Annotated in this window: 95 protein-coding genes, 1 tRNA gene, 1 other RNA gene and 3 pseudogenes; 38 read left to right on the forward strand and 62 right to left on the reverse strand. The window is 74.0% G+C overall.

Features of this window, described 5'->3' with window-relative positions:
- Window positions 1-190: 190 nt before the first annotated feature.
- From ACGFI9_RS33790 to ACGFI9_RS33825, 8 genes are all read right to left on the reverse strand, one after another.
- Window positions 191-544 carry a hypothetical protein gene (locus ACGFI9_RS33790; protein WP_393184553.1) on the reverse strand — a complete coding sequence of 118 codons (354 nt, stop codon included), beginning with the start codon at window positions 542-544 and terminating at the stop codon, window positions 191-193.
- 209 nt (window positions 545-753) lie between these two features.
- Window positions 754-1,215 carry an SRPBCC domain-containing protein gene (locus ACGFI9_RS33795; RefSeq protein ID WP_393184555.1) on the reverse strand — a complete coding sequence of 154 codons (462 nt, stop codon included), beginning with the start codon at window positions 1,213-1,215 and terminating at the stop codon, window positions 754-756.
- Window positions 1,212-1,565: an ArsR/SmtB family transcription factor gene (locus ACGFI9_RS33800; protein ID WP_393184557.1), complete on the reverse strand. Its 354-nt coding sequence runs from the start codon at window positions 1,563-1,565 to the stop codon at window positions 1,212-1,214. Before ACGFI9_RS33800 ends, ACGFI9_RS33795 begins: the two co-directional genes overlap by 4 nt.
- A 74-nt stretch (window positions 1,566-1,639) precedes the next feature.
- Window positions 1,640-3,124, reverse strand: a complete 1,485-nt coding sequence (gene mptB / locus ACGFI9_RS33805; protein WP_393184558.1) for a polyprenol phosphomannose-dependent alpha 1,6 mannosyltransferase MptB — start codon at window positions 3,122-3,124, stop codon at window positions 1,640-1,642.
- A gap of 12 nt (window positions 3,125-3,136) precedes the next feature.
- Window positions 3,137-4,552 carry a polyprenol phosphomannose-dependent alpha 1,6 mannosyltransferase MptB gene (gene mptB, locus ACGFI9_RS33810; RefSeq protein ID WP_393184560.1) on the reverse strand — a complete coding sequence of 472 codons (1,416 nt, stop codon included), beginning with the start codon at window positions 4,550-4,552 and terminating at the stop codon, window positions 3,137-3,139.
- 62 nt (window positions 4,553-4,614) lie between these two features.
- Window positions 4,615-6,132, reverse strand: coding sequence for a hypothetical protein (locus tag ACGFI9_RS33815; RefSeq protein WP_393184717.1), 1,518 nt, complete (start codon window positions 6,130-6,132; stop codon window positions 4,615-4,617).
- Between the two features lie 124 nt (window positions 6,133-6,256).
- Complete coding sequence (locus tag ACGFI9_RS33820; protein ID WP_393184562.1) at window positions 6,257-9,313, reverse strand: bifunctional [glutamine synthetase] adenylyltransferase/[glutamine synthetase]-adenylyl-L-tyrosine phosphorylase; 3,057 nt, start codon at window positions 9,311-9,313, stop codon at window positions 6,257-6,259.
- Between the two features lie 3 nt (window positions 9,314-9,316).
- A complete protein-coding gene (locus ACGFI9_RS33825) occupies window positions 9,317-10,084 on the reverse strand; it encodes a type 1 glutamine amidotransferase (protein ID WP_393184563.1) in 768 nt (255 codons plus the stop codon).
- Between the two features lie 210 nt (window positions 10,085-10,294).
- Between ACGFI9_RS33825 and ACGFI9_RS33830 the strand changes: the two genes are divergently transcribed.
- Window positions 10,295-11,224 (forward strand): LD-carboxypeptidase, encoded by a 930-nt coding sequence (locus tag ACGFI9_RS33830; protein WP_393184565.1) that lies wholly within the window; start codon window positions 10,295-10,297, stop codon window positions 11,222-11,224.
- A 6-nt stretch (window positions 11,225-11,230) separates the two neighbouring features.
- Here ACGFI9_RS33830 and ACGFI9_RS33835 read toward each other — a convergent pair whose 3' ends face one another.
- The gene (locus tag ACGFI9_RS33835) at window positions 11,231-12,115 is read right to left on the reverse strand and encodes a virginiamycin B lyase (RefSeq protein ID WP_393184567.1); all 885 of its coding nucleotides are present in this window, start codon (window positions 12,113-12,115) and stop codon (window positions 11,231-11,233) included.
- Between the two features lie 181 nt (window positions 12,116-12,296).
- Here ACGFI9_RS33835 and ACGFI9_RS33840 point away from each other — a divergent pair, with 181 nt between their 5' ends.
- Window positions 12,297-12,758 (forward strand): hypothetical protein, encoded by a 462-nt coding sequence (locus ACGFI9_RS33840; RefSeq protein ID WP_393184569.1) that lies wholly within the window; start codon window positions 12,297-12,299, stop codon window positions 12,756-12,758.
- Window positions 12,759-12,949: 191 nt separating this feature from the next.
- Here ACGFI9_RS33840 and ACGFI9_RS33845 read toward each other — a convergent pair whose 3' ends face one another.
- The 4 genes from ACGFI9_RS33845 to glnA form a co-directional block, all read right to left on the reverse strand.
- Window positions 12,950-13,324 carry a VOC family protein gene (locus ACGFI9_RS33845; RefSeq protein WP_393184571.1) on the reverse strand — a complete coding sequence of 125 codons (375 nt, stop codon included), beginning with the start codon at window positions 13,322-13,324 and terminating at the stop codon, window positions 12,950-12,952.
- 116 nt (window positions 13,325-13,440) lie between these two features.
- Window positions 13,441-14,133: a helix-turn-helix transcriptional regulator gene (locus tag ACGFI9_RS33850; RefSeq protein ID WP_393184572.1), complete on the reverse strand. Its 693-nt coding sequence runs from the start codon at window positions 14,131-14,133 to the stop codon at window positions 13,441-13,443.
- Between the two features lie 33 nt (window positions 14,134-14,166).
- Window positions 14,167-14,592, reverse strand: coding sequence for a DUF350 domain-containing protein (locus ACGFI9_RS33855; RefSeq protein ID WP_393184574.1), 426 nt, complete (start codon window positions 14,590-14,592; stop codon window positions 14,167-14,169).
- 83 nt (window positions 14,593-14,675) lie between these two features.
- Window positions 14,676-16,025, reverse strand: coding sequence for a type I glutamate--ammonia ligase (glnA, locus tag ACGFI9_RS33860; RefSeq protein WP_393184576.1), 1,350 nt, complete (start codon window positions 16,023-16,025; stop codon window positions 14,676-14,678).
- 230 nt (window positions 16,026-16,255) lie between these two features.
- On the opposite strand from glnA, the gene ACGFI9_RS33865 reads away from it, so the two are divergent.
- The gene (locus ACGFI9_RS33865) at window positions 16,256-18,019 is read left to right on the forward strand and encodes an NAD+ synthase (protein WP_393184578.1); all 1,764 of its coding nucleotides are present in this window, start codon (window positions 16,256-16,258) and stop codon (window positions 18,017-18,019) included.
- A 140-nt stretch (window positions 18,020-18,159) separates the two neighbouring features.
- On the forward strand, window positions 18,160-19,005 hold the full coding sequence (panB, locus tag ACGFI9_RS33870; RefSeq protein ID WP_393184580.1) for a 3-methyl-2-oxobutanoate hydroxymethyltransferase: 846 nt from the start codon (window positions 18,160-18,162) through the stop codon (window positions 19,003-19,005).
- Between the two features lie 47 nt (window positions 19,006-19,052).
- On the opposite strand, the gene ACGFI9_RS33875 is transcribed toward panB, so the two are convergent.
- From ACGFI9_RS33875 to ACGFI9_RS33895, 5 genes are all read right to left on the reverse strand, one after another.
- Window positions 19,053-19,496: a VOC family protein gene (locus ACGFI9_RS33875; RefSeq protein WP_393184582.1), complete on the reverse strand. Its 444-nt coding sequence runs from the start codon at window positions 19,494-19,496 to the stop codon at window positions 19,053-19,055.
- A gap of 28 nt (window positions 19,497-19,524) precedes the next feature.
- On the reverse strand, window positions 19,525-20,223 hold the full coding sequence (gene npdG, locus ACGFI9_RS33880) for an NADPH-dependent F420 reductase (protein ID WP_393184584.1): 699 nt from the start codon (window positions 20,221-20,223) through the stop codon (window positions 19,525-19,527).
- 291 nt (window positions 20,224-20,514) lie between these two features.
- Entirely contained in the window at window positions 20,515-22,101 is a 1,587-nt protein-coding gene (locus tag ACGFI9_RS33885; RefSeq protein WP_393184585.1) for an RNB domain-containing ribonuclease, read from the reverse strand.
- A 59-nt stretch (window positions 22,102-22,160) separates the two neighbouring features.
- Window positions 22,161-22,931 carry a histone gene (locus ACGFI9_RS33890; RefSeq protein ID WP_393184587.1) on the reverse strand — a complete coding sequence of 257 codons (771 nt, stop codon included), beginning with the start codon at window positions 22,929-22,931 and terminating at the stop codon, window positions 22,161-22,163.
- A gap of 76 nt (window positions 22,932-23,007) precedes the next feature.
- Window positions 23,008-23,211 (reverse strand): hypothetical protein, encoded by a 204-nt coding sequence (locus ACGFI9_RS33895; RefSeq protein ID WP_393184589.1) that lies wholly within the window; start codon window positions 23,209-23,211, stop codon window positions 23,008-23,010.
- A gap of 154 nt (window positions 23,212-23,365) precedes the next feature.
- Here ACGFI9_RS33895 and ACGFI9_RS33900 point away from each other — a divergent pair, with 154 nt between their 5' ends.
- The 3 genes from ACGFI9_RS33900 to ACGFI9_RS33910 are packed head-to-tail and all read left to right on the forward strand — an operon-like array spanning window position 23,366 to window position 26,267.
- Complete coding sequence (locus ACGFI9_RS33900) at window positions 23,366-23,797, forward strand: hypothetical protein (protein WP_393184591.1); 432 nt, start codon at window positions 23,366-23,368, stop codon at window positions 23,795-23,797.
- A 58-nt stretch (window positions 23,798-23,855) separates the two neighbouring features.
- On the forward strand, window positions 23,856-25,130 hold the full coding sequence (locus ACGFI9_RS33905; protein ID WP_393184593.1) for a M48 family metalloprotease: 1,275 nt from the start codon (window positions 23,856-23,858) through the stop codon (window positions 25,128-25,130).
- Window positions 25,131-25,187: 57 nt separating this feature from the next.
- Window positions 25,188-26,267: a DNA glycosylase AlkZ-like family protein gene (locus ACGFI9_RS33910; protein WP_393184595.1), complete on the forward strand. Its 1,080-nt coding sequence runs from the start codon at window positions 25,188-25,190 to the stop codon at window positions 26,265-26,267.
- A gap of 39 nt (window positions 26,268-26,306) precedes the next feature.
- Here ACGFI9_RS33910 and ACGFI9_RS33915 read toward each other — a convergent pair whose 3' ends face one another.
- Window positions 26,307-27,359 (reverse strand): cation diffusion facilitator family transporter, encoded by a 1,053-nt coding sequence (locus tag ACGFI9_RS33915; protein ID WP_393184596.1) that lies wholly within the window; start codon window positions 27,357-27,359, stop codon window positions 26,307-26,309.
- A gap of 284 nt (window positions 27,360-27,643) precedes the next feature.
- On the opposite strand from ACGFI9_RS33915, the gene ACGFI9_RS33920 reads away from it, so the two are divergent.
- A complete protein-coding gene (locus tag ACGFI9_RS33920) occupies window positions 27,644-28,852 on the forward strand; it encodes a low temperature requirement protein A (RefSeq protein ID WP_393184598.1) in 1,209 nt (402 codons plus the stop codon).
- Between the two features lie 236 nt (window positions 28,853-29,088).
- The gene (locus ACGFI9_RS33925) at window positions 29,089-29,553 is read left to right on the forward strand and encodes a hypothetical protein (protein WP_393184600.1); all 465 of its coding nucleotides are present in this window, start codon (window positions 29,089-29,091) and stop codon (window positions 29,551-29,553) included.
- A gap of 318 nt (window positions 29,554-29,871) precedes the next feature.
- Here the strand turns inward: ACGFI9_RS33925 and ACGFI9_RS33930 are convergent, their stop codons facing one another.
- The 4 genes from ACGFI9_RS33930 to ACGFI9_RS33945 form a co-directional block, all read right to left on the reverse strand.
- On the reverse strand, window positions 29,872-30,378 hold the full coding sequence (locus ACGFI9_RS33930) for an NUDIX domain-containing protein (protein ID WP_393184602.1): 507 nt from the start codon (window positions 30,376-30,378) through the stop codon (window positions 29,872-29,874).
- Between the two features lie 221 nt (window positions 30,379-30,599).
- An RNA gene (gene rnpB, locus ACGFI9_RS33935) (RNase P RNA component class A) lies at window positions 30,600-31,009 on the reverse strand.
- Between the two features lie 89 nt (window positions 31,010-31,098).
- On the reverse strand, window positions 31,099-32,538 hold the full coding sequence (locus ACGFI9_RS33940) for a hypothetical protein (protein ID WP_393184604.1): 1,440 nt from the start codon (window positions 32,536-32,538) through the stop codon (window positions 31,099-31,101).
- On the reverse strand, window positions 32,535-33,044 hold the full coding sequence (locus ACGFI9_RS33945; RefSeq protein ID WP_393184606.1) for a SigE family RNA polymerase sigma factor: 510 nt from the start codon (window positions 33,042-33,044) through the stop codon (window positions 32,535-32,537). The genes ACGFI9_RS33940 and ACGFI9_RS33945 overlap by 4 nt, the downstream gene beginning before the upstream one ends.
- A 123-nt stretch (window positions 33,045-33,167) precedes the next feature.
- On the opposite strand from ACGFI9_RS33945, the gene ACGFI9_RS33950 reads away from it, so the two are divergent.
- Window positions 33,168-33,929, forward strand: coding sequence for a sulfite exporter TauE/SafE family protein (locus ACGFI9_RS33950; RefSeq protein WP_393184608.1), 762 nt, complete (start codon window positions 33,168-33,170; stop codon window positions 33,927-33,929).
- Between the two features lie 68 nt (window positions 33,930-33,997).
- On the opposite strand, the gene ACGFI9_RS33955 is transcribed toward ACGFI9_RS33950, so the two are convergent.
- Window positions 33,998-35,230 carry an MFS transporter gene (locus ACGFI9_RS33955; RefSeq protein ID WP_393184609.1) on the reverse strand — a complete coding sequence of 411 codons (1,233 nt, stop codon included), beginning with the start codon at window positions 35,228-35,230 and terminating at the stop codon, window positions 33,998-34,000.
- Between the two features lie 56 nt (window positions 35,231-35,286).
- On the opposite strand from ACGFI9_RS33955, the gene ACGFI9_RS33960 reads away from it, so the two are divergent.
- The gene (locus ACGFI9_RS33960) at window positions 35,287-35,754 is read left to right on the forward strand and encodes a MarR family winged helix-turn-helix transcriptional regulator (RefSeq protein ID WP_393184611.1); all 468 of its coding nucleotides are present in this window, start codon (window positions 35,287-35,289) and stop codon (window positions 35,752-35,754) included.
- 71 nt (window positions 35,755-35,825) lie between these two features.
- On the opposite strand, the gene mctP is transcribed toward ACGFI9_RS33960, so the two are convergent.
- The 7 genes and pseudogenes from mctP to ACGFI9_RS33995 form a co-directional block, all read right to left on the reverse strand.
- On the reverse strand, window positions 35,826-37,481 hold the full coding sequence (mctP, locus tag ACGFI9_RS33965; RefSeq protein WP_393184613.1) for a monocarboxylate uptake permease MctP: 1,656 nt from the start codon (window positions 37,479-37,481) through the stop codon (window positions 35,826-35,828).
- A complete protein-coding gene (locus ACGFI9_RS33970) occupies window positions 37,478-37,720 on the reverse strand; it encodes a DUF3311 domain-containing protein (RefSeq protein ID WP_262282281.1) in 243 nt (80 codons plus the stop codon). Before ACGFI9_RS33970 ends, mctP begins: the two co-directional genes overlap by 4 nt.
- A gap of 153 nt (window positions 37,721-37,873) precedes the next feature.
- Window positions 37,874-39,094: a bifunctional RNase H/acid phosphatase gene (locus ACGFI9_RS33975; RefSeq protein ID WP_393184615.1), complete on the reverse strand. Its 1,221-nt coding sequence runs from the start codon at window positions 39,092-39,094 to the stop codon at window positions 37,874-37,876.
- Between the two features lie 5 nt (window positions 39,095-39,099).
- Window positions 39,100-39,837 carry a zinc ribbon domain-containing protein gene (locus tag ACGFI9_RS33980; RefSeq protein WP_393184617.1) on the reverse strand — a complete coding sequence of 246 codons (738 nt, stop codon included), beginning with the start codon at window positions 39,835-39,837 and terminating at the stop codon, window positions 39,100-39,102.
- A pseudogene (locus ACGFI9_RS33985) lies at window positions 39,827-40,700 on the reverse strand (Nif3-like dinuclear metal center hexameric protein). The gene ACGFI9_RS33980 and the pseudogene ACGFI9_RS33985 overlap by 11 nt, the downstream one beginning before the upstream one ends.
- A 148-nt stretch (window positions 40,701-40,848) precedes the next feature.
- Window positions 40,849-41,430: a flavoprotein gene (locus ACGFI9_RS33990; protein WP_393184619.1), complete on the reverse strand. Its 582-nt coding sequence runs from the start codon at window positions 41,428-41,430 to the stop codon at window positions 40,849-40,851.
- A gap of 37 nt (window positions 41,431-41,467) precedes the next feature.
- Complete coding sequence (locus tag ACGFI9_RS33995) at window positions 41,468-42,694, reverse strand: helix-turn-helix domain-containing protein (RefSeq protein WP_393184621.1); 1,227 nt, start codon at window positions 42,692-42,694, stop codon at window positions 41,468-41,470.
- Between the two features lie 245 nt (window positions 42,695-42,939).
- Here ACGFI9_RS33995 and ACGFI9_RS34000 point away from each other — a divergent pair, with 245 nt between their 5' ends.
- Window positions 42,940-43,611, forward strand: a complete 672-nt coding sequence (locus tag ACGFI9_RS34000; protein WP_393184623.1) for a bifunctional DNA primase/polymerase — start codon at window positions 42,940-42,942, stop codon at window positions 43,609-43,611.
- Window positions 43,612-43,987: 376 nt separating this feature from the next.
- Here the strand turns inward: ACGFI9_RS34000 and ACGFI9_RS34005 are convergent, their stop codons facing one another.
- The 4 genes from ACGFI9_RS34005 to ACGFI9_RS34020 are packed head-to-tail and all read right to left on the reverse strand — an operon-like array spanning window position 43,988 to window position 46,940.
- On the reverse strand, window positions 43,988-44,713 hold the full coding sequence (locus ACGFI9_RS34005; RefSeq protein ID WP_393184719.1) for an FAD:protein FMN transferase: 726 nt from the start codon (window positions 44,711-44,713) through the stop codon (window positions 43,988-43,990).
- Between the two features lie 50 nt (window positions 44,714-44,763).
- On the reverse strand, window positions 44,764-45,348 hold the full coding sequence (locus ACGFI9_RS34010; protein ID WP_393184625.1) for an FMN-binding protein: 585 nt from the start codon (window positions 45,346-45,348) through the stop codon (window positions 44,764-44,766).
- Window positions 45,349-45,363: 15 nt separating this feature from the next.
- Complete coding sequence (locus ACGFI9_RS34015) at window positions 45,364-46,806, reverse strand: ferric reductase-like transmembrane domain-containing protein (RefSeq protein WP_393184627.1); 1,443 nt, start codon at window positions 46,804-46,806, stop codon at window positions 45,364-45,366.
- On the reverse strand, window positions 46,803-46,940 hold the full coding sequence (locus ACGFI9_RS34020) for a hypothetical protein (protein ID WP_393184629.1): 138 nt from the start codon (window positions 46,938-46,940) through the stop codon (window positions 46,803-46,805). Before ACGFI9_RS34020 ends, ACGFI9_RS34015 begins: the two co-directional genes overlap by 4 nt.
- A 301-nt stretch (window positions 46,941-47,241) precedes the next feature.
- Between ACGFI9_RS34020 and ACGFI9_RS34025 the strand changes: the two genes are divergently transcribed.
- On the forward strand, window positions 47,242-47,499 hold the full coding sequence (locus ACGFI9_RS34025) for a DUF3040 domain-containing protein (protein WP_393184630.1): 258 nt from the start codon (window positions 47,242-47,244) through the stop codon (window positions 47,497-47,499).
- Window positions 47,500-47,520: 21 nt separating this feature from the next.
- Here ACGFI9_RS34025 and ACGFI9_RS34030 read toward each other — a convergent pair whose 3' ends face one another.
- The 3 genes and pseudogenes from ACGFI9_RS34030 to ACGFI9_RS34040 form a co-directional block, all read right to left on the reverse strand.
- Window positions 47,521-48,474, reverse strand: coding sequence for an SWIM zinc finger family protein (locus tag ACGFI9_RS34030; protein WP_393184632.1), 954 nt, complete (start codon window positions 48,472-48,474; stop codon window positions 47,521-47,523).
- Window positions 48,471-51,125, reverse strand: a pseudogene (locus tag ACGFI9_RS34035) (DEAD/DEAH box helicase); the annotation flags it as partial. The gene ACGFI9_RS34030 and the pseudogene ACGFI9_RS34035, both read right to left, overlap by 4 nt.
- Before the next feature lie 191 nt (window positions 51,126-51,316).
- Window positions 51,317-51,776, reverse strand: a pseudogene (locus ACGFI9_RS34040) (ATP-dependent helicase); the annotation flags it as partial.
- Between the two features lie 203 nt (window positions 51,777-51,979).
- On the opposite strand from ACGFI9_RS34040, the gene ACGFI9_RS34045 reads away from it, so the two are divergent.
- Window positions 51,980-54,166: a N,N-dimethylformamidase beta subunit family domain-containing protein gene (locus ACGFI9_RS34045; protein ID WP_393184633.1), complete on the forward strand. Its 2,187-nt coding sequence runs from the start codon at window positions 51,980-51,982 to the stop codon at window positions 54,164-54,166.
- 54 nt (window positions 54,167-54,220) lie between these two features.
- Complete coding sequence (locus ACGFI9_RS34050; protein WP_393184635.1) at window positions 54,221-55,093, forward strand: carbohydrate kinase family protein; 873 nt, start codon at window positions 54,221-54,223, stop codon at window positions 55,091-55,093.
- Between the two features lie 7 nt (window positions 55,094-55,100).
- Here the strand turns inward: ACGFI9_RS34050 and ACGFI9_RS34055 are convergent, their stop codons facing one another.
- On the reverse strand, window positions 55,101-55,622 hold the full coding sequence (locus ACGFI9_RS34055) for a DinB family protein (protein ID WP_393184637.1): 522 nt from the start codon (window positions 55,620-55,622) through the stop codon (window positions 55,101-55,103).
- A gap of 84 nt (window positions 55,623-55,706) precedes the next feature.
- Between ACGFI9_RS34055 and ACGFI9_RS34060 the strand changes: the two genes are divergently transcribed.
- A complete protein-coding gene (locus tag ACGFI9_RS34060; RefSeq protein ID WP_393184639.1) occupies window positions 55,707-55,913 on the forward strand; it encodes a hypothetical protein in 207 nt (68 codons plus the stop codon).
- A 16-nt stretch (window positions 55,914-55,929) separates the two neighbouring features.
- Here ACGFI9_RS34060 and ACGFI9_RS34065 read toward each other — a convergent pair whose 3' ends face one another.
- Both ACGFI9_RS34065 and ACGFI9_RS34070 read right to left on the reverse strand, forming a co-directional pair.
- Window positions 55,930-57,081, reverse strand: coding sequence for a polysaccharide pyruvyl transferase family protein (locus ACGFI9_RS34065; RefSeq protein ID WP_393184640.1), 1,152 nt, complete (start codon window positions 57,079-57,081; stop codon window positions 55,930-55,932).
- Window positions 57,082-57,154: 73 nt separating this feature from the next.
- Window positions 57,155-57,733 carry a TetR/AcrR family transcriptional regulator gene (locus ACGFI9_RS34070; RefSeq protein WP_393184642.1) on the reverse strand — a complete coding sequence of 193 codons (579 nt, stop codon included), beginning with the start codon at window positions 57,731-57,733 and terminating at the stop codon, window positions 57,155-57,157.
- 91 nt (window positions 57,734-57,824) lie between these two features.
- Here ACGFI9_RS34070 and ACGFI9_RS34075 point away from each other — a divergent pair, with 91 nt between their 5' ends.
- From ACGFI9_RS34075 to ACGFI9_RS34095, 5 genes are all read left to right on the forward strand, one after another.
- Complete coding sequence (locus ACGFI9_RS34075; protein WP_393184644.1) at window positions 57,825-58,403, forward strand: dihydrofolate reductase family protein; 579 nt, start codon at window positions 57,825-57,827, stop codon at window positions 58,401-58,403.
- Between the two features lie 40 nt (window positions 58,404-58,443).
- Window positions 58,444-59,379, forward strand: coding sequence for a phosphotransferase family protein (locus ACGFI9_RS34080; RefSeq protein ID WP_393184646.1), 936 nt, complete (start codon window positions 58,444-58,446; stop codon window positions 59,377-59,379).
- A gap of 152 nt (window positions 59,380-59,531) precedes the next feature.
- Window positions 59,532-60,272: an SDR family NAD(P)-dependent oxidoreductase gene (locus ACGFI9_RS34085; protein ID WP_393184647.1), complete on the forward strand. Its 741-nt coding sequence runs from the start codon at window positions 59,532-59,534 to the stop codon at window positions 60,270-60,272.
- Between the two features lie 100 nt (window positions 60,273-60,372).
- Complete coding sequence (locus ACGFI9_RS34090) at window positions 60,373-60,876, forward strand: SigE family RNA polymerase sigma factor (RefSeq protein WP_393184649.1); 504 nt, start codon at window positions 60,373-60,375, stop codon at window positions 60,874-60,876.
- The gene (locus ACGFI9_RS34095; RefSeq protein WP_393184651.1) at window positions 60,873-62,240 is read left to right on the forward strand and encodes a hypothetical protein; all 1,368 of its coding nucleotides are present in this window, start codon (window positions 60,873-60,875) and stop codon (window positions 62,238-62,240) included. The genes ACGFI9_RS34090 and ACGFI9_RS34095 overlap by 4 nt, the downstream gene beginning before the upstream one ends.
- Here the strand turns inward: ACGFI9_RS34095 and ACGFI9_RS34100 are convergent.
- The 6 genes from ACGFI9_RS34100 to ACGFI9_RS34125 all read right to left on the reverse strand — a co-directional run bounded on the left by ACGFI9_RS34100 (window position 62,212) and on the right by ACGFI9_RS34125 (window position 68,598).
- On the reverse strand, window positions 62,212-63,009 hold the full coding sequence (locus ACGFI9_RS34100) for an alpha/beta fold hydrolase (RefSeq protein WP_393184653.1): 798 nt from the start codon (window positions 63,007-63,009) through the stop codon (window positions 62,212-62,214). The genes ACGFI9_RS34095 and ACGFI9_RS34100 overlap by 29 nt on opposite strands.
- A gap of 102 nt (window positions 63,010-63,111) precedes the next feature.
- Window positions 63,112-63,594 (reverse strand): GNAT family N-acetyltransferase, encoded by a 483-nt coding sequence (locus ACGFI9_RS34105; protein WP_393184655.1) that lies wholly within the window; start codon window positions 63,592-63,594, stop codon window positions 63,112-63,114.
- Between the two features lie 229 nt (window positions 63,595-63,823).
- Window positions 63,824-65,308 carry an NCS2 family permease gene (locus ACGFI9_RS34110; protein WP_393184657.1) on the reverse strand — a complete coding sequence of 495 codons (1,485 nt, stop codon included), beginning with the start codon at window positions 65,306-65,308 and terminating at the stop codon, window positions 63,824-63,826.
- A 240-nt stretch (window positions 65,309-65,548) separates the two neighbouring features.
- Window positions 65,549-66,268: a Stf0 family sulfotransferase gene (locus ACGFI9_RS34115; protein WP_393184659.1), complete on the reverse strand. Its 720-nt coding sequence runs from the start codon at window positions 66,266-66,268 to the stop codon at window positions 65,549-65,551.
- Between the two features lie 41 nt (window positions 66,269-66,309).
- On the reverse strand, window positions 66,310-67,581 hold the full coding sequence (locus ACGFI9_RS34120; RefSeq protein WP_393184661.1) for an MFS transporter: 1,272 nt from the start codon (window positions 67,579-67,581) through the stop codon (window positions 66,310-66,312).
- Between the two features lie 111 nt (window positions 67,582-67,692).
- Complete coding sequence (locus tag ACGFI9_RS34125; protein ID WP_393184721.1) at window positions 67,693-68,598, reverse strand: aminoglycoside phosphotransferase family protein; 906 nt, start codon at window positions 68,596-68,598, stop codon at window positions 67,693-67,695.
- 157 nt (window positions 68,599-68,755) lie between these two features.
- Between ACGFI9_RS34125 and ACGFI9_RS34130 the strand changes: the two genes are divergently transcribed.
- Window positions 68,756-69,151: a hypothetical protein gene (locus tag ACGFI9_RS34130; protein WP_393184663.1), complete on the forward strand. Its 396-nt coding sequence runs from the start codon at window positions 68,756-68,758 to the stop codon at window positions 69,149-69,151.
- A gap of 25 nt (window positions 69,152-69,176) precedes the next feature.
- Here ACGFI9_RS34130 and ACGFI9_RS34135 read toward each other — a convergent pair whose 3' ends face one another.
- Window positions 69,177-69,878: an HAD family hydrolase gene (locus ACGFI9_RS34135; protein ID WP_393184665.1), complete on the reverse strand. Its 702-nt coding sequence runs from the start codon at window positions 69,876-69,878 to the stop codon at window positions 69,177-69,179.
- Between the two features lie 137 nt (window positions 69,879-70,015).
- Between ACGFI9_RS34135 and ACGFI9_RS34140 the strand changes: the two genes are divergently transcribed.
- The 4 genes from ACGFI9_RS34140 (at window position 70,016) to ACGFI9_RS34155 (ending at window position 72,416) form a co-directional block, all read left to right on the forward strand.
- On the forward strand, window positions 70,016-70,474 hold the full coding sequence (locus ACGFI9_RS34140; protein WP_393184666.1) for an SRPBCC domain-containing protein: 459 nt from the start codon (window positions 70,016-70,018) through the stop codon (window positions 70,472-70,474).
- Complete coding sequence (locus ACGFI9_RS34145; protein WP_393184668.1) at window positions 70,471-70,821, forward strand: ArsR/SmtB family transcription factor; 351 nt, start codon at window positions 70,471-70,473, stop codon at window positions 70,819-70,821. Before ACGFI9_RS34140 ends, ACGFI9_RS34145 begins: the two co-directional genes overlap by 4 nt.
- A 1-nt stretch (window position 70,822) precedes the next feature.
- Window positions 70,823-71,266 carry an SRPBCC domain-containing protein gene (locus ACGFI9_RS34150; protein ID WP_393184670.1) on the forward strand — a complete coding sequence of 148 codons (444 nt, stop codon included), beginning with the start codon at window positions 70,823-70,825 and terminating at the stop codon, window positions 71,264-71,266.
- A gap of 808 nt (window positions 71,267-72,074) precedes the next feature.
- The gene (locus tag ACGFI9_RS34155; protein WP_393184672.1) at window positions 72,075-72,416 is read left to right on the forward strand and encodes a hypothetical protein; all 342 of its coding nucleotides are present in this window, start codon (window positions 72,075-72,077) and stop codon (window positions 72,414-72,416) included.
- A 669-nt stretch (window positions 72,417-73,085) separates the two neighbouring features.
- Here the strand turns inward: ACGFI9_RS34155 and ACGFI9_RS34160 are convergent.
- From ACGFI9_RS34160 to ACGFI9_RS34185, 6 genes are all read right to left on the reverse strand, one after another.
- Window positions 73,086-73,160, reverse strand: a tRNA-Val gene (locus tag ACGFI9_RS34160).
- A gap of 85 nt (window positions 73,161-73,245) precedes the next feature.
- Window positions 73,246-73,713, reverse strand: coding sequence for a peroxiredoxin (locus ACGFI9_RS34165; RefSeq protein WP_302762627.1), 468 nt, complete (start codon window positions 73,711-73,713; stop codon window positions 73,246-73,248).
- Between the two features lie 79 nt (window positions 73,714-73,792).
- Complete coding sequence (locus tag ACGFI9_RS34170) at window positions 73,793-74,230, reverse strand: DUF3052 domain-containing protein (protein WP_393184674.1); 438 nt, start codon at window positions 74,228-74,230, stop codon at window positions 73,793-73,795.
- A gap of 111 nt (window positions 74,231-74,341) precedes the next feature.
- Window positions 74,342-77,113, reverse strand: coding sequence for a transketolase C-terminal domain-containing protein (locus ACGFI9_RS34175; protein ID WP_393184676.1), 2,772 nt, complete (start codon window positions 77,111-77,113; stop codon window positions 74,342-74,344).
- 51 nt (window positions 77,114-77,164) lie between these two features.
- Window positions 77,165-77,644, reverse strand: a complete 480-nt coding sequence (locus ACGFI9_RS34180; RefSeq protein WP_393184678.1) for a MarR family winged helix-turn-helix transcriptional regulator — start codon at window positions 77,642-77,644, stop codon at window positions 77,165-77,167.
- Between the two features lie 44 nt (window positions 77,645-77,688).
- The gene (locus ACGFI9_RS34185) at window positions 77,689-79,134 is read right to left on the reverse strand and encodes an MFS transporter (protein WP_393184679.1); all 1,446 of its coding nucleotides are present in this window, start codon (window positions 79,132-79,134) and stop codon (window positions 77,689-77,691) included.
- Window positions 79,135-79,244: 110 nt separating this feature from the next.
- On the opposite strand from ACGFI9_RS34185, the gene ACGFI9_RS34190 reads away from it, so the two are divergent.
- Window positions 79,245-80,015, forward strand: a complete 771-nt coding sequence (locus tag ACGFI9_RS34190; protein WP_393184681.1) for a helix-turn-helix domain-containing protein — start codon at window positions 79,245-79,247, stop codon at window positions 80,013-80,015.
- A gap of 18 nt (window positions 80,016-80,033) precedes the next feature.
- Here ACGFI9_RS34190 and ACGFI9_RS34195 read toward each other — a convergent pair whose 3' ends face one another.
- Window positions 80,034-80,438, reverse strand: coding sequence for a secondary thiamine-phosphate synthase enzyme YjbQ (locus ACGFI9_RS34195; protein ID WP_393184683.1), 405 nt, complete (start codon window positions 80,436-80,438; stop codon window positions 80,034-80,036).
- Window positions 80,439-80,461: 23 nt separating this feature from the next.
- The gene (locus ACGFI9_RS34200) at window positions 80,462-80,830 is read right to left on the reverse strand and encodes a hypothetical protein (RefSeq protein ID WP_393184685.1); all 369 of its coding nucleotides are present in this window, start codon (window positions 80,828-80,830) and stop codon (window positions 80,462-80,464) included.
- Between the two features lie 183 nt (window positions 80,831-81,013).
- Here ACGFI9_RS34200 and aceE point away from each other — a divergent pair, with 183 nt between their 5' ends.
- Window positions 81,014-83,758: a pyruvate dehydrogenase (acetyl-transferring), homodimeric type gene (aceE, locus tag ACGFI9_RS34205; RefSeq protein ID WP_393184687.1), complete on the forward strand. Its 2,745-nt coding sequence runs from the start codon at window positions 81,014-81,016 to the stop codon at window positions 83,756-83,758.
- A 75-nt stretch (window positions 83,759-83,833) separates the two neighbouring features.
- Here aceE and ACGFI9_RS34210 read toward each other — a convergent pair whose 3' ends face one another.
- Entirely contained in the window at window positions 83,834-84,643 is an 810-nt protein-coding gene (locus ACGFI9_RS34210) for an alpha/beta fold hydrolase (RefSeq protein ID WP_393184689.1), read from the reverse strand.
- 74 nt (window positions 84,644-84,717) lie between these two features.
- Here ACGFI9_RS34210 and ACGFI9_RS34215 point away from each other — a divergent pair, with 74 nt between their 5' ends.
- Window positions 84,718-85,245, forward strand: coding sequence for a PadR family transcriptional regulator (locus ACGFI9_RS34215; RefSeq protein WP_393184690.1), 528 nt, complete (start codon window positions 84,718-84,720; stop codon window positions 85,243-85,245).
- An 85-nt stretch (window positions 85,246-85,330) separates the two neighbouring features.
- Here ACGFI9_RS34215 and ACGFI9_RS34220 read toward each other — a convergent pair whose 3' ends face one another.
- Entirely contained in the window at window positions 85,331-85,777 is a 447-nt protein-coding gene (locus ACGFI9_RS34220; protein ID WP_393184692.1) for an SRPBCC family protein, read from the reverse strand.
- A 186-nt stretch (window positions 85,778-85,963) separates the two neighbouring features.
- Here ACGFI9_RS34220 and ACGFI9_RS34225 point away from each other — a divergent pair, with 186 nt between their 5' ends.
- The 3 genes from ACGFI9_RS34225 to gltX are packed head-to-tail and all read left to right on the forward strand — an operon-like array spanning window position 85,964 to window position 90,026.
- On the forward strand, window positions 85,964-87,295 hold the full coding sequence (locus tag ACGFI9_RS34225) for a GH1 family beta-glucosidase (protein ID WP_393184694.1): 1,332 nt from the start codon (window positions 85,964-85,966) through the stop codon (window positions 87,293-87,295).
- On the forward strand, window positions 87,292-88,569 hold the full coding sequence (locus tag ACGFI9_RS34230) for an MFS transporter (RefSeq protein ID WP_393184696.1): 1,278 nt from the start codon (window positions 87,292-87,294) through the stop codon (window positions 88,567-88,569). Before ACGFI9_RS34225 ends, ACGFI9_RS34230 begins: the two co-directional genes overlap by 4 nt.
- A 47-nt stretch (window positions 88,570-88,616) precedes the next feature.
- Entirely contained in the window at window positions 88,617-90,026 is a 1,410-nt protein-coding gene (gene gltX, locus ACGFI9_RS34235) for a glutamate--tRNA ligase (RefSeq protein ID WP_393184698.1), read from the forward strand.
- Between the two features lie 182 nt (window positions 90,027-90,208).
- On the opposite strand, the gene ACGFI9_RS34240 is transcribed toward gltX, so the two are convergent.
- Window positions 90,209-90,811 carry a copper resistance CopC family protein gene (locus tag ACGFI9_RS34240; RefSeq protein WP_393184700.1) on the reverse strand — a complete coding sequence of 201 codons (603 nt, stop codon included), beginning with the start codon at window positions 90,809-90,811 and terminating at the stop codon, window positions 90,209-90,211.
- 226 nt (window positions 90,812-91,037) lie between these two features.
- Between ACGFI9_RS34240 and ACGFI9_RS34245 the strand changes: the two genes are divergently transcribed.
- Window positions 91,038-91,700 (forward strand): hypothetical protein, encoded by a 663-nt coding sequence (locus tag ACGFI9_RS34245; RefSeq protein ID WP_393184702.1) that lies wholly within the window; start codon window positions 91,038-91,040, stop codon window positions 91,698-91,700.
- 10 nt (window positions 91,701-91,710) lie between these two features.
- Here ACGFI9_RS34245 and ACGFI9_RS34250 read toward each other — a convergent pair whose 3' ends face one another.
- The 3 genes from ACGFI9_RS34250 to ACGFI9_RS34260 form a co-directional block, all read right to left on the reverse strand.
- Window positions 91,711-92,637 (reverse strand): NADP-dependent oxidoreductase, encoded by a 927-nt coding sequence (locus ACGFI9_RS34250; protein ID WP_393184704.1) that lies wholly within the window; start codon window positions 92,635-92,637, stop codon window positions 91,711-91,713.
- Window positions 92,638-92,675: 38 nt separating this feature from the next.
- The gene (locus ACGFI9_RS34255) at window positions 92,676-93,011 is read right to left on the reverse strand and encodes a hypothetical protein (protein ID WP_393184706.1); all 336 of its coding nucleotides are present in this window, start codon (window positions 93,009-93,011) and stop codon (window positions 92,676-92,678) included.
- 145 nt (window positions 93,012-93,156) lie between these two features.
- Window positions 93,157-93,702, reverse strand: coding sequence for an orotate phosphoribosyltransferase (locus ACGFI9_RS34260; RefSeq protein ID WP_393184708.1), 546 nt, complete (start codon window positions 93,700-93,702; stop codon window positions 93,157-93,159).
- A gap of 56 nt (window positions 93,703-93,758) precedes the next feature.
- Between ACGFI9_RS34260 and ACGFI9_RS34265 the strand changes: the two genes are divergently transcribed.
- The 5 genes from ACGFI9_RS34265 (at window position 93,759) to fabF (ending at window position 98,581) form a co-directional block, all read left to right on the forward strand.
- Window positions 93,759-95,069 carry a PucR family transcriptional regulator gene (locus tag ACGFI9_RS34265; RefSeq protein ID WP_393184710.1) on the forward strand — a complete coding sequence of 437 codons (1,311 nt, stop codon included), beginning with the start codon at window positions 93,759-93,761 and terminating at the stop codon, window positions 95,067-95,069.
- Window positions 95,070-95,147: 78 nt separating this feature from the next.
- Window positions 95,148-96,083: an ACP S-malonyltransferase gene (locus tag ACGFI9_RS34270; protein WP_393184711.1), complete on the forward strand. Its 936-nt coding sequence runs from the start codon at window positions 95,148-95,150 to the stop codon at window positions 96,081-96,083.
- The gene (locus ACGFI9_RS34275; protein WP_393184713.1) at window positions 96,083-97,027 is read left to right on the forward strand and encodes a beta-ketoacyl-ACP synthase III; all 945 of its coding nucleotides are present in this window, start codon (window positions 96,083-96,085) and stop codon (window positions 97,025-97,027) included. The genes ACGFI9_RS34270 and ACGFI9_RS34275 overlap by 1 nt, the downstream gene beginning before the upstream one ends.
- 85 nt (window positions 97,028-97,112) lie before the next feature.
- Complete coding sequence (locus tag ACGFI9_RS34280) at window positions 97,113-97,352, forward strand: acyl carrier protein (RefSeq protein ID WP_007072348.1); 240 nt, start codon at window positions 97,113-97,115, stop codon at window positions 97,350-97,352.
- 2 nt (window positions 97,353-97,354) lie between these two features.
- On the forward strand, window positions 97,355-98,581 hold the full coding sequence (gene fabF / locus ACGFI9_RS34285) for a beta-ketoacyl-ACP synthase II (protein ID WP_393184715.1): 1,227 nt from the start codon (window positions 97,355-97,357) through the stop codon (window positions 98,579-98,581).
- Window positions 98,582-98,855: the final 274 nt, after the last annotated feature.

Consider the following 98,855-nt stretch of genomic DNA (forward strand, 5'->3'; position numbering starts at 1 on the left):
ATCCGGCAGCCGCCGCTGGCCACCACGATGACTTCGGCACGGCGTCGCAGATACCCCACTTCGACCTCTCGGCACCATCAAGTGAAGCCACCGTGTGACGCATCAACCGGAGTCGGACAGTGCCTCAGTTCTGTGTGATCCGACAGCTGATGTGTGACGTAGCTCTGCAAGGTGATGTGCGACGGGTGGTCTAGGAAACTGAGGTAGCGATCCGCGGTCGCTGGCCTTTGATGCTACGGACTGGCTGGGTGGTGGTGCGCCGGACGACCTTGGTGTCGTCGTCGGTGAGTTCGATGGCCAGGGTCGTCTCGGAGACGGTCACGGTGACGGTCTGATGTCGGTGCAGCCGGCCGAGGGCGACCTGCTGGCCGGCGACCATGATGGTCCCGGTGTTGGAGGCCCGTCGCCGCACCCGGACGGGCTCGATCGAGGGCCGTGGCGGCGGCCCGGCAGGGCGGGTGCCTCGCAGCCGTTTCACCTGCTCGGGCCGCAGCGGGTTCTTGCGGGTGCGGAGCAGTTCGCGGGTGCCCAGGTCGTAGAACACGATGTAAGTTGATATACGGCGTACGACCTGCTCAGTGGCTTGATCGACGCCACTCCCCCAGGTCAGTCGCCACGCGCAGTTAGTTCGCCCTGTACTACGACTGCTGAGCGGTCGACGACACACGGTCCACCAGCACCGGCCGGGCCGGCTCCGCGACAGCGGGGCCGGCCCGGCCGGTTTCCGTGCACGGCGGGCGGGGCGGGCGTCGCTCAGCGGGCGAGCAGGGCGTCCAGCTTGGTGAACGAGGTGCCCCAGCCCTCCTCGGCGCCCGCCTGGACGGCCGTGGGGAACGGGCCTTGGCGCAGCACCAGCCGGGTCTTGCCGCCGGGCTCCTCGTGGAACTCCAACCGCAGGGTCACCCGGGTGCCGTCGGGCAGGCCGGGGAAGCCCTTGGCCTCTTCGTAGCCGACCAGCAGTTCGTTCTCGACGACCTCGGTGAAGGTGCCGTCGGCCGGGGAGGTCATGCTCGGATCGGCGTCGTTGACCATGGTGAAGCGCTGGTGCCCGCCGACCCGGACGTCGATGCTGACGCTCTCCCGGGGCACCGACCAGCCCACCGGGCCGAACCACTGGGCCAGCTGGTCCGGGTCGGTGAAGGCCCGGTAGACCAGCTCGCGCGGGGCGTCGAAGACGCGGGTGATGACGAGTTCCTGCATCGTGGCCTCGGTCATGGTGTTTCCCTCTCTCGTGTCTCCTGCTCGGCCCGCATCCGCTTGAGGTGCGCGTCGAGCCGGTCGAAGTTGGTGTCCCAGAACTGCCGGTAGCGCTCCATCCAGCTGGTGGCCTCGCGCAGCGGTTCGGGGTTGAGGCTGCTGGAGCGCCACTGGGCGGTCCGTGAACGGGTGATCAGCCCGGCCTGCTCCAGCACCTTCAGGTGGCGGGAGATCGCCGGGAGGCTGATCTCGAACGGCTCGGCCAGCTCGCTGACGGTGGCGTCCCCCTCGGCCAGCCGGGCGAGGATCGCCCGGCGGGTCGGGTCGGCCAGCGCCGCGAAGATGACGCTGAGTCGGTCGGTCGCCACTACTTAACCACCTCGTTAATTAGCCGATGCGTTAAATGTAGAGGTCGAGGCAGGGTCGGTCAAGGAGAACGGGATCAGTGGGCGCGCCGCGCCCGGATCGCCCAGGCCACCAGCACCACGAGGAGCGCGGTCATCAGGATCGCCCCGGGCGCCTTGGTGAACCGGGCCAGGTTCGTGCCGTCGGGCAGGACGAGCAGCGCGGCCACCGCGCAGGGCGCCACGAACCACACCGTCCGGGCCGGCGACCGGGTCGCCACCGCCAGCAGCGCGAGGGGCCAGACCGCGTACCAGGGGTGGAAGACCGGGGCCAGCAGCACCGTGGCGGCCAGCGCCAGGCCCGCGCCGGTCAGCGCCACCCGGGGCCGGGCCGCCGCCAGCCGCACCACCCGCTGCCGGGCGTCGTTCAGCCGGCGCAGCGCCGTCCAGGCCCACCACCAGAGCCCCACCACCAGCGCCGCGAGCAGCACCAGGGCCACCAGCCGGGCGACCGGCACGGCGTGCGGCTCCCGGCCGGCCAGCGCACCCGCGTAGTCGACCACGAACCCCACCGCGGTCGGCGGCGACGTCCACTGCTCGGAGTCGCCGCTGCGCGCCAGGCCAGCCACCCAGCCCAGCCCGAGCCCGGTGACCAGGGAGCAGCCCAGCACCGCGGCCAGCACGCCGCCGGCCAGCCAGCCGGTGTCGCGCAGCAGCGCCCGCCAGGTGTACCGGCCGAGCACCGCCGCGAGCGCGGCGAACGGGAGCACCACCACGGCGACCGCCTTCACCGCGACCGCCAGGCCCAGCAGCACCCCGGCCACCACCAGGGCCCGCGGCATACCCGGCTTGCGGACCAGCACCAGCAGCCCGAACAGCACCAGCCCGAGCCCGATCGCGTCGTTGTGCGCGCCGGCCGCCAGGTGCACCCCGACCAGCGGGCAGGCCAGCACCAGCCAGGCCGCCCGCCGGGTCGGCACGCCCACGGCCCGGGCCAGCCCGGGCAGGCAGAGCGCGGCCAGCAGCAGCCCGGCCACGGCGACCACCCGCAGCAGCACGAGCGCCCCGACCAGGCCGCCGCCGGCCAGCACCGCCAGGCCCGCCAGCAGGACGAAGAACGGCCCGTACGGCGCCGGCGTGTCCCGCCAGATCGGCGACACCGCGTCCGTCCACGGACAGCCGGCGGCCGCCACCCCCACCCGGTACGGATCCGCGCCGTGCGTCCAGGACCAGCCCTGGCAGACGTACGAGTAGACGTCCCGGCTACCCAGCGGCGGCGCGCACAGCAGCGGCAGCGACCACAGCCCGGCGGTCAGGTACGCCCACCGGGTCGACGGGGCGCCCCAGCGCAGCGACCACCACGCGCCGACCAGCAGCAGCGTGCCGACCAGCCAGCAACCGAGGACCCCGGGCCCGTGCGGGGCGCGCCAGACGTCGGCGAGGCGGGTGACGAGCGGGGCGTCGGGCAGCGCGCCGCCCCACCAGCCGGCGACGGTCAGCAGCACCGCGCCGAGCAGGCCCGCGTAGCGGGCGAGCGCCGCGGCGACGGGCCGGACCGGCCCGACCGCACCCGGCTCGCTCACCGGCACCTCTCCTCAGTCGGCTGCCGCCTTGGCGGGGACCGACTTCCGCGCCGCCCGAGCCGACCGTACCAACCGGACCGTCACCACGATCACCAACAGCGTCATCAGGGGCGCGCCGGGCATCTTGGTCCACCGGGGCAGCCCGGTGCCGTCCGGCAGGATCAGGAACGACCCGACGACGGCGACCACGAGATACCACTTCTCCCGCAGGGCGGCGGTCGCGGCGAGGACGGCCAGCGGCCAGACCCAGTACCAGGGGTGCACCACCGGGGAGAGCGCCACGGTCAGGGCCAGCGCCAGCCCCGCGTGGTAGAGCGGGTCCCGGTACCGGGCCCGCCACCACAGCCAGACCAGCAGCACGGCCAGCAGCACCACGGCGATCCCCCGGGTCACCGGGAGCGCGTCGACGTGCGCGCCGAACAACACCGCGACGTAGCCGACGGTCTGGCCGACCGCGGTCGGCGGGGAGGTCCAGGCGACCGCCACCCCGCCCTGGGACAGGCCGCCGACCCAGCCGAAGTCCAGGCCGCCGCCGAAGGTCACCCCGACCACGACGGCCACGGCCCCGGCGACCACCCACCCGCCGTCGCGCACCAGCGTCCGGATCCGGTACGGCCCGACCATCGCCGCCAGCGCGGCGAACGGCACCACCACGAGGGCGGTCACCTTGATCGCCACGGCCACGCCGAGCAGCGCCCCGCCGGCCAGCAGCGGGCCGGGCCGGCCCGGCCGGGAGGCCACCAGGGCCAGCCCGGCGACCAGCGCCCCGACCATCAGGGCGTCGTTGTGCGGGCCGCCGATCAGGTGCATGGCGACCAGCGGGCAGGCCAGCGCCAGCCACACCGCCCGCGCGACCGGCACGCCGCACCGCCGGGCGAGCACCGGCACGGCGTACGCGGTGAGCGCCACGCCGGCCAGGCTGAGCAGGCGGAACACCACGATGCTGGCGGTCAGCGAGCCGGTCGCCTTGACCACCGCCCCGGCGATCAGCACGAAGAGCGGCCCGTACGGCGCCGGGGTGTCCCGCCAGATGTACGAGACGGTGTCCAGCCACGGGCAGGGCAGCGCCGAGACCCCCTGCTCGTAGGGGCTGATCCCGGCGGCGAAGCTGGCGCCCTGGCAGGCGTACGCGTAGACGTCGCGGCTGCCGAACGGCGGCGCGACCAGCATCGGCAACAGCCAGAGCGCGGCGGTGACCAGCGCCCAGCGGACCGACGGCACCCGGTCGCGCAGCGACCACCAGGCCCAGACCAGCAGCGCGGTACCGACCAGCCAGCAACCGAGGATCAACGGACCGTGCGGGCCCTGCCAGATGCCGACCGGGGTGGGGTGCAGGTTCGCGTGCGGGTACGCGCCGCCGAGGAAGGCGGACAGCGCGAGCAGCACCGAGCCCGCCAGGCCGGTCCAGCGCGAGAGGTGGTGAGACACCCCGCCATGCTGCCAGCCCGGCCGGCCGGCACCGACGGTGGGCACCGGACCGGGGCTCGTGTTCAGCAGTGGTTCGCCGCCGTCAGGCTGCTGGAGACCGAGAATTCACCCGGGGTGTCCACCCGCACCTCGGTCCAGCCGTCCGGCCCGGGCCGCAGGCACCCGTCCGCCCCGGCGAGGGAGAGCCACCGCGACCACCGGACCCGGACCGGCACGTCGCCGACCCGGTCCGCGGTGAACCGCACCCGGGCCTGGTCGGCGGCGAGCAGCCGGCCCGGGGCGCCGACCAGCGGCGTCGGGTCGACCACCGCGTACAGCCGCCAGTCCGCGTTGCGCCACACCTCCCGCAGGTAGGGCTGGCCGGCGCCGATCAGGTCGGCCTCGGCGCGGCCCCACCGGTCCGGCGGGGCGTCGGGCGCGACCGCGACGTACTGCACCGCCTCCCGGCGCAGCCAGTCCGCGTACGCGCCGGCGGTCAGCCCGTCGCCGTAGAACAGGGCGTTGCGCTCGGTGTCCACCTGCCGTTCCCAGCCCCGGGCCAGCGGCACCGTCGGCGGCAGGTACGCCGACTCCCAGTGGTCGCGCAGCGGCACCACCTCGACCCGGCCGACGGGCTGCCGCCGGGCCAGTTCGTCGGCGAGCGGACGGTGGAACGCGGCGTCGCTCTCCGCCGAGCCGGCCCGGGTCACGTCGCTGACCATCACCGGGTTCTGCCACCAGACGGTGGCCGCGAGCAGCCCGGCCAGCCACGGGCCGGGCAGCGGCGCGTACCCGGCGAGCACCGGCAGCGCGAACAGCATCGGCAGCCGCAGCGCGTTGGAGCCCACCGGGCTGGGCAGGTAGAACGCGGCGACCAGCAGCAGCACGGTGAGCGCCGCGCCGATCCGCAGCACCCGGCGCCGCCGCGGTACGACGACGAGGACCAGCACGGCCAGCGCCACGTTGATCCGCATCGACTCGGCCGAGTACGGCTGGGTGCCGCCGTTGCCGAACAGCACGGCCATCGGGGCGAGCGCGAGCGCCGGCGCGAGGCAGAGGACCAGGCTCTCGGCCACCGGGCGGTCCAGCCGCCAGCCGCCCCGCAGCGGCCGGCCCGGGCCGGCGCCCCGGCGCAGCCCGGCCAGCAGCAGCGCCGCCCCGGCCAGGCCGGTGAAGAGCCCGGCGACCGGGCTGGCCCAGGTGGCGGCCGCGGCGAGCACGGCGGCCAGGGCCAGCCGCACCGGCCGGGCCGGCCACCCGGCGCCGACCGCGCAGAGCGCGAGCAGCCCGAAGGCCAGGCCGACGGCGAAGGTGATCCGGCCGCTGGCCAGGTTGCCGACCAGCACCACCGCGCCGAGCACCCCGGCCAGCACCGGCCGGCGGGCCCGGTGCCGGAGGAAGAGCCAGCCCAGGGCGGCGGCGCCCAGCACGGCGGCCAGGACGCCCAGGGGCCGCACCCCGAGCCAGGCGCCCAGCCGGGCGGTGAACAGGCTGTAGCCGTACTGGTTGACCCCGCCGTACCAGCCGAGGTCGACCGGCGTGCCGCCGTGCCGGGCGACGAACCCGGCCCGGGCGACCTGGGCGGCCAGGTCGGTGCCCATCGGCGGGGCGAGCAGGAAGGCCACGCCGAGCAGCAGCGCCGCCGCCGGGGCCGCCAGCCAACCGGGCAGCGACCGCCGGCCGGTGCGCGGGTCGGCCGCGGACCGCCCCCGGAGGGTGGACACGTCAGGCACCGAGGACCCGCTCCATCGCCGCCCGGGACCGGCGGCCGGTGCGCAGGTATTCGTCCAGGAACTCGCCGGGGTCGTCCCGGCCGAGCAGCCGCGCCACCCCGGCAAGCTCCACCCCGTGCCGGGGCAGCTGGTCGCCGGCCCGGCCACGGACCAGCATCAGCGCGTTGCGGACCTGGGCGGCGAGGGTCCAGCCGGCGGCCATCGCGGCGGCGTCCTCCGGGTCGACCAGGCCGGCGTCCCGGGCCGCCGCGAGGGCGTCGAGCGTACGCGTGCCGCGCAGCTCGGGCCGCCGGCCGGCGTGCCGGAGCTGGAGCAGCTGCACCGCCCACTCCACGTCGGCGAGCCCGCCCCGACCCAGCTTGGTGTGGGTGGCCGGGTCGGCGCCCCGGGGCAGCCGCTCGGCCTCCACGCGGGCCTTGATCCGGCGGATCTCCACCACCTGCTCCCGGGTCAGCCCGTCGGCCGGGTAGCGGACCGGGTCGGCCATCGCCTCGAACTCGGCGCCCAGGTCGGCGTCGCCGCAGACGAACCGGGCCCGCAGCAGCGCCTGCGCCTCCCACACCTTCGACCAGCGGGCGTAGTACTGGGCGTACGCGGCCAGGCTGCGCACCAGCGGGCCCTGCCGGCCCTCCGGGCGCAGGTCGGCGTCCACCCCGAGCGGCGGGTCGGGGGCCGGCGCGGAGAGCAGCCGGCGCAGCTCCTCGGCGATGGCATGGGCGGCGGCGCTCGCCGCCCCCTCGTCCGCGCCCGGCGGCGGGTCGTAGACGAAGAGCACGTCCGCGTCGGAGAGGTAGTTCGACTCGTACCCGCCGAGCCGGCCCATGCCGATCACCGCGAAGCGCAGCCCGGGCGGCGCCGGCTGGGCGGCGCGGGCGGTCCGCAGCGCGGCGGCCAGGGTGGCGTCGGTGACGTCGGCCAACGCGGTGCCGACCGCGCTGACGTCGACCAGCGCGGGGGCCCGCCCGGCGCCGGGTTCGGCGGGGCGGGGGGTGAGCGGGGCGAGCGCGCCGGCCCGGCTGAGGACGTCGGCGCAGGCCAGCCGGACCAGCTCCCGGCGGCGCAGGGCGCGCACCGCCCGGGTGGCCTCGACCGGGTCGTCGTGCCGGGCCGCCGCCGCGGCGAAGCCCTCGCAGAGCACCTCGCGCGGGCGCGGGGTCAGCTCGCTCTCCTCGGCCAGCAGGCGCAGCGCCTCCGGCTCCCGGGCCAGCAGGTCGGCCGCGTACCGGGAGGAGGAGAGCACCCGGGCCAGCCGCCGGGCCACCGGGCCGGAGTCGCGGAGCAGCCGCAGGTACCAGGGGGTGCTGCCGAGCTTGTCGGAGACCTGCCGGTAGTTGAGCAGCCCCCGGTCCGGCTCGGGGGCGTCGGCGAACTCGCTGAGCAGCACCGGCAGCAGGGTGCGCTGGATCGCGGCGGTCCGGCTCACCCCGCCGGTGAGGGCCTGGAGGTGGCGCAGCGCCCCGGCCGGGTCGGCGAAGCCGAGGATCTCCAGCCGGTGCCGGGCCGCCTCCGGGGTGAGCCGCAGCCCCTCGGCGGGGACCCGGGCCACCGACTCCAGCAGCGGCCGGTAGAGCAGCTTGGCGTGCAGCCGGCGTACCTCGGTGGCGTGGGTGACCCACTCGGCGCGGAACTCCTCGACGGCGCTGCGGCCCGGGGTGGCCGCGTAGCCGAGCGCGGCGGCCAGCCAGCGCAGCGCGGCCGGCTCGGTCGGCACGGTGTGGGTGCGGCGCAGTCCCTGGAGCTGGAGCCGGTGCTCGACGCCGCGCAGGAAGCGGTAGCCGCGCAGCAGCGCCTCCCCGTCGGCCCGGCCGACGTAACCGCCGGCGACCAGGGCGCGCAGCGCCGGGATGGTCCCGGGCACCCGCAGCGACTCGTCGCCCCGGCCGTGCACGAGCTGGAGCAGCTGGACGGCGAACTCGATGTCGCGCAGCCCGCCCGGACCGCGCTTGATCTCGCGTTCCAGCTCCTTCGGCGGGATGTTGTCGATGATCTTCCGGCGCATCGCGCGGACGTCCTCGACCGCCTCCGGCCGCTCGGCGGCGGTCCATACCAGCGGGGAGAGCTGCGCGATCCACTCCCGGGCCAGGTCCAGGTCGCCGGCCGCCGGACGGGCCTTCAGCAGCGCCTGGAACTCCCAGGTGCGGGCCCAGCGGCGGTAGTAGGCCAGGTGGCTGGCCAGCGTCCGCACCAGCGGCCCCCGGTTGCCCTCGGGACGCAGCGCGGCGTCGACCGGCCAGGCGACCAGCCCGCAGATGTGGATCAGTCGGGTGGCCACCAGGGTCGCCGCGGCCAGGTCGTCGTCCTCGGCGGCGACGAAGATGACGTCCACGTCCGAGACGTAGTTGAGTTCGTCGCCGCCGCACTTGCCCATCGCCACCACGGCCAGCCGGGGGCGGGGCGTCCCCTCCGGCAGCTCCCCCACCGCGATGCCGTAGGCGGCGGCCAGGGTGGCGTCGGCGAGCCCGGAGAGCGCCGCCATGGTCTGCTCCAGGCCGCGCCCGCCGGTCAGGTCGGCCGCCGCGATCCGCAGCAGCGCCAGCCGGTACGCCTGCCGCAGCACAGGGATCGGGCCGGCGGTGGCGGGGCTGAACCGGGTGGCGGCGGCCAGGTCCAGCCGGCCGTCGGCCGATGGTGCGAGCCCGTCCGGGGCGGTGGCCAGCACCCGCCACTGGCCGGGGTTGGCCACCAGGTGGTCGCCGAGCGCCGAGGAGGCGCCGAGCACCGCGACCAGGCGGCGGCGCAGCCCCGGGTCGTCGGACAGGGCGTCGAGCAGGGTCTCCTTCTCCGGCGGTGCGGACGCGTCGCCGCCCCGCCCCGCCCCGGCGGCCCGGCGTTCGGCCTCGACGAGGCGGTGCAGCTGCCGCAGGGCCAGGTCCGGATCGGCGGCCCGGGAGAGCGCGGTGAGCAGGTCCCCGGCCGGCTCGTCGGTGGGCTCCTGGGTGTCCGGCCGCCACAGCCCCAGCCCATCCGGCCCGAGCAGGTCGGCGGCGCGCCCGCCGTCGCCCTCGGCGAAGCCGTACCGGGCGAGGCGTCCCCTGGTCGGTCGGGTCATCACTCAGTGCCCGAGCAGCGGCAGGCTGCGGCGGGTGGTGTCGTCGTCGAGCTCGCCGAGGGCGAGGGCGGCGAACCGAAGGGCGAACGGCTGCCAGACCTCCTCCACGTCGACCATCACCCGCTCGCAGGCGGCCACCACCAGCTCCGGGTCGTAGCCCAGCTCGGCGAGCTGGGTCGAGTCGCGGGCCCAGTCGGCGATCATGGCGGTGTCGCACTCGATGTGGAACTGCAGCCCCCAGGCCCGGTCGCCGAGGCGGAACGCCTGGTGCGGGTAGCGGGTGGAGGCGGCGAGCAGGGTGGCCCCGTGCGGCAGTTCGGTGATCTCGTCGGAGTGCCACTGGAACACGTCCGGCATCAGCGGCACGTACCGGAAGAGCGGGTCGGTGTCGGCGGCGTCCCGCTTGCCGACCACGGTCGGCCCGATCTCGGGCCCGGACGGGCTGCGCTCGACCTGGCCGGCGTGCGCGGCGGCCAGCAGCTGCGCGCCGAGGCAGATCGCGAGGGTGGGGACCCGCTGCCGCACGGCCTTGCGCAGCAGCCCCTCCAGGGCGGGGAACCAGGGCGCGCCGGGACTGCCGTCGGGCAGCGGGTACGCCTGCTGCTCGCCGCCGAGGACCACCAGCGCGGTGTACCCCTCCAGGTCGGCGGGGAGCTCGTCACCGGCGTGCGGGCGCAGCACCCGCAGCTCGAGCCCTCCCTCGGTCAGCCACTTCCCCAGCCGGCGGAGGTCGTCGGTCGGGTCGTTCTCGATCACCAGCGCGGTCGCCACGACGTCGAGGCTATCCGGTACGCCCGACGACCCCCGGTCCGGCTCGGCGCGCCGCCCGCGTCGGGTGCGGCGCGGGGCCCGGGTCCGGCCCGGCGGGGGTCCGGATCCGACTCGCCGCTCGGGTCCGGCCCGACGGCGGGGTCCGGCCCGGCGCGGCGCCCGGTCCGGTGCCCGGCGGGGGCGGGATGATCGCCGACTAGGCTCCGGCACGTGGCCACCGACGACTGCCTGCGTGCCCCCGTCCTGCGTCCCGGCGACACGGTGATGCTGGTCTCGCCCTCCGGCCCGACCCGGCCGGAACGGGTCGCCCGCGGCATCGAGCTGCTGACCGGCTGGGGGCTGCGCCCGGTCCTGGCGCCGCACGCGTACGCCCGCCAGGGCTACCTGGCCGGCGGGGACGAGCTGCGTGCCGCCGACCTGAACACCGCCTTCGCCGACCCCGAGGTACGCGGGGTGATCTGCACCCGGGGCGGCTACGGCGCGCAGCGGGTGGTGGACCTGATCGACATGGCCGCGGTACGCCGCGACCCGAAGGTGGTGGCCGGCTTCTCCGACATCACCGCGTTGCAGTTCGCGCTCTGGCGGGGCGCCCGGCTGGCCAGCGTGCACGGGCCGGGGGCGGCCTGGCTGGACGACCGGACCCCGCCCCGCTCGGCGGAGTCGCTGCACGCCGCGCTGATGACCACCGAGCCGGTGACCGTCGAGGCGGTGAAGGAGGAGGAGACGTACCCGGTCCGGGTGCCCGGCCGGGCCGAGGGCCGGCTGCTCGGCGGCAATCTCTGCCTGATCACGGCGTCGATCGGCACGCCGGACATGCCGGACCTGACCGGGGCGATCCTGCTGGTGGAGGAGGTGCAGGAGCCCCCGTACAAGATCGACCGGATGCTCACCCACCTGCGCCGCTGCGGGGCCCTGGACGGGATCGCCGGGGTGGCGGTGGGCCAGTTCACCGAGTGCGCGGACGGCTGGGACACCACGGTCGACGACGTGCTCACCGAACGCCTGGGCGACCTGGGCGTCCCGGTCCTCGGCGGCCTGCCGATCGGCCACGGCGTCGGCCAGCTCACCGTCCCCGTCGGCACCCCCGCCCTCCTCGACGCCGACACCGGCACCCTCACGGTCACCCCCGCCGTCCACTGACCCGCGTCACGGGATCAGGTGGGCCACCGCGCCGATCTCCAGGGCGATCCAGACGGAGCCGTCGGGGGTGACCGTCAGGCCGTGCGGCTCCGAGTGGGGGGTGGGCAGGTCGTACGCGCTGATCCGGCCGGTGGGGTCGAGGTGGCCGATCCGGTTGGCGCCCCACTCGGTGAACCAGCAGCCGCCGGCCGGGTCCGCCGCGATCGCGTGCGGCCGGGCGGTCCGGTCCGGCAGCGGGAACTCCTCGATCGCCCCGTCGGGCGTGATCCGGCCGAGCTGACCGGCGGCGATCTCCACGAACCAGAGCGCCCCGTCCCCGCCGCGGGTGATGCCCACCGGGCCGGCGGCGTCGGTGGGTAGGGCGTGCAGCGTGACCTGGCCGTCCAGAGCGACCCGGGCGATCGCGTTCGCCTGGTTGAGGGTGAGCCAGAGGGCGCCGTCCGGCCCGCTGGCCAGCATCGACGCGAAGCCCTTGGCGACCGGCAGCGGGAAGGTGGTGACCGTCCCGTCGACGGTGACCCGGCCGACGGTGTCGTCGCCCATCCCCGCGTACCAGAGGGCGTCGTCGGGGCCGACGGCGAGACCGCACGGGGCGGTCCCCGGCGGGAGCGCGACGGAACTGGTCTCACCGTCGACGGTGATCCGGCCGAGCCGGTGGTCGCCGGAGCGGGTGTACCAGAGCGCGCCGTCCGGGCCGGCGGTGATGATCAGCGGCCGGCTCTCCGCCGGGTCCGCGAGGTAGGAGCGCACCTCGCCGTCCCGGGTGACCCGGGCGACGCCGCCGGTACCGGCCAGCGTCACCCAGAGCGCGCCGTCGGGGCCCAGGGTGATCCCGTACGGTCCGGCGCCCGGCCCGGTGACGGGGATGTCGCGGATGGAGGGGTTGGTCATGCGGCTTCGCCTTCCGTCGGTGACCGCCCCACCCTCCCGGCCACCGCACGCCGCCGCAACCGGTTTGTCCCGGTTCTCGGGGGTGATTGCCAGCGCGCTGACAGGTTCGCCACGGCTCATCCCCAGCTTCGGCGCTCACTGTCGGTGACGTCATCGCACCACCACCGAATTGGAGAACCGCATGATCCGCAAGATGTCGAGGAAGCACCTGCTGGCCGGCCTGGCCGCCGCCGGGGTGCTCGGCGTCGGGATCGCCGCCCCGACGGTGGCGCTCGCCGACGACAAGAGCCCCAGCCCGAGCGCCAGCACGAGCACCGACCAGGGCAAGGACCGGCAGCAGCAGCGCGCCGACCGGCAGCAGGAGTTCGCCGAGGCCCTCGCCAAGGAACTGGGCGTCTCGACCGACAAGGTCACCGCGGCGCTGGAGAAGCTCCGCGAGCAGCACCAGGGCGACCGCCCGCAGCGGCCGTCCACCGAGGACCGGCAGGCCATGCTGAAGGAGCGACTGGACCAGGCCGTCAAGGACGGCAAGCTCACCCAGGAGCAGGCCGACGCGGTGCTGAAGGCCGCCGAGGCCGGGGTGTTCCCGGGCCCGGGCGGTCGCGGCCACCACGGCGGCTGGACCGGTACGACCGACAAGTGACCCGGGTGGCCCCGCCGTCTCCTCACCGGCCGAATTCCCTCCCGGTCGGCACCTTCTCCGGCGGGGCCACCCCCTGACACGGGCGGGCGTCCGCCCCGGCGGCGCTGCCGGGGCGAACGCCCGCCCGTTCAGCTTCGGGTGCGTTTGTTGTCGTCGGGGCGACCACAAACGCACCCGACGCTCGGGCCGGCTCAGGCCGCGGCGCGCGGCGGGGTGAAGACGCCGAGGTGGTTCCCGGACGGGTCGAGCAGGTGCGCGAAGACCAGCCCGCTCGGCGTGGTGCGCAGCGGCACCAGCACCTTGCCGCCGGACGCCTCCGCCCGGCGGCAGGTCTCCGCCACGTCGGCCACCTCGGCGTAGAAGATCGCGTAGTTCGGGGAGTCTCCGTTCGTGGCCCGGATCGCGCCCCCGATCCCCTGCTCCCCACCGGCCGCCGTCTGCCGGTACGACGCACCCGGCCCGCCCTGCTCCTCGAAGGTCCAGCCGAACAGGTCGGCGTAGAAGCGCTCGACCTCCTCCGGCCGGTCGGAGCCGATCTCGAACCAGGTGACGGGCGTGCTGGACATGGTGCCTCCTGTCGTCGCGCCGGCCGGTCGGCCGGCGTCGTCAGGAGTCAGCCTCGACGACCTCCGCGACAGCGTCCTGTCGGTGTTTTCCGGCCCCGCACAAATCGGTGTCGAGTTCAGACCAGGGTGAGCGGGCGCACCCGCTCGTGCGGGATGTCGAGGTCGCCGGGGCGCAGCTCCCGGGTCACCGCCTCGGCCAGCGGGCGCACCGACACGATCCGGTCGGTGCGGAAGCAGCGCAGCCCGTCCCGCAGCCGGCACCAGGCGACCAGGTACCAGTGCGTCCGGTTGCCCAGGTACGCCAGCGGCTCCACGTCGCGCATCGAGTCCGCCCCGGCGCGGTCCGCGTACCGCAGGCGCAGCACGCGCCGCGCGGCGACCGCGTCGGCGACGGCGGCCGGGACGGGCGTGGGCGGCCCGCCGCCGATCAACCGCACCCGGCCGGCGAGGCGGTGCGCCTCGGCCACGTCGGCGGCCGGCATCACCGCGACCAGCTTGCGCAGCGCCGCCCCGGCGGCCGCGGCGAACGGCGTGCCGTTCAGGCGGTGCAGCGCCACGGCCATCGCCACCGCCTCCGTGGGGCTGAGGTTGACCGGGGGCAGGGTCCGCGCCCGGTCGATCACGTACCCGCCGGTGCGGCCCGGCTCGGCCCAGATCGGCACCCCGGCGGCCTGGAGCGCGGCGATGTCCCGCTCGACGGTCCGCGCGCTGACCTCGAAGCGCTGGGCCAGCCAGCGGGCGCTGCGCGGGCGCGGCGACACCGCCCGCAGTTCCTCCACCAGGGCGTAGAGACGGTCGGTGCGATTCACGCCCCGGACGCTATGCCCGGGGTACGACAGGGCTCAGGCGATGCAGGCGCAGACGATCAGCGCGGCGCCGAAGTGGGTGGCGGCGCTGACCCGGGCCGCCGGGTGCGGCTCGTCGGCACAGATGATCTCGCCGAGCCGGCCGGGGGTGAGCAGGTCGAGCACGAAGAAAGCCAGCGCCATGATGGCCAGCCCGATCAGCCCGAAGATGACCGTCGAGGCGAGACCCTTGGTGAAGGAGGTGTAGCTGGTCAGGATCGCGGTGAAGACGATCGCGGCGATGCCGAGCTGGTTGGCGGCGAGCAGCAGCGCGGCGTTGCCGTTGCGGCGCACCCAGATCAGCTCCCGCAGCCTGCCCGGGGTGAGCAGGTCGACCAGCAGGAAACCGGCGGCCATCAGCGCCACCCCGACGACCCCGAACACGATGCTCTGCCAGGCCCCGCTGAGCAGATCCTCCAGCACCGACGCCTCCCCCGGCTCGTTCCGCCCGACGAGGGGTGCCGGGCGCGGTGCCGCAGACGATAGCGGCCCCGCGCCACGTCGATCTAGAGCGAAAGGTAGCGCTGCCGCTCGTACGGGGTGACCTCGCGGCGGTACTGCTCCCACTCGGCCCGCTTGTTGCGCAGGAAGAAGTCGAAAACGTGCTCGCCGAGGACCTCGGCGACCAGCTCCGAGCCGGCCATCACGTCGATCGCCTCGGCCAGGTTCTCCGGCAGCGCCTCGTACCCCATGGCCCGGCGCTCGGCGCTGCTCAGCGACCAGACGTCGTCCTCGGCGCCCGGGGGCAGCTCGTACCCCTCCTCGATGCCCTTGAGGCCGGCGCCAAGCATGACCGCGAAGGCCAGGTACGGGTTGGTCGCCGAGTCCAGCGAGCGGACCTCCACCCGGGCCGAGTTCGGCTTGCCGTACGCCGGCACCCGGACCAGCGCGGACCGGTTCAGGTGACCCCAGCAGACGTACGCCGGGCTCTCGGTGATCCGGTCCGGCAGGGCCTGCGGGAAGAGCCGCTTGTACGAGTTGACCCACTGGTTGGTGACCGCCGTGTATTCCCGGGCGTGGGTGAGCAGCCCCGCGATGAACGACTTGGCCACCTTGGAGAGCTTCATCGGGTCGCCGGCGTCGTGGAACGCGTTGCGCTCCCCCTCGAACAGCGACAGGTGGGTGTGCATGCCGTTGCCCGGCTGATCGGTGAACGGCTTCGGCATGAAGCTGGCCTGCACCCCCGTGGAGAGCGCCACCTCCTTCACCACGTGCCGGAAGGTCATGATGTTGTCGGCGGTGGTCAGCGCGTCGGCGTAGCGCAGGTCGATCTCCTGCTGGCCCGGGGCCACCTCGTGGTGGCTGAACTCCACCGAGATCCCGATCCGCTCCAGCGCCAGCACGGCCTGGCGGCGGAAGTCCCGGGCCACCGCGTGGGTGGTGTGCTCGAAGTAGCCGCCGGTGTCCACCGGGGTCGGCACCGAACCGTCCTGCGGCCCGTTCTCCAGCAGGAAGAACTCGATCTCGGGGTGGGTGTAGAAGGTGAAGCCCTTCTCGGCCGCCTTGGAGAGGGCCCGGCGCAGGACGTGCCGCGGGTCGGCCCAGGACGGGCTGCCGTCGGGCAGGAGGATGTCGCAGAACATCCGGGCGCTCTCGCCGCTGACCCCGCCCTCGAAGGGGAAGACCTGGAAGGTGGTCGGGTCGGGCATGGCCACCATGTCGGACTCGAAGACCCGGGCGAAGCCCTCGATCGCCGAGCCGTCGAAGCCGATGCCCTCCTCGAAGGCCGCCTCCAGCTCCGCGGGGGCCACCGACACGCTCTTGAGGGTGCCGAGCACGTCGGTGAACCACAGCCGGACGAACCGGATGTCCCGCTCTTCCAGCGTACGGAGGACGAACTCCTGCTGACGGTCCACTTCCACCCCTCGTCGCACGTACGTCCGGTGCCGGTCCGGCCGGTCCGGCCTGACCGCCCAGTCTCCACCGGTCTCGTTACGCCGACGTTACGCGACCCGCCCGGCGGGCGTCCCCCCGTGTCCCGCCCCGAAGGACGCCGTCCGAGCCGCCGGCCCGCCGCCCGACGGGGTGTCCGGGGTCTCCCGCGTCCGGCCCGGTTGGCACCGTCCCGCTGGGGCAAGATGAGGACATGCCCACCCTGCGTCTCGCCCTGTGCCAGGTCAATCCCACCGTCGGCGACATCGACGGCAACGCCGGCCTGGTCCGCGCCTGGGCCCGCAAGGCCGCCGACGCCGGTGCCCAGCTCGCGCTGTTCCCGGAGATGATGCTGACCGGCTACCCGGTCGAGGACCTGGTCTTCCGCCGGTCCTTCGTGGCCGCGTCCAAGGCCGCGCTGCAGCGGCTCGCCGCCGACCTGGCCGCCGACGGGCTGGGCGATCTGCCGGTCGTGGTCGGCTACCTGGACGCGGACGGCCCGCCGCAGGTCAGCGGCGACGCCCAGCCGGGCCGGGGCGCCCGCAACGCCTCCGCGCTGCTGCACCGGGGCGGGATCGCGGCCACCTACTTCAAGCACCACCTGCCCAACTACGGGGTCTTCGACGAGGACCGCTACTTCGTCTCCGGCAACACCCTGAGCGTGGTGCGGATCGGCGGGGTGGACGTCGCGCTGACCATCTGCGAGGACCTCTGGCAGGCCGGCGGCCCGTTCGCGGTGGCCCGGCAGGCCGGTGTCGGGCTGGTGGTCAACATCAACGGCTCGCCGTACGAGCTGAACAAGGACGACATCCGGCTGCCGCTGGTCCGCCGCCGGGCCGCCGAGGCCGGCGCGGCCGTCGCGTACGTGAACATGATCGGCGGCCAGGACGAGCTGGTCTTCGACGGCGACTCGATGATCGTCGGCGCGGACGGCACGCTGCTCGCCCGGGCGCCGCAGTTCGTCGAGCACCTGCTGGTGCACGACGTGGAGCTGCCGCAGGCGTTGGAGCAGGTCGACGTCGAGGAGGAGCTGGCCGACGGGATGCGGGTGGTCCGGACCAGGGTCAGCGACATCCTCACGCCGGCCCCCACCGGCGAGGTCGCGCGCGGCGGGATCATCGAGCCGGTCGCCGACGAGGCCGAGGTGTGGCAGGCACTGGTGCTGGGCCTGCGCGACTACGTCAACAAGAACCGCTTCCCGTCGGTGGTGCTCGGCCTCTCCGGCGGCATCGACTCGGCGGTCTCGGCGGCCATCGCGGTGGACGCGCTCGGTCCGGACCGGGTGGTCGGCGTCTCGCTGCCCAGCCAGCACTCCTCCGAGCACTCCCGGGCCGACGCCGAGGATCTGGCCAAGCGGACCGGCCTGGACTACCGGATCGAGCCGATCCAGCCCATGGTGGACGCCTTCCTGGCCAACATGTCGCTCTCCGGGGTGACGGTGGAGAACCTCCAGGCCCGGGTCCGCGGGGTGATCCTGATGGCGCTGTCGAACCAGGAGGGCCACCTGGTCCTCACCACCGGCAACAAGAGCGAGCTGGCGGTGGGCTACTCCACCCTGTACGGCGACTCGGTGGGTGGCTACAACCCGGTGAAGGACGTCTGGAAGACGCTGATCTGGCGGCTGGCCAAGTGGCGCAACGCGGACGCCGAGCGCCGGGGCGAGACCCCGCCGATCCCGGAGAGCTCGATCGGCAAGCCCCCGTCGGCCGAGCTGAGCCCCGGTCAGCTCGACAGCGACACCCTGCCGGACTACGCCGTCCTCGACCCGATCCTGATCGGCTACGTCGACGGCGACCTGGGCCGGGACGGGCTGATCGAGTCCGGCCACGACCCGGAGGTGGTGGACCGGGTGCTGCGGATGGTGGATACCGCGGAGTACAAGCGCCGGCAGTCCGCGCCCGGCACGAAGATCTCGCACAAGGCGTTCGGGCGGGACCGCCGGCTGCCGATCACCAACCGCTGGCGCGAGCACGGCTGAGCGGCGCTCGTCCCCGGCGCGCGAACCGCGGGCCGGGGAGTGAATTCCTCCACTCCGCCCTGCCGCCGCCCGGTCGTCCGGTGCGACGATCGCGGCGGAACCCGGGGACCGCGAGCGCGGCCTCGAGGAAGGAGAGAGTCATGGTGGAGTCCACCCCGACCGAGGTGACCGCCCTCTACGGCGGGCCGGCCACCCGACGGGTCCGTACCCGCGACCTGCTGGCCGCCAAGGAGCGCGGCGAGCGCTGGGCGATGCTCACCTCGTACGACCAGTACACCGCCTCGATCTTCGACCAGGCGGGGATCCCGGTGCTGCTGGTCGGCGACTCGGCGGCGAACAACGTCTTCGGCTACGAGACCACCCTGCCGGTGACCGCCGAGGAGCTGCTGCCGCTGGTCCGCGCGGTGGTCCGGGCGACCCGGCAGTCACTGATCGTCGGCGACCTGCCCTTCGGCTCGTACGAGGAGGGGCCGACGCAGGCGCTGCGGACCGCGGTGCGGTTCATGAAGGAGGGCGGTTGCCACGCGGTGAAGCTGGAGGGCGGCCGGCGCTGCGCCGCCCAGATCGAGGCGATCGTCGGGGCCGGCATCCCGGTGATGGCGCACATCGGCTTCACCCCGCAGAGCGAGCACACGCTGGGCGGCTACCGGGTGCAGGGCCGGGGCGACACCGCCGAGGAGGTGATCGCCGACGCCCGGGCGGTCGCCGACGCGGGCGCCTTCGCGGTGGTGCTGGAGATGGTCCCCGGTGAGGTGGCCAAGCGGATCACCGCCGAGCTGCGGATCCCCACCGTGGGCATCGGCGCCGGCCCGGACACCGACGCCCAGGTGCTGGTCTGGCAGGACATGGCCGGCCTGCGCACCGGCAAGGCCCCGCGCTTCGTCAAGCGGTACGCCGACCTGGCCGGCGCGCTCACCGACGCCACCCGCCGCTACGCCGACGAGGTCCGCGGCGGCCAGTTCCCCGCCGCCGAGCACACCTTCTGACCGGTACGCCGGGCGGTGCGGCTTCCGGGCCGCACCGCCCGCACCGGTCAGACCACGCAGAACTCATTGCCCTCCGGGTCGGCGAGCTGCACCGCGTAGTGCTCGTTCTCCGGGTCGTCCGTCCGGCCGAGCACCGTGGCGCCCAGCCCCGTCAGCCGCGCCACCTCGGCGTCGACGCTCGCCCGGCGCCGGGGCAGCGGCACCGCGCGTCCGCCACCGACCTTCAGGTCGATGTGCAGCCGGTTCTTGACCGACTTCGGCTCGGGGACCGGCTGGAACCAGATCCGCGGCCCAGCACCGGCCGGGTCCTCCAGGCGGTCCACGCAGTCGCCCTCGCCGAGCTCCTCGGCCGGGATGCCGAGTGAGAGGTACCACTCCCGCCAGGTGGTGTGCCCGGCCGGCGGTGGCTGCGGACGGTATCGCAGGGCCTCCGCCCAGAACGCGACGAGCCGCGAGGGCTCCCGACAGTCGATCACCAGTTGCCACTCCATGCGGCGATGGTGCCGCACGGGTACGACGTCACAGGTCGGTGACCCGGATGCCGGCGTGCGCCTTGTAGCGCTTGTTGATCGCGATGAGGTTGGCGGTGAACGCCTCGATCTGGTGGGCGTTGCGCAGCCGGCCGGCGTAGATGCCCCGCATGCCGGGGATCCGCGCGGCCAGTGCGGCGACCACCCCGACCAGTTCCCGGTCCTCGGTGCAGATCAGCACGTCGAGGTCGATCCGGTCGATCTCCGGGTCGGCCAGCAGCGGCGCGGAGACGTGGTTGAACGCGGCGCAGACCCGGGACTCGGGCAGCAGCCCGGCGGCCTGCTGGACGGCGCTGCCCTCGGGCACGGCCAGCGCGTACGGGCCCTGCTTGTCGAAGCCGAGCGGGTTGACGCAGTCGACCACGATCTTGCCGGCGAGCGGACCGGCGAGGGCGGCGACCGTGGCGGCGTGCCCGTCCCACGGCACCGCGATGACCACCACGTCGCTGCGGCGGGCGACCTCCTCGTTGTCCGCGCCGGACACCTCGGTGCCGGTCGGCACGCCGGGCAGCGCGGCGATCTCCGCGGCGGCCTGCGCCGCCCGGTCGGCCGAGCGGGACCCGATCAGCACGGTCTGCCCGGCCCGCGCGAACCGGTAGGCGAGACCCCGCCCCTGGTCCCCGGTGCCACCGATGATGCCGACGGTCAGCCCGGAGACGTCGGGCAGCGTGGTCGCGTCGTAAGCCATGCCGCCATCCTCCCAAAGATCACCGCCCGGCATACCGGCCCGGCCCTGTGACAATCCCCGCTGCCCACCCCGCCCGCCCCGGCACCCAGGCCGCGTGGTGCCCGCCCGCCTCGACGCCCACCCGTCCGGGCCCCGCGCGCCCTGGCCCCGCGCGCCCTGGCCCCGCGCGCCCGGGGCCCGCGTCGCTTGATCGACTCGCTTCGCGGCAGGTCGGCGTATCCGCGACCCGGGGCACCCCGACCTGCCGCAAGCCGAGTGGATCGGCGGCGGCCGCGCGATCGGCCGGCCGGGTCAGGCGCGTTCGAAGAGGACCTTGCGTTCGGTGGGGTCGGCGGTGACCAGGCGGACCGCGACGCGCTCGCCGAGCGGCAGCTCACCGAGGCACCGGGCGCGGACCGGCGGTTCGTCCAGGGCGACCGTGCCGCCCGGTGGCCGGCCCGGCCGGCCGCCGCTGTGGTTGCCGGCCGGGCGCCCCGCGCCGCCGGCACCGTTCCCGCCCGAGCCGTCCGGGCTCGCCTCACCGTCCCCGCCGGGCCCGACGCCGCTTCCGGCCGGCCGGTCCGGGACCGCGTCGGCGTGCCCGGGCTGCCGGGGCACCTCGGCGGCCGGCCGGGGCACGTCCACGTCCAGCACCGCCGCCTCGAAGGTCTCCCCCACGCGGTGGGACAGCAGCACCGCCTCGGCCAGCTCGATCGCCCCCCGGGTGGCCGCCGACGCGGTCCGGTCGGTGGTCGCCATCACCTCCGACAGCTTCGGCAGCGCGGCACGGGCCCACTCCGGCACCTCGCGGCCCTCGTACAGGGCCAGGCAGACCTCGGTCGCGTACCGGTCGGCGAGCCGGCGCAGCGGGGCGGTCACGTGGGCGTACGCGGCGGCCACCCCGCCGTGCTCCGGCTGCTCCGGCAGCTCGCCGTCGAAGGCGGTGTACGCGGCGCCGCGCATCAGCTCGGCCGCCTGGTCGATGAAGGCCGCCGCCCGGGCCTGGGACGAATCCAGCCCGGCCAGCACCTCGCCGACCGACATCCCCGCCGGCCAGTGCACGCCCAGCGGGCCGGCGGCCAGCCGCAGCCGCTCCACCGCCTCCGGCTTCGGCGCCGGCATCGTCCGCAGCAGCCCGATCCGGCCGGCGAGCATGATGTCGGCGGCGGCCATCCCGGTCAGCAGGGAGATCTGCGCGTTGTGGTCCTCCATCGGGCCGGGCCCGCGCAGCACCAGCCGCCAGCCGTCGCCGTCGGGCTCCACGTCCTGCTCGGGCAGCGGCAGGTTGATCGCGCCCCGGCGCAGGCCGCGGGCGGTGAGCAGGGCGCCGATCTCGGGCAGCAGGGCGATCGGCTCGGGCAGCCGGCCGGCGTCGGCGGCGAGCTGCACGCCCACGTAGTCGAGCTTGGCCCGGCTGCGCACCCGGGCACGTTCCAGCGCGACGCCGACCGTGGCGCCGTCGGCGTCGAGGTCGATGGTCCAGAGCACCGCCGCCCGGTCGGCGTCCGGCAGCAGGCTGGCCGCGCCCTCGCTGAGCGTGTGCGGGTGCAGCGGCACGTTGCCGTCGGGCAGGTAGACGGTCTGCCCGCGGCGCCAGGTCTCCTCCTCCAGCGCCCCGCCGGGGCGTACGTGGGTGGCGACGTCGGCGATCGCGTACCGGACCCGGAACCCGCCACCGGGACGGCGGCTGAGGTGCATCGCCTGGTCGAGGTCGCGCGAGGCCGCCGGGTCGACCGTGACGAACGGGACGTCGGTGCGGTCGGCCACGGTGGGCAGCGGCGCGGCGGCCGCCTCGTCGGCCTCGCGCTGCGCCGCGGCCGGGAAGCTCTCGGGCAGTCCCAGCTCACGGCGCAGCGCGCCGAAGTCGATGCGGGGCGCCAGTACGCGTCGGATCACCACGCGGTCAATCCTGACAGCGTCGCGCGTGATCCGCTCCCCGTGAACGGCTGGTGTTCGCGTCAGGCGCCGGCCCGCCGCGCGGTGCCGCGGGCCGGCGCCTTCTTGGCGGTCGTGGTCTTCCTGGCCGGGGCCTTCTTGGCCGCGGTGGTCTTCTTCGCCGTGGTGGCCTTCTTCGCGGGCGCCTTCTTCGCCACCGCCTTGCGCGCGGTCGGGCGGGTCGCCGCCGTGGTCTTCTTCGCCGGGGCCTTCTTCGCGGCCGTGGTCTTCTTCGCCGCGGCGGCGGTCTTCCGGGCCGTCGGGGTCACCTTGCGGGCGGCCGTGGTCTTCTTCGCGGGCGCCTTCTTCGCCGCCGCCGTGGTCTTCTTCGCCGGAGCCTTCTTCACCGCCGCCGTGGTCTTCTTCGCCGGCGCCTTCCTCGCCGCCGCGGTGGTCTTCTTCGCCGGAGCCTTTTTCGCCGGCGCCTTCTTCGCCGGCGCCTTCTTCACCGCCGCCGTGGTCTTCTTCGCCGGCGCCTTCCTCGCCGCCGCGGTGGTCTTCTTCGCCGTCGCCTTCTTGGCGGGCGCCTTCTTGGCGGTGGTCCTCGTGGCCGGTGCCTTCTTGGCGGGCGCCTTCCGGGCCGCCGACACGACCTTCCTGGCCGCCGCCTTCTTGGCGACCGCCTTCTTCGCCGGCACCCGGCCGGCGCCGGCGCCCGAGGCGTTCGGCGACGCCTTGGTCACCGTGGCGGTCCGGGCCGTGGTCGCACCCACGGTCCGCTTCGCCGTACTGGTCTTCTTCGCGGTCGTACGTTTCGCCGCCGGGCGGGTGGTGGCCTGCTGTGCTACGGCCATCTCGGTTCCCTCCTTGGGGACGTGCTCTCGCCCTCGCGGAGCACGGATCACCTCGACGCGGGCCGTCCCGCGCCGTCTACCTGTCCTCCCCGGCCCAACGGGCGTCCTCCGCGTCCCACGCTTCGTTGCGCGCCCGCACCTGCTGCAGGGCGTTCTCCGCGTCGGCGGCTGAGGCGTACGGTCCGAGAACGTGCTTCGCGGGGCACACGTCCGCATCGGTCTCGACCCGGTGGTGTCGCGTGCACCAGTAGTAGTGCCCACCACTTCCGTTGTCGCTCATGCGATCACTGTGCACCGGGAACCGACCGGCCGCCACCGGAACGCCCGAAATAACCGCTAATGTCCTCCACAGTAGACCAGCTCCGGCGCGGTCGGGCGCGGAACCGGGAAAGACGGGGCAGCCGGGCGGCGGGTCGGTGACGGACAATCCCGGAGTGCGGTACGGGGGAGGACATTCGGCGCGGCTGCGACGCCGGCTGCTCGCCGCAACGGCGCTCCTGGCGATCGCCGCGGTGGGGGCGGCGGTGGCGCTGCCCCTCCTGCGGGACCGGTCCCAGCGCCGGCTGGAACGCCGGGCCGACCGCGAGGTGACGGCGACGGCGCTGCGTACCCGGGCCGCGCTGCTGGCCACGCCGTCCGCCCGGGAGGGCACGCTGCGCGACACCGCCGGCGCGCTGGACGGGGTCGAGGTGCTGACCGTGGAGGCCGGCGCCGCGGGGGTCCGGCTGGTCTTCCGGGTACGCGTGGCGAAGACCGCCGCGTCGGTGTTCGGCTGGCAGCGGGCCACCGCCGCCGGGTGCTTCGCGCAGGTGGTGAATCCGGCGGCCGCCCCGGCGGCGTTGGAACGGCTGCCCTGCCCGAGCTGACCGGCTCCCCCGAACGGCCGGTACCCGCGGCGGACGGTTCCGGCCAGGATCGACGGTCATGATCACCACGAAGGCCGGCACGGGGGCCTGTCCGGAGTGCGGCGCGGCAACCGTGTCGATCCGCGAGGCGCTGCCCTGGTGCGCCGGTTGTGAATGGAACCTCGACGGCTACGACCGTGCCCGCCAGGCGCCCGAGTTCGGCTGGCCCCGGATCGACCGGTGGACCCACCGGCTGGCCACCCGGCTGACCCGCCAGCAGTACGCCGCGCTGGTCGGGCGACCGCTGGAGCCGGCCGGGCTCGGGCTGGCCGGGGCGGTGACCGTCGGCGTCTCGCTGCTGCTCCTGCTCGGGGTGGCAGCCGTGGCGGCGGCCGGCGTCTGGCTGCTGTTCGCGTACCCGTTCCCGAACTTCGCGATCGTGCTCGGGCTGGCGCTGATCGGACTGGCGGTGGCGCTGCGCCCCCGCTTCGGCCGGATCGACCCGGACCTGGAGCAGCTCACCCGGCAGGAGGCGCCCGAGCTGCACGCCCTGGTCGAGGAGGTGGCGACGGCGATCGGCGCGCCGGTGCCGCACGTCATCGGCGTGGACGCCGACCTCAACGCGTACGCGATGTCGGTGGGGCTGCGCCGGCGGCGGGTGCTCTGCCTCGGGCTGCCGCTGTGGGGCGCGCTGGACGGGCAGGCGCGGGTCGCGCTGCTCGGTCACGAACTGGGCCACTTCGTCAACGGCGACGTACGCCGAGGGCCGGTCACGCAGCCCGCGCTGACCATGCTCGGCAACGCCGCCGACCTGTTCCACCCGGCCGGCGGCACGGAGAGCGGCGGGTTACTCATGATGGTCGGCGAGTGGCTGGGCCGGATCCTGTCGTGGACGCTGTCCAAGCTGCTCTTCGCCGGCCACCTGGTGCTGGCCGCCACCGCGCAACGAGACAGCCAGCGGGCCGAGTACCTGGCCGACGAGATGGCCGCCCGGGTGGCCGGCACGGCCGCCGCCACCCGCCTGCTCGACGTGCTGCTCAGCGGGGAGTCGGTGGCCCTGGTGGTTCGCCAGGCGGCGCGCGGCGGGCAGGGGGCGGCGGCCTGGCGGACCGGGACGGCCCGCTCCCTGGCCGGGGCGGCGGAGCGGCTGCCCCTGGTACGCCAGCTCTCCGTCCGCGAGGACGCCTCGTTGTTCGCCAGCCACCCGCCGGCTGGTCTGCGCCACCGGATGCTCGGTGCGCGTACCTGGCAGGACCCCAGGGTGGTGCTCACCGACGCCCGCGTCGAGCGGATCGACGCCGAACTGGCCCGGCACTACCAGCGGGTGGGCCGCATCGTCGCCTGGTCCGCCTGACCGTCCCGGCCGGCCGGCCCCTCGGTGGTTGTCGGGTGCCGGCAGTAGCCTCCCCGCATGGCACCGCACCGGCTCGACCGCGCCACCGCCCGCCGCATCGCCGTCCGCGCCCAACTCCTCGACGCGCTGCGCCCCACCGACCTGCTGGCGGTGGTGGACCGGCTGACCTTCCTGCAGCTCGACCCGACCGCCGCTGTGGCGCCCAACGCGGACCTGGTCGCCTGGACCCGGCTCGGCGCCGGATACCGGCCGGAGCAGCTGACCCGGGCGCTGGAGGACGAGCGCGCCCTGTTCGAGCACCGGGCGATGGTGCGCCCGATGACCGACCTGGGGCTGCACCTGGCCGACATGGCGGCCTGGCCGGAGGACGCCCGCCGCCGCGACTGGCTGGCCGCCAACGACGCGTTCCGCCGGTACGTGCTCGACCTGCTGCGCGACTCCGGGCCGCTGCTCAGCCGGGACGTGCCGGACCGCAGCGTGGTGCCGTGGCCGTCCACCGGCTGGACCAACAACCGCAACGTCACCCAGATGCTGGAGTTCCTCGCCGCCCGCGGCGAGATCGCCATCGCCGGCCGGGTCGGGCGACAGCGGACCTGGGACCTGGCCGAGCGGGTCTACCCGCCCGGCACGCCGGTCGTCCCCGCCGAGGACGCCCGCCGGGCCCGCGACGAACGGATGCTCCGCTCGCTCGGCGTCGCCCGCCCCCTCGTCGTCGGCGCGGCCGGCGAGCCGGCGGAGATCGAGGGTACGTCCGGCCCCTGGCGGGTCGACCCGGCGGCGCTCGACGGTGCCCCGTTCGCCGGGCGTACCGCTCTGCTCTCCCCCTTCGACCGGCTGGTGCACGACCGCAAGCGGGCCCTGGAGCTCTTCGACTTCGAGTACCGCCTGGAGATGTACGTGCCGAAGGCGCAGCGACGCTGGGGCTACTTCGCCCTGCCGGTGCTGCACCACGACCGGCTGGTCGGCAAGGTGGACGCGACGGCCGACCGGAAGGCCAAGGCGCTCCGGGTGGACGCGATCCATGAGGACGTCCCGTTCACCCCGGAGGTCACCGCGGCAGTGCACGAGGAGTTGGCGGCGCTGGCGTCCTGGCTGGACCTCCCAGAGCTCCGCCTACCGTCCACCACTGCCGCCTGACCGACCGATCCCGGCCGGACCGGCGGCGGGTGCCGAAGATCAGCCGTCCGAGGTGGCCTGTCGGCGCCGGTGGGACAGGTCGGTGTGGTGGTGCCCACCGGGGTGGCTGTCCGGGTCGGTGTGCACGGTGGCGCTGGTCAGCCTCGGCACCGCGTGGGTGAGCTGGTGCTCGGCGTCGGCGGCGATCTCGTGCGCCGCGACCAGGCTGAGGTCGGCGGCCACCACGAGTTCGGCTTCGGCGTGCAGCCGGTGGCCGATCCAGCGGAGCCGCACCGCCGCCACGTCCTGGACGCCGTCGACGCCGCGCAGCGTGGTTTCGGCCTGGTCGACCAGGTCGGGGTCGACGGCGTCCATGAGCCGCCGGTAGACCTCCCGCGCGGCGTCCCTGAGGACGAACGTGATGGCGACCGCGATGACCAGGCCGACGACCGGGTCGGCCCAGCGCCAGCCGAGGGCGGCGCCCCCGGCGGCGGCGAGCACCGCGAGCGAGGTGTAGCCGTCGGTACGGGCGTGCAGGCCGTCGGCGACCAGGGCGGCGGAGCCGATGCGGCGGCCGACCCGGATGCGGTAGCGGGCGACCAGCTCGTTGCCGACGAAGCCGACGAGGCCGGCGGCGGCCACCCACGGCAGGTGGGTCACCTCGGCCGGGCGCAGGAGCCGGTCCACGGCGGTCCAGGCGGCGGCGACGGCGGACGCGGCGACGATCACGACGATGACGATGCCGGCGAGGTCCTCGGCCCGGCCGTAGCCGTAGGTGTAGGCACGGCTGGCGGCGCGGCGGCCCAGCAGGAAGGCGACCCCCAACGGTACGGCGGTCAACGCGTCGGCGACGTTGTGCAGGGTGTCCCCCAGCAGGGCGACCGAGCCGGACAGCGCCACGATGACCGCCTGGGCGAGCGCGGTGATCCCGAGGCCGACCAGCGAGATCCACAGCGCCCGCAGACCGTCCCGGGAGGACTCCAGCGCCGGGTCGACCTTCGCCCGCGAGTCGTGTGTGTGCGGCACGGCGGCGTGGCGCAGCCGATGCCACCGGGCGGCGAGCCGGCCGCCGTGGTGATGGCCGTGTCCGTGGTCGTGCTCGTGATCGTGCACCGCTCCCCCTTCACCCGGCCGGATGCGTTCCCGTGGCGACGCGACGATATGCGCCCGGACCCCGGCGCGACAACGCTGCAGATGCCAGTGACCTGCAACAACGCACTCCTGGCGGACCGTCGGGCCGGGCGCGCCACCCGCGGTCGCTTTCCCGGAACCGCGGCTCGATCCCGTGACCGCGTCCGATGCTGGTGCGGGAGGCAGGGTCGGACCAGCAGCCGGAGAGGGGTCCCGTGGCGGTGCACGGCACAGGGGTGTTGCGGGGTCCCACGACCCGTCGCCGGGTGACCAAGGCGGAACTGTTCTTCGACCTCATCTACATCCTCGCCATCACCCAGTTGACCCAGCTCCTGCTCAGTCACCTGACCCTGCTCGGCATGGTGCAGACCCTGCTGTTGCTGCTCCCGCTCTGGTGGGCGTGGCTCGACACCGCCTGGTTCACCAACTGGTTCGACCCGGACCGGTTGAGCGTGCGGCTGATGCTGTTCGGGATCATGCTGCTCAGCCTGATCGTGTCCGCGTCGCTGCCCGAGGCGTACGGCGACGGGGGCAGGTGGGTCGCCGGGGCGTACGCGGCGATCCAGGTGGGCCGAACGGCCTTCGGCGTCGTCGCCCTGAGCCGGCCGGCAGGCGTACGGGGCTGGCTGTCCGGGTCGGCACCCGAGTCGCCGGACGCGCGTCGGGCCCGACTCAGGCTGCGGCCGACCTTCCAGCGCCTGGTGGCCTGGGCAGCGATCTCCGGCACGCTCTGGGTGGCCGGCGGGCTGGTCCACGGTTCGGCCCGGGTCGCCCTCTGGGGCGCCGCCGTGGCCGCCACGTACCTCGGCGGCATCCTCGGCTTCTATTTCCCCGGGCTGGGGCGGTCCACCCCGGCGGACTGGCCGATCACCGGCTGGCACCTGGCCGAACGCGTCCAGCTGTTCATCCTCATCGCGCTGGGCGAGTCCCTGTTGCGCACCGGTACGGCGCTCGGCGCGGAGCCGAACGACACGGTCCACCTGCTCGCCCTGGTGAACGCGTTCCTCGGCAGCGTGGCGCTCTGGTGGATCTACTTCGACCGCGTCGCGGAGGCGGCCGGCAGGGTCATCGACGAGTCCCCCGACCCGGGCCGGCTCGGCCGGTCGGCGTACTCGTACCTGCACCTGCCGATGGTCGCCGGCATCATCGCCACCGCCGTCGGGGACGAGCTGACCATCGCCCACCCGACCGGCCACCCGACCGCGCCCTCGATCACCAACGTGCTGGCCGGACCGGCCCTCTTCCTGGCCGGCCACGTGCTGTTCCTCTGGGCGGTGCTCGGCGAGCTGTCCAGGCCCCGGCTGATCGCGATCGGCGCGCTGGTGGCCCTGACACCGATCGGCCTGATCGGGCCGCCACTGCTTCTCGCCGGCCTCGCCACCGTCGTGCTGGTCGCCCTGGCCGCCTGGGACGCCGTCCAGGCGCGGCGCGGAACGCCGGTGGGCCGAAAAAACAGCAGGCCAGCCACCAATTGACGGCGGCTGGCCTGGTGGGCGACGGACCACCGCATGGACGTGGCTCCACCGTTGCGGTAACGCCGCCTCAAGTTTGCTGCGAGCCATCTGCTGGGCGACGTTGACGAGCTGGGCCATGCGGTCAACCTAGGGAGGCACCGGCCAGACCGCTCACACCTAACAGGCCGGACCCGTGCGTACTCCAGCCGTAGATCGTGATCATGGATGCCGAGGCCGCTCGTCGGTACCCTGCCCGCGTGGCGGAGACCTGGGACGAACGACAGCTGATCGCAGACGGCTTCGAGCGTGTGTACGCCGAGTTGGAGTGGTACGACGGACCTCGCGCCGGCCTCGCCGACATCAACGGGAAGCCCCACTACTTCCAGGGCCTCGACTACGACCACACCGATGAAGCCGACGAGTACCGCGTCTGGCCCGCAAGCGCGGCTGCGGTGGAACTGGAGCGCGAGCAGTGGGCGATCTTCGCCAGGTGGAACGAGCGTTATGAGGCGGGGACGGAGGGGCCGGAGAGCCATCCTGGCCAGGGCGGGATCGACGCCCGTTACGACGAACTGGACCTGCTGCTGGCGCCGTACCGCCAGGTGCCGGACGACGCACGCCTGCTTGCGGGCGAGCTGCGGTTCGATGCCGGCGCCCACTACCGGGTCGACAGGCTCGGCTACTGGTTCCGGTGGCGTCCGAGCAGGCGAGGCCGCAGTTGAACATCAGCTAGGGGCCGCTAGTGAGCCTGCCGGCGATTGGGCTCCTGCCGGATTGCCTCGGTGAGATCCCGCCAGGTGCCGGCCGAGGTCTTCATCATTCGGTTGACCATCGCTCGGGCGGATGCTTCATCGGTGAAGTCGTACAAGACTTCCCGCCCGTCGTCACCGCCGCGGCGGCCACGTACCCACCAAAGCCGGCCGTCCGAGAGCAGCCAGATATTGCGCCGGCCGATGCGACCCCAAGCGCAGTTCCACCAGCGACCACGTACGCAGCAGCTCAGTCGAACGTACGTACCAACCGCCGGCTGCCGGCCTGTCTCACCACCTGCTTGACGAATCCGTCCCAGCGCATGCGCGACAGTCGGCCTTGGTTCCTCGGTCGTCCTGGTTACAGCCGGTGACATCTGCGTGCCTGCGGGCGCACTCAAACTCAGGCAGAGAACGAACCAGTGCCGCCAAGACGCCATGCACGAGGGGAAGGCCACCCAGCTCGCTGATCCCGACCCATGCGATGTCGTCATGCTCGTCAGGTGCACGGTTGGTCGGAGAGCCAACCCAGTCTCCGATTTGCCAGACGCCCACGTGAACGGCGTCCTCACCACTGCCGTCATGCAAGACGCCCAACCGTGAAGCGGACTCCGCCACAATGTGAACACCGAGCTCCTCGTGCATCTCACGCGCGAGGGCTTGTAGTTCCGACTCACCCGCTTCGACCTGCCCCCCGGGCAGATCCCAGACATCTGGGTATGCCCGTTTGGTCGGCCTGCGGTGTACTAGCAGGACCGCGCCGTTTTCGACGAGTGCGCCTGTGACGACGACATGCATGACGGGATCAGACCACAGGGATAGGACAAGCTCGCTCCAGCCAAAGGGGACGCCCAGACGTCCGCATCTCCCGCGATCCGATCACTACGGGGCGTGGCAACCCATCGCCGGCGGTCCGGCCATGCCGCGATGTGCGCCCCTGCGTCAAGCATGTCCCGTGACAGACACCTGAAGATAGGACCAGCTCAGAGCCTTGATCGTGGCTCTGAGCTGGTGGGCGACGGACGAGTCGACCTGTACGCCGGATTCTGTGACCGACGCGGCCCGTAGGCGCGTCGGCGGCGGCCATCCATCTCGGCCTACCGTCGCCGGCAGGCTCCAGCGGCCTACCCGCAGACATCGGGCGGGCAGCCCTCAAGCGTCTGCGCGGGTCGTCATCGTGCGGTGACGGCCCTTTCTTGGCCTTGCTCCGGGTGGGGTTTACCGAGCCATCCCGGTCACCCGGGATGCTGGTGGGCTCTTACCCCACCGTTTCACCCTTACCGTCCCGTTTAGGGCCGGCGGTCTGTTTTCTGTGGCACTGTCCCGCGGGTCACCCCGGGTTGCCGTTAGCAACCACCCTGCCCTGTGGAGTCCGGACGTTCCTCGGCGACGGGCCGCAGCCCGTCGACGCGACCGCCCGGTCGACTCGTCCGTCGCGCACTCATCCTAACGACGGGCCCGCCCCGCCCATTTCCGACCCGGGAACGGGGGCACGCCGCCCCCGTTCCCGGACATCCGTCACCAGTTCGACACGATCGGCTCGTTGAAGATCCGCTCTCCGGTGGCCGGTTCCTGCAGCGTGCCGGAGGAGCGCACCACGCCCTCCCCGTCGAGCCCGCGCAGGATGACCGGGCTCCCGACGCGCAGGGTGAGCAGTGCGCTCCCGCCGATCACCGGCGCGCTCACCAGAACCGTCCCGGCGGCCACCGCCTCGATGCGGGTCACACCCCTGCCGGGCACCACCAGCAACTTGTCGGTGAGCACCGCACGGTCGCCGTCGCGGCCCGGCCGCCGGACCGCCAGCAGGTCGTGCGCCACGGCGTAGCCGGTGGCCACCAGCGGCGGCCGCAGCGGGCCAGCGGGCGGCGCGGGGTCGGCCGGGGCCGGGTCCCGGGCCGTGGCGAGGGCCAGCAGCGGATCGCTCCCGGTGTCGCCCAACTGAAGCAGGGTCGGCCCCTTCCCCGGTGCGGCGAGCAGCACCGCCTCGCCCTCCGCGGTGCTGAGCCGGCCGGACCACCGGATCACCGGCTGCGCCGCGTCGACCAGGCCGGACTGGCGGGCGAGCGCCGCATACATCCGCCCGGCCTGCCGGGCCACCGTGGGGTTGGGCGGTTCGGCGCCCGGCGCCCACCGGCCGTCGTCCGGATACGTTCCGTCGGGGCCGTCCGGATCGGCGAACCAGATCGGCCCCGCCTGCCGGACCTGTCCGTCGCACTCGACCCGCCACCAGCCGTCGGCCGACGCCTCGTCGACCAGGACGTAGCCGTCGGTGGGGACGGCCTGCCACTGCCGTCGCAGCCCGAGATCGCCGGGGTACGCGGGCCGGCCCAGGGAGACGCGGCAGCCGGCCGGGGCCAGCCCGAGCAGCCACTGCTTCTGCGCACCGGGCGTCCCCGAGACGGCGGTGAGGAGGCTGAACGGGTCGACCCGCCCGTTGCTCAGCCCGTCGCCCCGCAGCAGCCGGGCCGGTGACGCGCCGACCGGGCCCTCCCGGGTCACCAGGGCCGCCGCCGTCGCCGAGTGGTAGGCCAGCACCACCTGCCGGAACCCGGCGGACTCGTCGGCGTAGAGCACCTTCACCGTGGGCAGGTCCGCGGCCATCCGCACCTCGGCCCGCTGCTGGTCGAAGAGGCGCCGCACCTCGGCGACGAAGGCCGCGTCCCCGGCCAGGCTCCCCCGGGTCGGTGAGTCGATCAGACGCCAACTCCACGGTGAGTCGATCGGGTGGCCGTGCCCGATCCGGGAGTCGTCCACCACCGGCCGCAGGCCCGCCCCGGTGAGCGCCGCCGGACCACCCAGCGCCGCCACCAGGATCGCGGCCACCGCCGCCCCGAGGCCCGCGAACCGGCGCCGCCGGCGCCGCCGCGCGTGGCGCATCAGTCGCTCGTACGGATCGGGGTCCGGCACCACCGTGTCGGCGATCCGGGCCAGCCCTGCCCGCAGTTCGTCCACGCTCATGCCCGCTCCCCCAGCAACCCGCCGGCCACCCGCGGCCGCGATCCGGCCAGCACCTCCCGCAGCCGGGCCAGCCCGCGGGCCGCCTGGCTCTTCACCGTCCCGACGGAACAGCCCATCGCCGCCGCCACCTCCGCCTCCGGCAGGTCCTCCCAGTAGCGCAGCACCAGCACCGTGCGCATCCGGGCCGGCAGGCGGTCCAGCGCGGCGAGCAACTCGTCCCGCACGACCACGCCGTCGGTGCTGTCGGGGCCGGCCCGATCCGGGACCGTCGAGGTGAGCAGTTCCCGCAGCCCGACGCGGCGCCAGCGGCTGGTCCGCTCGTTCACCATCGCCCGGCGCACGTACGCCATCGGCTCGTCGACCCGCCGCCAGTGCCGCATCACCTTGAGCAGTGCCTCGTGCACCAGGTCCTGGGCGGCGTCGCGGCTGCCCGTCAACAGGTACGCGGTGCGCAGCAGGTCGGCGTAGCGGACCTCGACGAACTCGCGGAACTCCGGGTCATCCACCGGTCGGCCCCCTGTCGTGACGATGCACGGCTCGCTCCCTTCGTCAGGCCCGGTCGATGGGAACGACGCGGCAGGGTAGCGAAAAGTTGAGTTCCGGCCGGGTCGTACTAGCCTCTGGGGATCATGAACCTCTCCGACGCCGCGCTCCTGCTCGCCGCCGGTCTCGCCGCGGGCACGGTGAACGCGGTGGCCGGGGGCGGATCCCTCATCACCTTCCCGGCGCTGATCGCCACCGGCCTGCCCCCGGTCCCGGCGAACGTCACCAACTCGGTGTCGGTCTTCCCCGGCTACGTGGCCAGTGTGGCGGGCAGCCGGACGGACCTGCCGCCGGTCCGGCGGGTGGCGTCGCTGGTGCCGACCACGATCGTGGGCACGCTGATCGGCTGCGTGCTGCTGCTGGCCACCCCGGCGCGGGCGTTCGAGCTGGTGGTGCCGTTCCTGGTGCTGGGCGCGACCGCCGTGCTGGCGTTCCAGGATCCGCTGCGTCGGCTGGTCGGCCATCCGGCCGACCTCAGCCCGCGCCGCCGTACCGTCACCGTGCAGGCCATGGTCGGGCTCGGCGCGGTGTACGGCGGTTACTTCGGCGCGGCGCTCGGGGTGATGCTGGTGGCCGGGCTGGCCCTGGTGCTGGACACCACCCTGGCCCGGGTGAGCGCCATCAAGAACCTGCTCTCGGCGCTGGTGGGGCTGACCACCCTGGTGGTGTTCGCGCTCTTCGGCCCGGTGGACTGGGCGGCGGTCGCGGTGGTCGCGCCGGCCACCCTGGTCGGCGGGTACGCGGGCGCCCGGCTGGTCCGCCGGCTCCCGCCGGTGGTGCTGAAGACCCTCATCGTGGTGTTCGGCACCACCATCGGCCTCTACCTGCTCTGGCGCGCCCTGCGCTGACCTTCCCCGGACAGCGGACCGCCCGGCGCATTGCCGCGCCGGGCGGTCCGCCCACCAGGAGGGGAAGGTCAGTACGCCTCGCCGACCGGCTCCTCCGGGGCGTGCTCGTTGCGCCGGGCGGCCGAGTTCCACCGGGACCAGAGCACCCGCTCGCCGTAGCCGGCGGCCATCACGTGCGCGAAGGCGAGGTAGACCAGCACACCGACGGCGAGCACCCCGAAGCCGACCCAGAACGGCAGGGCCAGCCCGTGCTCGGCGAGCTTGCCGGAGATGATCGGGGCGGGCGCGGCGGCACCCCAGCGGACCAGGTTGAACGCGCCGGTGGCGACGCGGCGGTCGCTGGAGCCGAGGCCGAGCGCCAGGTCGGTGAGGTTGGCGTTGGCCAGGCCCATGAACAGGCCGGCGAGCACCAGCACCACCAGCGACATGGCGGTCCCGGTGGAGGTGGCGAAGAGGACCATGCAGACCAGCAGGCCGGCGATGGCGACGCCGACGGTCTGCACCGCGCCGATCCGGTGGGCCAGCCGGTGGCCGATCACCAGGATGCCGGCGGCCAGGCCGAGGCCCCAGCCGGTGAACGCCAGCCCCAGCGGGATGACGTCGAGGTGCAGGTACAGCGGCGTGTAGCCGAGCACCACGAAGAACACGAAGTTGTAGGCGGCGGTGACCACGCAGAGGGTGATGAACGCCGGCTTGCGGTAGGTGGAGAAGATCTGGCCGACGCGTACGGGGGCCTGCTTGCGGGCCGGCTCGCGGAGCTTGCGCGAGGCGACGGCGAGGGCCAGGACCATGAAGACGCCGCAGACGAAGAAGGGCAGTCGCCAGCTCACCTCGCCGAGCAGGCCGCCGATCAGCGGGCCGACGGCGAACCCGAGGCCGAGCGCGGTCTCGAAGAGGCCGACCACCCATTCCCGGTCGTTGGCGAGGTTGACCAGCACCACCATGGCGGTGGCGAAGAACATCGCGTTGCCCAGCCCCCAGACGCCGCGCAGCACGGAGAGCTGCACGATGTCGTTGCTGAACGACGCGAGGATCGCGGCCAGGCCGACCACCGAGACGCCGGTGATCAGCACGGGTTTGAAACCGAACTTCCCGCTGGCCAGGGTCGCCGGGATCATGCCGACCGCCATCACCGCGATGTACGCGGTGAAGAGCAGCTCGACCTGCCAGGCGGTGACTCCGATCGCCTCGCCGATGGCCGGCAGGATCGGGTCCACCACGGCGATGCCGGCGATGGCGAGGAAGGCCACCAGCGTGGTGGCGTAGATGGCACTGCGGTTGGGCTCGGAACGCCGATCCACTCCGCAACCTCCCAGATAGCTGTATCGTACAGGTAAATCGGTTGTATCATACAGCTATGAGGGACGACGCCAACACGGAAGACGTCACACTCGGCCGGATCGAGACCGAGGTCGCGCTGCTCCTCCGGCTGGGCGAGGCCACCCGCCGGGCCAGCGGCACGGCCGAGCACCGGGTGCTGGACCGGGCCGCGTACGTGATCCTGCGGCACCTGGACAAGGCCGGCCCGCAGAACGTCTCGGCCCTGGCCGCCCGGCTGAACCTGGACGGCTCCACGGTCACCCGGCAGGTCTCCGCGATGCAGCGGGACGGGCTGATCGCGCGTACTCCCGACCCGGCCGACGGGCGCGGGACGGTGATCTCGCCGACCCCCGCCGGCCTCCAGCGGATGGCGGCGGTCCAGGCCGCCCGCACGCGCCTCTACGGCGACATCCTCGGCGCCTGGTCCCCCGACGACCGGGAGACCCTCGCCGACCTGCTGCACCGGCTCAACGAGGCCCTGGACGCACGGAACCGGCGCCGCTGACCCGCGGCGCGGGCGTTAGGAAGGGCCCCCTGTACAACGCAAGGCGTTAACAGGGGGCCCTTCCTTACCACTCAGGCGACGGGCTCCCGGGCGGAGTCCGCGTCGCGGTCGGGGCCGGGGGTGACCCGCGGGTCGCCCTCGTCGGCGAAGTAGTCGTCCGGGGTGGTCCCGTCCACCCCGTCGGCCACCTTCGCCGCCCGCAGCACCAGGGTGAGCAGCGCGGCCACCGCGAGGTTGACCAGCACGGCCACGATCCCCACGTAGATCGTCTTCTTGGTGTCGAAGCCGAACTCGGAGAGCGGGAAGGCCGATCCGGCGAAGTGCTTCTTGCCGGTGGCCGGGTTCGCGACCTGGTAGAGCATCCACATGCCCAGGCCCATGCCGGCCACCCAGCCCGCGATCAGCGCGCCCCGGTGGAACCAGCGGGTGTAGAGGCCCAGCGCCACCGCCGGCAGCGTCTGGAGGATGATCACGCCGCCGATGAGCTGCAGGTCGATGGAGAACTGCGGGTCGAGGAAGACGATGCAGGCCACCGCGCCGATCTTCACGACCAGCGAGGTGATCTTCGAGACGTTCGCCTCCTGCGCCGGGGTGGCGTCCCGCTTCAGGTACTCCTTGTAGATGTTGCGGGTGAACAGGTTCGCCGCCGCGATCGACATGATCGCCGCCGGCACCAGCGCGCCGATGCCGATGGCCGCGTACGCCACGCCCGCGAACCAGTCCGGGAACTGCTTGTCGAACAGCAGCGGCACCACCGTGTTGCCGTCGACGCTGCCGGCCTTGGCGCCCGGCAGCGGCTTCACGCCCGCCGCGATGGCCATGTAGCCGAGCAGCGCGATCAGGCCGAGCAGCAGGCTGTACGCCGGCAGCGCGGACATGTTCCGCTTGATCACGTCCCGGTTCCGACTGGCCAGCACGCCGGTGATGCTGTGCGGGTAGAGGAAGAGCGCCAGCGCCGAGCCGAACGCCAGGGTGACGTACTGGAGCTGGTTGTTGGCGTTGAGCAGGATCCCGTCGCCAGGTGCCGGACTCGCCTTGAACTTCGCGTCTGCCGCGTCGAAGATGTGGCCCCACCCGCCGAGCTTGTACGGCAGGTAGAGGACCGCCACCAGGATCACGATGTAGATCAGCGAGTCCTTGACGAACGCGATCAGCGCCGGCGCGCGCAGCCCGGACTGGTACGTGTAGGCCGCGAGGATGGCGAACGCGATGATGATCGGCAGGTGCCGGGCGAGCGCGCTCTCCCCGGTGACGCCCATCGTCTTGAGCACCGCCTCGATGCCGACCAGTTGCAACGCGATGTACGGCATCGTCGCCACGATGCCGGTGATCGCCACCAGCAGCGCCAGGATCGGCGAGTCGAACCGGTTGCGCACGAAGTCGGCCGGGGTGACGAAGCCGTGCCGGTGCGACACCGACCAGAGCCGGCAGAGCACCAGGAACACCATCGGGTAGATGACGATCGTGTACGGCACGGCGAAGAAGCCGGCCGCGCCGGCCCCGAAGATCAGCGCCGGCACCGCCACGAACGTGTACGCCGTGTAGAGGTCACCGCCGACCAGGAACCAGGTGATCCAGCCGCCGAAGCTGCGGCCGCCCAGCCCCCACTCGTCCAGGTGCGCCATGTCGCGCGGCGCCCGCCACCGGGCCGCCACGAAACCCATCGCGCTGACCAGCAGGAAGAGGACGGTGAAGACGATGATCTCAGTGAGGTGGGCCCGCATCACCGGTCACCCCGCTTCTTGGTCATCTGGTAGACCAGCGTGGTGGTGGCCACGCCGAGGATGATCCAGGCCAGTTGCAGCCAGTAGAAACGCGGGAACCCGAACAGCCGGGGTGAGTCGGCGTTGAAGAAGGCCGGGATCAGCGGCACCACGATCGGTATGAAGAGCAACCAGTTCCAGGGGCTGTGGTCCTTCGCCCTGGATCGCGCCGTTGTCGGCGCCTCCGGTTCTGGTGCAGCCATGTGACACACCTCCGGGAAGTCGTAACTTGCCTTGTGACGGCCGGAGGCTACGGCCCTGTGAACGGGGTCACGTTCGGTCGGACGACGCCGTTGCGCCGAGCGGCGGCCCGCGTGCGCCGAACGGCGATCACCGGGGGTTGGGCGGCAGGAAAATCAGAGGTCGGCGAGGTGCGCGGTGTCGTTCACCGAGCGGACGGCGACGCCGCCGTCGGGATAGAGGTCCAGCACCGAAACGCCCGCGGTGTCCAGGTAGAGGCGGTGCAGGAAGGCGTCGCCGGCCGCCAGCGCGTCGCGCAGCACCAGCTTGATCGGCGAGACGTGGGAGACCACCACGACGGTCTCCCCCGGGTACGCCGTACGCAGCCGCTCGACCGCCCGGCTGGTCCGCTCGGCGACCGCGGTGAACGATTCGCCCTGCGGCGGGGCGACCCGGGTGGAGGCGAGCCAGGCGTCCAGCTCGCCGGCCCAGCCCTCGCGTACCTCGGCGAAGGTGCGCCCCTCCCAGACCCCGAAGTCGCACTCGATCAGGTCGTCGTCGGGGCGTACCGGAGGGTTGCCGACCAGCGCGGCGATCGCCTCGGCGGTCGCCGTGCACCGGGACAGCGGCGAACTGACCACGGCCGCGACCGACGGCGCCAGGGCGGCCACCCGGGCGGCGGTGGCCCGGGCCTGCGCCCGGCCCCGGTCGGTGAGCGGGACGTCCCCGCGGCCCGAGTAGCGCTTCTGCACGGTCCGCTCGGTCTCGCCGTGCCGGACCAGGATCAGCCGGGTGGCCTCCTCCGTGGGGCGCGGCTCCCAGGAGGCGGGCGTGGTGGCCGGGTCGGTGCCGGTGGCCCGGTCGGTGGCGGCCCGGGCGGCCACCTCGCGGGCGGCGGCGCGGGCGGCCGAGTCCGGAGCGGCCACCTCGCGCGGCGGCTCCACGATCCGCGGCGACTCCACGGCCGGCCGGGCCGGGGCCTTGCCGGCGGCGACGTCCATCGCTGCGTTGGCCAGGGCGTCCGCGTGCTTGTTGCGCTCCCGGGGCACCCAGCTGAACCGTACGCTGTCGAACCGGCCGACCAGGCCGGCCGCCTGCGCGGCGAGCGGGCGCAGCCCCGGGTGCTTGATCTGCCAGCGGCCGCACATCTGCTCGACCACCAGCTTGGAGTCCATCCGCGCCTCGACCTCGACCGCGCCCAGCTCGGCGGCGGCCTCCAGCCCGGCGATCAGGCCGCGGTACTCGGCGACGTTGTTGGTGGTGGTGCCGATCGCCGCGGAGCGCTCGGCCAGCACCTCGCCGGTCTCCGGGTCCCGGACCACCGCGCCGTAGCCGGCCGGCCCCGGGTTGCCCCGGGACCCGCCGTCGGCCTCCACGACGACCGCCCGCACCGCCACGACGACTACAGCCCCGACTCGCTGGTCCGGACCATGATCCGCCGGCACTCCTCGCAGCGGACCACGTCGTCCGGGGCGGCCTTGCGGATCCGGGCCAGGTCGGCGCCGGAGAGCTCCAGCCGGCAGCCGCCGCAGCGGGCGCCGGTGAGCAGCGCGGCGCCGAGCCCGGTGTCCTCGCGGATCCGGTCGTAGAGGGCGACCAGGTCGGCCGGGAGGTCGCCGGCGAGCGGCTGCCGGGCGCTGCGCTTGAACTCCTCCTCCTTGGCGATCTCGGCCAGGCTCTCCGCGCGGCGCTGCTCGGCGGCCTCCCGCCGGTCCCGGGCCTCGGCGATCCGCCGCTCGACGCCGTCGAGGACGCCCTGGGCGGTCTCCCGCTGCTCCATCAGCTCCAGCTCGGCGTCCTCCAGGTCGCCCTGCCGGCGGTTCAGCGAGACCAGCTCGTGCTGGAGCGCCTCCAGCTCCCGGGCCGGGCCGCTGCCCGAGGCCAGCCGGGCCTCGTCCTTGCTCTTACGGGCGCGCACCTGGTCGATGTCCTTCTCCAGCCGGGCGATGTCCCGGTCCAGGTCGTCGACGGCGACCTGGGCGCGGACCCGCTCGTCCTCGAGCGCGGAGAGCTCCCGCGCGAGGGCCTCCAGCTCGGCCAGCTCCGGCAGCGTCCGGCGGCGGTGGGCGAGCTGGGCGAGGGCGGTGTCGATCGCCTGCAGGTCGAGCAGGCGGCGCTGCACCTTCGGGTCAGCCTTCACGGTCGGGACTCCTTGTCGTCCGGTCGGGGCGCGGCGGCGTGCACGGTCCACGGGTCGGTGTCCAGGTCGGACACCACGGTCTCGACGCCCAGCTCGTCCCGGAGGTGGGCGGCCAGGTCGTCCAGCCAGGGTCGTTCGGTCGCCCAGTGGGCGACGTCCAGCAGGGCCGGGCCACCGGCGGCGAGGTGCTCACCGGCGGGGTGGTGGCGCAGGTCGGCGGTGAGGAAGGCGTCCACCCCGGCGGCGGTGGCCTCGGCGAGGAAGCTGTCCCCCGACCCGCCGCTGACGGCGAGGGTACGAACCATACGCCCGGGATCGCCGGCGGCGCGAACCCCCCAGACCGTGTAGGGGAGCACGAGCGCCGCGTGCCGGGTCAACTCGCCGAGGGTCATCGGGGTGGACAGCTCGCCGATCCGGCCGATCCCGCGCCCCGGACCGTCGGCCGGCGAACCGGGACGCGGGCGGTGCAACGGGCGCAGCCCGGTCAGCCCGAACCGGGCGGCGAGGGCGTCCGAGACGCCGGGGTCGGCCACGTCGGCGTTGGTGTGCGCCACGTACAGGGCCACGTCCGCCTTGATCAACCGGTGGACGATCCGCCCCTTGTACGTGGTGGCGGCGACCGAGGAGACGCCGCGCAGCAGCAGCGGGTGGTGCGCGACGATCATGTCGGCCCCGGCGGCGAGCGCCTCGTCCACCGTCTCCGGGACCACGTCGACCACGCAGGCGACCCGGCGGACCGGGGTGGTGGGCTCGCCGAGCACCAGGCCGACCCGGTCCCACTCCTCGGCCCAGGCGGGCGGGTAGCGGCCGTCCAGCGCGGCCACCACGTCGGCGACGGTGGGCGGGGATCCGGTTGTGCTCACGGGCGGCCAGCTTACCGGCGTCCGGGCCCGGCAGGGCGTCGGATGGAAGCTCCGGTGGGCGGTTCGTGGTGGCATGTCCGGCCGCGCCGGCCGACGCACGGCGGAACGGGCCGGCGGGAGCTGCCCCGTCGGCCCGTTCCGGTCCGGCTCAGCCGACCGGGGCGACCGGACGCCGCGTGCCGCGCAGCGCCGCGAGGCCGACCGCCCACGGGAAGTCGTCCACGTGTCCCTCACCGGTGCCCGGCGGGTGCAGCGGTACGACGTGGTCGCCGAAGAGCACCTGTACGCCCCACTCGCGCAGCCGGGCCAGGCCGGCGAGGAACGCCGGGTGCGCGGCCATCGCGGCGTTGGTGTACGGGACGGCGACGATCGGCACCCCGAGCCCCTGCGCCTCCACCAGCAGCCCGAGGGCGAGCGTGTCGGTGATGCCGGCCGCCCACTTGTTGACCGTGTTGACCGTCGCGGGGCAGACCAGCATCGCGTCCGCCGGGGGCAGGACGTCCAGGTCGCCGGGATTCTTGTAGTGGGTGCGGACCGGGTGACCGGTCTGCCGGGCCAGCGTGGCCCGGTCCACGAACTTCGCGCCGTCCGGCGTGGTCACCACACAGACGTCCCAGCCGTCCCGCTTGGCGAGGTCGACCAGCTGGCCGACGTTCCGGGCCATCGGCGAGCCGCAGGTGATGACGTAGAGCACCGGACGGTGCCCGTTGGCGGTGTGCGGACCGCTCATCCGATCGGATCCCCGCGGCGCCCGATGATTCGCTCGCTCATACTCCAACTCCCATGTGCTCAGCCAACTCCGCGATGGGCGGAGGTGGCGCACCCCGTGTGCGACGCAGCACGTCCGACATCACCTCGTGGGCGATCGGGCGGCAGCGGATCTCGGACGGCGCGAGCCGGTCCCCGCGCAGCAGCATCTCGCCGGCGTTGGCGACGTCGCCGATCTGGGCGTACCCACGGGCCAGGTCGAGCAGGTGGTGCGCGCGGCGCTCGGGCAGCAGGGCGTTGAAGGCCGGTTCGGCGAGCCGGTGGTGGGTCTCCACCGCCCGGCCGCCGTCGCCCAGCTCGACCGCGGCGGCGGCCCGGTGCAGCTCCAGGTTGGTCGGGCCGAACGAGGTCCAGTAGTGGTTCTGGTCGCCGCCGAGCAGGGTGGCCGCCTCGTGGGCGCCGGTGAGCAGGTCGTCGACGGTGGCGGAGTCGCCGATCCGGGCGGCGGCCATCGCGCCCTGGAGGAGCAGCATGCCGTAGACGGAGAGGCGTTCCGGGGTGACGTCGTTGCCGCCGCCGGGGGCGAGCCGGTTGGCGATCCGGACGTTGAGTTCGAGCGCCGGGCGGGGGCGGCCCATGGCGACGAGGGCGTTGCAGACGCGGGTGGTGGCGATGCCGGCGAGGAGGGGGTCATCGGCCCGCTGGGCGACCGCCATCGAGCGGTCGGCGGCCAGCCAGGCGAGGTCGCACTCGCCGAGCTTGCGGAGGACGGAGGAGGCGATCTGGTAGACCTGCCCGAGCAGGTGGGCCGCCTCCCGGGCCTGGTCGCCGCCGTGGCCGGCGTCGGCGGCCTGGGCGTCGCGCAGCAACTTGGGCAGGGCCCGGGTGAGCATGCCGTAGCGGCCGTACTGGTAGGTGAGCCAGGCGTGGTTGACCGCCTTGCGCATGTCGGCCAGCGGCGGGGGGTAGGGCGCCGCGTCGAAGTACGCGCTCATCGAGTCGTACCGCTCCAGCGCGGCCCGGATCTCCTCGACCTCGACCTGGTCGATGCAGTTGAGGGCGTCGGAACGCCGCTCCGGGTCCTTGCCGAGCAGGAGTTGGACGTCGACCTGGAGGATGTCGGCGATCTCGTAGAGGACGGAGAACTTGTCCAGCCGCCGGACGCCGCGCTCGACCTTGTCCACCCAGCTCTTGGACTTCCCGAGCCGGTCGGCGAAGACCTGTTGGGACATCTTGCGACGGCTGCGCCAGTATGCCACTCGACGGCCTATGGGCAACTCATCCATCTCCCCATCCCTCCCCCTGCCCGCGTCCGGCTTGATCTCCCCCGGTCGACGATCGCAACGGTCCGTCGGTATTCAGATTTTCCCTGGTCGCACAGTCTGTGCGTCAGCCGTACGGCCAGTCCTCGTAGTTTCCGTGCAAGTTGCACCAGCCGTTCGTCAGCTCAACGACTGTGTGTTACAGCAGTGACGGGGTTCGACGTGTTACATCGGAGCGTCCAACCAGGACAAAGAGGGGATGGCACACCATGTGGGGGAATGTCGGACCGCGCGTGGCCCACCTGTCGCCCCTGGAACGCGTCCGGCTCCGCCGGGTCGCCGTCCGCTACGCGCTGCACGGCTGGGAGGTGACCCCGGGGGCGTGCCTGGCGAACAGCCGCTTCGTGTGCGGCCGGGCCGGCTGTCCCACCATCGGCTGCCACCCCGCGCTGGAGAACTGGGAGCACGCGGCGAGCGCCGACCCGGCCCGGGTGGCCACCTGGTGGCGCGAACGGCCGCACGGGGTGCTGCTGCCCACCGGGCGCTCGTTCGACGTGCTGGAGGTCGCCGCCGACCTCGGCCGGCGCGCGCTGGACGCGGTCGCCACCCACCCGGCCGGGATCGGCGTACGCGGGCCGGTCGTGGTCACCCCGACCGGTCGCTGGATGTTCCTGGTCCGCCCGGGCGACCCGCTCCGCCCGGAGCTGGAGCACTGTTTCCAGGTGGTCCGGCACGGCCCCGGCTCGTGGATCCCGGCACCGCCGACCCGGCTGCCCGAGGGCACGGTCCGCTGGGCGGTCGCCCCGGAGCAGGCCCGCTGGCAGCTCCCCGACTCGTACCTGCTGCAGAACGCGCTGATCGCGGCGTTACAGGCGGCCGGGATCAGGCTCACCTCCGACCTGCTGCCCGGCCACCTCCCGCTCCCCCGGCGCGGCCGGTGAGCGACGGCTCCCCGACAACGTCCTCCCCGGCGCCGCCCTCGTTGAACGAGGTGACGACGCACACGCCAGAGCGGGGGTTGACCATGTCCTGGGACGACGCGGCCCGCCACACCGGCGGCACCGAGCCTTCACGCCACCACCGCCGTCCGCACCGCTGGGGCGGCACCCGGCCCCGGGGCGCGCGGCCCGGCCGCCCCCGCCCCACCGGCTCCCGCCCCGCCACCCAATACCGCCCCCTCCGCTGACCCTTCCTCCACCCTGCCGGCGCGACGGCGCCAGCATCTTGTCGATCATGAAGTTATCGCCCTTCGGACCGGCGTGTCCGGGCGACAACTTCATGATCAACAGGGTGGAGTGCGAGGCCGGGGGGACCGGGTCAGGGGGCCAGGGGGAGGGTGCGGGAGCGGAGGAGGCGGGCGTCGTCGGTGATCACCGCGTGCAGGTAGCCGTCGGGAAGGCGGTCGAGCCAGCCGATGCCCGCCAGACCCATCGCCACGGCGGCGGTGGCGTAGGCGTCGGCCAGCCCCAGATCGGGACCGACCACCGTGACCGAGCGCAGGCCCTGGGCCGGGGTGCCGCGTCGCGGATCGCGTACGTGGTGGCCGCGCTCGTACCCGCCGGAGGTGGCGACCGCCAGGTCGGTGCCGGTCAGCACCAGGCAGGTGGCGTGCGGGTCCCAGGGGTGCCGCACGCCGATCCGCCACGGCTCACCGGTGGCCGACCGGCCGCGCACCCGGACGTCGCCGCCGGCGTTCAGGCAGTGGTTCGGGGCGCCCGCGGCGACCAGCCGGTCCGACGCGACCTGGGCCGACCAGCCCTTCACGTAGCCGGACGGGTCCAGCCGGCCGGTGGCGTACGCGTCGAACCAGCCGTCGGTCTCCCGCCACAGGTCGGCACAGCGGTCCAGCACCGCCCGCAGATCGGCCGACGCCGCCGTGAGCGGCAGTTCGCCCCGGTCGAGCCGGCACACCTCGCTGTCCGCCCGGTAGGTACTGAACCGGCCGTCCACCTCGCGGAGCCAGCCGAAGGTCTCCTCGGCCAGCTCGTGCAGGCGCGCGGCGGGCAGGTCGTCGGCGAGGTCGAGGCTGATCGCCGTACCCATGATCTGCTCGACCCGGCGCAGGCCGGGCCGCGCACCGGGGGCCACCCCCGTCACGCCTTGTCGATGGCAGCCTGGAGCGACCGCTTGTACGCGGTGCTGGTGTAGGTCGCCCCGGAGACGGTGTCGAGGTTGGCGCTCTGCCTGGCGACCACCTCGCCGGAGGTGCCGCTGTACCGGGCCTGCACGTCGTCGCTGCGCAGGCCGGACTGCCCCTCCTGCGGCATGCCGAGGCCGACGGCGTCGACGATCCGAGTGCCGTTGAGCGTGATCCGCACCTGGAGTGAGCCGTACTTGTAGCTGACCACCGGGCCGGTGACCGTCCGGGTGGTGGTCTTCGGCGCGCTGGTGGTGGTCTGCGGCGCGGCGGTGGTCGTCCGGGCGGTGGGGCTGGTCTTCGCGCCGGCGGTCCGGCTCGCGCCGGGCCTGGCGCTCGGCCTCGCCGACCCGCCCGGCCCGGCCGAGCCACCGGCGACGCCCGGGGTGGGGCCGGACGCGGGCCCTCCGCCGGGAGCGACGGGCGCCTCGGCAGCGGGCAGGTCCTGGGCGGCCTGGCCGGTGCCGGGCGAGCCCTTGAGCACCACCAGCGCGGTGGTGCTGGCGGCCAGGCCGGTGATCGCGAGGAGCGCGCGACGCATCGCAGGTAGACCTTTCTACAGCTCGAAGATGGCCAGGTGGATCTGCCGCCGGGGGACGCCGGCCCGGCGCAGCACCTGGACGGCCTCGTCGACCAGGCCGCCCGGCCCGCAGAGGTAGACGTCCCGGCGGGTCAGGTCGGGCACCAACCGGCGCAGCCCCTCGGGGTGCATCACCTGGCGGGGGCCCGGGTCGTGCCGGGAGCCGAGCACGTACCAGACCGAGGCGTGTCGGGCCTGGGCCAGCCAGTCCAGTTCGTGGTGCAGGAGCACGTCGGCCGGGGTCCGGGCGCGGTAGATCACCGCGGCGCCGGGCGGCAGCTCCTCCAGGATCGCCCGGAGCGGGGCGATGCCGCTGCCCCCGGCGATCAGCAGCGCCCGCGCCCTGGTCCGGTGCGCCGCGGTGAAGGTGCCGAAGGGGCCCTCGGCCCAGACCCGGGTGCCGGGATCCAGCTCCCGCAGCTCGGCGGTGTGCCCGCCGACGACCTTGACGGTGAGTCGCAGCCAGCGGCCGTTGCCGGCCGCGGAGAGCGAGAACGGGTGTGACTGCCACCAGCAGCCGGGGTTGAGGAAGCGCCAGCGGAAGTACTGCCCGCCGAGCAGGTCGATCTGGTTGAGCCGGTGTCCGGTCAGGTAGATCGAGATGGTGTCCGGGGCCTCCGCCACGACGTCGGCGACCCGCAGCCGGTGCCGCAGGTTGAAGTGCATCGGGGCGATCACCCGGCCCCACCCCAGCGCGGCCACGACCAGCAGGTACGCCGCGACCCAGCCGGTGCGCACCGGCCCGGGCTCGTGGAGCTGCGCGCCGTTGCTGAACTGGTGGCCGTAGCCGAGCAGCAGCGCGAGGTAGCTGGTCAGGTGCAGGTGGTACCAGAGTTCGTACGGCAGGCGCCGGCGGACCGCCCGGATCGCCGTCAGGCCCACCGCCACCATGATCCCGGCGGCCACGAACGCGGAGACCATGTCCTCGTAGTCGCTCAGCAGGGAGCCGACCTCGCCGAGAACGGACTTCTTCTCCAACCCGGCGTAACCGACCACGAGCAGCGCCAGGTGGGCCAGGACCGCCACGAGCAGGGTGGCGCCGAGATCCCGGTGCACCCGGGAGAGGCGCTCACCACCGATCCAGCGCTCCAGCACGCCGAGCCGGCTCATCATCAGCACCTGGACCAGCAGCAGGTAGCCGGCGACCAGGCCGGTGATCCGGCCGGCGGCGGTGAGCACGTCGGTCGTCCCCGTCAACGAGCCGTCCGGGGTGGCCAGCCACCAGGGCAGCACCGCGGCGGCCAGGCCGAGCCAGAACAGCCCGGTGAGAGCCCGCCGGCCGCCGGGGCCGCGGCGCGGCACGCCCGGCGGCGGTGGTGGCGGTGGCGGTGGCGGGGCAGCCGAACGGCCGCCGTACGGGGAGGGTGTCCCGATCCGGCGGCCGGTGGCGTACGTGTCGTAAGTGTCCTGGTATGTCACGCGTACAACCGGTCCGCCTCAACGGCGTGCTCGGCCGCGACGATGTCCGACTCCGCGCGCGGCAGCGCCTCGGCCGGGTTGTCGGCCAGCCGGCACTGGTCGGGGCATTCGGGGCGCAGGGGGTACAGGTTCACGGTCAGCTCCATCGAATGCCTTACCGGAGGTGGCGCTGGGGGACGCGAGGATCGTCCGCGCGACCGCGGCAACGGCCCCCGTTGAACGTGGCGTCGACCTTCGTGCTCGCCGTTACACCGGCGGCGCCCAGGACGAGCCGCTAGGGGGACTTAAGGCCGGACAAGGCCGGACTGAGGTCCCCCGACCGGAAGATCCTCGCCGCCCGCCCTCCGACGAAAGTGGCAGCAGGACCGGCGCGTGACCCGCCGCCGTTGCGGGTAAGCCGCCGAACCGCTGAAGCCGTGAGGGGAAGGCACCGCCATGCTCAGCAAAGAGGATCAGCGCAGGTTCGAGCAGATCACCCGCCAGCTGCGGGAGAGCGACCCGCAGTTCTTCGCCCGGCTCGACCACCGGGCCAAGGGCCGCCGTGGCCGGTATCTGATGCTGTTGACGATCGTGCTGTGGGCCTCGCTGCCGGCGATGACCGTACTCGCCGGACGACTGGCCGGCGCGATCTGCGCCCTGGTGCTGGTGGCCAATGCCGGGCTCATGTGGCACTTCCGGCGACGCTGGCTATGACCCGGCCGGGGGCGCCCGCGCTCAGGCCGGCGGACCGTCCGGCTCCGCCGCCGGTCCGGGCCGACCGAATTCCCGGTACGCCCGGCGCAGCCGTTCCACCAGTCCGGGGCCGCCGAGTTCGGCTCCGGGCGGGGCGAGCTGGCGCAGCAGCAGCTCCGGTCCGGTCGCCAGGGTCGGCGGCCGGTCGGGCAGCGGCACCGGGGGCAGCCAGAACCGGTCCACCTCGTCATCCGGCGGGAGCGCCGGCAGCCCGCCGAGCACCCGCCCCGCACCGGCGACGGGCTCGGGCCGGGACGGGACGTCCGCCGGGCTGGCCGGTCCGTCCGGCGCCACCGCCCGGTCGGCCGCTGCGCCGCCGGGGATCGCGCCGGCGCCCCGCAGCGTACGCAGCCGGTCCAGCAGCTCGGCCCGGCTCCGGCCGCGCCAGTGCAGGAGCTGGAACGGGTCGGCGTCGAACGCCTCGGCCAGCAGGTAGAAGGTGGCCGCGAGGTGCTTGCACGGCACCGCGAAGTCGGGGCAGCCGCAGTGCTGGTCCAGCTCGTCGACGGCCGCCGGGAAGAGCGGCGCGCCCGCCGCGGCGAACCGTGACTCCAGCTCCGCGGGCAGGTCACCGGCGAGCAGCCGGGCGCTGAAGAACGCCTGCCCGGCCAGGTCCGTCTCGATCCGGTCCCAGACCTCGTCCGGGTACGCCGCGAGGCCGATCCGCACCGGGTACGGGTCGGGCCGCGAGCCCTGCACGTCGGCGGTGACCAGGCCGGGGGCGACGTCGAGCCGGAGCACCTGACCGCGGCGCGCGTACGCCCGGCCCCGGGTGAGCCGGGTGCCGAGGGCGAACGACTCCAGCACCTCCAGGAATCGCCGGGACCACCAGGACCGCCCGATCGCGCCCCGGGTGCTGCGCGCCTTCAGCCCGCCGTCGACACGCCGGGGCGGGCCGAACTCCGCGAACCGGGGGCGCTCCCGCTCCGGGCTCACTCGACCACCGCCCCGGACGCCAGCGCGAACAGCTCGCGCAACGTGTCGGTGGAGAGCTCGGTGATCCACTGCTCGCCGGTGCCCACCACCCGCTGCGCCAGGCTGCGCTTGTCCGCGATCATCGCGGCCACCTTCTCCTCGACCGTGCCGGCGCAGACGAACTTGCGGACCTGCACCCGGCGGCGCTGGCCGATCCGGAAGGCCCGGTCGGTGGCCTGGTCCTCCACGGCCGGGTTCCACCACCGGTCCACATGCACCACGTGGTTCGCCGCGGTCAGGGTCAGCCCGGTGCCACCGGCCTTGAGGGAGAGGACGAACAGCGGCGGCCCGTCCGGGGACTGGAACCGGGTCACCATGGCGTCCCGCTCGGCCTTGCCGACGCCACCGTGCAGCAGCAGCACCTCCCGGCCGGTACGGGCGGACAGGTGCCCGCGCAGCATGCCGCCGAACTCCGCGTACTGGGTGAAGAGCAGGGCCTTCTCCCCCGCCGCGAGCACCTCGTCGAGGATCTCGTCGAGCCGTTCCAGCTTGCCGGACCGGCCGGGCAGGGCCGAGCCGTCGTGCAGCAGCTGCGCCGGATGGTTGCAGACCTGCTTGAGGCGGGTCATGGTGGCCAGCACCAGCCCGCGGCGTTCCATCCCGTCGCTGGACTCGATCTTCGCCATCATGTCGTCGACCACCGCGCGGTAGAGCGCCGCCTGCTCGGCGGTGAGGTTGCAGAGCACGTCCATCTCGAGCTTCTCGGGCAGGTCGGAGATGATCGACGCGTCGGTCTTGAGCCGGCGCAGCACGAACGGGCCGGTGATCCGGCGCAGCCGCCCGGCCACCTCGGCGTCGCCGTGCCGCTCGATCGGCTCGGCGAACCGCTTGCGGAACGTCGCGGCCGGCCCGAGCAGGCCGGGGTTGGCGAACTGCATGATCGACCAGAGGTCGGCGAGGCGGTTCTCCACGGGCGTACCGGTGACCGCGATCCGGTGCCGCGCGGGCAGCGACCGGACCGCCTCGGCCTGCCGGGTGGCGGCGTTCTTGATCGCCTGCGCCTCGTCCACCACCACCCGGTGCCAGTCGATCCCTGCCAGGTCGTACGCGTCCCGGGCGGCCACCGAGTAGGTGGTGAGGACCAGGTCGGCGGCGTGCACGGCGGCGCTGAACTCCTCGCCCCGGGCCCGCTCGGCCCCGTGGTGCACGTGCACGCGCAGCCCGGGCGTGAACCGGGCCGCCTCCCGCTGCCAGTTGCCGACCAGCGACATCGGACAGACCAGCAGGGTCGGTCCGGCCTCCGGCGGGTCCCCGGCCAGCAGCGCGAGCAGCTGCACCGTCTTGCCCAGCCCCATGTCGTCGGCGAGGATCCCGCCGAGCCCGAGCGACTGGAGGAAGGCCAGCCAGGCCAGCCCGCGCCGCTGGTACGGCCGCAGCGTGCCGGCGAACCCGGGCGGCGGGTCGGCCGGGGCGAGCCGCCGTTCCGCCTCCCCGGCCAGCAGCTCGCCGAGCGCCCCGTCGGCGGTCACCTCCAGCACCGGCAGCGCGTCCGGGCGGTCGGCCTCGGCCAGGCCCATCCGCAGCAGGTCGGCCACGGTCAGCTCGCCCGCCGAGCGGAGCAGCCGCAGGCCGGCTTCGAGGCGCTTCGGGTCCAGCTCCACCCACCGGCCGCGCAGCCGGACCAGCGGGGACTTCAGCTCGGCCAGCGAGGCCAGTTCCTCGGCGGTCAGCGGCTGGTCGCCGAGCGCCACCTCCCAGCGGTAGTCCACCAGGGCGTCCAGCCCGAGCCCGGCGGAGGCGGCGGCGACCGTGCCCGGTGCGGTCCGGCCGCGCGCCCGCAGCCGGGCGCCGAGCCGCGTCGACGACCGCCGCCACCACGACGGCAGGAGCACCCCGAAGCCGGCCGCGTGCAGCACCGGGGCGCCCTCCCGGAGGAACCGGTGCGCCCCCTCCGCGTCCAGCTCCATCCCTTCCGGCGTGGCGGTCCGCAGCGCGTCGTCCAGTTCCGGCCAGAGCCGGCTGGCCCGGCCCAGCTCGGTCAGGAGGGTCTCCTGCGGGTCGACGCCCCGGCCGGCGAGCGCGGGTGCCGACCCCTGCCAGACGTCCGCCGCGTCGACCACCAGTCCCGGCTCGTCGGCCGGGTGCAGGCCGAACTCGACCCGCCAGGCGCCCCCCTCGACCAGCTCGGCGACCGGATCGACGGCCGGCTCGACCAGGCGGAAGGCGGCCCGTACCGTGCCGCCGGCCGCGTCCCGCTGCCAGGCGTCCAGCTCGCGCCGGAGGAGGTCCAGGGCGGCCGGCGCGACGGTGAAGGCCGGCTCCGCCCCGGTGAGCGCGGCCAGCCAGCGGGGCACCGGCCCGGGGCGCATCCCCCGGTGCAGGGCCGTCTCGGCCAGCGCCGCCCGGGCGGCGGCGTCGGTCAGCGCGTCCAGCGCGTCGGCGACCAGCGCACCCGGCTCCGGCCGGCCGGGGTCTCCCCCGGCGGCCGGGTCGTCCGAGCCAGCCGGCCGGACAGCGGGAGCGGCGGCCGACGACCCGACGGCGTGGACAGCCGGCCGGACACCGGCGGCGGCCGACGCCGCGGCCCGGGCGGCCGGCGGCAGGGCGAGGGCGAGCGACCGCGCCCAGGCGGCGTCCGGGCCGGTGAGCAGCGGTCGCCACACGGCCCGGGCGGTCACCGCGTCGGTGGCGTCGACCGGTCGGGGCCCCCGGCGGACCCGGCCGGTCTCCGTACCGTGGCTGGCACCCCGTCGGGACGACGTGGCCGAGGATGCGCCGCCGCCGCGTGCGGACGAGGTGACCCCGGGTGCCCCGGACACGGTGAGCGAGGAGGTGCCGGCGGAGGGCGGCGCTGCCGGAGGCAGGTCCGCGACGCCGGGCAGCAGCCGCCCGCGGGCGACCAGGTCGGCGGCGAAGTCGGCCAGCTCGGCGAGGTGACGCAGGCTCGCGCCGGGCACCGCGGGGAGGTGGCCGAGGGCGCGCAGCAGGGGCAGCGCGGCGTCCGGGGCGTACACCAGGGCGGGCGCCCGCCAGCCGGCGAGGGTGACCCGGCCGCGGACCCGGTCGGCGACGTCGGCCCGGACCAGCTCGGGGGAGTCCAGCGGCGCGCCGGCCCGGGTGGGGAGGGTGAGCAGGACGGTGGTGGCCTGGCCCGGGTGGTCACCGAGCGCGGCGGCCAGCCCGGCGTGGTCGGCGGCGAACGGGTGCGGGCGCTCGCGGGGTGCCCGACCGGGACGGCGGGGCGGGGTGGCCGGGCGGGCGCTGTCCTCCGCCCAGACGGCGAGACCGGTGCCGACCAGCCACGACCCGTGGATGACCAGCACCTGTGCCCCCCTCGTGACGACTGTCGAGGATAGCGGGCGGGCGGCTGCCGGCCCGCCCGACCAGCCCGGGTCGGCCCTCCACCGAACGGTCGCAGTTTGTCGGATCGGTGAATGATTCTCGGACTCACCCGCGTGGGGGGTGTCGCGGCGACGGCCTCCACACGTTAGGTTCCTTCACGATCATGGGGGAAAGGCTGGTCCAGATGTCATCGCGCACTCCGCGACAGATCACCCGTCGCGGCGTACTCCGCAGCGGCAGCGTCCTGGCGGTCACGGCGACCGCCGCACCGGCGGTACTCGCCATCGACCCGGCCCCGGCCGAGGCGGCGACCCCGAGCTACGACCCGGAGCAGCGGTTCATCCAGTTGGTCGGTGGCGGCAACGGGGTGATCTACGCGATCCAGGCCGACGGCTCGCTGCTGTGGTACCGGCACTCGGGCTGGCAGACCGCGGCATCCGGCTGGGCCTCCGGCTCCGGACGGAAGATCGGAACGGGCTGGAACCAGTTCGTCACCGTGCTCGGCAGCACCGATGGCTCGCTCTACGGGGTGCGCGCCGACGGGACCATCCACCTCCACCACTACATCTGCACCGATCTCACCACCGGTGCGGGCTACTGGACCGGTGGCCGGCAGATCGGCACGGGCTTCGCGCGGTTCCCCCGGGTGTTCGGCTTCGACGGTGCGATCTACGGCGTGGACGCCAAGGGTGATCTCTACGGATACCGTTACATCCGGTCGACCGGGAGGTGGAACGGTGGCACCCGGATCGACGTCGGCCGCGACTTCACGAGCTACCAGCTCCAGGCGGACGCCTCCGGCGTCATCTACGGCTGGCGCTTCGGCGAGATCTTCTGGTTCCAGCACCTGGGTCGCGGCCTCTGGGCACAGGGCTCGGGCTTCCGGGTGGGCAGCGGGTTCACCGAACTCGCCCTCAACGGCCTGGTCTTCGCCGGCCAGGGCACGCTGTACGGGGTGCGGCCGAGCGACTCGACCAAGCGGGCCGTCGGCAGTCTGGTCGCCTACCGACTGAGCAACTGGGCCACCGCGGGCACCGACCGGAAGGCCACCTGGGTCAACGGTGGCGCCGGGAGGGCGGTCAGCAGCGGCTTCACCGTACAGAGCCGGGCCTCCCTCCAGGGGTACGCGCAGACGCCGAGCCTTTCCCCCGGGCAGACGCTCCGGGTGGCGGTGTCCACCACCTTCCCGTCGGTGACGGCGTCGGTGGTGCGGGTGGCACCCAGCACGGGCGGCCCGGTGGTGGTGAAGGACGCCACGACCGTCACCGGCAAGCTCCAACTGCTGCCCGCCGGTTACCTGCACAGCGGCTGCGGCTGGTCGGACAGCTATCAGGTGTCCATCCCGGCGGACTGGCCGTCCGGCCTTTACGCGGTGCGGCTGGAGGGCCCTTACCAGCTCCGGCGGCACGTGCCCTTCGTCGTACGACCCCAGCAGCCGACCAACGACATCGCCTTCCTGATGCCGTCGAACACGTACCACGCGTACAACACCTGGGGCGGGCACTACCAGTACTGCGGCGACATGACCGGCGTCCGCACGTTCTCGCTGCGCCGCCCCTCCACCGAGTGGAACATCGAGGCGACGGGCAGTCTCGAGCACACCATGTGGTCGGACGTGATGCTGCTGCGCTGGATGGCCCGCCAGGGGCTCGCCTTCGACTGCTACGACGACGCCGACCTGCACGCCTCGGGCGACTGGCTGAGCAGCTACAAGGCGCTGGTGCTCGGCAGCCACCCGGAGTACTGGTCCGAGGCGATGCGGCAGCACCTGGCCGACTACCAGGCCGGCGGGGGCCGGGTGATCTACGCGGGCGGCAACGGGATCTACGAGCGGGTCTCGTTCAGTGACGACGGCAGCGCGATCAGCTTCCGTACCGCCGAGGGCAAGCGGGACACCTTCAACGCCCTCGGTCTGCCCGCCTCACAGCTGCTCGGCGTCAACTACACCAGCGCCAGCTGGTTCACCTTCGCGCCGTACGCGGTGGTCCGCGACCACCCGCTGCTGGCCGGCACCCGACTGACGGCCGGAAGCCAGTTCGGCAGCAAGGGATACAACGGGGGCGCGAGCGGCTGGGAGGTCGACACCCTGCTCGGGTTCACCGCCGAGGCGACGGCGGAGGAGGTCATCGCGCGCGGGCAGAACGTGGGCGGCGGGGCGGCCATGATTTTCGCCGAGAAGCCGAACGGCGGTTTCGTCTTCAGCGCGTCGTCCATCAGCTTCGCCGGGGCGCTGGACAGCGACCCCGACCTGTCGACGATCTTCCGCAACGTCTTCGACCTGGCCCTGGCCGGTGGCCCGGTGGCCCGTGCCCGGACCCGGATGCAACGCACCGCTCCGGTGCCGGACCAGCCGGAGCCGGTCCTGGAGTAGGACGGCGGGCCCCGGGGCAGCGGGGCGTGACGGCGGCCGGCTAGCGTCGGCGGCATGCTCGATCTTCTCGTGGTCGGCGGCCTGGGCGTCGACATCCGCGCCCAGGTGCCCGCCCTACCGCTGCCGGCCGCCGACTCGCTGGCCGTGCCCCCGATCGAGTTGCGGATCGGCAACACCGGCGCCGGGGTGGCGCTCGCCGCGCACGCGCTGGGCCTGCGGGTGGGGCTGGTGGACGTGCTGGGCGCGGACCCGGCCGGCGACGTGGTCCGGGCGGCGCTGGCCCGCACCTCGGTACGGACGGTGCTGGTCGACGCCCCGGCCGGCACCCGCCGCTCGGTGAACATGGTGGACCCGGCCGGCCGCCGGATGTCGCTCTACGACCCGCGCCCGTGGTCGGGGCCGGCGCCGTTCGCCGAGGCGGAGCTGACCGCCCTGGTCCGCGAGGCGGCGCACGTCCACGTATCGATCATGGACTGGGCCCGGGCCGCGCTGCCGACCCTGCGCGCCGGTCTCGCCGACGGCGTAGCGCTCTCCACCGACCTGCACGACTGGGACGGCGAGAACGACTACCACCGCCCCTTCGCGGAGGCGGCCGACCTGGTCTTCGTCAGCGATGTCCAGCTCGGCGACCGGGCCGGCAAGGTGGCCGCCGGGCTGGCGCCCCGGACCGTGCTGGTGACCGGCGGCGCGGCCGGCTCGACCCTGCACGCCCCGGACACCCCGCCGGTCCGGGTGCCGGCGACGACGCCGCCCGCCCCGGTGGTGGACACCAACGGCGCGGGCGACGCGTTCGCCGCCGGCCTGATCGCCGCCCGGCTGCGCGGCGCGTCCCCGCTCGACGCGGCCCGGTACGCCGCCCGGGTGGCCGCCGCCGCGTGCACCCACGACGGGATGGAGTATCCGCCCGGCCTGCTGCCCCGGGACTGAGCCCGGCTCAGATCGCCCCGGTCTCGCCGTCGGTCAGCTCGCGGAGGATGTCCGCGTGCCCGGCGTGCCGGGCGGTCTCCTCGATCAGGTGGACCAGCACCCAGCGCAGCGACACCTCGCCGAGCTGCGGGTGCGGCACCACGTGGTCCAGGTCGAACCGCGCCGCGACCGCCCGGGACCGGGCGCAGGCCGCCGCGTAGGCCGCCGCCAGGCTGGCCACCGTCTCGCCCGGCTCCAGGGTGAAGCTCGCCTCGGCCTCTTCCTCGGAGGTGAGATAGACGTCCCCCGGCTCTGGGGCGAACAGGCAGGGCAACCAGTTCCGTTCCACCAGGGCGAGGTGTTTGAGCAGGCCGGCCAGGGTGGTCAGGGAGGGCACCAGGCGCCGGCCGGCGTCGGCGTCGGAGAGGCCCCGGGCCTTGCGCAGCACGATGGCCCGGTGGAAGTCGAGGAACGATTCGAGGACTGCCCGCTCGTCACCCGTACGGGCGAGGACCGGACCGAGCGTGGGGTCGACCGTCGTGTCCGCCATCTTCGGACCCTAGTCCCGGGACCCGCCCGGCCGCTGCCCGCCATCCCGCTGCGGGCCGGCGATCTCCGGGGCAGGATGGGGCGCATGGCATCCACGGTGCAGATCCCGCTGGTGGGCGGCGCGGCCGACGGTGAGACGGTCACCGTCGAGCTGGACAGCAACGGGCGTCCGCCGCTGACCCACCACCACCTCGGCGCGGCGGGCCTGGCCGAGGCGCAGATCTACGAGCTGGAGTCGGACGACCCGCACGGCCGTCCGTGGATCTACACCTGGCGGGGCCCGGCGGTCTGACGCGGCCCCGGCCCGGTCAGCCGGCGCCGGCCCGGGACAGCGCCCGGGAGCGGATGCTCTCCAGCACGCCCCGGGTGACGTGCGAGGTGCCCCGAGCCTGCTCGCACACCTCGGCCACCCGCCGGGCGGTCTCGCTGGCCCGCGCCTCCCGCTCGTCCCAGAGCCGGTCCACCTCGGCCAGCAGCGGGCCCTCCACCTCGCGTTCCACCCCGCGCAGCGCCGGCACACCGAGCCGCTGGGCCAGGTCGAAGACCTTTCCGGCGTACGGCAGGGGCAGGAACGGCGTGCCCATCATGGCCGCGAAGATCAGGAAGTGCAGCCGCATACCGACCGCGAGGTCGAAGTGCTTCATCAGGCCGAGCACCTGCCGGGGCGTGTAGTCGTTGTGCAGGATCCGGCCGCGCTCGGCGGCGACCATGTGCGACATCACCCCGTGCGAGTGCCGGATGTCGTCCCGCTCCATCGGCACGAAGAGCACGTACGCGTCGATCCGGTGCACCAGGAAGTCGCTGATCTGGGCGAGCAGCCGGTGGTAGCCGTCCACGTCGAGGCGTTCCGCCGCCCGGCCCGGCTCGCGGACGCTCAGCCCGACCAGCCGCTTGCCGCCGGGCACCCCCTCCTCGCGCAGCCAGCTCGCCGGGAAGTCCTCCGGCTCCAGCAGGAACGCCGGGTCGGCGGTGACGGTGATGGGGTTCAGCAGCCCGGCCTCCTCCAGCACCATCCGGGACTCCTGATCCCGCACGGTCACCTCGGTCGCCTCGGCCAGGGTCTCCCGGACCATACCGGTGTCCACGCCCTCGGTGAGCGGGCCGACGCCCACCGCGTAGGTGAGCAGCGGTAGGCCCCGCTCCTGGGCGACCCGGACCACCCGCAGGTAGCGGCGGGCCTCCTTGTCGTAGAGGATGCCGCCGCCGCCGAGGATGAGCAGGTCGAGCTGCTCGAGGATCTGGGACGAGTCGACCCGGCTGACGCCCTCCCAGGGCACCGCCTCCACGTCGGGGTGGGCCAGCGCGGTGTGTGCGGGGTTCCGGGAGAAGACGATGAGCCGGGCCGTCGGCTCCTGCCGCCGCAGGTCGGCCAGGAGACCGCTGAGGATCGCCTCGTCGCCGAGGTTGCGACCGCCGTACGAGCCGAGCACACCGATGGTCAGTCGGGGGCCATCCGTCATCCGTCGCTCCTCCCCAGGTGCGTCCGGTGCCGGTTTCCCGCTACGTGAGGGGACATACCTGGGCGAAGCTCCGTCAACCGGTGGTCGCGCCGACCAGACGGGAGACCAGGGCGGAAACCACTTGGTCGACGTCGAATCCGGCGTCGACGGAGGTGGTGAGCAGGTCGAGCAGGAGGCCGTCCACCGCGTAGTGCAGCAGGGCCACCTCGAACGCCCCGCCGGGCAGCCCGGCGGCGACGTGGAAGGCCACGTCGTCGGCGTACCCCTTGCGGAGCACGGCGCCGAGCGCCTGGCGCAGTTCCGGCCGCCGGGACGCCTCCAGGCGCAACTCGAACAGGGCGCGGGTGAGGTCCGGCTCGCGGGTGGTCCGTTCGACGATGTACCGCAGGTAGTCGGTCACCAGCGCGAGGGACGGCTCGCGCCGGCCGAGGTCGGCCACGACCGCCGGGTCGGGGGCCATCCGGTCGAAGATCCGCTCGGCCAGGCCGGCGAGCAGGGCCGCCCGGGACGGGAAGTAGTTGGAGGCGGTGCCGGTGGGCACGCCCGCCTCGGCGTCGACCGCGCGGTGGGTCAGCCCGCGCGCGCCGCCGGCGGCGAGCACCCGCAACCCGGCGTCGGCGAGCAGGGTACGGCGTTCCGGGTTCCTGGCCATGAAACTCAGCCTAGCAAGAACCACGACAGGTGTTGTAGATTGAGCGCCAACCACGACAGCCGTCGTGGTTGTCCCGGACATCGGAGTCGGTTTGCGCAAGCTCGTGTACTACGTCGCCAGCACCCTCGACGGCTTCATCGCCGCCCCCGACGGGTCCTACGACTTCCTCCCCCTGGAGCCGGACGTGGCGGCCCACCTGACCGCCGAATGGCCCCAGACCTTCCCCACGTTCGCCCACGCCCAGCTCGGCATCTCGTCGCCGCCGGCCGGCCGCTTCGACACCCTGCTGATGGGGCGCGGCACCTACGAGCCGGCGCTGAAGGCCGGCATCAGCAGCCCCTACGCGCACCTCAAGCAGTACGTGTTCACCCGCTCGCTGCCCCCGTCCGACGATCCCCAGGTGGAGATCGTGGCCGGCGACCCGGTCGCCTTCGTGCGCGACCTGAAGGCCCGGCCGGGCGGCGACATCTGGCTCTGCGGCGGCGGGCAGCTCGCCGGGCAGCTCCTCGACGAGGTGGACGAACTGGTGGTCAAGCTGAACCCGGTGGTGGTCGGCACGGGCGTCCCGCTGGCCGACCGGGGCTTCGCCCCGCACCGGTTCACCCTGGTCGACACCCTCCCGTTCGACAGTGGAGTGGTCGTCCTGCGCTACACCGCCGGGGCGCGGTAATCGGTTGCCGGGGCCCGGCGCCGTCCCGCACGGTGGGGTGGTGACGAGCGGAACGAAGACCCGGATCCACTGGACCGACCTGCCGGAGCACGTCCGGTCGGCGGTCGAGGAGCTTCTCGGCGACCGGGTGGTGGCGGCCGTCTCGCAGGACGGTGGCTTCTCGCCCGGCACCGCCGACCGGGTGCGGACGGCGGCCGGCCGGCGGGCCTTCGTCAAGGCGGTCAGCCCGGCGCAGAACGACCGCAGTCCCCGGCTGCACCGGGCCGAGGCGCTGGTCGCCGCCGCCCTGCCGCCCGGCACCCCGGCGCCCCGGCTGCTCGGCAGCTACGACGACGGTGACTGGGTGGCGCTGGTCTACACCGACGTCGAGGGCCGGCATCCGGCGACCCCGTGGGACGCCACGGAGCTGACCGCCGTGCTGTCCACCCTGGAGACGATGGCCGCCGCGCTCACCCCGACCCCGGTCGCGACGGTCCCCACCGCCGCCGAGCAGCTCGCGTACGACTTCGCCGGCTGGCAGCGGATCGTCGCGGACCCACCGGCCGACCTCGACCCGTGGGCCCGGGACCGGCTGCCGGACCTGTGCGCCGCGGCCGAGCGCGGAGTGGCCGCGCTGGCCGGCGACACCCTCTGCCACCTGGACATCCGCGCCGACAACCTGCTGCTCGGCCCGGACGGCACGGTCACCGTGGTCGACTGGCCGTGGGCCTGCCGGGGGCCGGCCTGGCTGGACAGCCTGCTGGTGCTGGTCAACGTCCAGGTGCACGGCGGGCACGACCCGGAGGCGCTGCTGCGCGCCCGGCCGCTCACCGCCGACGCGGATCCGGCGGGCGTCACCGGGGTGCTGGCCGGGTTCGCCGGCTTCTTCCTGGACGGCGCCCGGCAGCCGCCACCGCCGGGCATCCCCACGGTCCGCGCGTTCCAGCGACTGCAGGGCGACCGCCTCCTGCCCTGGCTCGCCCACCGACTGCGCTGATCGACTCCGATTGCGGCAGGGCGGGCCGTCTCGAGGCCGGGACACCGTCCCTTGCGGCAGGTCGAGTCGGTTCGGCCCGCCTGCCGGCGACCGGTGAACGCGTCGTCCGATCGCCGCCAGACCTCGGCCCACGGGGCGACGAGGCTGGAGCCATGACGACATTGGACGGAAAGGTCGCCCTGGTCACCGGGGGCGGGCGGGGCATCGGCGCCGCGATCGCCCGGCGCCTGGCGGCCGAGGGCGCGGACGTGGCCCTGACCTACGAGCGCGACGCCGAACGGGCCGCGCTGGTGGGCAAGCAGATCGAGGCGGCGGGGCGGCGCGCGCTGGTGCTGGCCGCCGACAGCGCCGACCCGGAGGCGGTACGCGCGGCCGTGGACCGCACGGCCGCCGAGCTGGGCCGGCTGGACATCCTGGTGAACAACGCGGCGGTGTTCCTGGTCGGGTCCGTCGACGCGCTGGGCATCGACGAGCTGGACCGGACGCTCGCGGTCAACGTGCGGGCGCCGTACCTGGCGGCGCAGGCGGCGGCCCGGCACCTGGGCGCGGGCGGGCGGATCATCAGCATCGGCAGCAACGTCGCCCGCCGGGCCCCCTTCCCTGGCCTGGCGCTCTACTCGATGAGCAAGACCGCGCTGATCGGGCTGACCAAGGGGCTCGGCCGGGAGCTGGGGCCGCGGGGCATCACCGTCAACCTGGTGAACCCCGGTCCCACGGACACCGACGCCAACCCGGCGGACGGGCCGAACGCGGAGGCCATCGCCGGGCTCACCGCTCTCGGCCGGTACGCGGCACCGGACGAGATCGCGGCGGTGGTGGCCCACCTCGCCGGTCCCGACGCCGGGTACGTCAGCGGGGCGGTGATCGACGCCGACGGCGGCTTCGCCATCTGACCGGGATCGGGCGGGTGCGGACCTCGACTCCGCACCCGCCCGCGCCGCCCCCAACCATTCGCCGGACATCTGGCGTCTGTACTGGACGAGGGGGGTGGGCATGTCGGAGACGTTCCACGAGTTCGTGGTGCAGCGTTCGCCCGCGCTGTCCCGGACCGCGTACCTGCTCAGCGGGGACCACCAGCTCGCCGAGGACCTGTTGCAGAGCGCCCTGGCCCGGACGTACCGGCACTGGCGGCGGGTCCGCGACGGCGACCCGGAGGCGTACGTGCGCCGGGTCATGTACCACCAGCAGGTGTCCTGGTGGCGCCGGCGCCGGGTGGCGGAACAGCTGGACCCGGCACCGGCCGAGCGGGGCGGCGGCGACCACACCGACGCCACCGCGCTGCGGCTGAGCGTGGTGGCGGCGCTGCGCCAACTCACCGCGCGGCAGCGGGCGGTGGTGGTGCTCCGGTTCTACGAGGACCTGACCGAGGCACAGGTGGCCGAGGTGCTGGGCTGCTCGCTGGGCACGGTCAAGCGGCACGGGCACGACGCCGTACGCCGGCTCCGCGACCTCGTCCCCGACCTGGTGGAACGGACGGCGGAGAGGAGCGGGCGATGAGCGTACGGCTGCGGGAGGCGTTGCGGGAGGCGGCGGCCGACGTGCCCGCGTACCGGGTGCACGAGCGCGCGGTGCGGACCGCGCGCCGGACGCGGCGGCGGATGGCCGCGGGCGTGGCCGCGGTCCTGGTGCTGGTGGCGCTCGTGCCGCTGGTCGGGCGTGGCGGCGGCCCGGGGCCGGAACCGACGCCGGCCGGCACGGACGGGCCGGCGCTGCCCGACCGGATCGGGCTGCCGGTGTTCGGGGCGCTGCACGCCACCGACCGGCCCCGGCTCGGTCCGGCCTCGCTGATCTTCAGCGGGCAGGCGCGCGGCCTCACCGGGCTGCTGGACGAGAACGGCACCATCGGCATCGTGGGCGCCGAGGCGGACCGCTACCGCACCCACGAGGTGGGGTACGAGGCGCCGGCCGGCGAGGAGGTGCTGCTCTCCCCCGACGGCCGGCGGATCGCCGTGCCCGGTGGCAGCAGCGAGCACCCCCGGATCGATCTGGTGGACCTGGTCAAGGGGGTGCAGCGGCACCTGCCCAGCGTGGTGCCGGGCAGCGTCACCAGCCAGCCCGCCGGCTGGGCCCCGGACGGAAAGTCCCTGGTGGTCCGGGACGTCGTGCCGGCCAACCCGGAGGGCAGCGCCTACCGGGACGTCCTGAGCCTGGTCCGGCTGGACGGCGGCGGCGCGGTGCGCCTGATCGAGACCGAGCAACTGCCCATCTTCGGCAACCCCGTGGCGTTCTCGGCGGACGGCAGCCGGCTGGCCTGGCGGGTCGGCGACAAGGTGCTCATCGCCGGCAGCGACGGGCGGAGCATCTCTTCCTTCCCGCTGCCGCCCGACACGGGGCTGGCCGGCAAGGGCGCCTGGCTGCCGGACGGCACGCTGGCGCTGGTCGGCAGGGACCCGGACAGCACCCGCTGGCGGGTGCGCCACGTCGACCCGGCCACCGGGCGGGACCTCGGCGCGCTGGCGCTGCCCGCCGTCACCGGGGTCACCACCATCCGGCTGCTCGGCTGGCGGCCGGACGGGTCCGCGCTGGTGGTCGCGTACCGGCCGGAGCCGGCGGCGCCCACCCGGTTCGACCAGCCACTGGAGATGGACCAGCGGACCGCGTACGGCAATGTGCGCTCGGTGGCGGTGCTGGCCCTGGTGCCGGGGGCCGCCGCGCCCACCACCGTGCTCACCGCGCCGGAGCAGGTGCTCGCGATCGACGTCGCGGACCAGGTGGTCCACTCCGGGCGGGTGCGCGACGCCGACCCGCCGTGGGGGGTGGGCGGCCGGTTCTGGTGGTGGACCGGGCTGGTGGCCCTGGTGCTGCTCGCCGGTTTCCTGGTCCGCCGGGTGGTCACTCGGGCGCGCGGACCTCGTGGGTGAGGAAGGGCAGCACGGCGGCGGGCAGCGCCGGTGCGCCGACGATGTCGTAGTGGGTGAGGCCGGGCAGCACGGCCAGCCGGGACGCCGGCCGGTTGCCGCCGTCCCAGCCGGCGTCCCGGTGCCCGCCGCCGAGCAGCCCGAAGAACTCGGCCATGTGGTGGACCGGGATCGAGTCGGCGTCGGCGTAGACCAGCAGCACCGGCAGGGCGAGGGCGGCCACCTCGGCGGACCAGTCGTACTCGCGGCGCAGCAGCTCACCGGTCTTGACCCAGAGCGTCGGCCAGTCCTGCGGGCGCGGCGCCACCCGCTCGTAGAGCTCGTGCGGCGGGGTGCCGCGCATCTGCTCGGCGACCTGCGCGCCGTGGGCGGCCATCGCGGCCAGCACCTCCGGGTACCAGCCCTGCCGCCGGCAGGGCGTGGAGACCAGCACCAGCCGGCGGACCAGCGCCGGATGCTGGATCGCGGTACGCAGGGCCACCCCGCCGCCGAGCGAGTAGCCGAGCAGGTCCGCCTGCGGCAGGTCGAGGTGGTGCAGCAGCGCGGCGATGTCGTCGGCCATCGACTCGTGGCGCAGCGGCCGGTCCACGTCGGCGGTCCGGCCGTGGCCCTGGAGGTCGACGGCGACCACCCGGCGGCGGGCGGCGAGGACGGGCAGGATCGGCGCGAACATCTCCACCGACCCGTAGCCGCCGTGCAGCAGCACCAGCGGCCGGCCGGTGCCGTGCAGCTCGTACCAGAGGCGCACCCCGTTGACGTCCGCGTAGCTCATGTCCCCTACAACGAGGGTGGCCGGCCCGGCGGCGGTGGCGCCGCCGGGCCCTTCGGTGCGTCTGTTGTCGCCGGGGCGACAACAGACGCACCCGGAGTGGGGCTACTCGGCGACGTACCGGTGCAGCGGCCCCTCGTCGGAGGCCACCGTGCCGGTGTGGCGCAGACCGGCCTTCTGGAGCACACGGACGGACGGCGCGTTGGCCGGGTTGACGGTGGCGAAGACCTCCGCCACCCCGGCCACGGTGCGGGCGAAGGCGACCAGCGCCCGGACCGCCTCGGTGGTGTAGCCCCGACAGCGCCGGGACGGGACGATGCCGTAGCCGAACTCGACCGCGCCGTCGAGGACCGGCAGCTTCAGCCCGATCCCGCCGACGGTCAGGCCGGTCTCCCGTTCGATCATCTGAAAGTGCCCGTGCGGCCGGTCCGGCTCGCGGGTGAGCAGGCCGGCGATCATCCGGTCGCCCTCGAAGGGGTAGTCCGCCGCCCAGTGCGGGCGGCGCTCACCGGCGACGACGGCTTCGGCCTCCTCGGCCGGCCAGTGGCGCAGTACGAGACGGTCGGTGGTCAGGTCAGGAAAAGACAACGCGAAACTCCCAAGGTCGTGGAGCGACCCGGGCCGCGGTGTCTCAGTCAGTCAGCGCGCGACCCGGAGAAAGGCATGGTGGAGGAAGCTCATGGCGATCCATGGCCTCATCTCCCCCTGCGCCCACGACGGTCGCGTGTCCGCGCGTTCGCACTGTATCCCATGATCCGGATACGCGGCGCCCCCGCTGCCTCGGGCCGGGGGCAGCGGGGGCGCGACGCAGGACCGGTCAGCTGACGCCGGTGACGGCCTTGACCAGGTTGATGGCGAAGTAGATCACGAACGCCGCGGCGACGGCCCATAGCAGCGGGTGGATCGAGCGGGCCTTGCCCTGCGCGATCCGGATCGCCACCCAGCTGACGAAGCCGGCACCGATGCCGTTGGTGATCGAGTAGGTGAACGGCATGAGGGTCATGGTCAGGAACGCCGGGACGGCGACGCCCACGTCGGTGAAGTCGATGTCCTTGACCTGGCGGATCATCAGCGCGCCGACGATCACCAGGGCCGGGCCGGCGGCCTCGCTCGGCACCAGCGACACCAGCGGGGTGAGCAGCAGCGCGCCGAGGAAGAGCACGCCGGTGACCACGCTGGTCAGGCCGGTACGGCCACCGTCCGCGATGCCGGAGGAGGACTCCACGTAGGTGGTGGCGGAGGAGGCGCTGCCCGCGCCGCCGGCGACCGCCGCGACACCGTCGACGAAGAGCACCTTGCCCAGGCGGGGCATGTCGGTGCCGTCCTCGGTGGCCAGGTTGGCCTGCTTGGCCAGGCCGACGGTGGTGCCCATGACGTCGAAGAAGTCGGCGAGCACCAGGGTGAAGACCAGCAGCAGCGCGGTCATCACGCCGACGTGCGCGAACGCGCCGAACGAGACGTTGCCGATCAGGTGCAGGTCGGGCCCCTTGACCAGCGGGTCCGGCAGGGTCGGCACGTTGAGGCGCCACCCGTCCGCGTTGGGCTTGCCGTCAGCGGTGAAGGCCCCGCCGGGCTTGGCGAACGCGTTGACGATCACCGCCACGACGGTGGTGGCCACGATGCCGATCAGCACGCCGGCCTTGACCTTCTTGGCGACCAGGATGCCGGTGACCAGCAGGCCGACCAGGAAGACGACCGTGGGCCAGCCGTGGAGGGTGCCGTTGGCGCCGGAGCCGAGCTGCAGCGGCACGCCGGTGCTGGCCCGGACGAAACCGCCGTCGACGAAGCCGATCAGCGCGATGAACAGGCCGATACCGGCCGCGATGGCGGCCTTCAGCTCGGCCGGGATGGCCCGGAAGACGGCCTTCCGGAAGCCGGTCAGCACCAGCACGGTGATGATCAGACCTTCGATCACCACCAGGCCCATCGCCTCGGCCCAGGTCATCTGGGAGGCGACGGCGTACGCGACGAAGGCGTTCAAACCCAGGCCGGTCGCCACGGCGAACGGGACCCGGCCGACGACACCCATCATGATCGTCATGACCGCGGCGACGAGGGCGGTGACCCCGGCGACCGGCGCGATGCCGAGCAGGTTGCCGTCCTTGTCCGGGGCGGTACCGATGATCAGCGGGTTGAGCACGACGATGTACGCCATCGTCGCGAAGGTGGTGAGCCCGGCGAGCACCTCGCGCCTGACCGTCGAGCCCCGGCGGGTGATCTCGAAGTAACGGTCGAGGCGGCCACGTGCGGCGGGTTCCGCCGGCTCGACCGGGGCAGCAGGATCCTGCGTAGTCACGCTCATGGCGTGGACTTACTCCGTTCCGGGTTGGCCCGCCGGACGCGCCGGTCGGGCGGTGGGGGTGCAGCCGCTCCGATTCGGTTGGCCCGGAGAACGTCGGAACGGCTGGGCTCCACGGATCCCCGTGAAGCACTACGAAGCCGCACCCTGGTCGGGACGCGACTTCGCAGCGCCCACTCTAACCGCCGGGTAACGGCGGATGACCTGCCCCTACGCGTCGCGCCGACACGGAGGTGGCCAAGGTCACTTCCGGGACCGGTGGCGGGCGATCCAGTCGGCGTTGAGCGCGTCCGCCTGACGCCGGTGCCGGGGACGGATCGCCGCGCCGGGCGGCAGCGCGCGGCCGAGGACGTCGAGGATCCCGAGGGTCACCCCGGTCGGGTCGGCCGCCAGGTCCTCGTAACGCACCCGGTGCGGCGTGATCCCGTACGCGGCGAACCACTCGTCCCAGGCGGCCTGGTGCGCCGCGATGGTCCCGAGCAGCTCGTCGACGCCGTCCGGGTCGTAGACGGGTGCCCGGCCGTTGCCGCCCGCGTCGCCGACGTACCAGTGCTCCGTCTGCTCGGCGCGCAGCCAGGACACCGCCTGGGCCAGCACGTCCTCGCGGCGCAGGTGCACGAAGGCGGTCCGGCCGAAGGCGCGGCGCAGCAGCGCGTCGTCCGCACCGGCCAACTCGGGGTGCACGCCGGCCAGGCCCTCGACCACCCGGTCGAGGGTGCCCCACATCAGCTTCGCCCCGAACACCCCGTTGCCGGTCCGGCCGGCCGCCAGCGCCGCCCGGACGTAGTCGTCGTACCCCCAGCCGGCGGCGAGCCCCCAGCGGTCGGCCCAATGCCCCTCGTCCGGCACCCGGAAGTACGCCTCCGGACACCCCGCGACCCCGGTGGAGGCGAGCAGGCCGCAGAGCAGCGAGCTGCCCGTACGCGGCGTGGCACAGATGAAGTACGCGTCGACGTCGGCCATGCGCCGAGCCAATCGACCGGTGTGCACGTCCGCAACCGAATTCACCGGGCCGCGGGGGTCGGCACCGCCTCCTCCGCGACGATCTCGGGCAAGCGGGCGGTGCGCAGCGGCGAGAGCACGGCGACGGTGGCCGCCACCGCCATGCCGGCGACCCCGATCCCGATCGTGGCCCGATGGCCGACGTGCTGGGCGAGCAGACCGCCGACCGGGGCGCCGACGGTCAGCATGCCCCAGTTCAGCGAGCGGATGGTGGCGTTCATCCGGCCCTGGAGACGGTCCGGGGTGACGGCCTGCCGGTAGCCCATCTCGTTCGGCCCGCTGATCCCCAGCGCGCACCAGACCACCACCTGCGCCGCACCCACCATGAGCCAGCCGGCGCGGCCGGTCACGGCGAGCGCCGCCAGGCTCCAGCCCACCGGCTCGACCACCCGTTCCAGCAGGATGGCCCGGCCCACGCCCCACCGGCCGACCCGGTGCGACAGCGCGTTGCCGAACACCGCACCGACGCCGCCGAGGGCCAGCACCACGCCGAGGCCGAACGCCGCCCGCTGCTCGCTCATCCCGGGGTCGAGTCCGCGTACGACGAGGAGCGTGAACCCGGTGGACGCCACGCTGGCGAAGAGGAACCGGGCGTGCAGGGTGAGCGCGTACGGCGCGAGCACCGGGTGTCGGTAGACCCAGGACAATCCCTCCCGCAGCTCGTGCCCAAGGTGGCGGCGGGCCGGCGCCGGGGCCGGCTCCGGCCGGCGGATCGTCGTCAGCAGCAGCCCGGAGACCAGGTAGGAGACCGCGTCTACGAGCATCGCCACCGGTGCGCCGACCGCCGTCACCACCGCGCCACCGAGGAACGGGCCGGTGGTCTGGGCCACCGAGGCGCTCTGCTCCATCCGCGCGTTGGCCCGGGTCAGGGCGGCGGGCGGGACGAGCCGGGGCAGGTACGACTGGTGGGCGGCCTCGTGCAGCAGCGACAGCGCGCCGAGGACCGCGACCAGGACCAGCAGCAGGGGCACGCCGAGCAGGCCGAGCAGCGCGAGCGCCGCGATCAGGGTCAGCAGCCCGGCGCGGGCCAGGTCGGTGGCGACCAGGATCGGCCGCCGCCGGTGGCGGTCGGCCACCACGCCGGCCAGCAGGCCGAAGAGGAGGTACGGGGTCCAGCGCGCGCCGTTGACCAGCCCCACCTCGGCGTCGCTGGCGTCCAGCGTGACGATCGCCAGGATCGGCAACCCCACGGTCGTCAGGTACGTCCCGAAGGTGGAGAGCGTGTCGGCCGCCCAGAACCGCGCGTACCCGGGATGGGCGGACAACCGTGTCATGATCAAGACCGTAGCCCAGGCCGGTCTCCCCCGCCGCCCCGCGCTCAGCCCGCCGGGCGGCCCGCAGGGGAAACCGGCGCAGCACGCGAGCCTGCCAGGCGGCGGCGACAGCTATCGGGCGCCGGCATCCACCTCGATGGCGTGGAGGCGGGACCGGCACTCACGCACGAAGGCCGGGTACGTGTCCCGGTAGTAGGAGACCCCGCTGATCGCGACGGCGACCGCCCATGCCCGGGCGCGGAGCCACGTCGCCTCGTCGAGACCCACGGCGTCCCAGTAGGCCCGTCGGGCCTGGGGCGGAAGATCCCACACGGTGGCGTGTTCGGCGTCGGGGAAGCCGACCGAGAGGCCGCCGAAGTCGATGACCGCGTGCAGCCTGCCGTCCCGTACCAGCAGGTTGGTGGGTCTGAGGTCGCCGTGCAGCCACACGTGCGGCCCGGTCGGCTCGGGCAGGGCGAGCGCGTCGCGCCACAGCTGCCGCAGGAACGCGACGTCGAGGTCGAGGTCCGGAATCGCCCGGCAGTCGTCGAAGCAGCCGCTGATCCAGCGGTCGCAGGCACCCAGGCTGCCGCCGCGGTACCAGCTCAGCTCGCCCTGCCGGGCGGCGCCCATCAGGTCCACCGAGTGCAGGCTCCGCACGGTCGCGGCCAGGTCGGCGCCGAAGGCCGCCCAGTCGGTGACCGTTCCCGGACCGACCTCCTCGCCGTCGATCCAGCGGTACACCGACCATGGGAGCGGGAACGCGGAGCCGGGCGTACCGGCGTGGACCGGCTCCGGGACGCGGGAGGGCAGATGCGGTCCCAGGCGCGGCAGCCAGGTCTGTTCCTTCCGTACGTCCTTCGCCTTGTCCGGCGTGCGCGGCAGCCGGACGAGCAACTGGTCGCCCAGCCGGTACATGCTGTTGTCCGTACCCGAGCCGGCGGCCGAGACCGGCAGGTCGGCCCACTCCGGCCGCTGTTCCCGCAGCAGCGACCGGACGACCCGCTCGTCCACCGGGATCTCGTTCTCGTGCACCATCACGTCCGGCAGCCTGGCCCCCGGGCGTCGATGCCGCCAGCGATTTCCGCACCGCAGCCCACGACGGTGCCGCCGGCCGGCGGGCTGTCGGGTGCTTGACCTCACCTGCCATCGTGGACCGGATCGGATGTACGTCCTGTGCTGTCGGGGAGGATCGATGGAAAGGGCTGGCTGGTCGCTCCCGGCGCTGCTCGTCGGGATCGGCGTCGGCGCCGTGGGCGGTGCCCAGGTCGGTACGGCCGCCATCTGGCCCGGCGTCGTCGCGGGCGTCGTCGGCGTGGGGCTGTCGCTTGTCGGCTCGCGACCGGCCACCATCAGCGAGGAGGCGAAGGCTCAGCCGCCGGGTGAGGGCACGGGACTCTCCGGGCTGGGCTCCCGGGTCGAGCAGATCCTTCGCCTGGCCGAGCGGCAGGCGGACGACCACCGGGCCAGGGCCGAGCGCGAGGCCGAGCGGACGCTGGCGGAGGCCCGGTCGGAGGCGCGCCAGATCCTGGACCGGGCGCGCGCCGAGGCGGCCGGGTTGGCGGAGGCCCCGAAGCCGGCGGCCGAGTAGGGCACCCGGCGCCGGCGTCACCGCGTCACGCTGATGTGCGCCCCGGCGCCTCGACCCCCGTAGCCGACGGCTCGCGCAGCAGCGCGGGCAGGTCGCCGAGGGTGGGGAACGCGGCGCCGCCCCAGGTCGGGTCGGTGTCGTTGTGTTCCGTGGTCCGGAACACGGTCATGCCGACCGCCGCCGCGCCGGCCAGCTCGCCGTCCGCGCCGTCGCCCACGAAGACACACTCCGCCGGCGCGACGCCCAGCCGTTCCGCGGCCGTGCGGTAGATCGCCGGGTCGGGCTTGGCCAGCCCCACCTCGCAGGAGAAGACCGCCACGTCGAAGCGGCGGGCGAGCGGGCTCTGCGGCCACGCCTCGGCCGTCTCGGAGGTGGCGTTGCTGATGAGCGCCAGCGGGTGCCCGTCGTCGCGCAGCGCGTCGAGCACACCCAGGGTGGCGGTCGAGACGCGACCCAGCACGCGGCGCGCCAGCGCTCGCCGATGCTGGCCGGCCCGGGTCACCTGTTCGTCGGTCGGCGTGCCGCCGAGTTGTCCGGCGAGGATGCGGACGGTCTCCTCGACATCCCAGCGGACCAGCCGCTCACGCCAGCTGGCGTGGTACGCCGCGACGAGCGCGGCCGGTGCCACCCCGACCATGAGCGCCATCTCGCCGACCACCCGGTCGCGCTCCTCGTCGGCGCCATTCAGCAGGGTGTGGAAGAGGTCGAAGATCACCGGCCGGGACATGTGGGCATCGTACTGAGCTGGGCGGCGCAGTCGGGTTGCCTACCGTCACCACAGCCCTCGACACGCAACCAAAGGTTGCGCGTTGAGCGGACGCCGTTGTAGGGTTACGCAACCAAAGGTTGCGAAAGGTTGGTGTCATGGAGCACGGAACCATCGAGCGGGCCATCCATGTCGACGCGTCACCCGAGGTGGTCTTCGAGGTGATCAGTCGACCCGAGCACATGCGCGAATGGTGGCCCGACGACGCCCGGTTCGAGCCGGTCGCGGGCGCGCCCGGCGAGCTGGTGTGGCGCAACGCGGACACCGGCGAGACGACGACCGTCGCACTCGCCGTCGTCGAGGTCGATCCCCCGAAGCGGTTCTCCTTCCGGTGGTGCTTCGCGGACCCGGATCGGAACGGGCAGTCGCTGCTCGTCACCTTCGACCTGGCCGCGACCGGTCAGGGGACCCGGGTCCGCATGACCGAGACCGGGTTCCGCGAGATGGGCTGGGAAATCGCCGTCCTCGAGGCGCAGTACCGCGACCACGAGAGCGGGTGGGACCACTACCTCCCGGCGCTGGGCACGTACGTGGCGCGGCTGGTCGCCACCTCATGAGCACGGCGATCGACGACGACCTGTGGTCGGCGATCGGTGACCCCATCCGGCGCACGATGATCGACCTTCTGCTGTCCGGGGGACCGGGCACGGCCACGTCACTGAGCGAGCGGCTGCCCGTCACCCGCCAGGCCGTCTCGAAGCACCTGGCCGTCCTGGACCGGGTCGGTCTCGTGCACGCCGCGCCGGCCGGTCGCGAGCGTCACTACCAGGTCGACGAGGCGCAGCTCGCCCGAGCTGTCGCCCAGTTGTCGGCGGTCGGCGCCACCTGGGACGCCCGACTCCGCCGGATCAAGCGGATCGCCGAGGCGATCGAACGTAGCCGCACCAACAACCAAGGAGAATGAGATGGTCGACATCCTGCACCGGGTCGGCGTGGTCGCTCCGCTCGACGACGTCTACCGGGCAGTGGCAACTCCAGAGGGCATCGCCGGCTGGTGGACGACCGAGACCACGGGCAAGAGCGAGGTCGGCGGGCAGTTGGCCTTCCGGTTCGGCGACGTCGGTGGCTTCGACATGGAGGTCCTGGAACTCGATCCCGCCGGCCGCGTACGGTGGCGGGTCACCGACGGCCCCGAGGAATGGATCGGGACCGAGATCGACTGGCGCCTCGACCAGCGCGGCGAGTACACGATCGTCCAGTTCGCACACGAGGGCTGGCGCGAGCCGGTCGAGTTCATGTACCACTGCAGCACCAAGTGGGCGACGTTCCTGTTGAGTCTCAAGGAACTCGTGGAGACCGGACGCGGCAGGCCGGCGCCGGACGACGTCAAGGTCAGCGACTGGCACTGATCCGGCGACGAGCTTCCCGAGGCGGTGACGGATCGGGTCGCGGGCACCGTCCCGGGGGGGGTGATCTTCCCGGGACGGTTTCGGTGGTGACGAAGGGTGGGCGCGGCAGGTTTCGAACCTGCGACCCCTCGCTTGTAAGTTCTGGGCGCGTCGTCCGGCGGCGTCTCGGACCGTCTCCCGCCTCGGCCGACCGTCCGTGTGACGCTGGCCCCGGTCATCTCTATCCGGCCTGGTTACTGTCACCGCTGCTGTCGCCGCAGTGCGGCCCAGCAGAGGAACGCCGGCCCCCGCCACAGAGAAGGTCCCCCCGAGGCCCCACGACGCCGGGCTCCCTCTAAACGGATGGTCGCCCACCCAAGCTCGATCATGAGGACACCCAGGCCGAACACCAGAAACCACATACCCAACTGAGCAACCTGCTTGGACGTCGGCCGCGCGCCGGGCTTGGTCATGCAGTCATGGAAGCACGCCCACCCACTGCCGGCCATCCCCCGGTCACCGGCCCGACGGTCATACGTTGAAGCGGAACTCAGGATGGCTCTGCGCCGACCTGGGGTTACCTAGCTCGTGCCCTGGTCAGCCCGCCTTTGCTGTCATTACCGTTACTGTCGACAGCCGCCCCGCCCTATGGGGTGGGCGCCTGCGATCCTCGAACCAGCCCTGACCGCATCAGCCGACGGCCTTGCTTTACAACGGCTTACCCGTCACCATCACCCTGCACCTTCTGGCCCAGGGCCCCCGCCGACCATGACCTTTACCAACGCCTTCGGTTCGGGCTTGGACTGACGGCTTCTGGAGGTAGAACATCTTGTTCAAAGCCGTCATTGTGGTGCTGGTGACTATTGCGGGGTTGGCTGCAATAATCTGGGTTGCCAACTGGCCCTTCAACACCCCGTGGGAGAAGGAGCTCAGTCCCGAAGAACGTCGGATTAACGCCGCGCACAATCGGCGTCATCACCGCCGTGCGGCACGCGGGATATTGGCCATTTTTGCCGTCGTGTTCGGGATTGCATCGGTGAGCCTTTTGTCAGGCCCAAAAGGTGATCCCTTCGCGGCGTTAGTCATGGGCGTCTGTTCGGTTGTGTGCGCCGGCGTGTTCGGTGCCCTGATCAAGAGGGGGCGCGGGCGGCGGTCTTCGACACGGCGATGAACTCTTTTGGCTCAGAGCAGCACCTCACGCTTGTCCATTCTGTAGCGACCAACTTGCCATCCCGATGCCATCGACCCGCCCTATTGGGGAGCGAGGCCCCGCTCCTTCATGCCCTCAAGACGGCCTTGACGGCAGGTTCGGACGCTGGCGGGTCGGGCGGTGGTCTGCTCGGCTTGCCCGGGTCGGTGGCAGGCGGGATGGCCTACCGCAACCACCACGGACGGTGACCGGCCGGCGGTGCCCCGGCCATCCTGGAGCCGGAGCGCCCCCGCCAGAGGCGCAGTGACCGCGACCCCGCGAGCGCCGCCAGCTCGCCGACGCGGCCGGCGTGCGCTCCCCTACGCCGCGCGGGCTCGTGGCCGCGCGGCCCGGCCGGCTGCCGGCCCACCACCACCCGGTCAACGCTACTGTCGTTCTGCGGCGGCCCTCCGGGCTTCCCGCTCTCCGCGCCAGCCGCCGGGCATCAGGCGTGACGGCCGCAGAGCGACAGCGGCAGCGGCCGGCGCGCGCCCAGGCGGCGGCGCGTGCGGCCCGTTGCGGGCCGCCTTGATGTCATGCGGCAGGCGCTCGGAAAGCTCGACGGACGACTCTCGTAAGCGCTACTGCTGTCACCGTTGCTGTCACCGCCCCGGGGAATGATTTTCCGGGGCGGTTTTCACTGGTGGTACGTGGTGGGCGCGGCAGGTTTCGAACCTGCGACCCCTCGCTTGTAAGGCGAGTGCTCTCCCACTGAGCTACGCGCCCGGAACGCCCGTACGGCGGGCCGGAGGTTGGCAAGCAGCTTACCTGCCGGCCTCCGGCCCGGTCGAACGGCGTGCCTGGGGTGGGATCAGGCGGCGACGGCCTCGGCGAGCGCCTTGCGCCAGCCCTGCTGGTCCCGGGCCTCGCCGGGCATGTTCATCTCGGCGAACCGGACCACGCCGGCCTTGTCGATCACGAACGTGCCCCGGTTGGCGATGCCCGCGACGTCGTTGAAGACGCCGTACGCCTGGGCCACCGCGCCGTGCGGCCAGAAGTCGGCCAGCAGCGGGAACTGGTAGCCCTCGCGGTCGGCCCAGATCTTGTGGGCGTAGACCGAGTCGACGCTGACGGTCAGCACCTGGACGTCGTCGTTGACGTACTCGTTCAGGTTGTCCCGGACCTCGCAGAGCTCGCCCTGGCAGATGCCGGTGAACGCGAGCGGGTAGAACACCAGCAGCACGGTGCGCTTGCCGCGGAAGTCGGCGAGCCGGACCTCCTGGTTGTTCTGGTCCTTGAGCACGAAGTCGGGCGCCTCGGCGCCAACCTCGATCGGCATGCGTACTCCTCGGGTCGGGTCTGGAGATGATCAGCCTGCCACACCCGGGACGACGCCCGCCGGGTGTGGGTCGGGCCGGCTACTTCTTGCTCTTCGACCCGCGCCGCAGCACGAGGCGGGCGCCGCTCCAGTCGCGGCCCGCGTTGATCGTGGAGGTCTGCTGGAGGCCGGCGGTCTGCGCGCTCTCCGCGACCTCGCTCGGCTCGACGTGACCGTCCCGGCCGGCCTTGGGCGTCAGGAGCCAGACCACGCCGGCGTCGGCCAGGGGTCCGAGCGCGTCGACGAGGAGCTCGAAGAGGTCGCCGTCGCCGTCGCGGTACCAGACGAGAACCGCGTCGACCACCTCGTCGGTGTCCTCGTCGACCAGTTCCCCACAGCGGTCGGTCAGGGCGTCCCGGAGATCCTGGTCGACGTCCTCGTCGTACCCCATCTCCATGACGACCATCCCCGGCTCGATCCCGAACCGGTCCGCCAGGCTGCGTACCCCGTCGGCGGCCTGACCAGCGGTCGCGCTCACTGTCGCGTGCCTCCTCATCTCATCCCTGCTCGCGGCGTCCTTCGACGCCGTCGGGCCAAGTCCACACAGTTGTGGCTCCCCGCGCAAGTGGCGCACCGGGTGGAACGGAATTTACCGTGCCAGCAGCGTGCGGGCACCCTGGGTAATGGCTTCCTCAGAGACCAGAACCTGACGCGCCGCCGGACCTAATGGTACAAACGAGTCAAGTCCGGCCACCCGTCGCGCCGCGCCGACGTATCCGGCGTCCACCAGGGCCGCGATCACCCCCTCGCCCACCCCGCCGGAGCGACGGGTCTCGTCGACCACCAGCACCCGACCGGTGGCCGAGGCCTCCCGGATGATGTCCGCCACCGGCAGCGGCGCGATCCAGCGCAGATCCACCACCCGGGTGCCGATCCCCTCGTCGGCCAGGGTGGCCGCCGCGCGCAACGACATCCGTACGCCGTTGCCGAACGTGATGATCGTGACGTCCTCGGCGGAGCCCACCCCGTACACCCGGGCCCGGCCGACCGGGACGTGCCCGGCGGCCCACGCCCCCGGCTCGGCGTACTCGCCCAGCCACTCGCCGTCGCCCTCGGCGTAGAGGTCCCGGGTGTGGTAGAGCGCGATCGGCTCCAGGAAGACCGAGACGGTGCCGTCCACCGCCGCGGCGGCCAGGCAGGTACGCAGCATCGGCGCGGCGTCGTCGGGCCGCGCCGGCACCGCGATGACCAGCCCCGGCACGTCCCGGAGCACGGCGAGCGAGTTGTCGTTGTGGAAGTGGCCGCCGAAGCCCTCCTGGTAGGCGAGCCCGGCGACCCGCACCACCATCGGGTTGCGGAACGCGCCCCGGGAGAAGAACCGCATGGTGGCCGCCTCGCCCCGCAGCTGGTCCTCGGCGTTGTGCAGGTACGCCAGGTACTGGATCTCCGGCACCGGCAGCATCCCGGCCACGCCGGCCCCGAGCCCGAGCCCGAGGATCGAGGTCTCGTCCAGCAGCGTGTCGAAGACCCGGGCCGCGCCGAACCTGTCCCGCAGCCCCTTGGTCACCCCGTACACCCCGCCCTTGGCGGCGACGTCCTCGCCGAAGACGGCCATCCCCGGGTGGTCCAGCATGCCGTCGGCGAGCGCCGCGTTGATGCTCTGCGCCAGGGTGAGCGGTCCGGCCCGCTCCGGCAGCCGGCCGCCGAACGCCTCGGCCCGGGCGCCCGCGCCGGGACCGGCCGCGCGGGCCGCCGCGTCGGCCACCGCCCGGGAGACGCGGACCGGCCGGCGTGGGGCCAGCTCGGCCACCACCTCGGCCGGGGAGGTCAGCTTCGGCTCGTCGAGCACCTCCTCGGCGAGCCGGCGGATCTGCCAGCCGCGCTCGTCGTACCGGGCGAGCAGTTCCTCGCCGCCGGCGAAGCCCGCCTCGACCAGGATCCGCGCGGTGGCCAGCAGCGGATCCCGCGCGGCGTCCGCGGCCAGTTCCGCCGGGCTCCGGTACGCGGTCTCGGCGTCCGCCCCGGCGTGCCCCATCAGCCGTACGGTGCGCAGGTGCAGCACGGCGGGGCGGCGGTGCCGGCGCACCCAGGCGGCCGCCTCCCCCGCCAGCCGGTACGCCTCGACCGGGTCGGTGCCGTCGGCCGCGAAGTAGCGGATGCCGGGCTTGGCGCGCAGCGTCGCCTCGACCCAGCCCTGCGGCGAGCGGACGCTGATCCCGAGGCCGTTGTCCTCGCAGACGAAGAGGACCGGGATGCGCAGCCCGGTGTGGTCGTACCAGCCGGCGGTGTTGAACGCGGCGGTGGCGGAAGCGTGGTTGACCGAGGCGTCGCCGAACGAGCAGACCACGATGGCGTCCGGCGGCCAGGGCGAGCGGGGCGTGTCGTCCCCGTCGGGGCGGCGGGGGTTGCCGACCCGGCGCAGCCGCTCCAGGGCGAGCCCCATGCCGACCGCGCGGGGCAGGTGCGAGGCGATGGTGGAGGTGGTCGGGATGACGGCCAGGTCGGCCCGGCCGAACACCTTGTGCCGGCCGCCGGCGATCGGCTCCCGCGCCGAGGCGACCATCCCGCGCAGCACGTCCCGGGCCGCCTCCGCGTACGCGTCGTCGGGGTCCGGCGCGGGCAGCGGCGGCGCGTCGACGGTGGCCTCGCCGGCGGTGGCCACCACCACGGCGGCGCCGCCCGGGAGGCTCTCCCCGCCGGCGGCGTCCGGGGCGGACCGGGTCGCCACCGCGCCCGATCCGGCCGGCTCGGACGCCGCGTCGGCGGGTTCCGGGGCCGCGTCGGCCGCAGCCGGGCCGGCGGGCGTCTCCGGCGTCTCCCCCGGCGCGGACGAGGGCTTGCCCTCCTCCCCCGGCTCGATGTCCTGGCCGCCGGCGCGGTTGGGAGCGCCCTCCGCCGCGTCGTCGTCGGCGGCTCGCGGATCCGGGATCCGGGCGACCGCGCCGGATCCGTCCGCGCCGGTCACCTCGACCGGCTCGGCGTCGTCCCCGACCGGCTCGGGCGGGGCTCCGGCGGTCAGGTCCGGGCCGGCCGCGGCCTGCGGGGCCGGGTCCGGGCCGACGGTGGGGACGTCACCTGCCGCCTGGGCGGCCCGCAGGCAGTAGAAGGCCCCGGAGCGGTAGTGCAGCAGGGCCGGGTCGGTGGGGCGCAGCGCGGCGGCCACCGCGGCGTTGCCCTCGTGCCCCGCCGAGCCGATGGTGTAGTACCCCTCCCCGAAGCTGCGCAGCCAGCGCCCCGCGAGGTCCAGCAGCCGGCTGGTCACCTGCGCGTCGAAGAGGGCCAGCGCCTGCGCTCCGGTCAGCGGGGCGCCGTCGGACAGCCGTTCACCCAGGTCACGCCGTCGGGCGGGGGCACCGAGCTCGCCCAGGGCCGCCCGGAACCGGTCGTCGAGATCTTGCGGGGTGGTCACGTCGGACAGCATTACCGACGAGGGGCCAGGTCGCCCACCCGGACACGTTCCGCCCGGGCGGGGTCAGTCCTCCCCGCACTGCTCGGGGCAGCCCCCGTCGGAGACCTTCCAGACCAGCTCACGCAGGCTGGCGAGCTCCTCGGTACCGAGCCCGTCGAGGAGTCGGGAGTCCGACATGACCCGGTGCACCCGGTCGCGTACCCGCCGGCCGGCGTCGGTGACCACGAGCGTCTTCTGCCGCCGGTCGGCCGGGTCGACCCGTCGCTCCACCAGCCCGGCGTGCTCCAGCTTGTCCACCAGGGCCGTCACGTTGGACCGGTCGCAGCCCAGCTGCTCGGCCAGGTCGCGGGCCGGCAGCGGCCGGTCCGGGTCCAGCTCGTGCAGGGCCCGGGCGGTCGCCGGGGTGAGGCCCAGGCCGGCGATCTCCACGTCCTGGTGGTGCCGCATCGCGGCGGCGATGTGCATGATCCGGCGCACCGCGTCGCCGGCCAGGGCGGAGCGGTCGGCCCGGTCGGGGCCGGCAGGAACGGTCGGTTGCGCCATGGTTCACATGCTACTTGCCCCACCCCGCCCCGGTGATCATGAAGTTACCGCTCCGGCACGCCGGCCGGCCGGGCGACACCTTCGTGATCAACGCGGGCGGGGGTGGGGCGGAGGGTGCGGCGGGCGGCCAGGGCGCCGGTCAGCAGGAGGGCGGCGGTGAGGGCGGCCGGGGGGAGGGACAGCGCGGCGCCGGTGCGTCCGGTGCCGGCCAGGGCGAGATGGAGGCCGCCGATCGCGGTCACCCCCAGGACCGCGGCGAGCAGGGTGCCGGTGGAGACCAGCGCGGAGAGCGCGGCGGCCGAGGCGACCGGCACGATCCCGGTGAGCCGGCCGACCAGCGGGCTGAACGAGGCCGCGTGCGCCGCGCCGCCGGCCAGCAGCAGCGCGCTGCCGGCCACCCACGGCCAGCTCTCCCGGGCGGCCCAGGCGAGCACCGTCACCACCGCCGCCAGGGCGAGCGGCCCGAGCACCGGCAGGACGCCCCGGACCCGCTCCGGCAGGCGGGGCACCGCCAGGCCGCAGAGGGCGAAACCCGAGGCGTACGGGAGGAAGGCCAGTCCCGCCGCCAGGGCGGTGAAGCCCAGCCCGTCCTGCAGGCGCAGGGTGAGCACGAAGAGGAACCCGGCGTAGCAGCCCATCACCACGCAGCAGGCCGCCAGCCCGGCCGCCACCCCGGGACGGCGGAGCACCGCCACGTCGAGCAGCGGGTCCCGGCCGCGCCGGGCGCGGCGGACCTCGTACCCGAGGAAGAGCCGGAGCCCGACGGCGCCGGCGGCGACCGCGACGGCCCGGATCCAGCCCGGCCAACCCAGGTCCCGGCCGAACACCAAGGGCACGACCAGGGCCAGCATCGCGGCCGAGAGGAGCACGACGCCCGGGATGTCCAGGCCCTCCCGGGCGGGCGCGGCGGCCGGCGACCCGGCGAGCACCCGGCGGGCGACCGGCCACAGCAGCAGCCCGACCGGCACGTTGACCAGGAAGGCGGTCCGCCAGGTGAGCCCGCCGAGGTCGAGGGTGACCAGCAGCCCGCCGACGACCTGCCCGGCGGCCACGCCGAGCGCCAGCACCATCGAGTACGCCCCGATCGCGCGGCTGCGCGCCGCCCCGGTGAAATGCGCCTGGATCAGCGACAGCACCTGCGGCACCAACAGCGCGCCGGCGGCGCCCTGCGCCGCCCGGGCGAGCACCAGGGCGACCGGCCCGGGCGCCAGCCCGCAGGCCAGCGAGGCAAGGGTGAACCCGGCCAGGCCGAACCGGAACATCCGGGCGTACCCGTGCCGGACGCCGAGCCGCGCGCCGGTGACCACCAGCACGGCGAAGGTCAGGGTGTAGCCGGCGAGCACGAGCTGCTGCACGGCCGGCGGCCCGGCCAGGTCGGCCCGGATCGCGGGTGCCGCGACGGCCGCGATCGAGGTGTCCATGGAGGCCATGGCCTGCCCGGTCAGCAGGACGGTGAGCAGGGCGGCGCTCCGCCGCGTCGAGTCGGTCACGGCGGCAACGCTGCCGCCCGTCCCCGTCGCTCGTCTTGTCGATCCTTGCGGCGCCGGCCGCCCCGGCCTCGTGGGCCGTTCCGGTCACCCGGGCCGCCTACGCTGACCGGGTGCGTACCGCCACGCCGCTGCTCCGGCACCCGGACTTCCGGGTGACGGCGGTGCGCTGCCGGGACGACCACACCGGCTGGTCCGCGCCGGAGCCGGCCACCGCGTACGGGCTGGTGCTGACCCGGCGGGGCGGCTTCCGGCGGGCGGGGCGGGGCGGTGACGAGTTCGTCGAGCCCACCGTGGCCTACCTGACCGTGCCCGGCGAGGAGGAGCGGTTCGCCCATCCGGCGGGCGGGGACGACTGCACCTCCGTGCACCTCTCCGAGCGGCTGTGGCGGGAGCTGTTCGCCGACCGTCCGGTGCCGGCCGCGGTCCACGTCGACGCCCGGGTCGACCTCGCCCACCGGCTGCTGCTGCGGGCCGGCGCCGACCCCGGGTTCGCCGCCGCCGAGCGGCTGGTCCGGCTGATCGCCGCGGCCACCGGGCCGGCGGTCGAGGCCGGCGCGCGGAGTCGCCGGCTGGTGGAGCGGGCGCGGGCCGCGCTGCACGACGACCACCCCGACGCGGCGGGCCTGGTCCCGCTGGCCCGGTCGCTCGGCGTGTCGCCGTACCGGTTGAGCCGCGAGTTCCAGGCGCTGGTCGGGGTGCCGCTGACCCGCTACCGCAACCGGCTGCGGGTCGGGCGGGCGCTGGACCGGCTGGAGGGCGGGGTCGACAGCCTCGCCGCGCTCGCCGCCGAGCTGGGCTTCGTCGACCAGGCGCACCTGACCCGCACGGTGCGCGCGCAGCTCGGGCACACCCCGGGCCAACTGCGCCGGCTGCTGCGCTGACCTCTGGAGCGGGGCGGGTCAGGCGGGGAGGAAGGAGAGGCGGACCTTCCGGGTGGGGTTGTCGCCGTTGGTGTCGACCAGGCAGATCGACTGCCAGGTGCCGAGCTGGAGCCGGCCGCCGAGCACCGGCAGGGTCGCGTACGGCGGGACGAAGGCCGGCAGCACGTGGTCCCGGCCGTGCCCGGGCGAGCCGTGCCGGTGCCGCCACCGGTCGTCGGCCGGAAGCAGGTCGTCGATCGCCCGCAGCAGGTCCTCGTCGGAGCCGGAGCCGGTTTCGATGATCACCAGCCCGGCGGTGGCGTGCGGCACGAAGACGTGCAGCAGGCCGTCGCCCTGGTCGGAGACGAAGCGCTCGGCCTCGGCGGTGATGTCCCGGACGGTGGGCCGGGAGCCGGTCTGGACGCTGATCACCTCACTGCGCATACGGCGCATTCTGCCGCAGCCGCTCAGGAACCGCCCCCGCCGCCGCCACAGTCACCACCACCGCCGCCGTCCCCGCCGCCCCCGCAGTCGCCGCCGCTCCAGTCGAACGAGAAGTCCGCGCCGTCCGTGCCGGAGTGGGTCGGCGTGCCCGGGAACCAGGCCGGGCCGGTGCCGTGGCGCCCGGCGCGCCGGGCCGGGACGAGCTGCCGGTCGCGGATCATCCCCACGCCGACGAGCATCAGCAGCACCCCGACGCCGGCTCCCAGCAGCGGCGCGGGGCCCCAGTCCCCGGCAGTCGCGATCCCGGGCACGAGAATCGCGGCGGAGACCGCCAGGCCCAGGAGGCCCACGCCCGTCAACGCCCCACCCACCAGTACCGGTCGCCCACGCATGTCGGCAGGGTAGCCGGACGGGTCCAGGCGGCTCCGGCCCCAGCGCACCCGGTGATCGCACAAAGTTACTGGTGAGTACCTGTGTTCAGCGTCGCGTCTGGGGGAGGGAGACGTGACGACTAGCGTCACGAGGGGGCAGGATGGCGCTAGAGACCTATCCCACACAGAACCGAGGGAACGCCTGTGGCTACGGAACGCAAGCGCCCGGTGATCACCGCTGGTCTGCCGAGCCAGCTTCCGGACATCGACCCTGAAGAGACCAGCGAATGGGTCGAGTCGCTTGACGGTGTCATCGACGAGCGCGGAACCAAGCGCGCCCGGTACGTCATGCTGCGCCTGCTGGAGCGGGCCCGCGAGCGCCAGGTCGGGGTGCCGTCCCTGACCACCACCGACTACATCAACACCATCCCGCCGGAGCGCGAGCCGTGGTTCCCGGGTGACGAGCACATCGAGCGGCGGATCCGGGCGTACATCCGGTGGAACGCCGCCATGCTGGTGCACCGGGCGCAGCGCCCGGAGATCGGCGTGGGCGGCCACATCTCCACCTTCGCCAGCTCCGCGTCCCTCTACGAGGTGGGCTTCAACCACTTCTTCCGGGGCAAGGACCACCCGGGCGGCGGCGACCACATCTTCTACCAGGGCCACGCCTCCCCCGGCATGTACGCGCGGGCCTTCCTGGAGGGGCGGCTCAACGCCGACCAGCTCGACGGCTTCCGGCAGGAGCTGTCGCACCCGGGCGGCGGGCTGCCGTCGTACCCGCACCCGCGGCTGATGCCGGACTTCTGGGAATTCCCCACGGTGTCGATGGGTCTCGGGCCGATGAACGCGATCTACCAGGCCCGGTTCAACCGCTACCTGCACCACCGCGGCATCAAGGACACCTCGCAGCAGCACGTCTGGGCGTTCCTCGGCGACGGCGAGATGGACGAGGTCGAGTCGCTCGGCGCGATCGGCGTGGCCGCCCGCGAGGAGCTGGACAACCTCACCTTCGTGATCAACTGCAACCTGCAGCGGCTGGACGGCCCGGTCCGCGGCAACGGCAAGGTCATGCAGGAGCTGGAGGCGTTCTTCCGGGGCGCCGGCTGGAACGTGATCAAGGTGGTCTGGGGCCGCGAGTGGGATCCGCTGCTCGCGGCGGACACCGACGGCGCGCTGGTCAACCTCATGAACACCACGCCCGACGGTGACTACCAGACCTACAAGGCGGAGTCCGGGGCGTACGTCCGGGAGCACTTCTTCGGGCGCGACCCGCGCACCCGCAAGATGGTCGAGCACCTGAGCGACGACGAGATCTGGAACCTCAAGCGGGGTGGGCACGACTACCGGAAGCTCTACGCGGCCTACAAGGCGGCGATGGAGCACACCGGCCAGCCGACCGTGATCCTCGCCAAGACCATCAAGGGCTGGACGCTGGGCTCGCACTTCGAGGCCCGCAACGCCACCCACCAGATGAAGAAGCTGACGCTGGAGGACCTCAAGCTCTTCCGCGACCGGCTCTACCTCGACATCCCGGACAAGCAGCTGGAGGACAACCCGTACCTCCCGCCGTACTTCCACCCGGGCGAGAAGTCCGAGGAGATCGAGTACCTGCACGAGCGGCGGAAGCAGCTCGGCGGCTACCTGCCGACCCGGCGGACCACCGGCAAGACGCTGCAGATCCCGGGCACCGAGCGGTTCTCCGACGTCAAGCGCGGCTCGGGCAAGCAGAAGGTGGCCACCACGATGGCCTTCGTCCGCCTGCTCAAGGACCTGATGAAGGACAAGGAGTTCGGCAAGCGCTGGGTGCCGATCATCCCGGACGAGGCGCGCACCTTCGGCATGGACTCGCTCTTCCCGACGGCGAAGATCTACTCGCCGCACGGCCAGCGGTACACCTCGGTGGACCGGGAGCTGTTCCTGTCCTACAAGGAGGCCACCACCGGCCAGATCCTGCACGAGGGGATCAACGAGGCCGGCTCGGTCGCCTCGTTCACCGCGGCGGGCACGTCGTACGCCACCCACGGCGAGCCGATGATCCCGCTCTACATCTTCTACTCGATGTTCGGGTTCCAGCGGACCGGCGACGGGCTCTGGGCCGCGGCCGACCAGATGGCGCGGGGCTTCCTGCTCGGCGCGACCGCCGGCCGGACCACGCTCAACGGTGAGGGCCTGCAGCACGAGGACGGCCACTCGCTGCTGCTCGCCGCCACCAATCCGGCGGTGGCCGCCTACGACCCGGCGTTCGCGTACGAGATCTCGCACATCGTGGAGAACGGCCTGCACCGGATGTACGGGGAGGCGCAGGAGAACATCTTCTACTACCTCACCGTCTACAACGAGCCGATCTTCCAGCCGGCCGAGCCGGAGGGCGTGGACGTCGAGGGCATCGTCAAGGGCATCTACCGCTACTCGCCGGCGCCCACCGTGGACGGGGACGCGCCGAAGGCGAACATCCTGGCCTCCGGCACGGGCATGCAGTGGGCGCTCAAGGCGCAGAAGCTGCTCGCCGAGGACTGGGGGGTGGCCGCCGACGTCTGGTCGGTGACCTCCTGGACGGAGCTGCGCCGGGACGCGGTGGAGTGCGAGGAGCACAACCTGCTCAACCCGGGCGCGGAGCAGCGGGTCCCGTACATCCAGCGGAAGCTGGCCGACGCCGACGGGCCGAAGGTCGCGGTCAGCGACTGGATGCGCGCGGTACCGGACCTGATCGCCCGCTGGGTACCCGGCGACTACACCTCGCTCGGCACCGACGGCTTCGGCATGTCGGACACCCGGCACGCGCTGCGCCGGCACTTCCACGTCGACGCCGAGTCGGTGGCGGTCGCGACGCTGCGCCAGCTCGCCCTCCGCGGCGCGGTGCCGGCCCACGTGCCGGCCGAGGCCGCCAAGAAGTACGCGCTGGACGACGTCAACGCGGCCCCGGTCGGCGAGACCGGCGGCGACAGCTGACCCATCCGGTACGACAGGGGCCCGGCGCCACCCGCGCCGGGCCCCTTCGTCATCCCGCCCACTCGCGCTCGGGCCCTACGCCGTCGCGTGGGCCGGGGTGAGCTCGGCGACGAACGGCTCGACGGCGGCCCGCCAGGCGGCCGGGTTGTCGTAGTGCAGCACGTGGCCGGCGTCGGGGACGAGCACGAAGCGGCCGTCAGGCAGCAGCTCGGCCATCTCGCGCTGGCCCGCGACCGGCTGGTCGCTCTCCGCCCCGGCGACCACCAGCGCCGGGCAGGCCACCGCGGCGAACTCGGGCCGGTGATCGCGGTCCGCCCAGTGCCGCAGCGAGGCGAGCAGGTGCGCGGGGCGGGCCAGCGGCCGCCACCCGTCCGGGTCGCCGGCCATCACCTCCACGAAGGACTCTCCCTCGGTCCGCCGCGTGGCCCCGAAGTAGTCCCGGACGTCGGCCAGGGTCGGGAAGGGCACGGGCCAGTCGGCCAGCCAGCGTCGCCAGCGGTCGACCAGGTCGGGCGGGGTCACCGGGCTCATGTCGGCGATCACCACGCCCCGGACCAGGTCGGGCCGCGCCCCGGCGAGCTGCCAGGCGGTGAGGCCACCCATCGAGTGTCCGATCACCAGGGCCGGCGCCAGGTCGAGCGCCTCGATCACCGCGATCGCGTCCCCGACGTACGCCGGGCGGTCGTACGGGCCGTCGGGCTTGTCGCTGTGGCCGTGCCCGCGCGCGTCGTAGCCGACCACCCGGCCGTACCGGCTGAGCCAGCGGGCCGTGGCGGTCCAGTTGGCGGCCCGGCCGGTGAGCCCGTGCAGCAGCAGGATGCCGGGGCCGTCGCCGCCGAAGTCGACCACGTTGAGCCCGGTCCCGGCGTGTCCCTCGATCCGCATGCGTTCCTCCCATACCTCGAATCGAGGTACACCGTATCGAGGCATGGTGGCGGCGGGCAAGGCAGAATGCGGGGGTGCTGGAGTTGGCGATCCTGGGGTTCCTCGGCGAGGGCCCGCTGCACGGCTACGAGCTGAAGTCCCGAATCACGCGGCTGGCCGGCTACGCGCGGCCGGTGAGCGACGGCAGCCTCTACCCGGCGATCAACCGGCTGGAGCGCGCGGGCCTGGTCAGCCGGCAGCGGGAACCGGGGGCGGCCGCCGCGCCGCGACACACCCTCTCGCTCACCGACGCGGGCCGGGCGGAGCTGCTGCGCCGGCTGCGGGAGCCGGCGGAGCTGGACGTCACCGACCAGAACCGGTTCTTCACGCTGCTCGCCTTCCTCGGGCAGCTCGCAGACCCGGCGGCGCAGGCCGCGGTGCTGGAACGCCGGCTGGCCTTCCTCGACCAGCCGGCGAGCTTCTTCTACGCCGGGGAGCGGCCGCAGCGGGCCGCCGAGCAGGACGACCTCTTCCGGCGCGGGATGCTGGTGATGGCCCGGGAGATCAGCCGCGCCGAGCGCTCCTGGCTCCGGGCGGCGATCGACGAGCTGCGGGCCGGCTGACGGCGGCGGAGTCGACGATGGTCCGGCGTTCCTGGCGGGAACGCCGGACCATCACCATCGCGGGCGACGCCGGGACCGGCTCCGGTCAGCCGACGGCGGCCAGATCGGTCAGCCGGGCCAGCGAGTCCTCCAGGTCGGCGCCGACCCGACGCAGGCCGAGCCGCAGCAGGGCGGCCTTGACCGGCCCGGCGGGCCACCGTACGACGATGAGCCGCACGATCGTCCCGCCCTCCTCCTCGTCCGGGGTCAGCTGGACGTAGATCTCGGTGCGCGCCTCGGCCCGGGCACCGGCGCCCCTGGCCCGTTCGCGCCACCCGATCAGGGTCGGCTCCTGGTAGGCGATCACCTCGGCCTCGTGCGCCGCACCGCGCCCGGCCTGGACCAGTTGTCGCCGGCCGAACCCCTCCCCCGAGAGGACCTCGGCCGCGCGCACCCCCGCCAGCCAGGCCGGCAACTGCTCGGCCCGCTGCACGACGTCCCAGACCGCTTCCACCGGCGCCGCCACGTGCGCACTGCGTTCCACGAGGATCATCTTTCTTTCCCCCACTTAAACCACATCCGCGATATTCGGCACTCTATGTGTAAATCGGACTTACCTGGACGGGTTCGGAAAAAGACACGCCGAAATCCCTTGCGCCGCCTGCCTTTCCGGGCCTATGGACCGGGGGCGCTGCGCGCCCTAGAGTCGCGAACACGCTTCGCGTTTGAGGGAGGGCGAATGACGCAGCCGCCGATGCCCGAGTTCCCCGCCGGCTTCCGCTGGGGGGTGTCCACCTCCGCGTACCAGATCGAGGGGGCGGTCACCGCCGACGGCCGGGGACCGTCCATCTGGGACACCTTCGCCCACTCCCCCGGCCGGATCGTGGACGGCAGCACCGGCGACGAGGCGTGCGACCACTACCACCGGTACGCCGAGGACGTCGCGCTGCTGGCCGGCCTCGGGGTCTCCGCGTACCGGTTCTCGATCGCCTGGCCCCGGGTGCAGCCCGCCGGCACCGGCCCGGCGAACCAGGCCGGGCTGGACTTCTACGACCGGCTGGTGGACGAGCTGCTCGGGCACGGGGTCGACCCGGTCGCCACGCTCTTCCACTGGGACCTGCCGCAGGCCCTGGAGGACGCCGGCGGCTGGCTCAACCGGGACACCGCCGCCCGCTTCGCCGAGTACGCCGACCTGGTCGCCGCCCGCCTCGGCGACCGGGTGAAGCTCTGGATCACGCTCAACGAGCCGTTCATCCACATGAGCCTCGGGCACGGGATGGGGGTGCACGCCCCCGGCCGGACGCTGCTCTTCGACGCCTTCCCGGTGGCCCACCACCAACTGCTCGGCCACGGCCTGGCGGTCTCCGCACTGCGCGCCCGCAGCAGCAGCCCGGTCGCCATCGCGAACAACTACTCCCCGGTCCGGCTGGCCGGGGAGACCGACGCCGACCGGGCCGCCGGGGCGGCGTACGACGCGCTGCACAACCGGCTCTTCACCGACCCGCTGCTCGGCCTCGGCTACCCCGCGGAGCCCGGCTTCGACCCGGCAGTGGTGCGGGACGGCGACCTCGACGTGATCGCCGCCCCGATCGACGTGCTCGGGGTGAACTACTACAACCCGACCGGCATCCGGGCCGCCGAGGAGGGTTCGCCGCTGCCGTTCGAGATCGTGCCGCTGACCGGCTACCCCCGCACCGCCTTCGACTGGCCGGTGGCCCCGGACGGGCTACGCGAGCTGCTGGTGCAGCTGCGCGACCGGTACGGCGACGCGCTGCCGCCGATCCAGATCACCGAGAGCGGCTGCGCGTACGACGACGTGCCGGACGCCGATGGCCGGGTGCCCGACCCGGACCGGATCGCCTACCTGGACGGGCACGTCCGGGCGGTGCGCGCGGCGATCGACGCGGGGGTGCCGGTGACCGGCTACTTCGTCTGGTCGCTGCTGGACAACTGGGAGTGGGCCGAGGGCTTCACCAAGCGGTTCGGCCTGGTGCACGTCGACTACGCCACCCAGCGGCGTACCCCCAAGTCCTCGTACGCCTGGTTCCGCGACGCGGTGGTTCGGCCGTGACCACGGTGAACCCGACGCCGGCCTCGCTGCCGGCGGCGCTCGCCGAACCGACCGTGCCGGTGCGGCGGAGCTGGATCGCGCTGATCTTCGCGGCCAACCTGGGCGTCTGGATGGCCTTCTTCACCCCCATCCAGGTGCTGCTGCCCCAGCAGGTCGAGCGGATCGCCCCGGGCGACAAGGAGGCGATGCTGGCGGTGGTCACCGGGCTAGGCGCGCTCGCCGCGGTCCTCGCGAACCCGCTCGCCGGCGCGCTCTCCGACCGGACCGTGCTGCGCCTGGCGAACCGCCACTTCGGCCGGCGGCACGTCTGGACCGCCTCCGGGGCGGTGCTCGGCGCGCTGGCCCTGGTGCTGCTGGCCCGGCAGGACACGATCGCCGGGGTGGCCGTGGGCTGGGTCGCCGCCCAGGTCTGCTTCAACGCGATGCTGGCCAGCCTCACCGCCGCCATCCCGGACCGGGTGCCGGTCGCCCAGCGCGGCGGCGTCTCCGGCTGGGTGGGCATCCCCCAGGCGCTCGGCCTGGTGGTCGGGGCGGTGCTGGTCACCGCCGTGGTCACCGGCAACGCCGCCGGGTACGCGGCGATCGCGCTCGCGGTGCTGCTGCTGTCGCTGCCGTTCGCGCTGCTCACCGAGGACGACCCGCTGCCCCGGGAACACCGGTCGGCGGTGCGGCTGCGGGCGCTGCTGTCCTCGATCTGGATCAGCCCGCGCCGGCACCCCGACTTCGCCTGGGCCTGGTTCACCCGGTTCCTGGTCCAGACCGGCAACGCCCTCGGCACCCTCTACCTGCTCTACTTCCTCACCGACGGGGTGCGGGTGACCGACCCGGAGGGCGCGCTGCTGGTGCTGATCCTGCTCTACACGCTCGGCATGATGCTCACCGCCGTGGTGGCCGGCCGGCTGTCCGACCGGTCCGGCCGGCGCAAGGTCTTCGTGATCGTCTCGGGGCTGATCATGGCGGTGGCGGCGGTGCTGCTCGCGATGGCGCCGACCTGGCCGATGGCGGTCACCGCGGCGCTGCTGCTCGGCGCCGGCTACGGCGTCTACCTGGCGGTGGACGCGGCGCTGATCACCCAGGTGCTGCCGGCCGCCACCGACCGGGCCAAGGACCTCGGGGTGATCAACATCGCCAACTCCGCGCCCCAGGTGCTCGGCCCGGCGTTGTCCGCCCCGATCGTGGTCCACCTGGGCGGCTACCCCACCCTGTACGCGGTCACCGCGGTGGTCACCCTGATCGGCAGCGTCCTGGTGTTGAAGATCAGATCGGTGCCCTGACCGCCCCCTGGCTCAAATCGGCTCGCCGCCCGCCGTAGGCTGGGGACGTGACGGTACGCGTACGATTCGCCCCCTCCCCGACCGGTATGTTCCACGTCGGCGGCGCCCGCTCGGCCCTGCAGAACTGGATCTACGCCAAGCAGCAGGGCGGGGTGTTCGTGCTGCGCATCGAGGACACCGACGCGGCACGCAACAAGCCCGAGTGGACCGAGGGCATCCTCTCCGCGCTCGACTGGATCGGCATCGCGCGGGGCAGCTACGAGGGCCCCTACTTCCAGTCGTCGTACGCCGGCGAGCACCGCGCCGCCGCCCAGCGGCTCCACGAGAACGGCCGGGCGTACTACTGCGACTGCACCCGCGAGGACGTGCAGGCGCGGACCGGCTCGCAGTACGCCGGCTACGACGGCTTCTGCCGGGACCGCGGGCTCGGCCCCGGCGAGGGGCGCGCGCTGCGCTTCCGGACGCCGGACGAGGGCGAGACCGTGGTGGTCGACCTGATCCGGGGCGAGCCGACCTTCGAGAACAAGCTGATCGAGGACTTCGTCATCGCCCGCGGCGACGGCTCCCCGGTCTTCCTGCTCGCCAACGTGGTCGATGACATGACCATGGGGATCACCCACGTGATCCGGGCCGAGGAGCACCTGCCCAACACCCCCAAGCAGCAGCTGCTCTGGGACGCGCTCGGGGTCAAGCCACCGGTCTGGGCGCACGTGCCCGTGGTGGTCAACGAGAAGCGGCAGAAGCTGTCCAAGCGGCGGGACAAGGTCGCCCTGGAGGCGTACCGGGACGAGGGCTACCTCGCCGCCGCGATGCGCAACTACCTGATGCTGCTCGGCTGGGCCCCGTCCGGTGACCGGGAGATCGTGCCCTGGTCGGTGATCGAGGACGAGTTCCGGCTGGAGGAGGTGAACCCCTCCCCGGCGTTCTTCGACGAGAAGAAGCTGCGCGCGTTCAACGGCGAGTACATCCGGGCGCTTCCGGTCGAGGACTTCATCACGGAGTGCCAGCCGTGGCTGACCGGCACCGGAACCATCGCCCCGCCGCCGTGGCAGCCGGAGGAGTTCGACCCCGCCGCGTTCGCCGCGGTGGCCCCGCTGGCGCAGACCCGGATCGCGGTGCTCAGCGAGATCGTGCCGAACGTCGACTTCCTCTTCCTGGCCGACCCGCTGATCGACGAGGCGGCCTGGGCGAAGGCGATGAAGGAGGGCGCGGCCGAACTGCTGGACGCGGCGATCGCCGCGTTCGAGGCGCTGGAGTCCTGGGACGCCGAGTCGCTGAAGTCCGCCCTGGAGGCGGTCGGCGCGGAGCGCGGGCTGAAGCTGGGCAAGGCGCAGGCGCCCGTCCGGGTCGCGGTCACCGGGCGTACGGTCGGCCTGCCGCTCTTCGAGTCCCTCGAGGTGCTCGGCCGTGAGCGCACCCTGACGCGGCTGCGCGGCGCCCGGGTGCGCCTGGTCTGACGTCGGATCGCCGAAGGGCCCGCCGGTCGTCCGGCGGGCCCTTCAACGTACGGCGGCGACCCGGGCGTGACGGCACACATCTTCGGAGCGATATGACGCTGAGACATGAATATGTCTGAGAGTCATATCGCTGCCAGGACTTGACCTGTCCGGCGACCGGGTCGCTCGGCGAGCGTTGCGGTTCAGCGGCGGGCGGAGCGGCGGCGCAGCAGCAGCCCGGCCGCCAGCGCGACGAGCACCACCACCGCCCCGAGCGCCCACAGCCAGCCCGTGCCCCCGCTGTCGTCGGCGGACGAGGCCGCCGCCACCGGGCTGGCCGGGGAGCCGGTCGGGGCGACCGGGGTGGGCGGAGCACTCGTCGGCGACGCCGGGCCGGCGGTGGGCGTGGCGGCCGGGGCGCCGGTGGTCAGGGTGAAGCTGAGCGTGCCGTGCACCTCGTGCCCGTCGGTCGAGGTGACCTGGTAGGCGACGGTGTAGCGGCCGGCCGGGCCCGGGGTGAACGGCACCGCCACCTGCTTGCCGGAGAAGGTCGGCACGCCGCTGGAGGCGGGCGCGTTGTCCGGACCGGTGACCGTGATCTTCGTGGTGTCCCGGGCCGGCGTGGCCAGGAAGCGCAGCTCGATCCGCTTCGGCGCGGTCGCCACCCGGGCCCCGTCCTTCGGATCGCTGCCGGTCAACGAATTGTGCGCGGCCGCCGGGGCGGCCGGCAGCAGCACCGACAGGCCGAGCGCCGCACCGAGAACCACCGACCAGGTACGCGCCGCACGGGCGACCCTGCCCCCCATGAACCCCTCCGTCCGGGTACGATCCGGCCGCTGATCAACGGCCGCTCGATTAGTCGGCCGCAGATCGCAGATAGTTCCAATTACTGTTCCAGCAGCTGCAACCGAGCGACGTTCTGCGGAGTCTTTTCAAGGTGGGCACCCGGTGTTCGGGCACGGCCACCACCGTCGGCCGATCAAGCGTGACCTGCAGCGGAAGCCAGCCATCGAACGGGGCGAGGAGGCGGCGATGGTCCGTAAGGTGAGGCGTCTGCTGGCGGCCGTGGCCGGCGCGGTGCTCGCCACCGCGTGCGCGCTCGCCCTGGCCGGCGCGACGGCCGCCCAGGCGGCCCCGAAGCCCAAGCTCGCACCGGCCGGTGTGGACATCACCGGCGACAAGCTGGACCAGCCGCTGCAACTGCGCGCCGACACCCGCCCGGCCGAGGTCAACGCCGTCATCGACCAGGTGAAGTGGCTGGGGGCCACCGGGCAGCAGCGCGGCCCGAAGGCGGAGGACCTCGGTCCCAAGTACACGGTCGTGGTGCTCAACGCGGGCACCCCGACCAAGACCTACGACCTCTACCCGCTCGCCAAGGGCGGCCCCCGGGTCTACCGGCCGGCCAAGCAGCCCGACCTCAGCAAGACCCGGGCCGGCTGGTTCTACGGCCGGCTGACCATGTCGGAGGTGCTGCGGGCGGCCGGGGTGCCGCTGGAGCCGCAGTACGACGCGATCAGCGGCGGGATCGGCGGCGGCGATCGGGTCATCCCCGAGGAGTCGCTGGACCCGGTGCAGGACATCGACGCGGTGCTGGGCGAACTCCAGCGGCTGCTGCTGCTCAACGTCGGGGTGATGGTGATCATCACCGGCGGCCTGGCCGGCATCGCGCTGCTGGTCCGCCGCCGCACCCGCTGACCCGGGCGGGTCAGACCTCCAGGACCACCTTGCCCCGGACGTGCCCCGCCTCGACCAGGCGCTGCGCCTCGGCGGCCTCGGCCAGCGGGAAGGTCCGGGCCACGTGCACGGTCAGCCGGCCGGCGTCGACCAGCCCGGCCAGCACGCTCAGGTCCGCGCTGGACGGCTTGACGAAGAGGTAGCTGCCGCCGAGCCGGGTGACCTGCTCCGGATCGGCGGTGGAAATCAGCCGGGCCGGCCGGGCCAGCAGCTCGGCGGAGACGTCCAGCGCGTCGCCCCCGAAGAGGTCCAGCGCCACGTCCACCCCGTCGGGCGCGACCGCGCGGACCCGGTCCAGCAGGCCGTCGCCGTACGCGACCGGCTCCGCGCCGAGCGACCGGACGAAGTCGTGGTTGGCCTCGCTCGCGGTGCCGATCACCTTGCCGGCGCCGAGCGCCCGGGCCAACTGCACCGCCAGGTGCCCCACCCCGCCGGACGCGCCGTGCACCAGCACGGTGTCGCCGCTGCCGGTCCGGGCCAGCTGCAACGCCTGGTACGCGGTCAGCCCGGCCAGCGGCAGGCCACCCGCCTCGGCCCAGGACGCCTGCACCGGCTTGTCGGCGAGGCACCGTTCCGGGGCCGGCACCAGCTCGGCGTACGTCCCGTACTGGATGTCGTCGCGCCGGACGTAGCCGATCACCTCGTCGCCCACGGCGAACCCGGTCACCGCCGGGCCGACCGCCTCGACCACGCCGGCCGCGTCCCACCCGGGCACCAGCGGGAAGTGGCTCGGGATGACGGCGGCGAGCCGGCCCTCGCGGACCTTCCAGTCGACCGGGTTCACCCCGGCGGCGCGGAGCCGCACCAGGACGGTGTCCGGGCCGACCGGGGGCGCCGGCAGCTCCCGCAGGGTGAGCCGGTCGGCCGGGCCGTACGCGTCGATCGCGATCGCCTTCACCCTGCTCACGCTAGCCCTCAAACCGGGCCGGCGTGGGGTCAGCACCAGCGGCGCGGAGGTCTCTCCCGACGGATCGCCCGGCTCCGGGGCCGGACCGCCCCGTGCCGGTGCCCGCCCGCCCAACCGGGCAGCTCACTGCGGCAGCCCTGCGCCGAAGCCGGCTCGGGCACGGCCGGCAGCGCCGGCTCGGCGGCCCGCTGCCGGGGCGCGGGCAACTCCTCGTCGCCGCGCTCGGGCCCGCGCCCGGCGGTCGGCTCGGCCGGATGACCCGCGCCCGTGCGGCGCGGGTGCTTGGCGGACGCCGGCTGTTCGTGGTGGCCCAGCCGGCAGGGCTCGCCCTGGGCGCAGCCGTGTTCGGCCTCCCCGTGCGCCATCCCGGTCTCCTCACGTTCACCATCGCCCGTCGGGCGGTCGCCCGGACGTGCCCTGACACCGTACTGGCCGGGCCCGACGGGGCGGACGGCGCGTACCCGTGGAGATCGTCCGGCACCCGGGCAGGCGGTCCGGCCGGGCGGGCGGTCAGGCGGGGCGGGCGGCGTCGAGGTCGGCGCGGGTGAGCAGGGCGCGCAGCGCGATCCCGTGTCCGGCGAGCGCCGCCGCGCCGCCCTCTTCGCGGTCGATCACGCAGAGCGCGTGCTCGATGGTCGCGCCCAGCTCGCGGAGCTGGCCGGTGGAGATCACCACCTGGCCGCCGGAGGTCACCACGTCCTCGACCACCAGCACCCGCCGGCCCGCGACGTCGGCCCCCTCCGCCAGCCGCGCGGTCCCGTACGCCTTGGCGGTCTTGCGGACGAAGGCGCAGGGCAGGCCGACGTGCCGGGCCAGCGCGGTGACCACCGGGATCCCGCCCATTTCCAGGCCGGCCAGCACCTCGGTGCCGGGCGGCACCAGCTCGGCCAGGCCGGCGGCGACCCGGTCCAGCAGCGCCGGGTCGGCCTCGAAGCGGTACTTGTCGAAGTACTCGTCGGCGATCCGGCCGGAGCGGAGCACGAACCGCCCGGTGAGCCGGCAGGTGGCGGCGATGTCCCGGGCGAGGTCGGCGCGGGCGGTCGAGGTGTCGGTCACGGGAGATCATTGTCCCCGGTCGGCGCCGGGCGGCCGGCGGCGGCACCCGACCTCGGGTGGAGTCCCTGGTCAGCGCGTGTCAGGCTAGTGCGGTGAGCGAGCCGGGCGGTACCGAACTGTCGGCGACCCTGCGCCGGATCGAGCGGGCGGCCGGGGCGCTGGCCACCGCCAGCGTGGCCCGGATGGACGAGACCCTGCCCTGGTTCCGGGAGCTGCCGGCGGACCAGCGGTCCTGGGTCATGCTGGTCGCCCAGGCCGGGGTCCGGTCGCTGGTGCAGTGGCTGCGGCAGGGCGGCGGGGCGACGGACAGCACCCAGGAGGTGTCGGACGAGGTCTTCGCCGCCGCGCCGCAGGCCCTCGCCCGATCGATCAGCCTCCAGCAGACCGTGGCGCTGATCAAGGTGACCATCCAGGTGGTCGAGGAGCAGGTCGGCCACCTGGCGGTCAAGGGCGAGGAGCAGCCGTTGCGGGAGGCGGTGCTGCGCTTCTCCCGGGAGATCGCCTTCGCCGCCGCCCGGGTGTACGCCCGCGCCGCCGAGACCCGCGGCTCCTGGGACGCCCGGCTCCAGGCGCTGCTGGTGGACGCGCTGCTGCGCGGCGACTCGCCGGACGTGCTGGCCAGCCGGGCGGCGGCGCTGGGCTGGTCGGACGCGCCGCCGGTGGCGGTGGCGGTGGGCCGCTCCCCCGGCGGCGAGGTGGCCGCGGTGCTGCACACGGTCTACCGGCAGGCCCGCCGGATCGGGGTCGAGGTGATCGGCGGCGTGCACGGCGACCGCCTGGTGATCGTCCTGGGCGGGGCGGCGGACCCGGTGGCCGCGACGGAGAAGCTGCTGACCGCGTTCGGGGACGGGCCGGTGGTGGTGGGTCCGGCCGTACCCAGTCTGGACGAGGCGACGGACTCGACGCGGGCCGCGCTGGCCGGCTTCCGGGCGGCGCCGGCCTGGCCGACCGCGCCGCGGCCGGTGCCCGCCGCGGACCTGCTGCCGGAGCGGGCCCTGGCCGGTGACGCGGAGGCCCGGCGCCGGCTGCGCCACGACGTGTACGCGGCGCTGGTCCGCGCCGGGGGCGAACTGCTGGAGACCCTGGACGCCTTCTTCGCCGCGGGGGGCACGCTGGAGAGTGCCGCCCGGGCGCTCTTCGTGCACCCGAACACGGTCCGCTACCGGCTCAAGCGGGTCGCCGAGGTGACCGGCTTCTCCCCGCTGTCCCCCCGGGACGCCTTCGCCCTGCAGGTGGCGCTGACCGTGGGTAGGCTCGACCCGGTGGTGCCGGTGGTCCCGGCGGTCGCACCCGTCCCGAGCCAGACATTGAGCCCAGCCGTGAGAAAAACGTCACAGACCGGTGATGATCGCCGCCGATCTTTGTAGGGATCCTCCAAAGCTTCTAGTGCGGTTTGGTGCCGTGCGTTACAGCGCGACCCGCGAGTATCCGTCAGAGTCGTAGACGTGCTCGCCGTACTCTCACCCGGACAGGGTTCCCAGAAACCCGGTTTCCTGACCCCGTGGCTCGACCTGCCCGGGGCCGAGGCGCGCCTGCGCTCGTGGTCCGCGCTGGCCGGGGTCGACCTGGTCCACCTCGGCACCGAGGCGGACGCGGACGAGATCAAGGACACCGCCCGCACCCAGCCGCTGCTCGTCGCGGCCGCCCTGCTCGCGGCCGAGCACCTGCCGATGGAGGACGTCGCGGTGGTCGCCGGGCACAGCGTCGGTGAGCTGGGCGCCGCCGCCCTGGCCGGGGTGCTCCCCGCCGAGACGGCCGTGACCCTCGCCGGCGTACGCGGCCGGGAGATGGCCGCCGCCTGCGCGCTGGAACCCACCGGGATGGCCGCCGTGCTCGGCGGCGACCCGGACGAGGTGGTCGCCGCGATCGAGGCGCACGGGCTGCACGCGGCCAACCGCAACGGCGCCGGCCAGATCGTCGCCGCCGGCAGCCTCGACGGGCTCGACAAGCTCGCCGCCGAACCGCCGACCCGGGCCCGGATCACCCGGCTGAAGGTGGCCGGCGCGTTCCACACCCCGTACATGGCCCCGGCCGAGGCCGCGCTGGCCGCCGCGGCCGCCGGGATCACCCCGGCCGACCCGGCCCGGACCCTGCTCTCCAACCTGGACGGCACCGCGGTCAGCCACGGGCCGGAGCTGGTCCAGCGGCTGGTCCGCCAGGTCACCGCCCCCGTCCGCTGGGACCTGTGCATGCGCACCCTGGCCGACCTGGGCGTCACCGGCGTCATCGAACTGCCCCCGGCCGGCACCCTGGCCGGCCTGGTCAAGCGCGAACTCAAGGGCGAGGGCGCGCCGGAGATCGTCACCCTGAACACCCCCGACGACCTGCCCGCCGCGCGGGACCTGATCTCCCGGCAGGCGCGAACGGAAGGTAAGCACTGATGAGCGGCAGCAGGATCGTCGCGATGGGGCACTACCAGCCCTCGCGGGTGGTGACCAACGACGAGCTCGCCCAGATGGTCGACACCAACGACGAGTGGATCCGGGACCGGGTCGGCATCGTCACCCGGCGGATCGCCGGCGACGAGACGGTGGCCGACATGGCCACGGCCGCCGCCGGCAAGGCGCTGGCCAACTCCGGCCTCACCGCCGCCGACATCGACCTCGTCGTCGTGGCCACCTGCACGTCGGTCGACCGCAGCCCGAACGTGGCCTGCCGGGTCGCCGCCAAGCTGGGCATCACCGCCCCGGCCGCGTACGACATCAACACCGCCTGCTCCGGCTTCGCGTACGCGCTGGGCACCGTCGACCACGCGATCCGGGCCGGGGCGGCCCGCAACGCGATCGTCATCGGCGCCGAGAAGCTCTCCGACTTCACCGACTGGACCGACCGCTCGACCTGCATCATCTTCGGTGACGGCGCCGGGGCCGCGGTGGTCACCGCGACCGCCGAGGGCGAGCCGACCGGGGTCGGGCCGGTGGTCTGGGGCTCGGTGCCGGAGAAGAGCGACGCGGTCCGGATCGAGGGCTGGCGGCCGTACATCGCGCAGGAGGGGCAGGTGGTCTTCCGCTGGGCCACCACCGCGCTGGCGCCGCTGGCGCTGCAGGCCTGCGAGAAGGCCGGGGTGGACCCGTCGGAGCTGGCCGCGTTCGTGCCGCACCAGGCCAACGCCCGGATCATCGACGGGATCGCCAAGCGGCTGAACATCCCCGACGCGATCATCGCGAAGGACATCGTCGAGTCCGGCAACACGTCGGCGGCGAGCGTCCCGCTGGCCCTGTCCAAGCTGGTCGAGCGGCGCGAGGTGCCTTCGGGCGCCCCGGTGCTGCTGTTCGGCTTCGGCGGCGGCCTGACCTACGCCGGCCAGGTCGTCCGCTGCCCCTGAGACCCCCTCGGGCGCGAGTGCGCCGAGGAGCGACGGCCGGCGTCGCCGACCGTCGTGCAATCCCCGATGAGAGGAAGCAAGCACAATGACCCGTGACGAGATCACCGCCGGCCTCGCCGAGATCCTCGAAGAGGTTGCCGGGGTGAACCCGGACGACGTGGCCGAGGGGAAGTCCTTCACCGACGACCTCGACGTCGACTCGCTCTCCATGGTGGAGGTCGTGGTGGCGGCCGAGGAGAAGTTCGGCGTCAAGATCCCGGACAACGAGGTGCAGAACCTGAAGACCGTCGGGGACGCCGTCAGCTACATCGAGGCGCAGTCCTGATCATGAGTCGCCCCGACGTCGTCGTCACCGGGCTCGGCGCGACGACCCCGCTCGGCGGGGACGTCGCGTCGACCTGGGACGCCATGCTCGCCGGCCGCTCCGGGGTGAGTGCGCTCACCCAGGAGTGGGCCGCGCAACTGTCCGTCCGGATCGCCGCCCAGCTCGCGGTCGACCCGTCCGAGGTGCTGGACCGGGTCAAGCTGCGCCGGCTGGACCGGTCCGAGGCGATCGCGCTCATCGCGGCCCAGCAGGCGTGGGCGGACGCCGGGCTGGCCGACTCCGGGCTGGACCCGGAGCGGCTGGCGGTCAGCGTCGGCTCCGGCATCGGCGGCGCCACCACCCTGCTCGCCCAGGACGACATCCTGGAGGCGTCCGGCCCGCGGCGGGTCTCCCCGCACACCGTGCCGATGCTCATGCCGAACGGTCCGGCCGCCTGGGTCGGGCTGGAACTGGGCGCGAAGGCCGGGGTGCACTCGGTGGCCAGCGCGTGCGCGACCGGCGCGGAGGCGATCGCGCTCGGCCTGGACATCATCCGCGCCGGCCGGGCCGACGTGGTGGTGGCCGGTGGCACCGAGGCGGTGATCCACCCGCTGCCGATCGCCGGCTTCGCCTCGATGCGGGCCATGTCGACCCGCAACGACGAGCCGGAGAAGGCCTCCCGGCCGTGGGACAAGGGCCGCGACGGCTTCGTGCTCGGTGAGGGCGCGGGCATCGTCGTACTGGAGCGCGCCGACCACGCCGCCGCCCGCGGCGCCCGGGTGTACGCGCGCCTCGCCGGCGCCGGGATCACCTCGGACGCGTTCGACATCGTGCAGCCGCACGCCGAGGGCGAGGGCGCGATCCGGGCCATCGCCCGGGCGGTCGCGGACGCGGACGTCGCGAAGACGGACATCGTGCACGTCAACGCGCACGCCACCTCCACGCCGGTGGGCGACATGCTGGAGATCGGCGCGCTGCGCAAGGCGGTCGGCGACCACCCGGTGCTGTCGGCCACCAAGTCGATGACCGGGCACCTGCTCGGCGCGGCCGGCGCGCTGGAGTCGATCGCCACCATCCTGGCCATCCGCGACGGTGTCGTACCGCCGACGATCAACCTGGACGACCCGGACGAGGGCCTCACCCTGGAGGTGGCCACCCACAAGGCGCGCCACATGGAGGTCCCCGCCGCGCTGAACAACGCGTTCGGCTTCGGCGGTCACAACGTGGCTCTGGTCTTCACCCGGGCCTGAGACCGGCACCCCGGGGAGGCGCACGACACCTCCCGGGGGTAGCCAACGGTCGTACCATCGGGGTGCGCGCCCACCGGGCGCGGACCCCGACGGCGTCTCAGCCCGGGTTGCGGGATGCGCCCGCCTCGGCCCCGGTTTCCCGGCCGGTGGCCGCTGCGGCGGCTAGGGTGAGGCCGCCGAGACCGTCGAGGAGCACCCGTGGAAGCGACCGAGATCCGCAAGCTCGCCGCGCTCGAGGACACCCACTGGTGGTACCGGGAGCGGCGGGTCCTGC

Source organism: Micromonospora sp. NPDC048930, from assembly GCF_043197935.1.
In the GTDB taxonomy this organism is placed as follows: Bacteria; Actinomycetota; Actinomycetes; order Mycobacteriales; family Micromonosporaceae; genus Micromonospora.

What these genes read in the sequence shown, in the direction of transcription:
- ACGFI9_RS34220 (WP_393184692.1), bottom strand. Translation starts at nt 85,777, where the DNA reads ATGATCCTCGTGGAACGCAGTGCGCACGTGGCGGCGCCGGTGGAAGCG.
- ACGFI9_RS34210 (WP_393184689.1), bottom strand. Translation starts at nt 84,643, where the DNA reads ATGCGGATCGAGGGACACGCCGGGACCGGGCTCAACGTGGTCGACTTC.
- ACGFI9_RS33990 (WP_393184619.1), bottom strand. Translation starts at nt 41,430, where the DNA reads ATGAGCGGTCCGCACACCGCCAACGGGCACCGTCCGGTGCTCTACGTC.
- ACGFI9_RS34275 (WP_393184713.1), top strand. Translation starts at nt 96,083, where the DNA reads ATGAGCGGCAGCAGGATCGTCGCGATGGGGCACTACCAGCCCTCGCGG.
- ACGFI9_RS34090 (WP_393184649.1), top strand. Translation starts at nt 60,373, where the DNA reads ATGTCGGAGACGTTCCACGAGTTCGTGGTGCAGCGTTCGCCCGCGCTG.
- ACGFI9_RS34045 (WP_393184633.1), top strand. Translation starts at nt 51,980, where the DNA reads ATGTCATCGCGCACTCCGCGACAGATCACCCGTCGCGGCGTACTCCGC.
- fabF (WP_393184715.1), top strand. Translation starts at nt 97,355, where the DNA reads ATGAGTCGCCCCGACGTCGTCGTCACCGGGCTCGGCGCGACGACCCCG.
- ACGFI9_RS34095 (WP_393184651.1), top strand. Translation starts at nt 60,873, where the DNA reads ATGAGCGTACGGCTGCGGGAGGCGTTGCGGGAGGCGGCGGCCGACGTG.
- ACGFI9_RS34255 (WP_393184706.1), bottom strand. Translation starts at nt 93,011, where the DNA reads ATGGCGCACGGGGAGGCCGAACACGGCTGCGCCCAGGGCGAGCCCTGC.
- panB (WP_393184580.1), top strand. Translation starts at nt 18,160, where the DNA reads ATGGTGGAGTCCACCCCGACCGAGGTGACCGCCCTCTACGGCGGGCCG.
- ACGFI9_RS33995 (WP_393184621.1), bottom strand. Translation starts at nt 42,694, where the DNA reads ATGGATGAGTTGCCCATAGGCCGTCGAGTGGCATACTGGCGCAGCCGT.
- ACGFI9_RS33960 (WP_393184611.1), top strand. Translation starts at nt 35,287, where the DNA reads ATGAGGGACGACGCCAACACGGAAGACGTCACACTCGGCCGGATCGAG.
- ACGFI9_RS34165 (WP_302762627.1), bottom strand. Translation starts at nt 73,713, where the DNA reads ATGCCGATCGAGGTTGGCGCCGAGGCGCCCGACTTCGTGCTCAAGGAC.
- ACGFI9_RS34110 (WP_393184657.1), bottom strand. Translation starts at nt 65,308, where the DNA reads ATGAGCGTGACTACGCAGGATCCTGCTGCCCCGGTCGAGCCGGCGGAA.
- ACGFI9_RS33890 (WP_393184587.1), bottom strand. Translation starts at nt 22,931, where the DNA reads ATGGCCGTAGCACAGCAGGCCACCACCCGCCCGGCGGCGAAACGTACG.
- ACGFI9_RS34120 (WP_393184661.1), bottom strand. Translation starts at nt 67,581, where the DNA reads ATGACACGGTTGTCCGCCCATCCCGGGTACGCGCGGTTCTGGGCGGCC.
- ACGFI9_RS34005 (WP_393184719.1), bottom strand. Translation starts at nt 44,713, where the DNA reads ATGGGTACGGCGATCAGCCTCGACCTCGCCGACGACCTGCCCGCCGCG.
- ACGFI9_RS34225 (WP_393184694.1), top strand. Translation starts at nt 85,964, where the DNA reads ATGACGCAGCCGCCGATGCCCGAGTTCCCCGCCGGCTTCCGCTGGGGG.
- ACGFI9_RS34135 (WP_393184665.1), bottom strand. Translation starts at nt 69,878, where the DNA reads ATGTCCCGGCCGGTGATCTTCGACCTCTTCCACACCCTGCTGAATGGC.
- ACGFI9_RS33835 (WP_393184567.1), bottom strand. Translation starts at nt 12,115, where the DNA reads ATGACCAACCCCTCCATCCGCGACATCCCCGTCACCGGGCCGGGCGCC.
- ACGFI9_RS34025 (WP_393184630.1), top strand. Translation starts at nt 47,242, where the DNA reads ATGCTCAGCAAAGAGGATCAGCGCAGGTTCGAGCAGATCACCCGCCAG.
- ACGFI9_RS34115 (WP_393184659.1), bottom strand. Translation starts at nt 66,268, where the DNA reads ATGGCCGACGTCGACGCGTACTTCATCTGTGCCACGCCGCGTACGGGC.
- ACGFI9_RS33840 (WP_393184569.1), top strand. Translation starts at nt 12,297, where the DNA reads ATGATCCGCAAGATGTCGAGGAAGCACCTGCTGGCCGGCCTGGCCGCC.
- ACGFI9_RS33910 (WP_393184595.1), top strand. Translation starts at nt 25,188, where the DNA reads ATGGCACCGCACCGGCTCGACCGCGCCACCGCCCGCCGCATCGCCGTC.
- ACGFI9_RS34175 (WP_393184676.1), bottom strand. Translation starts at nt 77,113, where the DNA reads ATGCTGTCCGACGTGACCACCCCGCAAGATCTCGACGACCGGTTCCGG.
- ACGFI9_RS33795 (WP_393184555.1), bottom strand. Translation starts at nt 1,215, where the DNA reads ATGACCGAGGCCACGATGCAGGAACTCGTCATCACCCGCGTCTTCGAC.
- npdG (WP_393184584.1), bottom strand. Translation starts at nt 20,223, where the DNA reads ATGGCTTACGACGCGACCACGCTGCCCGACGTCTCCGGGCTGACCGTC.
- ACGFI9_RS34130 (WP_393184663.1), top strand. Translation starts at nt 68,756, where the DNA reads ATGGAAAGGGCTGGCTGGTCGCTCCCGGCGCTGCTCGTCGGGATCGGC.
- ACGFI9_RS34150 (WP_393184670.1), top strand. Translation starts at nt 70,823, where the DNA reads ATGGTCGACATCCTGCACCGGGTCGGCGTGGTCGCTCCGCTCGACGAC.
- ACGFI9_RS34060 (WP_393184639.1), top strand. Translation starts at nt 55,707, where the DNA reads ATGGCATCCACGGTGCAGATCCCGCTGGTGGGCGGCGCGGCCGACGGT.
- ACGFI9_RS34240 (WP_393184700.1), bottom strand. Translation starts at nt 90,811, where the DNA reads ATGGGGGGCAGGGTCGCCCGTGCGGCGCGTACCTGGTCGGTGGTTCTC.
- ACGFI9_RS34125 (WP_393184721.1), bottom strand. Translation starts at nt 68,598, where the DNA reads ATGGTGCACGAGAACGAGATCCCGGTGGACGAGCGGGTCGTCCGGTCG.
- ACGFI9_RS34055 (WP_393184637.1), bottom strand. Translation starts at nt 55,622, where the DNA reads ATGGCGGACACGACGGTCGACCCCACGCTCGGTCCGGTCCTCGCCCGT.
- ACGFI9_RS33815 (WP_393184717.1), bottom strand. Translation starts at nt 6,132, where the DNA reads ATGGGCACCGACCTGGCCGCCCAGGTCGCCCGGGCCGGGTTCGTCGCC.
- ACGFI9_RS34200 (WP_393184685.1), bottom strand. Translation starts at nt 80,830, where the DNA reads ATGCGTGGGCGACCGGTACTGGTGGGTGGGGCGTTGACGGGCGTGGGC.
- ACGFI9_RS33865 (WP_393184578.1), top strand. Translation starts at nt 16,256, where the DNA reads ATGCCCACCCTGCGTCTCGCCCTGTGCCAGGTCAATCCCACCGTCGGC.
- ACGFI9_RS34100 (WP_393184653.1), bottom strand. Translation starts at nt 63,009, where the DNA reads ATGAGCTACGCGGACGTCAACGGGGTGCGCCTCTGGTACGAGCTGCAC.
- ACGFI9_RS34180 (WP_393184678.1), bottom strand. Translation starts at nt 77,644, where the DNA reads ATGGCGCAACCGACCGTTCCTGCCGGCCCCGACCGGGCCGACCGCTCC.
- ACGFI9_RS33905 (WP_393184593.1), top strand. Translation starts at nt 23,856, where the DNA reads ATGATCACCACGAAGGCCGGCACGGGGGCCTGTCCGGAGTGCGGCGCG.
- ACGFI9_RS33845 (WP_393184571.1), bottom strand. Translation starts at nt 13,324, where the DNA reads ATGTCCAGCACGCCCGTCACCTGGTTCGAGATCGGCTCCGACCGGCCG.
- ACGFI9_RS34070 (WP_393184642.1), bottom strand. Translation starts at nt 57,733, where the DNA reads ATGGCCAGGAACCCGGAACGCCGTACCCTGCTCGCCGACGCCGGGTTG.
- ACGFI9_RS33895 (WP_393184589.1), bottom strand. Translation starts at nt 23,211, where the DNA reads ATGAGCGACAACGGAAGTGGTGGGCACTACTACTGGTGCACGCGACAC.
- ACGFI9_RS33930 (WP_393184602.1), bottom strand. Translation starts at nt 30,378, where the DNA reads ATGCATGTCGTCGTCACAGGCGCACTCGTCGAAAACGGCGCGGTCCTG.
- ACGFI9_RS34010 (WP_393184625.1), bottom strand. Translation starts at nt 45,348, where the DNA reads ATGCGTCGCGCGCTCCTCGCGATCACCGGCCTGGCCGCCAGCACCACC.
- ACGFI9_RS34140 (WP_393184666.1), top strand. Translation starts at nt 70,016, where the DNA reads ATGGAGCACGGAACCATCGAGCGGGCCATCCATGTCGACGCGTCACCC.
- ACGFI9_RS33940 (WP_393184604.1), bottom strand. Translation starts at nt 32,538, where the DNA reads ATGAGCGTGGACGAACTGCGGGCAGGGCTGGCCCGGATCGCCGACACG.
- ACGFI9_RS33875 (WP_393184582.1), bottom strand. Translation starts at nt 19,496, where the DNA reads ATGGAGTGGCAACTGGTGATCGACTGTCGGGAGCCCTCGCGGCTCGTC.
- ACGFI9_RS33970 (WP_262282281.1), bottom strand. Translation starts at nt 37,720, where the DNA reads ATGGCTGCACCAGAACCGGAGGCGCCGACAACGGCGCGATCCAGGGCG.
- ACGFI9_RS34245 (WP_393184702.1), top strand. Translation starts at nt 91,038, where the DNA reads ATGGTCCGTAAGGTGAGGCGTCTGCTGGCGGCCGTGGCCGGCGCGGTG.
- ACGFI9_RS34065 (WP_393184640.1), bottom strand. Translation starts at nt 57,081, where the DNA reads ATGACGGATGGCCCCCGACTGACCATCGGTGTGCTCGGCTCGTACGGC.
- ACGFI9_RS34085 (WP_393184647.1), top strand. Translation starts at nt 59,532, where the DNA reads ATGACGACATTGGACGGAAAGGTCGCCCTGGTCACCGGGGGCGGGCGG.
- ACGFI9_RS34145 (WP_393184668.1), top strand. Translation starts at nt 70,471, where the DNA reads ATGAGCACGGCGATCGACGACGACCTGTGGTCGGCGATCGGTGACCCC.
- ACGFI9_RS34280 (WP_007072348.1), top strand. Translation starts at nt 97,113, where the DNA reads ATGACCCGTGACGAGATCACCGCCGGCCTCGCCGAGATCCTCGAAGAG.
- ACGFI9_RS33820 (WP_393184562.1), bottom strand. Translation starts at nt 9,313, where the DNA reads ATGACCCGACCGACCAGGGGACGCCTCGCCCGGTACGGCTTCGCCGAG.
- ACGFI9_RS34195 (WP_393184683.1), bottom strand. Translation starts at nt 80,438, where the DNA reads ATGCGCAGTGAGGTGATCAGCGTCCAGACCGGCTCCCGGCCCACCGTC.
- ACGFI9_RS34000 (WP_393184623.1), top strand. Translation starts at nt 42,940, where the DNA reads ATGTGGGGGAATGTCGGACCGCGCGTGGCCCACCTGTCGCCCCTGGAA.
- ACGFI9_RS34050 (WP_393184635.1), top strand. Translation starts at nt 54,221, where the DNA reads ATGCTCGATCTTCTCGTGGTCGGCGGCCTGGGCGTCGACATCCGCGCC.
- ACGFI9_RS33950 (WP_393184608.1), top strand. Translation starts at nt 33,168, where the DNA reads ATGAACCTCTCCGACGCCGCGCTCCTGCTCGCCGCCGGTCTCGCCGCG.